This window comes from Nonomuraea indica, assembly GCF_002850745.1.
Taxonomy (GTDB): Bacteria; Actinomycetota; Actinomycetes; order Streptosporangiales; family Streptosporangiaceae; genus Nonomuraea; species Nonomuraea indica.
The window spans coordinates 16,841-130,950 of record NZ_KZ559481.1 but is presented as its reverse complement, the minus strand read 5'-3'; the positions used below and the strand labels follow the sequence as shown (position 1 = coordinate 130,950).

Below are 114,110 nucleotides of genomic sequence, written 5' to 3'. Positions count from 1 at the left end.
CACGCGATGCGGTCGGAGGGAGACGTCATGCCGATCATCGTACGACTCGCCATGTCGTCATACAACATGTCACGCGAGGGCGGACAGCCAGAGGTACAGGGCGAGGCAGAGGCCCGCGAGCGCGATGGCGAAGCGCAGCGGCCTCTCCGGCAGCCGCCGCACGACGGCCGGGCCGATCCAGCTTCCCGCCAGGCAGCCGATCGCGAGTGCGCCCACGGCCGGCCAGTGCACGGGGGCCAGGAAGGCGTAGGCGACGGCGGCGGTGATGTTGGCGGCCCCGGTGGCGATGTTCTTGACGGCGTTGGTCACCGGCAGCGGCTCGGTGGCCGAGGCGGAGAGCACGGCCAGCATGAGCACACCGGCCGCCGCGCCGAAGTAGCCGCCGTACAGGCCGACCAGCACCACGGCGACCGCCAGCGGCAGGCGCGCCCTCGCCCGGCCGGTGGCGGCGATGACCGAGGCGGCGGCGGCGCGCCGGTCGGCGAACCTTCTTAGCGGGTCGCGGACGAGCAGCAGCACCGAGCCGAGCGCGATGAGCCACGGGACGACCAGCTCGAACGCCGACGCCGGAGTGCTCAGCAGCAGCCACGCGCCGAGCGAGCCGCCCGCCGCGGCGAGGACGACCAGCTTGGCGACGCGCGTCCGCTGGCCGCGCAGCTCGGCGCGCGACCCCGCGGCGGAGCCGACCGTGGTGGAGAACATGGCCACCGTGTTGGTGACGTTGGCGACGATCGGCGGCAGCCCGACGGCCAGCAGCGCCGGATAGCTGAACAGCGAGGCCAGCCCGGCGACGGAGCCGGCCAGGCCGGAGGCGATCCCGGCCAGCACCAGCAGGACCGCGGAGGCGGCGTCCACCTCAGAACTCGGCGGACGGATCGACCGGAGCCATCCGCTCGATGGCCAGCCGCGTGCGCTCCATCGCCTCGACGATCTCGCGGGACCGCTCGGGGGAGAGGTGGGAGACCGGCACCGAGCAGCTGATCGCGTCGGTCGCCGGGCGGCTGTAGCGCAGCGCGAAGCCGAAGCACGCCACGCCCTCGTAGTTCTCCTCGTCGTCGGTGGCGTAGCCGCGCTCGCGGGTCAGCCTGAGGTCGGCGACGAGGGCGTCGCGGTCGACGATGGTCTTGGGGGTGAGCGGGGTGAGCCGCTCGGGAACGGGCACCTCCATGCCGGTGCCGAGGCGTTCGGCCAGCAGCGCCTTGCCCATGGCGGTGCTGAAGGCCGGCAGCCGGCGGCCCACCCGGCTGAACGGGCGGAGGTACTGGCTCGACTCCTTCGTCGCCAGGTAGACGATGTCGCTCCGGTCGAGGCGGCCGAAGTGGATCGTCTCGTCGAGCAGCGCGCTGAGGTCGTTGATGTGCGGCTGGACGATGCGCAGGTAGGGGTCGGTGTCGAGGTAGGTTGTGCCGGCGAGCAGGGCGCGGATGCCGATGCTGTAGAGCGTGCCGGTCGCGTCGGTCCGCACCCAGCCGTGCTCGGCCAGCGTCCGGATGAGCGCGTAGACGCTGCTCCGCGGCGCGCCGAGGGCGTCGCTGAGCTCGCGCAGCCTCGCCGGGCGGTTCTGGCGCGAGGCGAGCAGCTCCAAGAGCTCCACCGTGCGCGCGGCGGACTTCACCCCGCGGACGCCGGTCTGCGCTCCGCCGTCCGCCGCGGCATCAACGGGAAGGGTCATCGCGATCATCCGCTCGAGATCAGAGGGCTCCAACGGTTGACACCTTACCAACCTGCGAGCCGCTCTGCTCGCGACATGGATGCCAGCTCCATATGAAGACAACGTGCTCTGTACGTGGACAGCGCTTCGGTCAACGGGCCGCAACGAGGTCTTGGCCCCCTGGAGATCGACCGCGCGACCGGACCGTTCCTAGCGTGGAGGGAGGTGGCACCGCCGGAAAGGGGAGGACATGTTCATCCAGGTCATGCAGGGGCAGGTCGGCGACGCAGGGGAGATCCGCGGGGCGCTCGACCAGTGGCTGCGGGAGCTCCAGCCGGCCGCGCGCGGCTGGCTCGGCACCACGGCCGGGGTGACGGACGACGGCACGTTCGTCGCCATCGCGCGGTTCGAGTCGCGTGAGGCCGCCCGCGCCAACTCCGAACGTCCCGAGCAGCACCAGTGGTGGATGGAGACGGCGAAGCTGTTCGCCGGGGAGGTCTCCTTCCACGACTCCGACCGGGCCGAGCCGTACCTGCGCGGTGGGTCCGACTCCGCCGGGTTCGTCCAGGTGATCCGGGGTCGCGTCCGCGACGCCGGCCGGGTCCGTGAGCTGATGCGGGCCGGCGAGGCGGACCTCGCCGGGGAGCGGCCCGACCTCATCGGCGGGCTCGCCGCCGTCGAGGACGACGGGGCCTACGTCGACGTGGCGTACTTCACCAGCGAGGAGGAGGCCAGGCAGGGCGAGCGCAAGGAACTGTCGCCACGCCTGCGCGAGTCGTTCGAGGAGATGATGAGCCTGTTCGACGGGCGGCCGGACTTCCACGACCTGCGCTCCCCGTGGCTGTACTCGCCGCCCTCCTGACCGGGGCAGGGATGCCGAACAGCGGCCGGGGGCGTGGCACGCCGGTCGACATCCCCCTCATCACCCCGGCTGCCGGAGGAGGCCCCCGCGGAACGCGCGGCGGAAGAGCCGGTTCCGCCGCGCGGGGTGACGTTCAGGCACCGGTGGCAGGCGTAGACGTTCATCGACCCGCCCCGCATGAAGCTCTTCGGCCGGCAGGGCGGGAGGGCCCGCTCGGACGGGTTCAGTCCAGCGCCGCGAGGGCCTCGCGGGCGAGCTGCAGCTCCTCGCGCGGCTCGACGACGTAGACGGGCACGGCGGCGCCCTCCGCGCTCACCGGGCCGTCCTCGGACCGGTGCGTCACGGTCGGCGGCTCGACGCCGAGCACCCGCAGCCGCCGGCAGACGTCGTCGCGCACCTCGGGCTGGTCCCAACCGATCTCGCCGGTGAGCACGAGCGCGTCCACCCGGCGCAGGGAGGTCGCCACGGCGGCGATCTCCCTGGCCACCCGGTGGCAGAACACGGCCAGCGCCAGCGACGCCGCCGCCTCGCCGTCGGCCTGGGCCGCCACCAGCTCCCGCGTGTCGCCGGACCGGCCGCCGGACAACCCGAGCAGCCCGGACTCGCGCCACAGCCCCTCGCCCAGCTCCTCGGCCGTGAGCCCGCCCTCCGCCAGCAGCCACAGCAGCATCCCCGGATCGACCGCGCCGGACCGCTTGCTCATCGGCACCCCGTCCAGCGGCGTCCAGCCCATCGAGGTGTCCACGCTGCGCCCGCCGGACACGGCGCACACCGACGCGCCGCCGCCCAGATGGGCGAGCACCAGGTCCAGCTCCTCCACCGGCCGGCCCGTCAGCTCCGCCACCCGGTCGGCCGCCCAGGCGTAGGACAGGCCGTGGAAGCCGTAGCGGCGCAGCCCGTACCGCTCGCGCCACCGCGCCGGCAGCGCGTACGTCGCGGCCTCGGCGGGCAGGCCGGCGTGGAAGGCGGTGTCGGGGCAGAGCACGTGCGGCACGGCGGGCAGCAGCTCGCGGGCCGCGTCCACCAGCGCCAGCGCCGGCGGCAGGTGCAGCGGCGCCAGCCCGCGCACGGCGCGCACCGCCTCCAGGAGGTCGTCGTCGGCGACCACCGCGCTCCGCACGGCCTCGCCGCCGTGCACCAGGCGGTGCGCGACGGCCTCGATGTCGCGGTCGAGATGGCGGCCGAGGAACGACGACAGCTCGTCCCGGGCGGCCTCCGGGTCCATGGCCCGTCCGGCGTGCGCGCTGTCGATGAGCGCCCCGCCGTCCACGAGGTCGAGCCGGAGGCTGGACGATCCGGCGTTGACGGTGAGCACGCTCGTCACGATGGCACTGCTCCTCGGTCTCTGCTGTGGTGGATCCGGTCCCGGCGCGCCGGGCCTGGCCGCGGGTCGCCGCGACTCGGGGGACTGCCGGCCCCACCCCTTCCTAACCGGCTGCGGGGCACTCATACTCGTCCCCGTCGTGCCGTCACGCGTGCTCTGATCAGCGACGCAGGCCAGCGGGGCAAAAGGTCAGGTTTTGCAGGGAAAAGCCCGGTAAGTCATAGCGTCTGAGTGACGACCTGCGAGGGAAAGGACGGGCCAGGTGAGCGAGGGACTGGAGTCGGGCGGGGAATCCGGCGGCGACCGCGCCGATCGCAACTTCGTGGAGCTGCTGCAGGGCGCCCGCGTGGCCGTGACCGGGGTGCAAGTGCTGTTCGCGTTCCTGCTCACGGTTCCGTTCTCGCCGGGCTTCACCCGGCTGGACGCGTTCGACCGGAGGTTGTTCTACGTGGCGCTGGTCAGCGCCGCGATCGCGTCCATCTGCTACATCGCGCCCGCCGCGCAGCACCGCGTGCTGTTCCGCCAGGGGCTGAAGGAGACGCTGGTACGCCGGTCCAACTTCTACGGCATCGCCGGGGCCCTGGCTCTCGCCGTGTCGATGACCGCGGCCACCATGCTCGTGGTCGACTACCTCTTCGACAGCACGATCGGGGCCGTCACGGCGGCGGTCGTGGCGCTGCTCGCCGTGTGGTCGTGGTTCGTCCAGCCGGCGCTCGACCGCTCCGGCGCGCCGGAGCGGGAGACCACGCTCTCCGACGACCGGCGCGGGTAGCGGCCGGGCATGCCCGGGGGCAGCGAGGGTAACCGGACGGGGAACGCTACGAGTAATCGGGGGGAACCGTGGCAGACAAGCACCACCCCGTCCAGGGGGAGCACAAGTACGAGCAGGAGATCGGCTCGGCGGAGGAGCACGAGGAGCGGCCCGGCCGCAGCCTGATCACCACCGACCACGAGGTGATCCGCCAGTGGGCGGAGAAGCGCGGGGGCCGCCCGGCGACGGCGCCGGGCTCGGAGCACGAGGGACGCCCCGGCGTGCTCCGCTTCGACTTCCCCGGCTACGGCGGCGCCGACCTGGAGGAGATCTCCTGGGACGACTGGTTCGCCACGTTCGACGCGCGCAAGCTGAACTTCATCTACCAGGAGCACACCAAGGACGGCAAGGACAGCAACTTCTTCCGGCTGGAGAATCCGAACAGGAAGGACACCTGACCTTCCGCCCGCCCCGCGCCGGGCGCCCGCCCGGCGCGGGGCCGGGTCACCTGGGGCGGGTCGGATCACCCGGCGCGGGGCCGGGTCACCCGGCGTCGGTGACGCGCCGGGTGACCTCGTCGGCCAGCCTGCCGAGCGCCTCCTCCAGCAGACCCTGAACCTCGGCCCGCCGCTCCGGTGACGTCCGCTCGTCCGGCTCGCCGAGCAGCGACAGGTGCACGACCACCTCGCTGGTCCCGGTGCCGGAGTCGGTCACCTGCAGCCAGCCCGCGTACTCGGGATGGTCACGGCCGCCCCACTCCACGCGCAGTTGCTCGCGCGAGACCCGGAACAGCCCCTCGTGCGCGCCGTCCCCGGGGACCAGGTCACCGGTCGCCTCCACGGTGCCGGGACCGCTGTCGCGCACGAGCAGGCCGTGCGGCAGCCACCTGTTGACCATGTCGACGTCGGACGCGACGCCGAACGTGATATCGCTGTCCGCGGGCATCCCCCGCGTCGCCTCGTACTCTGCCATGTCACCCGGCCGTACCCACCGCCCGCCGGGGCAAACGACGCGCGGGGACGGCTGTGGCACGCTGACCCCCGCACCCACACCCGCGCCCGGCACGGCGGCGTGGTGGCGTGGTGTGGTGGTGTGGCGGAGGCTGTGGTCGTGGCGGCGGGCGGTTCGCCGGCCACGTCACGACGGCGCCGGTTCGGTGAGCTGGTACGCCCACGGCGGGTTGGCCCCCGCGACGGCGCACGTCAGGGCGGCGACCCGGGCCGCGAACGCGGCGGCGTCGGCCGCCGTGTCCACATCCAGGCCGTCCAGCCGCCCGCCGAGCAGGCCGCGCTCGCCCAGGCGGTGCAGCAGCCCCGCCGTGAAGGCGTCGCCCGCGCCGACCGTGTCCACCACGCCGACGCGGGGGGCCGCCACCCGCGCGCGGGAGCCGTCGAGGGAGACGAGCGCTCCGGCCGCGCCCCTGGTCACCACCACGAGGCGGGCGCCCGCCGCGTGCCAGGCGTCGCAGGCGTCCTCCGCCGGCTCGCCGGGGGCGAGGAAGGCCAGGTCGTCCTCGCTCAGCTTGACGATGTCGGCGAAGGCGCACCAGCGCGGCACGTCGTAGGCCTCACGGGGCGCGAGGCCGGGCCGGACGTTCGGGTCGATGGAGACCGTCGCCCGCGCGGCGGCCTCCGCGGCGAAGCGCAGCACCGCCTCCCGTCCCGGCTCCCTGACCAGGGCGAGTGATCCCGTGTGCAGGCAGGAGGAGCCGCCGAGACCGGCTGCGGCCAGCTCGCCGGCGGTCCACCGCCAGTCGGCCGCCCCCTCGGCGTGGAAGCTGTAGGCGGCCTGGCCGCGGGCGTCGAGCGAGGCGACGGCGAGCGTGCTCGGCTCTGCCGCCTCCACGCAGCCCGACACGTCCACGCCCGAGGCGGCCAGCCGGTCGCGGAACAGCCCCCCGAACACGTCGCGGGAGATCCGGCCCAGGAACCGCGTGGGTGTGCCGAGCCGCGCGAGCGCCACCGCCGTGTTCGCCGGGCCCCCGCCGGGCAGCACCCGCAGCGCCAGCTCCGGGTCACCGGCCCCCCGACCGGCCCCGGGACGGGCGTCTTCGCCGCTCGCGCGGCCCGCGAAGGCGTCGGCCACGCACTCCCCGAGGACAGAGATCATCACAGTCGCCTCTCACCGCGTTGCCGATTCGTTACGGCCGTGGACCATTGACGTTTCCCGGATCGGAGTTCATCATCGCAACACAGCCGATGTCAACGATGACATATGTCAACGATGACATTGTGTTCGCCCTGATAGTAGGATGAGATCCGAGACCAATCTGATAGGACGCCACCATGAAAGCTAGGCTCTCGGCCGGTCTCCTGGCTGCCGCACTCCTCGCCGCCGGATGTGGAGGCGACGACGGCGGCGGCAGCGGCCAGCAGGCCGCCTCCAGCGCCAAGGTCGGTCTGATCACCAAGACGGAGACCAACCCGTTCTTCGTGAAGATGAAGGAAGGCGCGCAGAAGTCCGCACAGGCCAACGGCATGGAGCTGATGACGGCCGCGGGCAAGTTCGACGGAGACAACGCCTCCCAGATCACCGCCATCGAGAACATGGTGGCCGCCGGCGTCAAGGGCATCCTCATCACGCCGAGCGACACCAAGGCGATCGTCCCGGCCGTCAAGAAGGCCCGCGACGCGGGAGTCCTCGTCATCGCGCTCGACACACCGACAGACCCCCAAGACGCCACAGACGCGCTGCTCGCGACCGACAACTTCAAGGCGGGCGAGCTCATCGGGCAGTACGCCAAGGCCGCCATGGCGGGCAAGCCCGCCAAGATCGCCACCCTCGACCTGGCGCCCGGCATCACGGTCGGTCAGCTCCGTCACGACGGCTTCCTCAAGGGCTTCGGCGTCGCCGAGGGGGACCCGTCGATCGTCTGCTCCCAGGACACCCGCGGCGACCAGTCCAAGGGCCAGACCGCGATGGAGAACTGCCTGCAGAAGGCCCCCGACATCAACGTCGTCTACACCATCAACGAGCCGGCCGCGCTCGGCGCGTACACCGCGCTGAAGGCCAAGGGCCGTGAGAAGGACGTGCTGATCGTCTCCGTGGACGGCGGCTGCACCGGCGTCAAAGCCGTGCAGAGCGGCCAGATCGCCGCCACCTCCCAGCAGTACCCGCTGAAGATGGCCGAAGACGGCGTCAAGGCGGTGGCCGACTTCGCCAAGGGCGGCAAGAAGGCGACCGGCTACACCGACACCGGCGTCACGCTGATCACCGACAAGGCGGTCGGCGGCGTCGAGGCCAAGGACACCGCCTTCGGCCTCGCCAACTGCTGGGGCTGACATGGCCGTCATGGAAGCGACGCTGCCGCGGCGTCTCATCACCACCCCCACCGCGGGCCCGCTGGCGGCGCTGCTGCTGGCGTGCGTGTTCTTCTCGGTCAACTCCGAGCAGTTCCTCACCGGGGGCAACTTCTCGCTCATCATCCAGCAGGTCATGGTCGTCGGCACGCTCGCCATCGGCCAGACGCTGATCATCCTGACCGCGGGCATCGACCTGTCGAACGGCGCCATCATGGCGTTCGGCGGAATCGTGATGACGAAGCTGGCCGTCGACAGCGGCCTGCCGCCGCTGCTCGCCATCGCCGCCGGGCTTGCCGTCTGCGCGGCGTTCGGGCTGCTCAACGGGCTGCTCGTGATGAAGATCTCGCTGCCGCCGTTCATCGTGACCCTCGGCATGCTCAACGTGGTCTTCGCGCTGACCCACATCTACTCGCAGGACCAGACGGTCACCGACCTGCCGCCCGCGATGACGTACCTGGGCCAGACCTTCAACCTCGGCGGGACGAACGTCACCTACGGCTCCCTGCTCACCATCCTGCTGTTCCTGCTGTTCGCCTACCTGCTCGGCCAGACCGCCTGGGGCCGCCACGTGTACGCGCTCGGCAACAGCCCCGAGGTGGCCCGGCTGACCGGCATCCGCACCAACCGGCTCATCGTCGGCGTCTACACGGTCGCCGGTTTCGTGTACGGCATCGCCGCCCTGCTGCTGGTGTCGCGCACCGGAGTGGGCGACCCGCAGGCGGGGCAGACCGACAACCTCGACAGCATCACCGCGGTCGTCCTCGGCGGCACGAGCCTGTTCGGCGGGCGGGGGCTGGTGCTCGGCACGTTGATCGGCGCCCTGATCGTGGGGGTGTTCCGCAACGGGCTGCAGCTCATGGGCGTACCGTCGATCTACCAGACCCTCATCACCGGCATCCTGGTCATCCTCGCCGTCACCGTCGACCAGCTGTCCCGCAGGAGGAACCGATGACCCCCGTGCTCCAGGCTCGCGGCCTGGTCAAACGCTACGGCCACGTCACCGCGCTCGACGGCGCGGACTTCGATCTGATGCCCGGTGAGGTGCTCGCGGTCATCGGCGACAACGGCGCCGGCAAGACGAGCCTCATCAAGGCGCTGACCGGCGCCCTGCAGCCGGACGAGGGCGAGATCCTCCTCGACGGCAAGGCCGTGCGCTTCCGTGACCCGCTGGAGGCGCGCCGGCACGGCATCGAGACCGTCTACCAGGACCTCGCCGTCGCCGCCTCCCTCGACATCGCCACGAACATGTTCCTCGGCCGGGAGATCCGCAAGCCGGGGCTGCTCGGCACCGTGTTCCGGATGCTGGACAAGAGGCGCATGCGCGAGGAGTCGGCCCGGCACATGGCCGACCTCAAGATCGGCCTGCGCTCGCTCACGCAGCCCGTCGAGTCGCTGTCCGGCGGCCAGCGGCAGGGCGTCGCCGTGGCCAGGGCCGTCGCATGGGCCTCCAACGTCGTCGTCATGGACGAGCCCACCGCCGCGCTCGGCGTCAAGGAGTCGGGCCAGGTGCTCGACATGATCAGGCGGGTCCGCGACAGCGGCACCCCTGTCGTGCTGATCAGCCACAACATGCCGCACGTGTTCGAGATCGCCGACCGCATCCACGTCCAGCGGCTCGGTCGCCGGGTCGCCCAGATCAGACCGGGCGACTACAACATGGCTCAGGTCGTCGCCATCATGACCGGGGCGATGCAGGTCAAGGACGGCAGGACGGTGGTCGCCGACCAGGGCGCAGCGGAGGCGATCGGGCTGTAGCCGGGCCACTACCATGGTCGGAATGCGGCGCCCCACGATGGCAGACGTCGCCCGCGAGGTCGGCGTGACCGCCAAGACCGTCTCGCGGGTGCTCAACGACGACGGACCCGTCGCGGCCGACACCCGCGAGCGCGTCCTCGCGGCGGTGCGCAGGCTGGGCTACCAGCCCAACCTGATGGCCCGCAACATGCGGGTCGGCGCCCGCGACGCCGCGATCGGCCTGGTCATTCCCGAGATGGGCAACCCGTTCTTCGGCACGGTCGCGGGCGCCGTCGAGAGCGCCGTCCGCGCCCGCGGCCTGACCCTCATCGTCGGCTCCTCGAGCGAGACGGCCGACCTGGAGCAGTCGCTGATCGCCACGTTCCTGGCGCGCAGGGTCAGCGCCCTCATGGTGGTGCCGTCCGCCACCGGCGACCACCGCCACCTGCGCGCCGAACGGGCGGCCGGGCTGCCGGTCGTCTTCCTCGACCGCCCGGCCGTCGGGATGGCCGCCGACCAGGTGGTCAGCGGCAACCGCGACGGCGCCCGCGATGGCGTCGCGCACCTCCTCGCGGGCGGGCACCGCAGGATCGGCTTCGTCGGCGACCTGCCCGCCACCCTCTACACCCGCCGCGAACGCTTCCAGGGCTACCGCGACGCCCTGGAGGCGGCGGGCGTGCCGTTCGACCGGATGCTCGTCGAGAGCGGCCACGACCAGGAGGCGGCCTGCGCCGCCGTGCTGCGGCTGCTGGCGCTGCCCGACCCGCCGACGGCTCTGTTCGCGGCGAACAACTTCGCCTCCATGGGCGCCGTCGTGGCCCTCGCCCGAACGGGGCGGCGCGACGTGGCGCTCGTCGGGTTCGACGACCTCACCCTCGCGGAGGTGCTCGACCCGCCGCTGACGGTCGTCGCCCAGGACCCGGCCGCGATCGGCGCGGCCGCCGCCGAGCTGGTGCTGTCACGACTCGACGGCCACCGCTCCAAGGCGGCCCGCCGCCTCGTCATCCCCACCCGTCTCATCCCCCGCGGCTCCGGAGAGATCCCCCCGCCCTCGTGACGCCCGGCCTCGTGACGCCCGGCCTCGTGACGCCCGGCCTCGTGACGCCCGGCCTCGTGACGCGCCGCCTGCTTGATGCCCGGCCGCCTGACGCGTCGCCTGCTTGATGCCTGCCGTGTGATGCGCGGCCCGTGTGACGCCCCGCGTGTCTGGCCCCTCGCCTGGCCTCGCACGGTGTACGGCGGTGGTCAGGTGGGGTGGACGGTCGCGGCCCAGGCGCGGACGGTGCGGGCCGTCTCCGGGGTCACGTCCGAGCCGTCGAGGTCGCCCACCTCGGCCCAGCGGTAGGACTCGTGCTCGTCCGACAGGACCACCGGACCGTCGGGGTAGGGCACCGCGAACGTGACCTGGCGGGCCCTGCGGCCCGAACCCGACGTGTAGTCGAACGTCGCGGCGAAGTCGCCGGTCGGCGGCCCGCTCCAGCCGATCTCCTCCACCAGCTCCCTGCCGAGCGCGGACATCAGGTCCTCGCCGTCCTCGACGCCGCCGGAGGGCAACTCCTCGATGCCCGGCAGGAAAGCGTCGCGGGCCGAGCGGCGCAGCAGCAGCACCCGGCCCGCGCGGTGCACGACGGCCCCGACCACCAGCTTGCCGACACCGTCGCGACGGGCCCGCGCCACCAGGTCGTGTGCCACGGCCACCGGGTCGGCCTGGGTCATGGGCGCAGGCCGGCGAACAGGTCGTCCTCGTGGTCGGGGGCGTCGACGCGGGACAGGACCCGGATGAACGCCTCGTGGGAGAACGCCTGACGCTGCGTCTCCTCCGGCATGCGGAGCAGGAAGATGTTCTCGCCCTGGCTCTCGTGGGCCATCAGCGCCTTGAGCTTGCGCTCCACGTAGGGGGCGACGTCGACGACCGTGGTGACCAGCTCGTCGGGAGTGCCGAAGTCGTCGGACGGCTGGAAGTCGCCCAGGTCGGCCCCGCTCTCACGCATGAACTCGAACATCCGCTTGATCGCCGAGCGGGGGATCGCGGTGTAGTAGAACTTGGCCGGGACGCCGGACGCCTCGACGGCCGCGGCGGTGATGCGGTGAGCCTGGACGTGGTCGGGGTGGAAGTAGCCGCTGCCGCCGGTCTCGTCGTAGGTGACGACCACGTCGGGCCGGTAGCGCTCCATCAGCTCGGCGAGGCGGGCCGCGGCCGTGTCGACGGGCACGTTGGCGAACGCGTCGGGGTGGTTGTTGGTCTCCCACCCGTCCATGCCGGAGTCGCGGTAGCCGAGCAGCTCCAGGTGGTCGATGCCGAGCACGGAGACCGACTCGCGCAGCTCGGCCAGCCGCCGCTCGGCGACCGCCGCGTCGTCGTGGCCGTCGTCGCCCGGCTTGACGCCTCCGGGGCCGTCGCCCTGCTCGCCGTTGGTGCAGGTGACCAGCACGGTGCGGATGCCCTCAGCGGTGTAGCGGGCGAGGACGCCGCCGGTGCTCAGGCACTCGTCGTCGGGGTGGGCGTGCACGGCCATGAGGGTGAGTTGCCGGTCCATGGTCCGCAACCCTACTCCCCGCCACCGACAGATCCGCGTCCCCGTCCTGGCCGGGTCCTGGAGTCCCCGCCGGCCGTCCGCTGAGGCATGTGTGGGCATTCGCGCCCGCAGGATGTGGCCCACCCTGTCGTTCGCGCCCCCGAGCCGGAGGCCGATCGGGCAGACTCCTGAGCCATGACACATGACGGTGAGGCGTCCGGCTCCCTGCGCGGTGTGCTGGCCGAGGTCGCGGCCGAGCGCGCCGCGCAGGACGCGATGTGGGGGTTCCAGGACTTCCCCGACGGCACGGGGCGCACGGCCCTCGTGGGCGCCGGCGGGGTCCGGGAGGCGGGTGAGGCCGCCGGCCGGGCCAAGCGGGAGGTGACGGAGGCGGCCGCGCGCGGCGCGCTGACGTGGCGGCACGTCCTGCACGAGGAGGTCCTGGAGGCGTTCGCCGAGGACGACCCGGCCGCCCTGCGCGCCGAGCTGATCCAGGTGGCCGCGGTGGCCGTCAAGTGGGTCCAGGCGCTCGACCGGCGCCGCGAGCCCCCGCCGCGGCGGGTCCGGCAGCGCTTCCGCGCCATCGTGGACGTGCACGTCCTCCTGCTCCGGCCCGCACGGGACGGCGGGCCCACGTGGGACGGCGGCCGCACAGGGAACGGCGGCCGTACGCGGGACGGCGGGCCCACGTGGGACGGCGGCCGCACAGGGAACGGCGGCCCTACGCGGGACGGCGGGCCCACGTGGGAGGACGGGCCCGTACGGGACGACGAGTTCATGCCGGACGGCAGGCTCATGCGGGGCGGCGGATCCGTAGGGGACGGCGGGCTCGCGCCGGGCGGGCCGGGCGGCAGGGCGCGGACGGGCGCACCCCCGACGGGCGCACCCCCGACGGGCGCACCCCCGACGGGCGCACCCCCGACGGGTGCTCGCGTGCGCGAGGTGCTGCTGGGGCGGCGGGCGGGCACCGGGTACGGCGACGGCCTGTGGCACCTGCCCTCCGGCCACCTGGAGGCGGGGGAGTCGGTGATCGAGGCCGCGGTGCGCGAGGCGCGCGAGGAGACGGGCGTCGTCCTCGACCCGGCCGACCTGACGTTCGTCCACGTCATGCACCGGGCGCCGGAGCGGGTCGGCCTGTTCTTCGCCGCCACCCGGTGGCGGGGCGAGCCGTACAACGCCGAGCCGCACAAGTGCTCCGAGCTCGGCTGGTGGCCGCTGGACAAGCTGCCGCACGACATGGTCGGCTATCCGGACGCCGCGCTCGCGCACATCAGGGACGGCGTGCCGTTCGCCCTGCACGAGTGGCACCCCGTCGGCTGAGCGGGGTCACGCCGTCGCGGGCCAGGCTGCCGCCAGCCGGCGGTAGGAGTCGAGGCGGCGGTCCAGGTCGTAGGTGTTCATGGTCACCAGCACCTCGTCCGCCCCCGTCAGCTCCACCAGGCCGGCCAGCTCCAGCGCGACCTCCTGCGCCGTCCCGTGGACGCGCCCCTTGCGCGCCTCCTCGAACAGCGCCCGCTCCCGGTCGGTCATCTCCAGCGCCAGCACCTCCTGCGGCGGGAGCAGCGGCGGGAAGGAGCCGCGGGCGCGGGCGTGGGCCGTGGACCACGCCTCCGGCACCTGCAGCAGCGCCGCCTCCCGCGCCGTCGGGCCGACCGCGACGTCCACCGCCGCCACCACGTACGGCCGCGCCGCCCACGTCGAGGGACGGAAGCCGGCGCGGTACCGCCCCACCGCCTCCCGGGCCCGCCCGCCCGTCGCGCCGATCACCAGCGGCAGCCCGTGCGCGGCGGCGATGTCCGCGCCCGCCCCCATGGCCAGCACGAACGCCTGCGGCCTGAGCCCCTCGGCGGGCAGCGCGTGCACGCCCGGATAGGCGGAGCGCCCGGTGAAGAAGCCGAGCAGCTCCGCCAGCCGGTCGCCGAACTCGTCCGCCTCCTCCTTGCCGACCCCCAACGCCCGCCGGATGCCGCCCGTGAACCCCACGGACCGGCCGAGCCCCATGTCGACACGGCCCGGGTACAGCGACTCCAGCACGCCGAACTGCTCGGCCACCACCAGCGGCCGGTGGTTGGGCAGCATCACCCCGCCGGTGCCCACCCGGATGCGGGAGGTGGCGGCGGCAACGGCGGCGGCCAGCACGGTCGGCGCGGACCCCGCGGCGCCGGGGACGCTGTGGTGCTCCGACACCCAGAACCGGTGGTAGCCGAGCTCCTCGGCCTGCCGCGCGAAGCGGACGGTGTCGCGCAGCGCCTCGTCCGGCGGGTGTCCCTGCCGGACGAGCGAGCGGTCGAGGATCGAGAGCCTGGTCACATACGGGTGCAACACCGATGGACGCGGAGAATTCCTACTTCCGGTAGAGGCCGACCGACCAACGGACGAGCCGGTTCGGGGCCTCGGCCGGCATGGACGCCTTCACCGTGATGGTCACCGTCTTCCCCTTCGGCACGGTGATCCCCATCATCGCCGACGGGAACGACCCGCTCTTCCACACGCCGCACGAGGTGTTGCTGCCCAGGTCCCGGCCGTCCACCCGGGAGCTGAACCGCAGCCGGTCGGCCAGCTCGCCGGTGCAGATCTGGTCGATGCCGACTTCCCGGCCGTCCCCTCGGACCCGGAACGTGGCGGAGGACTCGCGCGGCCACGTGCCCGACCGGGTCTCCTCCAGCGTGAGGTCACCCTCGCGGCGCGGGAGCGCCCGCGGCGCGGGCGGTTCCACCGGCCGCTCGGGCGGCGTCCACTCGTACACCGCCAGCGACCAGTCGGCCGGGTCCTCCTTCACCTTCCGGCACGGATCGGACGGCTTGTCGCGCACGCAACCCCAGCCCTGGGTCGTCGTGTCGAAGGAGATCGTGACCTCCTTCCCGGTGCCCTGCGGCACGGGCAGCGAGATCAGCCTTCTGCCCTTCAGGCAGAACACACCGGGGAACACGGGCCTGCGACCGACGGTGATCTTGAGGGAGGCGTGGTTCCGGCCGCTCCCGGAACAGACGGAGGCCAGATCCAGCGGCTTGCCGGTCACGGGGATCGTGATCGTGGTCTTCCTGCCGGACGACGTGCCGACGGAGGCCATGCCCAGGCGCCGGTACCTGGCGCCGTCCGCCGAGGTGAAGGACTCGGGCAGTTCGGGCCGGTCCGCGCTCCGGGTGACGACCGCGGTGCCGTCGGCCGGGCGCGCGGCCTGCGCGCCGGGAAGAAGGCTCGGACCGAGCGCGGCGACCGCCGCCACGGCCGTCCCCGCGGCGGCGGCCACGACGGCGCGCCGGCGCCGGCGCATCCGGCGGATGCGCGCCCGTACCTGGTCGTGCCGGGAGGGGTTCGCCGGCGCCGGCCCCTCGCCGCGCTCGCGCAGCACGTCCCGCAGATCCTGTACGGTCACCGGTGCAACTCCCTCACGATCGACTCGTCCACGCGCAGCTTGGCCAGCGCCTTGGCCGTCTGGCTCTTCACCGTGCCGGGATTGCAGCCCATCAGCCGGGCCACCTCGGTCACGGGCAGGTCCTCGTAGAAGCGCAGCACGAGCACGGCGCGCTGCTTGGCGGGCAGCCGGCCCACGGCCTGCCAGAGCGCCTCCCGCTCGCCCAGCCCGGCGGCGGCGTCGCCGGCCGGGATGTCGGGCAGGTCGGCGCTCGGCAGCTCGCGGCGCCACCGGCGCCGCCACCACGACGTGTAGGTGGTCACGAGCACCCTGCGCACGTACGCCTCGGGCTCCTCCACGCCCGGCCAGGCGAACCACGCCTTGGCCAGCGACTCCTGCAGCAGGTCCTCCGCCAGCGCCCAGTCCCGGGTCAGCAGGTAGGACGTGCGTAACAGCAGGTCGGACCGCGCAAGCACGAAGTCCTGATATGTCGCCCGATCTGCCACGTGCTGCCTCCTGTCAGCGCTCCTGCCGGCGCCCGCTCACCACATTCCGGCCGTGTGGCCCCGGGCGTCCGGGGCCACTGCCGGTAGTGACGCATCGACACCGGACCCGGGTTGCCCGGGCAGGCGGACGATCGGAAGTGCCCGGGAGACGGCAGGCGGCCGAAAGGGCGCAGGCCGCGCTCGGGCCACGCGGGGGCCACGCGCAGGCGGCGGTCCGGCGGCGGTCAGGTGGTGGTGCGGCCGGCGCGGACGATGGTGAACGGGGCCAGCTCGCCCAGGCCGCGCACCGACAGCCGGTTGACCGGACGCAGCTCGAACGCCCGGTCGCCCTCCAGTTCCTCGGCCATCTCCGGGTCGGCGAGGATCGTGCCCGGGTTGGCCAGGGCCGTGAGCCTGCTGGCGAGGTTCACCGTGGTGCCGAACACGTCGCCCATCCGCCAGACGACCGGCCCGGCGGCCATCCCCACCCGCAGCTGCGGCATGGAGCGCGCCTTGGCGTGCGTCTCGATGAGCCGCAGCCCGATCTCCGCCGTCTCGTGCGCCTTCCCGGAGACGAACAGCACCGAGTCGCCGAGCGTCTTGACCACCCGCCCGCCGGAGGAGGTGACGACGTCGGCCGAGCGGCCCTCGAACTGGTCGACCAGCTCGGCCAGCTCCCGTTCGGTGATCTGCCTGCTCAGACGGGTGAACCCGACCAGGTCGGCGAATCCCACCGCGAGCCGCGTCGCGGTGTGGTCCTGGTCGACCATGCGGCCGGCCGCGGCGGCGAGCTGCCGCTGCCAGGAGTAGACGAGCAGTCGCGCGAGCGGCGGGACGACCCGGTCGGCCCGGCGTCGCCAGGCCCTGGCCCGCTCCGACAGCGGCACGCCCGCCTGGTCGAGCGTCTCCACGCCGAGCTGCGCCTGCGACTCGGCCAGCCGCGCCGTCGCCCGGCCCAGCGAGCGGGCCGTGAGCAGCACGTGCTCCTCGTCGTAGACGCCGTCGGTGACCATCCCGATCAGCGTCTTGAGCGCCTCGACGTCGGAGTCGGTGAACTCGACCGCGTCGTCGGCGACGTTCGGGAACCCCAGCGCCCGCCAGAACCGGCGCGCGCGGTAGACCGGCACCCCGGCCATGTGCGCGACCTGGTGGCTGGTGTAGCGACGGGGCTCGCGCAGGAACGCCTCTGCAAGCCCGTCAGGATCCTCGTGCGTCATGCTGCAAGATACACCGCGACGGGGGATGAGAGGGTCCCGTTTTGCCCCCATTTGCCAAGGTGGGGGCCGGGCGCGGCGCCCTCCGGCCGGGGCGGGTCACCCCTTGAGGCCGGAGCGGGAGATCCCCTCGATCACCCACCGCTGGGCGATCAGGTACAGCGCGAGCACCGGCAGGCTGGCGATCACCGCCCCGGCCATCAGCAGGTCGTAGCGGATGCTGTTGGCGCTCTGGAAGTTGCCCAGGCCCGCCGGCAGGGTGAGCGACTCGGGGCTGAGCAGCACGTACAGCGGCCACAGGAAGTCGTTCCAGTTGGTGAGGAAGGACAGCAGGAAGAGCGTCACGAGAGCGGGCCTGGCCAGCGGCAGCGCGATCGTGACGAAGATCCGCCACCGGTCGCACCCGTCCAGCTCGGCCGCCTCCTCCAGCTCGGCCGGCAGGGTCAGGAAGAACTGCCGCAGGAAGAACACCCCGAACGCCCCCGCGGCCGCGGGAACGATCACGGCGGGCAGGCTGTCCACCCAGGACAGCTCGTTGACGATCAGGAAGTTGGGGACCAGCAGCACGACCGGCGGCACGAACAGCGTCGCGACGATCGACGTGAAGATCACCCCCCGGCCCCGGAACCGGAGCCGGGCCAGCGCGTAGGCGGCCGGCGCCGCCGTGACGAGGACGAGGGCGGCGTGCCCGGTGGCCGCCACGAGGCTGTTGACGAACCACGTCATGACGGGGCTGTCGGCGCTGGAGAGGATCTCGCGGTAGGCGCCGGTGGTGAACGGGTCCGGGAGCCACGCCGGCTCGGTCGATCCGGCGCTCTCCCGGGTCTTGAACGAGGTGGCGACCATGTAGATCAGCGGGCTGAGGTACAGCGCCGCCAGCACGACGAGGACCAGGTGGAGCAGCGCCCGCCGCAGGCCGCGCACGTCTCGGGTCACGGCTTGCTCCTTCCCCTGAAGGCGCCGAAGACCAGGGCGCTGACGACCATGAGGCAGCCCGCCAGGACGAAGCTCATGGCCGAGGCGGTGCCCATGTCGAACTGGCGCAGGCCCGTCTCGGCGATGAGGTAGATCGCCGTCTTCGTCTGGTCGGCCGGGGCGCCTCCCGTGATCAGGTAGGACTGGCCGAACATGTTGGCCGAGGCCAGGATCGTCGCGTTGACCACGAATACCGTGACCGGTCGCAGGCCGGGCAGGGTCACCGCGCGGAACCGGTGCCAGGCCGAGGCGCCGTCCACCATCGCCGCCTCGTGCAGCTCGCGCGGGATGTCCTGCAGGCCGGCGAGGAAGATGACCGAGTTCAGGCCCAGCGTCCACCACACCGTCACCCCGACGAGGGCGACCCAGGCGGGCGGTACGGCGGTGGTCCACTGCACGTCCAGGCCCAGGTAGTGGTTGACCAGGCCGATGTTGCCGTCGAGCAGGAACCGCCAGACGAGGCCGACGACCGCGACGCCCAGCACGTAGGGGGCGAAGTAGACGGCGCGGTAGAGGTCGCGCCCCTTGAACCGGCCGTTCATCAGCAGCGCCACGAGCAGGGGCAGCACGATCAGCAGGGGGACCGAGGCCACCGTGAAGATCGCGGTCGCCCGCATCGCCGTCCAGAATCGTGCCCCGTCCACGTCTGCCGGGTCGAACAGGTCGGCGTAGTTCCGCAGGCCGACGAACGGCTTGGCCGGCAGGTTGATGTCCCACTCGTGCAGGCTCGTCCAGCCGCCGAACGCGATGGGCGCCAGCATGAAGACGGCGAACAGCACGAGGTAGGGGGCGAGGAAGGCGTACGGCGTCCAGGGCCGCATCCGCGGGGTGCGCGGGGCGGGCCTGCCGGGCGCCTGGGCGCCGGGCAGGCCGCGCGGCCGGGTCAGCAGGCTCACCGGGCGTACTTCCGCTTGTTGTCGGCGAGCAGTTTGTTCGCTGTCGCGACGCCCTCCTTCAGTGCCTCGCTCGGGGACGCCTGCTTGAGCACCGCCTTGGCCACCGCCAGTTCGAGGGCCTTGGACTGCACGTCGCCGACCCCGGGCAGCGCCGGCAGGAAGCGGAAGGAGTCCAGGTCGGCGGCCAGCCTGATCTGCGGCAACTCGGCCACGGCGGGGTCCTCGCGGGCGGAGTTGCGGGCCGGGATCATGCCGGCCTTGGCCCACTCGGTGGACAGCCGGCCCATGTGGTCGATGAAGAACTTGGCCGCCTGCACCTTGTCGCCGTCCTTGCCGGCCTGGGAGGTCATCACGAAGTTGTGGGAGGAGCTCCACACCGCCGCCGTGCCGCCGATGTTCGGGACCGGGCCGAGGCCCCACTGCAGCGACCTGGCGTTCGTCTTCAGGTCGTTGATCTGCCAGATGCCGTCCCAGGTGAAGCTGACCTTGTCGTTCTTGAAGGCGGCGTACTGGCTGTCCTGGGCGACCTGGGCGGGGCTGAAGCCCTTGTCGATCTGCTCGACCATCCAGCTCAGCGCCCGCACGCCCGGCTCGCCGCCCCACAGGGCCCGCGTGCCGTCGTCGCTGTAGAGCTCGCCGCCGTGCTGCCAGAGCAGGCTCATGAACATCAGGTGGGCGGGCCACTTGTTCGGCATCCAGAACGGGGCGGCGATCCCGGCCTTCTTCAGCTGCGCGAGCGCGTCCTCGTAGCCGGCCCTGTCGGCCGGGGCCTCGCTCAGCCCTATCTTCTGCAGGTGGGCCCGGTTCCAGTAGTCGCCGAGGCAGTGCACGTCGAGCGGCACGCTGTAGCGCTTGCCCTGGTAGACGCCGGCGTTCCAGACGGCGGGGATGAAGTCCGCCTCGCTCAGAGACAGCGCGCCGACGACGTCGTCCAGCGGCAGCAGCGTCCGCCGGGCGGCGAAGGTGCCCACCCAGTCGTTGTGGATGACCGCCACGTCGGGACCCTTGCCGGCGGCGATGGCCGTCGGCATCGCGGGATAGAGGTCCTCCCAGCGCCGGGTGACGTTGCGGACCTCGATGCGCCCGGCGAACTGCTTGTTGAACGTCTCCAGCATCGCCCGCATGTGCGGGCCGTCGCCGCCGGTGAACCCGTTCCAGTAGTCCAGGGTGACCTTGGGCCCGGTGTACTCCCCGCCGGAGAAGGTCGGCGCGGCCGAGGCGGGGGAGCCGGATCCGGCGCCGATCTTGGTGCCGCCCCCGCAGGCGGTCAGGGCGGTGAGCCCCACGGCGCCGGACAGACCGAGGAACGAGCGACGGGACAGGGAACTGCTCATGGTGACTCCTACGGGACGCTGGGAGCGAAGCGGACAATACTCCAAGAAACGGGCGGAAGCGTCAGGGTTGCCCCGTGTCCCGCCTGGTCGAGCCCGGTGCCGGCCCGAGGGGCGACCCGGTCGGGGGCGTCGGCCGTGTTGACGGCCGAGAGGTCGTCGTCGGACAGCTCCAGGTGCTCCACCGGGCGCAGGCCCGGGGGCAGCGCGATCTCCAGCGCGCACGGGCCGTGCCGGTCGCGGTTGACGACGAACAGCGAGATCTCCCCGGTCGCCGCGTCGTGGGTGGCCGTCGCCCAGATCGCGGGCGCATCGCCGTACTTGGCGGTCGGGATCGTCGCGCAGTCGGGCTCCACCCGCAGCACCTCGCCGCGGGCGTGCCGGGCGGTCAGCGCGAACGGGTGGAAGATGCTCTGCCGCCAGGCGGGGCCGCCCGGCTCGGTCCGGATGGGCGCGATCACGTTCGCGAGCTGGGCCAGGCAGGCGACGCCGACCCGGTCGGCGTTGCGCAGCAGCGTGATGAGCAGGCTGCCCACCACCACCGCGTCGGTGACGTCGTAGGAGTCCTCGATCAGCCGAGGGTGCTCGCTCCACTCCAGCGAGGACTCGCCGTGGAAACGGCTCTGGTACCAGACGTTCCACTCGTCGAAGGAGAGCCTGAGCCGCTTGCGGCTGCGCAGCTTCGCGCCCACGTGATCGGCGGTGGCGGCGATGGAACGGATCATGTGCTCCATGTCCGCGCCGCTGGCCAGGAACGAGTCGACGTCGCCGTCGGTCGGGTCGTAGTAGGCGTGCAACGAGATGTAGTCGACCAGGTCGTAGGCGGCCTCCAGCACCTCGGCCTCCCACGCGGCGAACGTCGGCATGGTGCTGTTGGAGCTGCCGCAGGCCACCAGCGACAGGCCCGGGTCCAGGCGCCTGAGCGCCCGCGCCGTCTCGGCGGCGAGCCGGCCGTACTCGGCCGCGGTCTTGTGCCCCATCTGCCAGGGGCCGTCGAGCTCGTTGCCCAGGCACCACAGCCGGATGTCGTGCGGCTTGTCCACGCCGTGCGCCCGCCGCAGGTCGGACAGACGGGTGCCGCCGGGGTGGTTGGCGTACTCGACGAGCTCCAGCGCCTCGGCCACGCCGCGCGTGCCCAGGTTCAGCGCCATCATCGGCTCCACGCCGGCCTTCGCCGCCCAGGCCATGAACTCGTTCAGGCCGAACCGGTTGTCCTCCAGGCTCCGCCAGGCGAGGTCCAGCCGCGCCGGCCGCTCCTCGACCGGGCCGACGCCGTCCTCCCAGCGGTAGTTGGAGACGAAGTTGCCCCCCGGGTAGCGGACGACGGTGACGCCCAGTTCGCGCACCAGCCGGAGCACGTCGGTGCGCAGGCCGTCGGCGTCGGCCAGCGGGTGGCCGGGTTCGTAGATGCCGGTGTACACGCACCGGCCCATGTGTTCGACGAACGACCCGAAGAGCCGGGGCTCGACCGGCGCGACGCGGAAGGCGGGATCCAGGGTGAGACGAGCGGTGGTCGCCAAGACAACAACCTCACTGTGAACGCGACGTTTCGTGGAGGTATTGATACAACGTTGCTTCAACGTTGTAAATGGCTGTGCGGACCGCCGATACCGGGGCGTTACGATCGACGGCGTCGAATCGTGTGCGGCAGGCGAGCCGTGCGACCTTGGGAGGTGAGTGCGGATGGGAGCGAGCCTGCGCGACGTCGCGCGCCTGGCCGGCGTGTCGGTGAAGACGGTCTCCAACGTGGTGAACGGGTACGCCCACGTGTCCCCGGCCACCCGGGCCAAGGTCGAGCACGCGCTCTCCCAGCTCGACTACCGCCCCAACCTGTCGGCGCGCAACCTGCGGCAGGGCCGCACCGGCGTGATCGCCCTGGCGCTGCCCGAGCTGGACGCCCCCTACTTCGCCGAGCTGTCGCGGTTCATCATCGACGCCGCCGCCGAGGTCGGCTGGCTGGTGATCATCGAGCAGACCGGGGGCAGCCTGGACCGGGAGCGGCAGGTGCTCGACGGGGTGCGCAGGCACCGCGTGGACGGGCTCATCCTCAGCCCCATCGCGATCGGCGCCGACGAGCTGGCCGCCCGTACCGACGACACGGCTCTGGTGCTGCTGGGCGAGCGCATCCACGGCGGCCCGGCCGACCATGTCGCGGTCGACAACGTGCGCGCGGCCCGCGACGTCACCGAGCACCTCATCGGGCTCGGCCGCAGACGGATCGCCGCCCTCGGGGCGCAGGACAACTCGATCAGCGGGACGGCCCCGCCCCGCCTGGCCGGCTACCGCGAGTCCCTGGCCGCGCACGCGCTGCCCGAGACGGTGGCGAAGGTGGACCGCTACCGCCGGGCGGAGGGCGCCGCCGCGATGGCCGCCCTGCTGGAGGCCCGGCCCGACGCCGTCTTCTGCTTCAACGACCTGCTGGCGCTCGGGGCGATCCGGACGATCCTCGCCGCCGGGCTGCGGATACCGGAGGACGTCGCGGTGGCCGGGTTCGACGACATCGAGGACGGCCGCTTCTCCACGCCCACCCTGACCACGGTCGCCCCCGACAAGGCGCAGCTCGCCGGGATCGCGGTCGACCTGCTCAAGCAGCGCATCGAGGGCCGGACCGACCGCCCGCCCCGCGAGGTGCACGCCACGTACCGGCTCATGACCAGGGAGAGCACGCTGGGCGGGCGCGGGGGAGGCGCGGCCGGCGACCTGGCCTGAGGCACCCCTGGGCCGAACGCGAGGGCCGCAGCCGGCTGGACAACGTAGAGCCCATCAATGGTCTAATGGCAATCCAATTGGATCGTGGACAGCGAACGGAGCCCCATGTTCGACGATCTCGACCTCGAAGTCCTGCGGCTGCGCCCCGGAGTGAAGTGGGCGCAGGCCGGGCCGGAGGTGCTGCCTGCCTGGATCGCCGACATGGACTTCCCGGTGCCTCCCCCGGTACGCGAAGCGCTGGCGCGCGCCATCGAGGTCGATCTGGGCTACCCCGCCTGGGACGACCAGCCGTGGGCGAACCCGCTCAACGAGGCCTTCGCCGAACGGATGAAGCGGCTGCACGACTGGACCCTGGACCCGTCGCACGTCCACCACTTCACCGAGCTGATCCAGGCGCTGCAGGTGCTGCTGCACGTCACCACCCGGCCCGGCGACGCCGTGGCCGTGCACACGCCCGCCTACCCCCCGTTCATCAAGACGCTGACGGACATGGATCGCCCGCTCGTCCCCATCCCCATGGTCGACGACGGCCACGGCTGGCGCTTCGACGCCGACCGGCTGGCCGAGGACGTCGCGCGGCACGGGTGCCGGGCCCTCATCCTGGTCAACCCGCACAACCCCACCGGCCGGGCGTTCGGCCGCGACGAACTGGCCGCGATCGCGGAGGTCGCCGACCGGCACGACCTCCTCGTCATCTCCGACGAGATCCACTCCGACCTCGTACACCAGCCGCACCGCCATGTCCCGTTCGCCGCCCTGGGTCCGGAGGACGCCGCCCGCACCGTGACGCTGACCTCGGCGAGCAAGGCGTTCAACCTGGCCGGGCTGCGCTGCTCCGTCGCGCACGTCGGCGACCCCCGCGTCCGCCGGGCGCTGGCCGCCCAGCCGCCGCTGCTGTTCGGCGAGGTCAGCTCCCTCGGCGTGCTCGCCACGCTGGCCGCCTGGCAGGACGGCGACAGCTACCTCGCCGAGGTACGCGCCACCCTCGCCAGGAACCGCGAACTGGTCGCCGCGTCGCTGCCCGACGGGGTGCGGCACCACCTGCCCGAGGCGACCTACCTCGCCTGGCTCGACTGCCGCGCTCTGGGGCTCGGCGCCGACCCGGCGGAGTTCTTCCTGCGGCGGGCGGGCGTCATGCTCAGCGGCGGTCCGGCCTTCGGTCCGGGCGGGGACGGCTTCGCGCGGCTGAACTTCGCCACCTCCGGGCCGATACTCGGGGAGATTCTGCGCCGCATGCGCGATGCCGCCGAGGAGGCGTCCGGCGGCTGACCCCGCGCCAGGCCGGAGCGCCGCGCACGGGGCGCCGGCGCGGGCGGTCCACCGGCGGATCGCCCGACGGCCGCCGCGCACAGGACGCCGGCGCGGGGCTACTCCAGCAGCGCGCGCAGCGCCGCGCGCTCCTCCGCCGGCACGTACCCCACGTAGTAGTCGTACATGGTGCGGCGCGACAGCCGGGCCGCGAGCGGGCCGTCGCCGGCGCGGACGGCGGCCAGCACCTCCTCGTGGTGGCGGATGCTCCGCCGCATCAGCGCCACCCGGTCGTCCGCCTCGGCGATCCGGCCCGAGACCAGGCCGAGCACGATCGAGCGGACCACCTCGGTGCAGATCTGGATGAGCTTGTTGCGGCTGGCCCGCGCCACCGCGTCGTGGAAGGCCACGTCGGCCGCGCTGAAGGCGTCGTAGTCCTGCTCGACCGCCTCGCGCATCCGGTCGATGGCCGCGTCCATCTCCGCGAGCTGCTCGTCGGTGCGCAGCCGCGCGGCCAGCAGGTTGGCCGAGGAGTCGAGGACCATGCGGAACTGCACCAGCTCCGCCAGCGACAGCCCCTGCACCCGGGCGAGCGTCGTCATCGACTTGTGCAGCGCGGCGGGGGTGAACGGCAGCACCTCGGCGCCGTTGGGGTCGCCCGGCCGGGACCGGACCAGGCCGCGCGCCTGCAGCACCCGCAGCGCCTCACGGACCGTGGACCGGCTCACCGAGAACTGCCCCATGAGGTCGCGCTCGCTGGGCAGCCGCTGCCCGGGGGCGAGCGCCCCGCTCTCGACGGCCTCCTCGATCTGCTCCACGATCCGTTCGTAGGCGCGTACGGCCCGCACCGGCTCGAAGCGTGGACCACCCATCAAAGCCCCCTTGACCTGAGCCGTCGTGGACTGGCAATGTGCATAGCCTACTGGTCAGACCAGTGCACTAGCCAGGAGGCTTGGGACATGAGGCGCATCGGCATCTGGATCGCCCTGGGCGGTCTCCTGATGAGCGCGGCCGCCTGCGGCGGCGGCTCCGGCGGGGGCGGCGCGGCCAAGGGCGGGTCGCTGACGGTCGGGTTCGTGGCGGAGCCGGCCAATCTCGACTTCACCTCGACCGAGGGCGCGGCCATCCCGCAGGCGTTGCTGGTCAACGTCTACGAGGGACTGGTCAAGCTCGGCCAGGACGGCACGATCCAGCCGTTGCTGGCCGAGAAGTGGGAGGTCTCGCCGGACCGCCGGACCTACACCTTCACCCTCCGCCCGAACGTCACCTTCACCAGCGGCGCCCCGTTCACCGCCGACGACGTCGTCTTCTCCCTCGACCGGGTCAGGACCGACTGGAAGCTGAAGATCAAGTCGAAGCTCGACGTCATCGACAAGGTCGAGAAGAAGGACGACACGACCGCCGTCGTCACGCTGAAGCGGCCCAGCAACGACTTCCTCTACGCGCTGGCCACCCGCCTCGGCGCGATGTTCAGCCGCACCGGCGTCGCCGACCTGGCCAACAAGCCCGTCGGCACCGGTCCCTACCAGCTGGCCGCGTGGAAGCGCGGCGACTCCATCCGGCTCGACGCCAACCCGAAGTACTGGGGTGCCAGGCCCGCGCTCCCGGCCGTCACGCTGAAGTACTTCAAGGACGCCACCGCCATGAACAACGCGCTGCTCACCGGCGGCATCGACGTCATCTCCGCGGTCCAGGCCCCCGAGTCGCTCCAGCAGTTCGCCGACCCGGCCCGCTTCCAGACGGTCGAGGGCACCACCAACGGCGAGGTGGTGCTGTCGATGAACAACGGCCGCCCCCCGTTCGACGACAAGAAGGTGCGCCAGGCTGTCCGGCACGCCATCGACCACAAGGCGCTGCTCGACACCGCCTGGGCCGGGCGGGGCCGGCCGATCGGCTCGATGGTGCCGCCCACCGACCCCTGGTACGAGGACCGCACCGGCGACTACCCCTACGACGTCGCCAAGGCCAAGGAACTGCTCGGCGGCAGGACGTACACCGTCAAGATGCGCATCCCCAACCTGCCGTACGCCGTGGCCTCCGCCCAGGTGGTCAAGTCGCAGCTCGCCCAGGTGGGCATCACGGCCGACATCGAGCCGCTGGAGTTCCCCGCCCGGTGGCTGGACGTGGTCTTCAAGCAGGCCGACTACGACCTGTCCATCATCAACCACGTCGAGCCCCACGACATGGGCATATTCGCCGACAAGTCGTACTACTTCCGCTACGACAACCCCGAGTTCGGCAAGCTGCTCGCCTCCGCCGACGAGGGCACCGAACAGCAGCAGACCGAGGACCTCAAGAAGGCCGCCAAACTGCTGTCCGACGACGCCGCGGCCGACTGGCTGTTCCTCTTCCCCAACCTGATCGTGGCCGAGAAGGGCGTCACCGGCCTGCCGAAGAACGCGATCTCCGAGTCCTTCGACTTCACGGGACTCGCCAAGCAGTGATCCTCTACCTGCTCAAGCGCCTGGCGGTGCTCCTGGCCAGCACCGCCGTCGCCGGGGCCGTCGTCTTCGCGTTCATGGCGGTGCTGCCCGGCGACCCGGCCGAGATCGCGCTCGGCGTCAACGCCACACCTGAGGCGGTGGCGCGGCTGCGCGCCGAGTTCGGCACCGACCGGCCGCCCGTCGTCCAGTTCCTCGACTGGTTCGGCGGGCTGCTCCAGGGCGACTTCGGCACCTCCTACGTCACCAGCTCACCCGTCGGCGAGCAGATCGGCGACCGGCTCGGCGTGACGGCGGTGCTCGTGGCCGGTGGCATGCTCATCGCGCTGCTCGTCGCGGTGCCGGTGGGCACGTTCGCCGCCGTCCACCACCGCGACCCGCTCGGCGCGGCCATCAGCGCCGCCAGCCAGGTCGGCCTCGCCGTCCCGGCGTTCCTCGCGGGCATCCTGCTGGTGTTCGTCTTCGCCGTGCGGGCGCAGGCGCTGCCCTCCGGCGGGTACGTGCCGCTCGCCGAGGACCCCGCCGGGTGGCTGCGCGGCCTGCTGCTGCCCTGGCTGTCACTCGGCCTCGTGCAGGCCGCCGTGCTCACCCGGTACGTGCGCAGCGCCGTGCTCGACGTGATGCGCGAGGACTACCTGCGCACCGCCCGCGCCAAGGGCCGCGGCCGGATGGGCGCGCTGTGGCGGCACGGGCTGCGCAACGCCGCCGTCCCCGTGGTCACCGTGCTCGGCCTGCAGCTCGCCACGCTGCTCGTCGGCGCGGTCGTGGTGGAGCGGGTGTTCGTCATCCCCGGCCTCGGCGACCTGCTGCTCAACGGCGTCGCCGGCCGCGACCTGCTGCTCGTCCAGGGGGTGGTGATGGTGCTCGTCGTGGCCGTCCTGCTGATCAACTTCGTGGTGGACGTCTGCTACGCGGCGCTCGACCCGCGGCTGCGGGGCACGCGGTGAGGGGCCGGGTCAACACCGCCCTCGTCACCGGCGGCGCGCTGGTGGGCCTGGTCGTGCTCGCCGCGCTCGTCTCGTTCGTGTGGACCCCCCACGACCCCACCTACGTCGACGCCGCGAACAAGCTGCGCGAACCCGGCGGCGGCCACCTCCTCGGCGCCGACAAGTTCGGCCGCGACACGCTGAGCCAGCTCATGGTCGGCGCCCGCACCACCCTCTACGTCGGCGTCGTCGCCGTCGGCATCGCCGCCCTGCTCGGCACCCCGCTCGGCGTGCTCGCCGGGATGACGCCTCGCGGCTGGCAGGCGGAGCTGGTCATGCGGGTCAACGACCTGGTGTTCGCCTTCCCGGCGCTGCTGCTGGCCGTCATGCTCGGCGCCGTCTACGGGGCGGGCACGCTCACCGCGATGATCGCGATCGGGGTCGCCACCGTGCCGGCGTTCGCCCGCGTCGCCCGCGCCGCGACCATGCAGGTCATGGTGACCGACTACATCCTCGCCGCCCGGGCCGCCGGCCGCCGCCGCACCGCCATCGCGGTGCGGCACGTGCTGCCGAACATCGGCTCGGTGCTCATCGTGCAGGCGTCGGTGTCGTTCGCCATCGCGATCCTGGCCGAGGCGGCGCTGTCGTTCCTCGGCTTCGGCACCCGGCCGCCCACCCCGTCGTGGGGCCGCATGCTGCAGGAGTCGCAGGAACTGCTGTTCTCCACCCCGCGCCTGGCCCTGTGGCCGGGCCTGGCGATCGCCCTGGCCGTGCTCGGCTTCAACCTGCTCGGTGACGGCCTGCGCGACCACCTCGACCCCAAGCTGAGGAGGGTGCGTGCTGAAGGTTGACCGCCTGAGCGTCCACGCGGGCCCCGTCGAGCTGGTGCGCGAGGTGTCGTTCGGCATCGCCCCCGGCGAGCGGGTCGGCCTCATCGGCGAGTCCGGTTCCGGCAAGTCGCTGACCGCGCTGTCGCTCATGGGCCTGCTCCCCGAGGGCGTCACCGCGACCGGCACCGCCCGGCTGGAGGGGCGCGACCTCGTCGGCGTCCCCGAACGGCGGCTCAAGGACCTGCGCGGCCGCCGGGTCTCCATGGTGTTCCAGGAGCCGATGACCGCGCTCAACCCGCTCATGCGGGTCGGCGCACAGGTCACCGAGGTCATGACCCTGCACGGCGTGCCCGCCGCCCGTGCCCGCGAGCGTGCCGTCGAGCTGCTCGGCCGGGTCCGCCTGCCGCAGCCCGCCCAGGTCGCCCGCGCCTACCCCCACCAGCTCTCCGGCGGGCAGCGCCAGCGCGTCATGCTGGCCATCGCCCTGGCCAACGAGCCCGACCTGCTCATCTGCGACGAGCCCACCACCGCGCTCGACGTCACCGTCCAGAAACAGATGCTGGAACTCATCGCCGAGGTCGCGCCCGCGCTGCTGTTCATCACCCACGACCTGGCCGTGGTCGCCTCGGTCTGCGACCGCGTCCTCGTCATGTACGGCGGGCGCGTCGTCGAGTCCGGCCCCCTCCGCGAGGTGTTCGCCCGCCCTCGCCACCGCTACACCGAGGGCCTGCTGGCCGCCTCCCGGCTCACCCCGCGCGGCACCCGGCTGGCCACCATCGCCGGCAGCGTCCCGCCCGCCGGCCACTTCCCCGGAGGGTGCGTGTTCCGCAACCGCTGCCCGCACGCCACCCCCGCCTGCGAGAGCGAACCCGCGCTGACAGGAGACGGCCATGCCTTCGCGTGCTGGCACCCCCACGGGTGACCCCCTGATCGAGGCGCGCGACGTCACCCGCGTCTACCGCCGCCCCCGCACCTCCCTCACCCGGCCGGGTGAGGCCGTGCACGCGCTGAAGGGCGTCTCGCTCACCGTGCGGCGCGGCGAGCGCCACGGCATCGTCGGCGAGTCCGGCTCCGGTAAGTCCACGCTGCTGCGGCTGCTGTGCGCGCTCGACCGGCCCACCGGCGGCTCCATCCGGTTCGACGGCCAGGAGATCACCGGCCTGCCCGAACGGCGGCTCGCCTTCCTGCGGCGCGACCTGCAGATCGTCTTCCAGGACCCGATGAGCTCCCTCGACCCGCGCATGCGGGTGCGCGACATCGTCGCCGAGCCGCTGGTCGCCCTCGGCCGGCCCGTCGGCGGGCGCGTCGCCGAGCTCCTGGAGGAGGTCGGGCTGCCCGCCTCGGCCGCCGACCGCTACCCCCACCAGTTCTCCGGCGGCCAGCGCCAGCGCATCGCCATCGCCCGCGCCCTCGCGCCCCGCCCCACCGTGCTCGTCGCCGACGAGCCGGTCAGCGCGCTCGACGTGTCGGTACGCGGCCAGATACTCAACCTGCTGGCCGACCTGGTCGACGAGCACGGCCTCACCCTCGTCTTCGTCTCCCACGACCTGGCGGTGGTCCGGCACGTCTGCGAGACCGTCGCGGTCATGAACGGCGGCGAGATCGTGGAGACGGGCCCGGTGGACGACGTCTGGGCCCGGCCGGCTCATCCGTACACCCGCACGCTCCTGCAGGCCGTACCCACCTTGGAGGGATTGCTGTGATCGAGGTCGACGCCCAGGGGGTCGTGGAGTTCACGCAGGCGCTGGTGCGCGTCCCCAGCACCAACGACCCGGCGCGGGGCCGCAGCGAACGGCCGGCCGCCGACCTGGTCGTGGCGAAGATGCGCGAATGGGGCTGGGAGCCCGCAGTCCACGAGGCGGCGCCCGGCCGGCCGAACGTGGTGGCCGTCGTCGAGGGCGGTGGGGGCGACGGGCCGACGCTCATGTTCGAGGGGCACACCGACGTGGTCACCGAGGGCGACCTGTCGGAGTGGACGGTGGACCCGTTCGGCGGCGAGATCCGCGACGGACGGCTGTGGGGCCGCGGCAGCGCCGACATGAAGTCCGGCCTGGCCGCCACCCTCTACGCCACCCGGGCGCTGCAGCTCGCCGGGCCGTTCCCCGGCCGGATCAAGGTGTGCGCGCTGGCCGACGAGGAGGGCCTGATGATCGGCGCCCACCACTTCGTCGCCGAGGGACTCGCGGCGGACGTCGACGGCGCCATCGTCGCCGAGCCCGAGGCGGGCGAGATCTGCGCGGTCGCCAAGGGCGCGCTGCGACTGCGGATCGACCTCACCGGCAAGATGGCGCACGGCGCGATGCCCCGCCACGGCCGCAACCCCATCCCGGCTGCCGCGTCGCTGCTGGCCGCCCTGGAGACGCTGGAGAAGGAGCTGCAGGAACGCCACCCGGCGCACGAGCACCTGGGCGAGGTGTACGTGACGCCGACCGTCGTCCGGGCCGGCACCGAGGAGCAGGTGAACGTCATCCCCGCCGTCGCCTCGGTGTTCGTGGACGTGCGGACGATCCCCGGCGTGGACCACCAGGAGATCGCCGGCCGGGTCGGCGCGCTCACCGCCCGCGACGGGATCGCCGCCGAGGTTTCGATCCTGGTGGACCGGCCACCGGTGGACGTGCCCGTGGACGACCCGGTCGTGGTCGCGCTCGCCGCCGCCCATCGGGCCGTCACGGGCGCGGAGCCCGTCTACGGCGGGGTGCCCGGCTCGACCGACGGGACCGTGCTCACCCACTGGGGCGGCATCCCGTCCGTCGTCTACGGGCCGGGCGGCAAGTGGATCGCGCACCAGGCCGACGAGTACGTCGAGGTGGCCGAGATCGTCCGGTGCACCCGCGTCTTCGCCGAGGCCGCCCGACGCTTCCTCACCCGGGACCTGCCGTGAGCACCGGGCCGGGCCGGGTGGCGGGGCCGGTGGCGGGCGCCGCGAACGCGCTGGTGGACGTGGCCGGGCTGCGGGTCGGTCACGCCGAGCGGATCGGCGACGGCCACCGCACCGGCACGACCGTCGTGCTCGCGCCCCCCGGCGGCATGGTGGCCGGGGTGGACGTGCGCGGGGCCGCGCCGGGCACGCGCGAGACCGAGCTGCTCGATCCCCGCAATCTCGTCGAACGCGTGCACGCCGTCGTCCTCACCGGCGGCAGCGCCTTCGGCCTGAGCGCGGCGTGCGGCGTCATGGACCGGCTGGCGGACGCGGGGACGGGCTTCCCCGTCGCTGGTGGCGTGGTGCCCATCGTGCCCGCCGCCGTCATCTACGACCTGGGGCGCGGCGGCCGGTTCCGCGCCGTGCCGGACGGCGCGCTGGGCGCGGCCGCCTACGACGCGGCGTCGGCTTCCGAGGCCCGCAACGGATCGATCGGCGCGGGCGCCGGCGCCGTGGCGGGCGGACTCGCCGGCGGCGTCGGCACGGCCAGCGCCGTCCTGCCGTCCGGCGCCACCGTGGCCGCCCTCGCCGTGGTCAACGCCGCCGGGTCCGTGCTCGACCCCGGCGGCGCGTTCCTGTCCGGCGCCAGGTACGGCCTGCCGGGCGAGTTCGGACACCTGCGCGAGCCGCTCGCGCAGGAGGCCGCCGCCTGGCGGCCCGGCGCCGTGACGTCGTTCAACACCACGATCGGCGTCGTCGCCACGGACCTCACGCTCACCAAGGCGCAGTGCGGCAAGCTGGCGGGCGTCGCCCACGACGGCCTGGCCCGCGCGATCAGACCGGCCCACACCATGGTCGACGGTGACACGATCTTCGGCCTGGCCGGCTGCCGCGGGCCGGCCCCCGGCGCCGACGACCTGCAGGACGTGCTCGCCGCCGGGGCCGACGTGTTCAGCCGCGCCGTGGCGCACGCCGTGCTGGCAGCCACCGGACGGGACGGCGCGCCCGCGTACCTGGACGTGTTTCCCAGCGCTGTAGGGGGAGTGGCGTGATTTTTCACGATATAGAGGACGGCTGGCCGGAGGGGTTGCCCGTCGGGCCGGGCTGGGTCGAGACGGGCGCCACCCGCGAGGTCGTCTTCCCGTACGACGGCTCCGTGGTGGGCGCGGCCCCGGTGGGCACCGCCGAACTGGCCCGCCGGGCCGTGGACGAGGCCCTCGCCGTCGCGCCCGCCGTGGCGGCGCTGCCCTCGCACGCCCGCCGCGCCGCCCTCATGGGCGCGCACGACGCGCTGGCGGCCCGGCGCGAGGCCTTCGAACGGCTGCTCGTGCTGGAGACCGGCAAGCCCCTGGTGGACTGCCGCGTCGAGGTGGCGCGCACGCTCGTCACGCTGGCCACCGCCGCCGAGGAGGTGGCCCGGCTGCACGGGGAGACCGTGCCGCTCGACCTGCTGCCGGCGGGGGAGGGGCTGTTCGGGTTCTGGACGCGGCGGCCCATCGGCGTGGTCGTCGGGATCACCGGCTTCAACTATCCGCTGCTGCTGGCCGCCCACAAGATCGCGCCCGCGCTGGCGGCGGGCTGCCCGGTCATCGTCAAACCCGCTCCCGCGACGCCCCTGGCCACCCTCTGGCTCGTCCACCTGCTGCGCGCCGCCGCGGACGGGGAGGGCGCGCTCCCGCCGGCGGGCGTGCAGCTCGTCACGGGGGACGTCGAGGTGGGGCGAGCGCTCGTGGAGGACCGCCGGATCGGCGCCGTGTCGTTCACCGGTTCCGCGTCGGCCGGTCACGCCATCGCCCGCGCCGCCGCCCCCACCAAGGTGCTGCTGGAGCTCGGCTCCAACGCCGCCCTCGTCGTCGCCGCCGACGCCGACCTCGAGGCCGCCGCCGCGGCCGTCGTGCGCGGCGGCTACTACGCCTCCGGCCAGGCGTGCATCTCCGTGCAGCGGGTCCTGGTCGAGGAGCCCGTCCACGACGAGTTCGTCGCGCTGCTGGCCGAGCGGATGGCGGACGTCGTCGTCGGCGACCCCCGCTCGCCCGAGACGCGGGTCGCCCCGCTCATCGACCCGGCCGCCACCGAACGCGTCCTCGCCTGGGTCCGCGAGTCGGGCGGCACGCTGGTCACCGGCGGCGCCCTCGACGGCCGCGCCATCACCCCGACCGTCCTCGCCGGCGTCCCCGACGGCGCCGCCGCCTGGGACGAGGAGATCTTCGGCCCGGTGGTGTGCGTCCGCCCGGTGCCCGGCCTCGACGCCGCCTTCGCCGCGGTCAACGCCTCCAGGTACGGGCTGCACGCCAGCGTCTTCACCCGCTCGCTGGCCACGGCCTTCGCCGCGATCGACCGCATCGAGGCGGGCGGCGTGGTGGTCAACGACGTGCCGGGGTTCCGCGCGGACAACATGCCCTACGGAGGCGTCAAGGACAGCGGCGCCGGCCGTGAGGGCCCCCGCTTCGCCATCGAGGAGCTGACGGTCACCCGCATGGCCATCATCCGCCCGTGATCACTGCTCGAGCGGCTCCGCGCCGAGGAACCCCAGCTCCAGCAGGTCGCGGGTGAACGGCAGGCCCGTGATCCGGCTCGCCAGCGCGAAACAGGCGGGGATCGGCGGGTCGCCGTCGCCGGGATCGAGGCCGGTCTCACGCATCCACGTGAGGAAGCGGTCGGGGTCGCCGCCCTCCCGCGCGCCGGGGGCGATCGGGTCGAAGGAGGTGACGACCTCGCCGTCGGCCAGACAGGTGAAGCGGTCGGCGGCGTAGTCGTGGCGGCAGACCGACACCAGCTCGGTCCCGGCCGAGACCCGGGCGCCCGTGTCGGAGTCGATCGCGAGCTTCCAGCCGCCCGGCTCGACGACCATGGTCCAGCCGCCGATCCGCACGGCGCCGACGCAACCGGCCGCGCCGTCGGCGTTGGCCGCCGACCGCTCGCTCAGCTCGTCGAAGGTCATCTCCTCCATCGTGCTCTCGTCCACGCCGAACCGCCGGAGCGCCTCCCGGGGGGACAGGTCGCGGACGAACGACACGCAGTAGACGTCGTCCAGGGCGTCGTCTTCGCCGAGCCAGCGGAAATCCGCACGAGTTCGCATGCCCGGCATGATCCCACCCGCCACCGACAACGGGCCCTGAGCCTTCCCGGGCGACCTCGCTTCAGAGCAGGGAGCCGCCCGTCGCGTCGATCACCCGGCCCGTCACCCAGCGGGCGTCGTCGGAGGCGAGGAACGCCACGACGCCCGCGATGTCGTCCGGCTGCCCGATCCGGCCGAACACCGAGGCGGCCGCGGCCTGGGCCGCCGCCTCCGGGTCGCTCAGCCACCCGGCGTTCACGTCGGTGTCCACGTAGCCGGGCGCGACCGAGTTGACCGTGATGCCGCGCGGACCGAGCTGCTTGGCCAGCGTCAGCGTGAACACATCGAGGGCCCCCTTGGTGGCGGAGTAGGCGATGACGTCGGGCAGCGCGATGCGGGTGACCCCGCTGGAGATGTTCACGACGCGCCCGCCGTCGCGCAGCCCCCGCCGCAGCGCCTCCTTGACGATGAAGAACGGCGCCCGGACGTTCACCGCGAACACCTGGTCGAACTCCTCCTCCGTGAGCCCGTCCAGGTCCGAACTGGTGGCGATGGCGGCGTTGTTGACGATGATGTCCACGCCTCCCCGCGGCGCGTAGGCGGCGACCGCGGCGTCGAAGGCGTCCCACAGCGCCACCGCGTCACCGTGGCCGCCCAGCTCCGCGCGGAGCGGGAACGCCCGGCCGCCGCCGCCTTCGATGCGCGCCACGACCTCCTTGGCGGCGACCTCTTCGCGGGCGTACGCGACGGCCACGACCGCTCCGTCGCGGCCCAGCCGCTCGGCGATGGCCCGGCCGATCCCGCGGCTCCCACCGGTGACCAGTGCGATCTTGCCGTCCAACGGCTTGCTCATGACATGCCTCCTATTTGTTGAGCGGTCACTCAAGAAATACAGTAGCACGGATTCTTGAGTGAGCGCTCTAGAATGAGGGCATGGCGACGACAGGGGGGACGCGGGGCCGCCCGCGCGGCTTCGACCGGGACACGGCGCTGGCCGAGGCGACGCGGCTGTTCTGGGAGCGCGGCTACGAGGCGACCTCGGTCGGCGAGCTGACCGAGGCGATGGGCATCCGGCCCGGCAGCCTCTACGCCGCGTTCGGCGACAAGAAGGCCCTGTTCAGGGAAGTGGTGGAAACCTACGGGCGCTCGCCGCTCGGCACCTTCATGGCCGACGCCCTGCGCGAGGAGCCGACGGCGTACGGCGCCTTCGCCCGGATCCTGCGCGAGGCGGCGTCGATCTACCCCGACCCGTCGCATCCGGCGGGCTGCCTGACCATCTGCGCGGCCACCAACGTCACCGTCCAGGACGCCGAGGTGGGGGAGTACCTTCGCGACCTGCGCAACGCCAACCTCGTCGTCTTCGAGGCGCGGCTGCGCGAGGCGCGCGAGCGGGGCGAGCTGCCCGCCGGCGCCGATCCCCGCGCGCTGGCCGGTTACTTCGGGGCCGTCATCCAGGGCATGTCGCAGCGCGCCCGTGACGGCGCCGGGCCGGAGGAGCTCGCCACGATCGCCGAGGTGGCCCTGGCCGCCTGGCCGGGCCGCCGCGACTGACCCGCGTCACGCGGGCCCGGTCACCCGCGACCCGGTCGCCCGGGGAGGTCACCAGCGGTCGGCCACCTGCGGTGCGAGGAGTTCCTCGTAGACCTCGCGCACGGCCTCCAGGTGCCGCTCCGCCAGCGGCGCCAGATCCGCGGCGGCCGCGTTGGACCGGGCCTGCTCCGGGTTGCGGGCGCCCGGGATCACCACGCTCACCCCGGGCTGGTCGATGATCCAGCGCAGCGCGAACTGCGCCATGGTCGCGCCGTCCGGCACGAGCGGCGCCAGCCGTCGCACCGCCGCCAGCCCCGTCGAGAACTCCACCCCCGAGAACGTCTCGCCGACGTCGAAAGCCTCGCCGTGCCGGTTGAAGGTCCGGTGGTCGTTCGCCGCGAACGTCGTGTTCTCGTCGTACCTGCCCGACAGCAGGCCGCTGGCCAGCGGCACCCGCGCGATGACGCCCACGCCCGCCTCGCGCGCCGCGGGCAGCACCTCCGCCAGCGGGCCGAGCCGCAGCATGTTGAGGATGATCTGCACGCTCGCCACGCCCGGCCGCGCGATCGCGGTCAGCGCCTCCGCGCGCGTCTCCACGCTGACGCCGTACGCCGCGATCCGCTGCTCGGCGACCAGCGTGTCGAGCGCGTCGAACACCTCGCCGGAGGAGTAGACGGCCGTCGGCGGGCAGTGCAGCTGGACCAGGTCCAGCACGTCGACGCCCAGGTTGGCCCGGGAGCGATCGGTCCAGGCGCGGAAGTTGGCGAGCGTGTAGTTGCCCGGCTCCTGCGGCATCCGGCGGCCCATCTTGGTCGCCACCGTGATGCCGTGCCCCGGGCGGGACTTCAGGAACCGGCCGACGAGCCGCTCACTGGTCCCGTCCCCGTAGACGTCGGCCGTGTCGATGAACGTCATCCCGGCGTCCGCGGCGGCGGCCAGCGTCGCCAGCGCCTCCTGTTCGGGCACCTCGCCCCAGTCGGCGCCGAGCTGCCACGCGCCGAGCCCCACCACGCCCACCCGGCGGCCGGTCCGGCCGAGAACTCGCTGCTCCACGTGATCCCCCTTCTCTCGCTCTCTCCCGCTGCGAACGCTAACATCACCGCCGGACGGCGTTTCACCGCCCTTCGGGGGACGCCCGCGGGGGCGATCAGTTGGGCGGGTCGAAGCGGCCGTCCACCGCGGTCCAGCCTCCGTCCACGTACAGCACCGAGCCGGTCACGAAGCTCGCCGCGTCGCTCGCCAGGTAGACCACCGCCCCGGCCATCTCCTCGGCGCGCGCCCACCGGCCCAGCGCGCTCTTGGCCGCGTACGCGCCGTACCAGGCGGGATCGTCCTTGATCTGCCGGGTCAGCGGCGTCTCCACCACGCCCGGCGCGATGGCGTTGACCCGCACCCCGTGCGGGCCGAACTCGGCGGCGGCGGTCCGCAGCAACTGCACCAGCCCCGCCTTCGTCGCCGAGTACACGCCCTGGCCCGGCTCCGTCACCGCCGCCCGGATCGACGCGAACCCGATGATCGATCCCCGGCCCCGCGCCACCATCGCCGCCCCGAAGGCCCGCACCACGTCGAACGAGGCCCGCAGGTTGAGGTCCACGACGCGGCCGAACTCCTCGGCGGTGTAGTCGAGCAGCCGCTTGCGAACGTTCGTCGCGGCCGTGAACACCAGCACGTCGGCAGGCTCGTCCGCGGCCGCCTGGCGCACGGCGTCGCCGTCGAGCACGTCGAGCAGCCGCGCCGTCCCGCCGCACCGGCCGGCCGTCTCCCGGGCGGCGGCCACGTCGCGGTCGGCGCACACCACCTCGGCGCCCTGGGCGGCCAGCGCCAGCGCCGCCTCCCGTCCGATGCCGCTCCCGGCCCCGATGACCACAGCCCGCCGCCCGTCCAGGCGGAACAACCCCTCGTATCCCGTCATGCCGCCCACCTTAGTGACTGGTCCGACCAGTACACCAGCCTGACAGGCTGGAGGCGGAAGCCGGCAGCCGGGGTTCGGGCTCGCCCGCGCAGCTCACGAGATCACCGGCAGCGCGGTCAACCCGCCGCGCACCCTCCGTTCCCGGGCCTCGGCAGCCCGCACAGCCGCCGTCCGCTCGCCGACCGCGTTCTCTCGCCGGGCCGGTTCGCCGTGCGCGCCGCCGGTCGGAGACCTAAGCCGGCTGGGGCGGATCCTCGCCCGTCAGGCCGTCGATCGCCTCGCGGAACAGGTCCGCGTGGCCGACGTGCCGGGCGTACTCGTCATGGAGGTCGACCAGCACGCGGCGCACGTTGGGCGCTTGCCCGTCCCCGGTGACGACGAACCCGGCGGGCCGGTCAAGGCCGCCGTCGGCCAGCATCCTGGCCACGGCGGCCCGCGAGCGGGCCACGGCCTCGCTCCACCGGGTGTAGAGCTCGCCGGGCGTGTCGGCGGCCGCGGCCTGCCACTCCCAGCCGCGTGCGGCGGTGTCCCAGGGCGGCGTGGGCCGCTCCCCGAACAGGCGCCAGGCCGCCGTCTCCTCCTCGACCCGGGTCAGATGCTTGATCAACCCGGCCAGGGTCATCGCGCTCGGCGGGTGCGGCCGATGCAGGGCGGCCGCATCGAGGCCCCCGGTCTTCCAGGCGAACGTGGCACGGGAACGGTCGAGCGCGAACAGCAGCATCTCGACCTCGCCGGCGGTCGAAGACGGCTCGCTGAAGACGGTGTCGTCGGTCATGGTGCGCATGCTAGGGCGCGTTCCGGACGTTCTCCGTCCGGAACGCGCCTCTCGGCCACCCCGGCGCCGCCCCGCCGAGCGGGTCAGCTGGTACGGCGGGCCTCCCAGTCGGCGCGGAGGAGCTCGTACTCGACCTCGCCCTCCTCCGACCCGTCGATGACGTCCGGCCAGTCGGGGAAGAACGTGCGCACGTGGCGCAGCCCGCACTTCTCCATGACGCGGCGTGAGCCGCGGTTGACGGTCATCGTCTGGGCGAAGACGCGCCGGGCGCCCAGCTCGCCGAAGGCCTTGTCGATCAGGGCCAGCGAGCCCTCCGTGGCGTAACCCTTGCCCCAGTGCGCCCGGTGCAGGCGGTAGCCCAGCTCGGGCTCGTCGGAGGCGCCGCCCTGAGCCGCCCGCAGGTGGAACCAGCCGGTGAACAGGCCCGTGGCCCGCTCGACGGCGGCGAAGAAGCCGGAGGCGGCGAACGCGGGCAGTGTCTCGTGGACGATCACCTCGCGCGGCGTGGGCCTGCCGCCGTTGAGGAAGCGCATGACGGCGGGGTCGTTGTGCAGCGCGACCAGGTCATCGGCGTCGGCATCGGTGAAGCGGCGCAGGACGAGCCGGTCGGTCGTGAGGTAGATCTCCACGGCACGCCACGGTAACCACCCTTCCGGCGGCCGCTCAACGGGTTTTCCGGTGACCGTCTCCGCCCGGTACGTCCGGGCGGAGACGGCCGGCGCGGGCCCTACTCCAGCACGAACGTGATCAGCATGTTGACCTTGTAGCCGGTGATGCCGCCGTTCTCGTCGAGCTGCACCTCCTGCTCCTTGATCCAGGCTGACCGGAGCCCTCGCAGGGTCTGGCCGGCTCTCTCGATGCCGACTCGGACGGCGTCCTCGAAGCTCTTCTCCGACACCGCGCTGATCTCGGTGACGCGGGCGACCGATGACATGATCCTCGCTCCCTTCATCTCCGTGGTCGGCTCCCGCTACCCGGGTCGACGCCGATCAAGCACGGAAGCAGAGGGAGGCTCGGGTCCGCCGGGCGTCACGGACCGTCGCGGCCCTGCGGGAGCCGGAGACGGGCTGTCACGAGCTGGAGCCCCATGTCGGCGGCAGATTGACGCCCAGTGAACAGGTGTGGTCAGGTCGTGACAGATGTTTCTGTTGTGATGATTGATACCGCTTCGGGGGTTAAGCGTTTCATGCCGCGGTTCCCACGGCACGTGCTCGTCCGCGTGCTCGCCTCCGCGTCCCTGGCGAGTGCCACCCTGGCGGCCACTCCGGCCGCCGTCCACGCCGGTCCCGCCGGCTGGGTGGCCGGTCCCGCCGTCACGAGCCCCGTCCGCGACGGCGGCACCCCGACCGCCGGCGTGCGGGTACGGCCGGTCCCCGGCGTACGGAAGCCGGCGGGCGCCGCCGTGGACGTTCCCCGCGAACCGTCCCTGGCCCTGCGCGAGCCCGGCGATCACGGCACCGGCCCCGCCGCTCCCGAGGTGACGACGCCCGCCGGCCCGGGGCTGGTCCGCGAGATCGAGCGGGAGGCGGCCGAGCAGGTGGGCGGCCGCGGCCCCGACGTGGGCGACGTGCTGCCCGACACAGCCCGGGCGCGGCCCCTGCCGCTGAAGGCTCCTGCCCGGAAGGTCCTCGGCGCCTTGGGCCTGCCCGGAGGTTCCGGCGCCGCGTCCGCCGGTACCGGGCCGGCGTACCGGCTGTGCGTGCGCGGTCCCGGCGTGCCCGTCTCGTGCTCGGCCACCCGGCTCGTGGCCACGCCCGTCGCGGCGGACGTCACCGGCGACGGCGTCCCCGATCTCGCGGCCGTCCTCACCCCCGCCGCCGCCCCGCGCGAGGCGGCCGCGGGGCTGGCGTTCGCGGTCCGCCGGCTGCCCGGCGCGGCCGGCCGCCTCAGGGCGCTCGTCTGGGCCGAGTACGACGGCCGGGTGGCGGTCGGGTTCGACGGACTGCGGGGCGGCGCGGAGCTGCCGGAGGCGGAACGGGGCACGTTCACGGTGGACCTGTCCGGCAGCAGGGTGACGGCGAACGTGCGGCGCACCCGGCCGGGCGCCACCGCCGCCGTCGTGGCCGGACTGATCGGCCGCACCGCGGTCAGCCTGCGCCAGACCCCCGCCACCGAGAAGCTGACCGTGGACGCCTCCCTGGGAGCGACCTCCCGGGACCCCGCCGGTCGTGACCTTGCCGATGGGGACTCCGCCGGTCGCGACGCCTCCGGCGCGGAGCCCACCGGGCGTGACGCCGTCTCCCTCGCCCTCGACGCGTCCGCGCCCGCCGCCGTCGAGGCGGTGGCCGTCCAGCGCGGCCGGTACACGCGGGCGCTGCTCGACCGGATGCCCGCCCGCGCCCGGGTGGAGCTCGCCCGGGGCGACGCCGGGTCCGCCCGGGTCCGCTTCACGGGCCCGAGCGCCGTACGCCGCGCCGAGCTGCGCACCTACCACTACCGGGACGGCCGCCTGTCCCGGGCGGCGAGCGTCGAGGTACGCCGCGCCCCGCCCTCGTTGACGGCCGCGTACGCGCCGGAGGGCACGGAGGACGGCACGCGGACGCTGACCGTCGACTCCGGCCGGTCCGGGGCGGGCTCGGCGCGGCTGCTGTACTACGACCGGGCGTCGGCCGGGACCGTCCTGCGGGCCGAGCTGGACGACCTGCCCGCGAAGGTGCGGCTGGTGCACGACCCGGCCAGGCACCGGCTGGCCCAGACCACCAGCTCGCCCCTCGGCCGTCTCGCCGTGGTGCTGCAGCGCGGCGGGGGCGCCCTGGCCACCCCGGGCGGCCACCACCTCACCATGATCAAGAACGGGCCGGCTCTCGGCGTGTCGGCGCGGCTGGCCGGGCTGGCGGGGTTCGACGTCACCTACGGCGCGCGCCCGCGGGCCCGTCTGGAGGTCCGGCCGAGCGACCGGCCGTTCACCGGGGCCGCCGGCCTCGACGGCGTCCACGTGGCGGGCGTGGAGGTCTCCAACCTTCCGCGCACGCTGGAGGTGGACCTCGACCCGGTGGCCGGCCGGGCCGTCTACCGTGCCGGCGGCCCCGTCAGGCGGGCGCGGGCCGCGTACACCGGCCTGAAGGCGGGTCCCACGTTCGACGGCACCGTGCTCGGGCTGCGCGGCGAGGTCGAGGCGTCCTGGACGCTCGGTGAGCGTCCGGCGGCCGAGGTGACGACCTCCTCGCGTCTGCGCGCGGTCCGGCTCCACGCCGGCCGTGCACCCGCCCCGGCCTCGCGGGAAGCGGCCACGCGCGGGGGCGGCCTACGCGGGGGTGATGTGCGCGGGGGAGGTGTGCGCGGGGGAGGTGTGCGCGGGGGTGATGTGCGCGGGGAAGGTGACTCGCGCGGGGGAGGCGTGCGTGGCGAGGGGGTGTGGGCTGAGGTGCGGGGGTTGCGGGGGAAGGCGCGGCTGGTCGCCGACACCGGGGCCAGGACGCTGACCTGGACCGCCACCGGCCCGGTCGACTCCGTCTCGGCCCTCGCCCGGGCCCACGTGCGCGGCCGGGACGTCAGGGCCGCCGCCCGCGTGACCGGCGTGCCCGCCCGCTTCGACGCCTCGTGGGATCCCGCCGGGTACCGATTCCGCGGCCTGTCCGGGCCGCTCGGCTCGGCCGCCGTAGCCGTCACCAACCACGACGGCGCGCAGGCGCCCACCGGCCCGCACCTGGCGGCCCACTACGACGAGGCGTCCGGTGACCTCGACGCGAGCGTGCTGGTGAAGGGACTGTCGCGGGTCGAGTTCGGCCCTGCGGGCTCCGGGTTCGCCGCCGGTTTCCGCGCCGCCCGGCAGACGATCGCGCTCGACACCGACGTCACCCGGGGCGACCTGCGCTTCGGCGCGCTGGGCCGGCTGGGCCCGGTGCCCGGCCGGCTCGCCGTGTCCGTGGACGGCGGCGCGCTGACGTACACCGGCTCGCGGCTGGACGTGCGGGCCCGCGCCTGGCTCGGCAAGGCGGCCGCGCTGCGCGGCCTGCCGCCGGCGCCGGCCGTGGCGGGCGGCGTCTCCGTCGTGGACGGCGGCTGCGCGGTGGGGAGCGAGGGCTGCGCTCCCGGCCCGTTCTGCGTGGGGGAGCGGGGCTGCTTCGCCGTCCGCGGTCACCTGGACGTGACCGGGCTGCCGGAGCGGATCACGGTGGACGCCACCAGGAAGACGTTCACGTTCGCCGGTTACCGGCCCGCGGGCGACAGGCTGGGCCTCTACCTGCGCAGCACCGTCCTCGCGCCCGTGCCGGTCGAGGCCAGGGTCACGGTGGCGGGGCTGCCCCGGACCGTCACCGCCATGTCGCTCGGCCCGTTCGAGGTCGCGGGCGGCGCCGTGCGGGCCGCGTACCGCGTCGAGCCGGCCGCCACGCTCGGCTCGCTCACCGTGCACGCCGAGGCGGGCGGTCTGCGCGGCCGGCTCGCCGTCGACCCGGTCCCGGCCACCCTGTCCGTCCAGGCCGCGTACGGGCCGCGCACCCGCGTCCGGGTGCGCAACTCCGCGGCCGTGAGGCGGCTCAGCGCGGCCGTCACCGTGCCCGGGGCGGGCACCGGCGAGGCGCGCTTCGGCGACGTGCCCGCCGTGTTCGGCGTGGACGCCGACGCCGTGGCGGGGGAGGTGCGGGCGCCGGCCGTCACCTACCGGGCCGAGGGCGGCGCCAGCACCTTGGACGGTCACCTCGCCGTCCAGGGCGGACTCGTGGACCGCGCCGGCAGGCTCGGCGCGCTGTCGCTGGCCGTCGCCGACCTCGCCGCCGACACCACCGTCCGGCTCGTCCCCGGCGGCGGCCTGGACCTGGTGTCCCGCCCGGTGCCGACGAAACGGGTCGAGCTGCACGCCGGCGTCACCATCGATCCTGTCGCCCGGCAGCGCTTCACGGCCGGCAAGGAGATCCCGCACACCGGCGGCCTCCTCACCTACCACCTCGCCGGCGACCTCGCGCTGGGGCGCAGCACCATCGACGACCTGTCGCTCACCGTGCGCCGCCTGTCGTGGCTGCGCGTCCGCCCCGGCAAGGTGCCGTTCGGGCTGAAGGCGCCCGCCGCGCTCGGGTACGTCGCGCCCGCGTTCGAGGGCGGCTACGGGCGGCTCGACCTCGCCGCGAAGGGCGTGGACCTGCGGCCCGATGTCAGGCTCGACGCCCGGCTGAGCCGGAAGGTCGGCGCCGACGTCTTCCGCGAGTCGGTCCGGCTCGGCCCCGTCACCTCCCTCGCCCCGCGCCGCTACGACCAGCGGATGCGGCGCGTCTCCGCCAGGCAGGAGATCAGCGCCGCCGGGGTGCGGCTGGCCTGCCTGACCGTGGACGCCAGGCCCGGGTTCGCCGGCGCCCGCTCCGGGGAGGCGATCACGCTGCGCGGCTCCGACGGGCCGCAGATGGTGTCGCTGCTGGACCCGGGCGGCCGGGTGCCGGACTACGCGGTGGACCTGCTCACCCACTTCATGTCGCCGTTCCCCGGCGCCGAGTGGAAGGTGAGCGGCGCGCGGGCCGGCCGCTGCGCTAGCGGACGCCCGGCCCGGTGAGCCGGGGCACCTCGAAGTCGGCGAGCATCTCCCCGTCCTGGGCCGGGATGACGCCGTAGGTGCTCTCGGGCAGCTCGTTCCAGGCGCCGTGCAGGTCGCCCAGCGGCTCCGACACCACGATGCGCGTGTCGGCCGACAGCTTGTGCAGCCACGCCACGTCCGGGTGCAGCACCCGCAGGGACTCCACGCAGGTGCTGTAGAACAGCGTCCGCGACTCGTGCCGGCTGGAGTAGCGGAACACCCACACCCGCTCGCCGTTCGACGTCGCGACGGTCATCTGCAGCGGGTGCTCCACGCCGATCTGGTGCCCAAGCCGCTCCACCAGGCCCGCCATGCGCGCCACGGCTCCCGGCGGGTCCTCGTCCAGGCCGAACGTGAGCGCCAGGTAGAACATCACCTCGGAGTCCGTCGTGCCCTCGATGGACGAGAACAGCTCGGGGTCCACGGCGAACAGCAGCTCGCGCCTGAGCCGGTCGAACCCGGCGATCATGCCGTTGTGCATCCACATCCAGCGGCCGTGGCGGAACGGGTGGCAGTTGGTCTGCTGCACCGCCGTGCCGGTCGAGGCCCGGATGTGGGCGAAGAACAACGGAGAGCGGACGTGGTCGGCGAGCTCGCGCAGGTTGCGGTTGTTCCACGCCGGTCCGGTGTCGCGGACGATCGCCGGGGTCTCGATGTCACCGGTGTACCAGCCGACGCCGAACCCGTCGCCGTTGGTGGTCTCGACGCCCATCCGCGAGCGCAGACTCTGGTCGATCAGCGACGGCACCGGCCGGTAGAGCACGTCCCTGAGCAGGACGGGCGTACCCGAGTAGACAAGCCAGCGGCACATGACGCACACCTTTCGTCAGCGGTCGTACGACCCCAGCCGTACCCCGGGGACGGCCGGGCATGGCACCGCGGCGGGTCCCGCGCGCCTCAGCGCGCGGCTTCGGTGAGGGACCGGGTGAGCCTGCCCAGCGCCGCGTGCAGGTCCGCCAGCTCGCCAGGGCTCATCCCGGTGGACTCCAGCATGCGGCCCGGCAGCGGCTCGGCCCGCTCCCGCAGCCGCGCGCCCTCCGGCGTGAGCCGGACCAGCACCGACCGCTCGTCGGCGGGGTCGCGCTCGCGGTCCACCAGCCCCGCCGCCTCCAGCCGCTTCAGCAGGGGCGACAGCGTGCCGGAGTCGAGCCGCAGCGCCGTGCCGAGCTCCTTGACCGAGAGCGGCTCCCGCTCCCACAGCACCAGCATGACGAGGTACTGCGGGTAGGTGAGCCCCAGCTCCGTGAGCTGCCGCCGGTAGAGGGCGTCGAAGGCCCGGGAGGCGGCGTGCACGGCGAAGCACAGCTGGTTGTCGAGGTGGAGGGCGTTCATGGAGCCAGTCTACCGCCAGCTTGACGCGCCCAATTAAGTTGTGCACAATCGAGTTGTAGGCAATTGAAAAGGAGCTTCCCCCATGCTGTACACCGCCATCGCCACCGCCTCCGGGCGCGACGGCCGCGCCGTCTCCTCCGACGGCCGCCTCGACGTCACCCTCGCCCTGCCGAAGGAGATGGGCGGCACCGGTGCCGGCACCAACCCCGAGCAGCTCTTCGCCGCGGGCTACGCCGCCTGCTTCACCAGCGCCTTCGGACTGGCCGCCAGGCGCGCCAAGGTCGAGGCGTCCGACGTCTCGGTCACCGCCGAGGTCGGCCTCGGGCCGAACGACGCCGGCGGGTTCCAGCTCGCCGTCACGCTGCGCGTGGAGCTCCCCGACCACCTGGCCGGAGAGACCGGGCGGTCGCTGGTGGAGGCCGCCCACCGGCTGTGCCCCTACTCCAACGCCACCCGCGGCAACATCGCGGTCGAGACCGTCATCGAGTAGGGGCGGCGGGGATCGGATTGCCCAGGCGCAGGACGAGCAGGTCGCCGTCCTCGACCAGTTCCCGGACCTCCCACACCTGTTCGTCCACGACCGTCCCCTTGGGGTTCATGCGGGCGCCCACGCGCAGCACCGGGCGGCCCGCGGTGTCCCGCAGCAGCCGGGTCCGCGACTCGGAGTCGTCGGTGAACAGCAGCAGGAAGTCCGTGGCGTCCGGCGGAGCCTCGAACGTGATGCCGGGATAGAGGTGGGAGTGCGCGAGTCGGACCAGGTGATCGTTCGGGCGACCGTTCATGCGCCCGCCTCTACCCCGCGAGCATGATTCGTGACCCTGGGATAGCGCTTTCCACTGCTATGAGGTGAAATATCACCACGACCGCTACAGGCTGGAGATCTCGTGGCCCTGTTCGACCTGCCGCTGGAGCAGTTGCGTTCCTACCGCCCCGACCGTGACGAGCCCGCCGACTTCGACGCCTTCTGGGCGCGCACACTCGCCGAGGCCGCCGAGTTCGACCTGGCGCCCGAGTTCACGCCGTACGACGCGCCCTACACGGCCGTCGAGGTGTACGACGTCTCCTTCGCCGGCTGGGGCGGCCACCGGATCAACGGCTGGTTCCTGACCCCGCGCGGCGCCGACGGCCCCGTGCCGTGCGTCATGCACTACATCGGCTACAACGGCGGCCGCGGCTTCCCGCACGACCACCTGCTGTGGCCCGCCGCCGGATACGCCGTGTTCGTCATGGAGACCCGCGGACACGGCGGCGCCAGCCCGAACGCTCCCGGCACCACCGGCGACCCGCACGGCAGCGCCCACGCCCAGGCGGCCGGGATGATGACCCGCGGCATCCTCGACCCGGACGACTACTACTACCGCCGCGTCTTCACCGACGCCGTCCGCGCGGTGGACACGGCGGCCGGGCACCCGGCCGTGGACGCCTCCCGCATCGTCGTCTCCGGCGGCAGCCAGGGCGGCGGCATCGCCCAGGCGACCGCCGCGCTGCACCCCGGGGTCATCGCCGCGCTCGTCGACGTGCCGTTCCTGACCCACTTCCGCCGGGCCGTCGAGATCACCGACGCCGACCCGTACCAGGAGCTCGTCCGCTTCCTCGCCACCCGCCGCGAGGCGGCCGAGACGGTGTTCGGCACGCTGGCCTACTTCGACGGCCTGCACTTCGCCGCCCGCGCCACGGTGCCCGCCCTCTACTCGGTCGCGCTGATGGACGAGGTCTGCCCGCCGTCCACGGTGTTCGCCGCCTACAACCACTGGCAGGGGCCCAAGGAGATCAGTGTCTGGCCGTGGAACCGCCACGAGGGCGGCCAGGGCTACCAGCGCGAGGAACAGCTCCGCTACCTGCACAAGCTGCTCTCGGCCGGCTGAGGCCGTTCACCGGCCGGACATGCCATCGGCCCGGTACGGCAGGGTACCGGGCCGATGGGCGGACGGGGCGGGCGGCGTCAGACGGTCTGGTCGGTGACCAGGAAGGACACCGCCCCCTGGTCGTCCGCCCCCGCATCGAGCGACTTGTCGTCCAGGACGGTCGCGGCCACGGGGTCGAGGTACACGCGGGCGCCCTCCGCCTCCACCACCGCGTCGGCGGGTTCGGGGCGGCTCGCCAGCGAGAGGGTCAGCGAACCCGTGTCCTCCCCCTGGGACGCGATCCGGATGCCGCTCTGGGACGGCTCCGGAGCGGAGGCCGTCAGGTCGCGGATGGCCTGGGCTGCGTTGGCTGTCAGGGTGAGCACTGCGGCTCCTCCTCGTACTCGACGTACATGAGTTGCCAGCCCTTCCCGGCTCGGGACGGTCGAACCCTGCTCTTCCGAATTTTTGCCGTGCGGCCCCGGTCACAGCTCGGCGAAGCGCTCCACGTCCTCGGTGCGGCCCGAGACGATGATGACGTCGTTGTACGTCAGCTCCGTCTCGGCCGTCGCGTAGGTGAACTCCTCGTCCGGGCTCTTGACCGCGACGATCGTGATGCCGTGCTTGCGGCGCAGGTTGGACCGGCCGAGGGGGAGGCCGACGTACTCCTTCGGCGGGCGCGTCTTGGCCAGCGCGAAGTTCTCGTCCACCTGCATGAAGTCGAGCATCCGCCCGCTCACCAGATGGGCGACCCGCTCGCCCATGTCGTGCTCGGGCAGCACCACGTGGTGGGCGCCGATCCGGTTCAGGATGCGCCCGTGCTGCTTGCTGACGGCCTTGGCCCAGATGTCGTTGATCTCCAGCTCGACCAGCAGCGACGCGGTGAGGATGCTCGCCTCCAGGTCACCGCCGATCGACACGACCGCCCGGTAGAAGTCGGGCACGCCCAGCTGCCGGAGCACCTCGATGTCCGTCGCGTCGGCCGCGGCGATCTGCGTGATCTGCCCGGCCAGCGCCTGGACGACCTTGGGCCGCCTGTCGATGGCCAGCACCTCGGTGCCGTGCCTGACCAGTTCCAGGGCCAGCGACGTGCCGAAGCGGCCGAGCCCGATCACCACGACGGGGTCGCTCGTCTTGTCACCCATCGCCCACCTGCCTTCGGGTCGAAACGCCTCGAACCGGGTCACCGTAGCAGCATCGCCGCCCGGGGGAGTGGGCGGCTCCGCCGAGATCCTCCCCGCCGTACGGGATCGGCCGGCCGGCGCGCCCGCTCACCCCTCCACCAGCCGGTCCACCAGCGCCTGCAGCGTGACCGCGCCCTGCAGCCCCTGCTCGTCCACCACCGCGACCAGCGGGCTGTGCGTGCGCGCCATCAGCGCCGCCAGCTCCAGCACCGTCGCGTCCGGGGCGGCCACCGGCAGCTCCCGCGCCCGCGCCGGCAGCGCCTCGCGGACCGTACGGCCCGCCAGCTTGTCCAGGAACGCGTCCGCGTGCGCCTCGTCCACCACCCGGGCCAGGGCCGGATCGTCGAGGCAGTAGCCGGGCACCGCCAGCCGGAGCACCTGCGTGCCGGGCAGGATGCTCGACGGCAGGCCACGCTCGTCCACCACGATCAGGCCGGGCAGGTCCTGCTCGGCGAGCAGCCGGGCGGCCTCCGCCACGGGCGTGTCGAGCCCGACGGTGGGGAAGTCGGCGACGAGATCACTGGCACGCATGACGGCCCTCCCGGGGACGGCGACGGCGGACGAAGCCATGCTCCCACGCCCCCGCCCGCCGCGCTCCCGCCGCGCTCCCGCCGCGCTCCCGTCGTGCTCGCGCGTCCTGCGTCCGTAGCGCTCCCGTCCCGCGCCCGGCGCCCTCCCGGCCGCGCGCCCTCCCGGCCGCGTCCAGGCGGCCGGCAGGCTCGCCCAGGCGGCAGGGCGGGGTAGGGCCAGCCATACCCCGGACACGGGTGCCTGCCCGGGTCCGCCGCGCCCGCGCGGACCCCATGCTGGTGATGATCGCTCAACCACGGCACTTCGGAGGACCTGTGACATCTGCGCGGACCACCCACCCACCGGACGCGGCCGGCGCCCGGCGGGGCAGCGACTTCGCACGCCTGTCCCGCGCCGTCGCCCAGGCCGGGCTGCTGGACCGCCGCCCCGGCTACTACGCGGTGCGGTCGGCCCTGGTGGCCGGCCTGTTCGCCGGCGGGTGGGCCGCCTTCGCCGCCGTGGGCGACTCCTGGTGGCAGATCGCGGTCGCCGTCGTCCTCGCGGTCGCGTTCGGTCAGGCGGCGCTGCTCGCCCACGACCTCGCGCACGGCCAGGTGTTCCGCTCCCGCCGCGCCGGCGCGCTCGCCGGGCGGCTCACCGGCAACCTCGGCATCGGCCTCGGATACGGCTGGTGGCAGGACAAGCACACCCGCCACCACGCCAACCCCAACCACGAGGACCACGACCCCGACGTCTCTCCCGACGTGCTCGTCTGGTCGGTCAAGCAGGCCGAGGCCAGCACGGGGCTCGTCCGCCTGCTGGGGCGCCGGCAGGCGTTCCTGTTCTTCCCGCTGCTCACCCTGGAGGGCGTGAACCTGCACGTCTCCAGCGTGCGGTCGCTGCTGCGCGGCGACTCGCCGGTCCGGCGGCGCGGCCTCGAGGGGCTGCTGCTGTTCGCCCACTTCGCCGCGTACCTGGGCGCCGTCTTCGCGGTGCTCCCGGCCGGCAAGGCGCTGGTCTTCCTGGTGGTGCACCAGGCGTGCTTCGGCGTCTACCTGGGCTGCTCGTTCGCGCCCAACCACAAGGGCATGCCGGTGCTCACCGCCGAGGACCAGCTCGACTTCCTGCGCCGTCAGGTGCTCACCTCGCGCAACGTGAGCGGCGGCCGGCTGCTGACCGCCGCGCTGGGCGGGCTGAACTACCAGATCGAGCACCACCTGTTCCCCAGCATGCCCACACCCAACCTGCGCCGCGCCCGGCCGCTGGTCCGCGAGCACTGCGCCGCGCTCGGCGTGCCGTACGTGGAGTGCGGGCTGCTGGCCTCCTGGGGCCAGGCGCTGCGCCACCTCCACGCGGTCGGCGCCCCCCTCCGCCGCCCCGCCCACCCGCGCTAGCCTCACCGCGTACGGGCCGGGCACGTGGGCGAGGTGGAGGTCGGCGGGGTGGGGACGGGCGGGGTGCGGGTCGGCGCGGCCAGGCGGGTCGCGCGGCGATGGGTGGCGCGGGAGGGCGCGGCGCTGCCGGGCTTCGCCGGAGCGTTCCTGACCGGCTCGGCGCTGTGGGCCCCGGCCGGGACGCTCCTCGGCCCCGCCTCGGACGTCGACGTCATGGTCGTGCTCGACGCGGCCGAACCGCCGGTCAAACCCGGCAAGTTCCGCTACGACGGGGTGCTGCTGGAGGTGTCGTACCTGCCGGCCGCGCGGCTCGGGTCCGCCGAGGACGTCCTGCGCGACCATCACCTGGCGGGGGCCTTCCACCTGCCGGGCGTGCTGGCCGACCCGACGGGACGCCTGGAGGCGCTGCACCGGACGGTGTCAGGCGAGTTCGCCGCTCCGCGCTGGGTCCGGGCCCGCACCGCCGCCGTCCTCGACCTGATCCGCCGCACCCTCGACCAGGTGGAACCCGCCGCCGAGCGGCAGGGGAGCGCGGTGCGGCCGGAGGCGGTGAACGCCTGGCTGTTCGGGACCGGCATCACCGCGCACGTGCCGCTGGTGGCCGCGCTGCGCAACCCGACCGTCCGCAGCCGCTACGCGGCGACCCGCGAGCTGCTGGCCGGCCACGGCCTGCCCCACCACCACGAGCGGCTGCTGGAGCTCCTCGGCTGCGCCGAGCTGGGCGCCGACCGGGTCGAACGGCACCTCGGCGTACTGGAGCGGGCGTTCGACGCCGCCGAGCGGGTCACCGCCGCGTCCTACCCGTTCGCCTCCGACGTCAGCGCCTCCGGCCGGCCCGTCTCCATCGGCGGCAGCCGCGACCTGATCGCGCGCGGGCTGCACCGGGAGGCCGTCTTCTGGCTGGTCGCCACCTATGCGCGGTGCCTGACGAAGCTGTCGCTGGCGGGCGCCGACGGCTCGCCGTACGAGGACGGGTTCCGTGACCTGCTCGCCGACCTCGGCGCTGACACGCCCGCCCGGCGGCACCGGCGCGCGGAGGAGGTGCGGGCGGCGCTGCCGTGGCTGCGCGGGCTCGCCGAGGAGCTGACGGTCAGGCACGCCCGGTGACGACCATCTCGCCGCCGTCCTCCGTCACCTGGTAGCCGGCCTCCGCGAGGATCGTCCGCAGCGCCAGCCGGACCACGTTGCGGATCGTCGGGAACCTCGCCACGTCGTCGCCGCCGACCCCCGTCGCCGGGCCCCACGACACCACCACCCCCCGGGCCGGGTCGTGCCGGACGCTGAGGCCGCCGTCGGCGTGCAGCGGATGCCGTTCCACCGTGAATCCCGCGTTCTCCAGTTCGTGGCGGACGCGGCTCGCCAGCGCCGACGCGTCCTCTGGTGCGGGGTTCACGGCGATCAGCTTCCCGCCGGAGGCCCGTCCATGCCTGGCCGCGTCCCACACGCCACCCCGGCACCTCCGTGCACGGCCGCATGATCGACGCCAGGCCCGTGTCCCCGGGGACGCATAGACCGCCGCGCTGCGGCTAGAGGATCTCCGACCGCCGGGCGACGTGGAGGGCAGGGCCGATGACGGCACAGAACCCGATGACGGCACAGAACACGGACGGCATCATCGGCTGGGCGACCGGGATCATGGAAGCGCTCGGCGCGCCGGGCGCCGGCATCATCGTCGCCCTGGAGAACGTCTTCCCCCCGCTGCCCAGCGAGGTGATCCTGCCGTTGGCCGGGTTCACCGCGGGCAAGGGCGAGATGGAGCTGTGGGCGGTGCTCGTGTGGACGACCATCGGTGCGCTGGCCGGGGCGCTCGTCCTCTACGGCGCCGGCGCGCTGCTCGGCAAGGACCGCACCCACGCCCTCGCCGCGAAGATCCCCCTCCTCAGGACCGGCGACCTGGACAGGGCCGAGGACTGGTTCGACCGCCACGGCCGCAAGACCGTCTTCTTCGGGCGCATGGTCCCCGTCTTCCGCAGCGTGATCTCCATCCCGGCCGGCCTGGACCGGATGCAGCTGGCCGCCTTCGTCCTGCTGACCACGCTCGGCAGCCTCATCTGGAACACCGTCCTGGTGATGGCCGGCTACCTGCTGGGCGACCGGTGGGAGGTGGTGGACACCTACCTGGGGATCGTCACCTACGTCGTGCTCGGTGTCGTCGCCCTGGCGGTCGCCGTGTTCGTCGGGCGGCGCGTCGCCGAATCGCGTCGCGCCGCCCGACGCCGCTGAGCGCGGGCGGCGAGGCTCCGGGGCCGTGGGCTCAGAGCCCGTACGCCTCCAGCAGGCGCAGCCACACCTCGCTGACCGTCGGGAACGACGGCACCGCGTGCCAGAGACGCTCCAGCGGCACCTCGGCGGTGACCGCCACCGTGGCCGCGTGCAGCAGCTCGGCCACGCCCGGCCCGACGAACGTCACCCCGAGCAGCACCCGCCGCTCCTCGTCCACGACGGCCTTGGCCCGGCCCCGGTAGCCGTCGCCGAGCAGGTAGGCCCCCGTCACCGACGCCATGTCGTACTCGACCGTCCGCACCGTGAACCCGGCCTCACGGGCCGCCGCCTCCGTGCGGCCCACCGAGCACACCTGCGGGTCGGTGAACACCACCTGCGGCGCCCCGTAGCCGTCGGCCAGGTCGCGCAGCGCGGGCAGGTCGTCACGCTCGCCCTTGGCCCGTGCGACGATCACGTCGCCGCAGATCCGGGCCTGGTATTTGCCCATGTGGGTGAGCAGCGCCCGGCCGTTGGCGTCGCCGACCGCGTACAGCCAGCCGTCGCCGACCGCGGTGGCCCGCATGCTGTCGTCGACCTCGATGCTCTCGCCGGGTCGCAGACCCACGCTCTCCAGCCCGATCGCCGTGGTCGCCGGTCGGCGGCCCGTGGCCACCAGGATCTCGTCGGCCTCGATCGGCGGGCCGTCCGGCAGGTGCACCGTCACCGGGCCGCCCGGCACCGGCCGGTCCACCCGGACGGGGCTGGTGTCCGGGCGCACGTCGATGCCGGCGTCGGCGAACGACTCGGCCAGCAGCTCGCCAGCGAACGGCTCCATCCGGGTGAGCAGCCGGTCGCCGCGCACCAGCACCGTGGTGCGCCGCGCGCCGAGACCGTGCATGGCCTGCGCCATCTCGCAGGCGACCACACCGCCGCCGATGACGACGAGCCGCTCCGGCACGGCCGTGGCGGCAGTGACCTCGTGGCTGGTCCACGGGGACGCGTTGCGCAGCCCCGGCACGGGCGGGACGGCGGCGGTGGAACCGGTGGCGACCACCACGGCGTGCCGGGCGGTCAGCACCCGCTCACCGCCGTCGGGCGTGGCGACCCGCACCGTCCTCGGACCGTCGAGCCGGCCGCTGCCGCGCACGAACGTGGCGGGCAGCCCGTCGACCCAGCCCACCTGCCCGGCGTCGTCGTAGAAGGAGACCGCCTCGTCACGGCGGCCCAGCACCTTGCCGACGTCGATCGGGCCGAGGGTCAGCCCCGGCACCCGGCTCACCTCGGCCGCCAGCTCCACGGGGCGCAGCAGCGCCTTGCTCGGGACGCACGCCCAGTAGGAGCATTCGCCGCCGGCGAGCCGCTCCTCGACGAGCGCGGCCGTGAGCCCGCCCCGGACGGCCCGGCCCGCGACGTTCTCGCCGGCGGGCCCGCCCCCGATCACGATCACGTCGAACTCGTCGCTCATGTGTGCCTCCCCTGGCAGTGCCACCCGCGTGCCGCATCAGCTTCTCAAATCACGACCCACCCCACGACGGTGGGCCCCGCCCCCGCCCACAGCAACCCCTCCTGGGGCAGCCCCCGGCAGCCCTCACGGGCGGCCCTGCCTCGGGCGGCCCTGCCTCGGGCGGCCCTGCCTCGGACGACGCCGCCTCGGACGACGCCGCCTCGGACGGCCCCCGCCCTAGGCAGCCCCTCGGTCCTGGGCAGGCGGGCCTCCGGCGGCCCTCACGCGCGGCCCCGTCTCGGGTGGGCCGCCGGTAGCTCTCACGTCCGGTCCCGCCGGGTGCCGTCCCGCGGTGCGTACGGGGGCGCTAACGCACCTCCAGCCCCAGAGAGGCGGCCAGGACCGCCGCCTGGTGCAGGTCGATGACCGCCTTGTCGAGCCTGACCGTGCGCGGGTCGAGACCGGCCAGCTCGGTGCCGCGCAGGTCGCAGCGGGTCAGGTCGGCGCTGTGCAGCCACGCCCCGGAAAGGTCGCTCGCCCGGACCTCGGCGCCCTCCAGCCGGGCCCCGGTCAGGTCGGCCTCCCGCAGCCGCACGCCCCTGAAGGAACTGCCGCGCAGGTCGGCGCCCGGCAGGCCGGTGTAGGACCAGTCGCCACCCTCGACCTTGAGCAGCCCGAAGGAGCAGCCGTCGAACATGCTGCCGGTCAGCTTGCACGCCTTGAACGTGGCGTCGAAGAACGAGCAGCGGACGAACGTGCAGGCGGCGAACAGGGTGTCCTCGTGCACCGACACGTTGAAGCGGACGTCGCTGAAGGTGCACTCCTCGAACGTCGAGCCGCGGTCGGTCACCTCGGTCATGTCCACGTCGACGAACAGCACCTGCCGGTGCACTTCGCCGTCGAGCTCGCGGCCGTCCCAGTCGGCGGATCTGATCGTGGTGCGGGTCGGCGGCGCGGGGCGCCCGGATCTGCGTTCGGCCATGGCCGGCACGCTAGCAACCGGGCCCGACACTTGCCGGCCGCCCACGAGCACGAGGGCGGCCGGGGAGGCGGGTCAGCCGGCGGCGCGCTTGGCGATCGACGTGATGAGCGGCTGCACCAGCTTGGCCGCCAGCGGCCCGAACGCCGCCAGGATGAGCACGTAGGCGGCCGCCAGCGGGCCGAGGTCGGGGTGCACCCCTGCGGCCACGGCCAGACCGGCGATGACGATGTTGAACTCACCGCGCGGGATGAGCGCGATGCCGGCCCGCGCCTGGCCCGCCTTGGCGATGCCCGCCCGCCGGGCGGCGAACGCGCCCGTGAGCAGTTTGGTGATCATGCTGATCACGGCCAGCAACGCCGCCAGCCCGGCCACCGGACCGATCTTGGTCGGGTCGGTCTGCAGGCCGAAGAAGACGAAGAACACCGCCGCGAACAGGTCGCGCAGCGGCTCCAGCAGGGCCCGCGCGTCGTGGGCCAGCTGCCCCGACAGCGCGATGCCGACCAGGAACGCACCGACGGCCGCCGACACCTGGAGCTGCTGGGCGATGCCGGCCACGAGCAGCGCCAGGCCGACCACCTTCAGCAGCAGCACCTCGTTGTTGGGGCTGGAGACGAACGCCTCGATGAACCGGCCGAACTTCAGCGCCACCAGGAGCACCACGCTGACGGTCGCCAGCGCGATCGCCACCGTCACCGCGCCGCTCGCCAGGCTCAGCCCGGCCAGCATCGCCGTCAGCACCGGCAGGTAGATGGCCATCGTCAGGTCCTCGAAGACCAGCAGCGACAGCACCGTGGGGGTCTCGCGGTTGCCGACCCAGCCCAGGTCGGACAGCACCTTGGCGGTGATGCCCGACGAGGTGGCGTAGGTGACGCCGGCCATCGCCACGGCGGCGACCGGCCCCCAGCCGAGCAGCAGCGCGCAGATCGCGCCCGGCGCCGCGTTGAGCACCATGTCGACGATGCCGGCCGTGGCGTTGCCCTTGAGGCTGGTGACCAGCTCGTCGGCGTTGTACTCCAGGCCCAGGGTGAGCAGCAGCAGCACGACGCCGATCTCGGCGCCCACCGAGATGAACTCCTCGCTGGTGGCCAGCGGGAGGATGCCGCCCGTGCCGAACGCCAGACCGGCGAGCAGATAGAGGGGGATGGGGGAGATCCCGGCCCGGAGGGCGAGCGCGCCGAGCACGCCGAGACCCACCAGGACAGCACCGAACTCCAGGAAGATGATCGCGGTGTGGTGCAAGCCGGGCCCTACCCGTGAGCCAGGATGTCGGCCACCTCGGCGGTGCTGTCCGCGCTGCCCACGACCACGACGGTGTCGTTCGCGGCGAGGACGAAGTCGGGACCGGGACTGGCGGAGACCCGGCCGGCGCGGACCACGGCCACGATGGAGGCGTTGGTGCGGGTGCGCACCCGCGCGTCGCCCATCGGCCGGTCCACGTACGGCGAGCCGGGCGGGATGGGCAGCTGCAGGCTGACCAGGCCCTCGACCTGCTGGTGCAGCTGGTTGAGCCGCTGCACGATGCGCGGCGCGCCGAGCAGCTCGACCAGCGCCTCGGCCTCCTCGTCGTTGAGCTTGACGGTCTCGCAGACGCGGTCGGGGTCCTCCCGGTCGTAGATCACCAGGTCACGGCGGCCCGTACGGTGGGAGATGACGCCTACCCGCTTGCCCGACTGCGTGGTGAACTCGTGACGTAGGCCGATGCCGGGTAGTGCCGTCTGTTCTACGTCCACCGATCTTCCCATCCTCTGGTTCCGCGCAGGTCACCGTGACTTTACCAAGCGCAGGTCAACCGCCCGGAAAGGATCGGCGCCGCTCGTGGGCCGGTCGAGATCCGGTCGGCCGTGCCGTCCCTTCGCCCGCCCACGGCCTCCTGTTCTCCGCTCCACACGAACCGGCTCAATCAAGACGATTAGAAGGGCCTCGCTGTGGCAGAGGTCCGGCATCCGGCTGAGCGAGGCGTCATGGACATCCGGTCTAGGAAGGAACAGACGTTCACCATGGCTTTCACCGAGGGGGACGTCGCGGGGGCACGCAGCGCCGTCGAACGGGTCGCGCGCGCTCGGGGCATGCCCGACGAACGGGTCACCGACCTGGTGCTGGCGACCAACGAGGCGGTGGTCAACGCCGTCTCCTACGGCGGCGGTCAGGGGGTGCTGCGCGTGTGGGCCGACGACGGGGCCGTCTACTGCGACATCAGGGACTTCGGGCGGGGCGTCCCGATGGACCGCCTCGACGGCGGCGACCCGCCACCCGCCCAGCAACCGGGCGGATGGGGCATTTGGCTCATCCGGCGGCTGGCCGATAAGGTCGCCTTCACGACCGGCCCGGGCGGCACCACCGTACGGATCGCGATGACGCTGTCCGATGACGATCGCGACCTGCGGTGAGGGCCCTGCACCCCAGTAAGGCGAGCAGGTGAACGATCCAGGCGACGCGGACCTCCCACCGCCGCTCGACGCCGAGTTCGACTTCGACGACAGCGGCCTGGCGGTGACCCGCGCCGAGGTCCAGCGACGGGCCCACGCGCACGGCCTGACCGGCGAACGGCTCGGCGACTTCGTGATGGCGGTCAACGAGTGCCTCGTCAACGTCGTCGCCCACGCGGGCGGACGCGGACGGGTGCGCCTCGGGGTGGAGGGCTCCAGCCTCTTCTGCGAGATCACCGACTCCGGGCCCGGCATCCCCCAGCGCTTCCTCGACGACACCGGCCTGCCCGAACCGTCCCAGATGGGCGGCCGCGGCATCTGGCTGATCCGCCGCCTCACCGACGGCGCCGCCTTCGCCACCGGCCCGGCCGGCACCACCGTGCTCATGGTGATGCGGCTCCCGCGCGACGCCGCCCCGCCCGCCCGGCCCGGCGGCCCCGCCGTCCCCACCCACCACGCCCCCCGGGCAGGCGGCACACCGTAGACCGGCTGGAAGGCCGTCCTGGACGGTGACGCCCGTGCTGCGCGGCCGGGAACGCCGCCACGACGGCCGCGTCTCGCGCTGACCGCCCGCGCCACGTACCAGCGAGAAGGGATCGTCCGCCGTGCGCGGAATCCGCGCCGGCGGGTACGGGGTTACGCAACGATGTGAACGGTGTGACGGTACGAGGAGGAGACGTGAACGGCGACATCACCCGGAGCCAGGAGTGGGCGGCTCTGGACAAGCACTACGAGGAGCTGTCCGGCAGGCACCTGCGGGAGCTGTTCGCCGAGGACCGGGAGCGGGCCGCGCGGATGACGCTCACCGCCGGCGACCTGTTCCTCGACTACGCCAAGCACCGTGTCACCGGTGAGACGCTCGACCTGCTCGTGGCGCTGGCCGAGCGGGCAGGGCTGCGCGAGCGGATCGACGCGATGTTCCGTGGCGACCACATCAACGTCAGCGAGGACCGCGCCGTGCTGCACACCGCGCTGCGCCTGCCGGCCGGCCGCGCGCTGACCGTCGACGGTCAGGACGTGACCGGCGACGTGCACGCCGTGCTCGACAAGATGAGCGCCTTCTCCGAGCGGGTGCGCTCGCGCGAGTGGCGCGGCGCCACCGGGCAGCCGATCGCCACCGTCGTCAACATCGGCATCGGCGGCTCCGACCTCGGCCCCGCCATGGCCTACGAGGCGCTGCGCGACTACGCCGACGCCGGCATCCAGGCGAGGTTCGTCTCCAACATCGACCCGGCCGACATCACCGGCACCCTCGCCGGGCTCGACCCGGCCACGACGCTGTTCGTGGTCAGCTCCAAGACGTTCACCACCCTGGAGACGCTCACCAACGCCAAGGTCGCCCGCCAGTGGCTGGTCGGGGCGCTCGGCGAGGACGCGGTCGCCAGGCACTTCGTCGCCGTCTCCACCAACGCCGCCAAGGTCGCCGAGTTCGGCATCGACACCGACAACATGTTCGGCTTCTGGGACTGGGTCGGCGGGCGCTACTCCTACGACGGCGCCATCGGGCTGTCCCTGATGATCGCGATCGGTCCCGAGCGGTTCCGCGAGATGCTCGCCGGCTTCCACGTCGTCGACGAGCACTTCCGCACCGCGCCGTTCGACGCCAACATGCCGGTGCTGATGGCCCTGCTCGGCATCTGGTACACCGACTTCTTCGGCGCCGAGACCCGGGCCGTGCTGCCCTACAGCCAGCGCCTGCACCGCTTCCCCGCCTACCTCCAGCAGCTCACCATGGAGTCCAACGGCAAGTCCGTGCGCGCCGACGGCTCCCCGGTCGGCGTCCAGACCGGCGAGATCTTCTGGGGCGAGCCGGGCACCAACGGCCAGCACGCCTTCTACCAGCTGCTCCACCAGGGCACCCGGCTGGTGCCGGCCGACTTCATCGGCTTCGCCGAGCCCCACGACGACCGCGAGGGCATGCACGACCTGCTCACCGCCAACCTGTTCGCGCAGACCTCGGCGCTGGCGTTCGGCAGGACGGCCGAGGAGATCGCCGCCGAGGGCACCGACCCGGCGATCGTGCCGCACAAGGTGATGCCGGGCAACCGGCCCACCTCCACGATCCTCGCGCCCAAGCTGACCCCGTCGACGCTGGGCCAGCTCGTCGCCCTCTACGAGCACATCGTGTTCGTGGAGGGCACCATCTGGGGCGTCGACTCCTTCGACCAGTGGGGCGTCGAGCTGGGCAAGAAGATGGCGCTCGACCTGGCGCCCGCTCTCACCTCCGACGAGCCGCCGCACGACCTGGCCGACCCGTCCACCGAGCAGCTCGTCCGCAGATACCGCGAGCTGCGCGGCCGCCGCGTCTGACCTTCCCCGGCCCCACCCGACCGGGAAGGGCCGGTGGGGCCGGGACGGCACGGGTGCGACCGGTGGGCGGGATCGGGCCGTCCCGGGTGCGGCCGGGGCGGCACGGGTGCGACGGGTGGGCGGGATCGGGCCGTCCCGCGTGGGGCCGGTGGCGGGGTCTACCTCGGCATGGTGGTTCCCCGCCCCGCGCAGGCGAGACCATGTGAGCATGGGCACCACGCTGGTCGACCTCCTGGACGCGGCGCTGCCCGGCGACGCGGTCCTCTTCCCTGGCTGCACCGCCACGGCGCAGACCGTGCGGCTCAGCGACTCGACGTCGCTCCTGCGGCTCCCGCCCGGCTGGGGCCGCCCCCAGCACGGCCACTATCTGGCGGGGGAGGAGTTCGTGGTGCTGGGCGGTGAGCTCCAGATCTCCGGCGTCCACTACCTGCCCGGCCACCACGGCTGGTTGCCGGCCGGCGCGCTGCGTCACTCCGGCGCCGCGCCCGTCGGGGCGCTGGTGCTGAGCTGCTTCACCGGAAGCGCCGTCTGGGTGCCGAGCGACCGCGACGAGCCCGACGGCCCGTCGCTGCGCACCCCGCTGGCCGGCGTCGTCATCCCGGACGGCGGCCTGCCACTCACCCCCAGCTCCGTTCTGCGCGACACGCCCGTCGCCCTCTCCCACCCGGCCGAGCTGGTCACAGTGGGGAGCTGGACGTGGGAACGATCTCACCTCATGCCCGAGGGGCGCGTGCTCGTAAGGTGGGCGTCATGAGTTCACTGACACAGTTCGTCGCTTTCGGGGGTGTGGTGATGCTGGGGGCGATGTCTCCCGGGCCTGACTTCGCCGTCGTCGTCCGGCGCTCGGCCGTCTCCGGCCGCTCCCACGGCATGGCGGCCGCGGCGGGCATCTCGGTCGGCGTGTTCGTCTGGGTGGCCGCCGCGGCGACCGGGGTCGCGGCGCTGCTGGCCGCCTCCGCCCTGGCGTTCACCGTGGTCAAGGTGGTCGGCGCCGCCTACCTGCTGTTCCTCGGCGTCAAGGCGTTCCGGGCGGCGCTGCGCGGGGGCGGCGGCCTCGACCTGGACGTCCCCGACCCGGCGCGGCGCAGCCGGCGCGCGGCCTTCGCCGAGGGGTTGCTGACGAACGTCCTCAACCCGAAGGCCGCGCTGTTCTTCGTCGCGCTGGTGCCCCAGTTCCTGACCGCGGAGGCGCCGGTGGGGGAGGCGTTGCTGCTCTCGCTCGTCGCGCTGGCGGGCACGGTCGCCTGGTTCGTGACGGTGGCGGGGATCGTGGGGACGCTGCGCCGGGTCTTCACCCGGCCCGCCGTGCGCAGGACCGTCGACGGGCTCACCGGCGCCGCCCTGGTCGCCCTCGGCGTCAACCTGGCCACCGCCGCCCGCCCCTGACCCTCCACCATCCGCAGGACCGGCAGGCACGATGGCACGATGGGCGACGGCCGCCTTCGCGGCCGCGGCCGTCGATCCGCAGATCCGCGCGCTCCTCGACGAGCGGCTGAACGAGGCCATCGGCGACATCGAGGACGGCATCGACCGGGCCGGCCGGTTCCCGGCGGACACCCGGCGCCTCCGCGGCGTCATCGTGATCACCGACTCGACCAGGTGGCGCGCCACTGGAAACCGGCGACCGGGCGCGACGAGCTGCCGGACGTCCTCACCGAGAGCCGGCTCGGCACGATCGGCCGGTACGCAGGCGGCGTCATGGCGTCGGACCGTTCGGCGGCGAGCGGTCGCTCATGACGGGAACCCGTACCGTCCGTGGAGCCGGACGAAACTGGCGAACGTGAGGAGGCTGCGGCGCTGCAGCCCGGTGCCGGTGCGCTCGAACAGCGTGACCTCCTCCCACCCGCCACGTCCGATCGGCTGCACGAGGCGCCCGCCGAGCCGGAGCTGCTCCACCAGCGGCGGCGGCACCCGGGGGAAGGCGGCCGAGACGAGGACGGCATCGTAGGGGGCGCGCTCCGGCACGCCGCGGGTCCCGTCGCCGACGACGAGCTCCACGTTGCGGATCCGGTGCCGGGCGAGACTCCGCCGTGCCGCCTCGGTCATGTCGGGCCACCGTTCGACGGTGACCACGTCGGCGGCCAGACGGGCCAGCAGCGCGGTCTGGAAACCCAGGCCGGTGCCGATCTCCAGCACGTGCTCGGCGCCGTGGAGACCGAGCGCCGCGATCATGCGCGCCGACAGGGACGGCTGAGTGGTCACCTGCCCGTGCTGGATCGGGACGGGCCCGTCGTCGTAGGCCGCCGAGGCGCAGCCGGGGGGCACGAAATCCGCGCGGGGTGTCGCGCGCATGGCGTCGAGCAGGCGCTCGTCGTGGACGCCTGCCGCCCGGACCGCCCGGACCAGATCGTCGACAGAGGTACCCGCGGCCATGTCCGTTCTCCGTACCCGACCAGTGTGCCCACCGCGGCGAGCCTCTCGCGGACCTGCCCCGTGCGGCGCCGCTCACCGCGCCGATCCCTCACGTCCGGGCTCGCGCCTCACCGCCCGCGGCCGTGCGGAGGGCCCGGTAGAGCAGGCGCGGGTCGCCCAGGTGGTGGCGCAGGAGCTTCTCCAGGCCGCCGATGGGGACCAGGTTCTGGGGGGCGCGTGGATCCTTGTAGTCCACGCCGGCCAGCGGGGGAAGGGCGACGGTGACCGCGTCGGCCAGCCGCACCGCCTCGGCCGGGTCCAGGTCCGCGCCGGCCTCGCACCGTGCGACGCCCGCCCAGGGCGCGGACGACTGCACGGGGAGCCGGACGTACCAGGCGTGCCGCCGCCAGCTCGTCCCCATCAGGAACACGGGCGTGCGCTGCCCGGGCGTGAGCGCGGCGACCACCTCCGACTGGGGCGGCGGCAGGTAGGCGGTGTGGTGCGTCTTGACGTAGCCGACCGTGCGCGCCAGATGCGTGCGCCCCCGCAACGGCCCGTCCACCAGCAGCAGGTCGTCGCTGCGTGAGCGGTGCCGCACCGACAGGTCCACCTCCAGCTGGGTGACCTGCCGCTGCAGCGCCAGCGACAGCTCCTCGAAGCTCGCGTCCGCTGCCTTGCTCGGCTGATAGACGGCGTACGGGGTCTTCACCTCGGGCGCGTGCGGCGAGGCGGAGATGAGCGACCGGCTGACCTCGATCTCCACCAGATCGGCGCCGTCCGGGCCGCAGCTGACGATTCCGGCCGCGTAGGAGGCCGCGATGCCGGGGACCGGCATGGCCGCGCCGGGCTCGTGGACCCACACGCGGGCGTCGATCCTGCGTACGCCGTCGGCGACGAGCAGCGTCGCGGGAGCGCGGGCGCCCGGCCCGGGCGTGACGGGTTTCCAGTCTTCGGCCGGCCGTTCGACGTCGAGTACCAGCTCGGCGCTGGTGGCGCCCAGCTCGGCGAGGTTCTCGACGGCGAGGGCGGCGGCGTAGCCGGGGTCCCACGGGTCGACGGTGAAGCCCGTCACCGGACGTCCGCCTTGCTGATGTGGGAGCCCTTCGCGTCGCGGCCCACCCGGAAGCGCACCGGTACCCGCTCGGCCAGCGCGGGAACGTGGGTGACGACGCCGATCATGCGTTCCTGGCCGGCGGCGAGACGTTCGAGCGTGGTGGCGACGGTGTCGAGCGTGGCGGGATCGAGCGTGCCGAACCCCTCGTCGAGGAAGATGGAGTCGAGGCGCCTGGCGACCGCGCCGGACAGCGCGAGCGCCAGGGCGAGGGCCGCCTGGAAGGTCTCGCCACCGGACAGGGTGCGGGCGCTGCGCCGCATGCCGGCCTCGCCGTAGTCGATGACCTCGATGTCGCCGGTCTTGTCGGCCAGCGCCAGCTCGTACTGACCGTCGGACAGTTCGCGCAGCGTGTCGGAGGCCGAGGCGACGAGCACCTCCAGGGCCTCCGCGCACAGCCAGCGCTCGAAGGCGTTGGCGCGCAGGCGCAGCGCGAGCTCGTGGGCGACCTTGGCCTCGTGCTCCTTCATGGTGATCCGCGTCTCCAGATCGGCGGCGCGGGCGCGCTCCTCCTTGAGGCGGTCGAGCGCGCTGTCGGCACGGGCGACGGCCGCGGCGACGGCGGCGCCGAGCTGGTCGGGGGAGGCGTCGCGCGGCGCGAGCACGCCATGCTCGGCCAGACGCTCGGCCAGCCCGCGGCGATCGGCGGTGAGCCGGGCGCCGGCCTGGGCCAGCCGCTCCTCGCGTTCGGCGAGCGCGGCCAGGGTGGCCTGCGCGGCCCGGTCCCGCCAGCCGAGCAGATCGGTCCAGGCCCGGTGCAGGTCCTCGCGGATGAGGGGCGGCGGTGGATCGTCCTGAGCGCCGGAGACGAGCAGCCGGTCGCGGGCGGCCTGCAGCGCCTGCCAGGCGGACTCGGTCTGGCGTTCGACCTGCTCGGCCCTGGTCCGGGCCTGGCCGAGCTCGCCGCGCGCGGCGCGTGCGGCGTCGCGTGCCTGGGCGGCCAGCTCGTCGGCCTTGGCGAAGGCGGCGAGCCGCGCCTGGAGTTCGGCCCGGTCGCCGGGGGCGGGCAGCGCGGCCAGCTCCGACTCCAGCCGGGCCGCCTGCGTGGCCAGCATCGACGCCGACGTCTCGGCCTTGGCGTGGGCGGCTCTGGCGCGCTGGGCCCGTTCGCGGGCGCCTGCCAGGACCCGGTCGGCGGTGCGCATGTCGGCGGGCGGCTCGTGGCGGGGCAGCTCGGAGACCGGGTGGCGGCAGACCGGGCACGGCCGGCCCGCTTCCAGCCGGGTGAGCAGGTGGGCGGCGGCGTGGGCGTCACGCAGGCGTTCCCGCTGCTCCTCGGCTGCCGCGAGCGCCTGTTCGGCCACGGCCTGCTCGCCGGCCGCACCCTCCAGGGCCGCGGCGGCCGACGACGCGGCGGCGCGGGCCCGCGCCGCCTCGGCCTCCAGGCGTTCGCGGGCGTCCAGCGCGGCCAGCGCCGCCCCGGGAGCGCCGCGGTCGCCGAGCGCCGCCAGCGCCTCGTACGCCTCCTGCTCGTCGGCCTCCAGCCGGGCCGCATCGGCGGCCAGCGTCTCGAGCGCCTCGGCGGCGGCGCGCCGGGCCGCCGCCAGGGTGGGGACCGCGGCGGGCATGCGCAGGGCCGACAGCACGGACTGACGTTCGGCCACGGCGGCCCGCTCCCGCTCGGCCAGGTGGATGTCGGCCTCGCGGGCGCGCAGCAGGTCGAGGTCGGCGCCGATGGTCTCGGCCAGCCGCCGCAGCCCGGCCAGCCGCTCGGCCAGCTCGCGCTCGGCCTGTTCCGTCGCCCCGGACAGCTTGGCGAGCTCGTCGCGGGCGAAGGAGGCCTCCTGCTTGGCGGTCTCCTCCTCCCGGGCGGCGCGCTGCCTGATCCGCTCGTAGACGTCGGCGTCCAGCAACTGGACGAGGAGGTCCTGCCGTTCGCGGGGCGCGGCGTGCAGGAACTCGGCGAAGCGCCCTTGCGGCAGGACCACGCACTGGGTGAAGAACCGGTATTCCAGCCCGGTCACCCGCTGCGCCTCGGGAGTGACGTTCTCGCCCTCCGCGAGCGGCCTGACCACCGCGCCGAACGCCTCGGCGAGCGGGGCGGCCGGGTCCAGCTCGTCCAGCCTGGCCTCCTTGGTGCGTACCGCGCCCTTGGCGTCGCGCACCATCGCCCGGACCACGCCGTAACGCCGCCCGTCGCTGTCGAACACCATCGCCACCTTGCCGGCGGTGACGGACGGCGCCAGGGCGTGGGCGACGGCGCCCTCCCTGCCCCAGCGCGGCACGGTGCCGTACAGGGCGAAGCAGATCGCGTCGATGATCGTGCTCTTGCCCGCGCCGGTCGGGCCCACGAGCGCGAAGTACTCGGTGTCGGAGAAGTCGACGGTCACCGGCTCGCGGAAGCTGCCGAAGTGGTCCAGGTGCAACAGCAGGGGACGCATCAGCCGCTCACCTCGTCGTGGAGCCGGTCGAACAGGGCGGCCACCTGGTCGTCGTGCCGGCCGGTGGCGGCGAGGTAGTCGCGGAACAGCTCGCGCGGGCTCCGGCCGGCCGTGCCGGCCCGCCGCGTGGCGGTCACCGGCCTGAACCGCTCGTCCAGCATGACGTCGACGGCCCCGGACAGCAGCTGCCGCACGTCGTCGGCCAGGCCGACGCGGGGTTTCTCCTCGACGATCACCTTGAGCCAGTCGTCGCCGGGGTCGACGCCCTCCAGCTGCTCCAGCGTGCCGCGTACGGTGCGCAGCCTGCGGGCCGAGGCGAACGTCAGCTCCCGCACCACGGCGGGCCGCCCGGGCGTGACCTCCACCAGCAGCGCGCCGGGGGTGTTGCCCTCCTCGCCGAAGTCCACGGCGAGGGGTGAGCCGCTGTACCAGATCGGGCACGGGCCGGGGATCTGCTGGCGGCGGTGCAGGTGACCGAGGGCGGCGTACTGGGTGGCGGGCGGGAAGGCGGTCGGCTCGAAGTAGTAGGAGAAGATCGACTGCGCTTCCCGCTCGCCGCCGCCGAACGCCCCGCCGGGCAGGGTGCCGTGCGTGGTGACCAGGTTGACCGTGTCGGCGTGGAAACCGGCCGTCAACGCGCCGATCAGCTCGCCGATGCGGGCCGCGTAGTCACGGTTGTGCTCGGCCGCCGTCCCGGTGAGGACCTCGGCGGCGCGCACCACGTACCGGTGCGACAGGAACGGCAGCACGGCCAGCCGCACCGGCTCGCCCGACCGCGCGGTGAAGGCGAGCGTGCCACCCTGATCGGGACGGCGGAAGGAGCCGATCACGTGCAGGCCGAGCCTGCCGAGCACCGGCCGGTAGACCTCCAGCAACTGCGGGTTGTCGTGGTTGCCCGCCAGCACCACCACGTCCCGCCCGTCGCCGCGCAGCGCCATGAGCGCGTTGAGCACCAGCGACTGCGCCTCGGGGGTGGGCGCGGAGGTGTCGAACAGGTCGCCGGCCACGATGACGGCGTCCACGTCGTGACTGCGGGCGGCGGCGACCAGCTCGCGCAGCACCTCGCGGTGCTCGTCGACGCGGGAGCGGCCCTTGAGCACCTTGCCCACGTGCCAGTCCGCGGTGTGCAGGATCTTCACGAAACCACCTGGGGGTCAGAAGGGCGGGATGTCGTCTTCGACGCCGGGCAGGCCCTGGAACGGATCAGCCGACGCCTTCGTCACCGGGGCAGCGGCTTCGGACGGCCGGGTCGCCCACGCGGGGAAGGGGAAGGCCACCGCCAGCGGCACGGGGATCTCCGGCTGGGCGACGAACATGGTGCCCGGCTTGGCGATCGTGGCCCGGTCTCTGACGGCCGGCGGCAGCCAGCCGTACTCCGACCGCGCGGCCTCGGCCGGGTCCAGCCGGCCGGCGACGCGCACGGCGCTGTTGGAGACGATGCGCCGCTCCACCTCCGAGGCGGTCTGCTGGGCGCCGATGAGGATGACGCCGAGCGAGCGGCCCCGCTCGGCCACGTCCAGCAGGATCTCCTTGATCGGGGAGTCGCCCTCGCGCGGGGCGTACTTGTTGAGCTCGTCCAGCACCACGAACAACAGCGGCCGGGCCGTCCCGGACGACTCCTTGCGGTGGAACTCCCCGCGCAGCACCACGCCCACCACGAACCGCTGCGCCCGCTCCGGCAGATTGTGCAGGTCCACGATCGACACCTGCGCGTCGGCGGTGCGGATCACGTGATTGCGGTAGAACGGCAGGTCACCGCGGACGATCGGCGACAGCGGGCGCACGGCGCTGCGGAGCCTGCGCAGGAAGGCGTTGACGGTGCCGAGCGGGGTCTGCGCGCCGGCCCAGTCCATCCGGAAGGCCTCGTCCTGCAACTGCTCGGACAGCATCTCGACGAGATCGGCGAACGTGCGGCAGGACGTGCCCCGCACCATGACGGCCCCGCCCTCGCCCACCGGCTCCGCCCACGCCTTCAGCCGGGCCGCGACCTGCCCCACCAGCAACGAGTAGCCGGCCCGCTCGTCGTCGGCGTCGGCGAAGACGAACCGCAGCAGCTCCTCCTCGCAGAACTCGACCAGCGTCCAGTAGAACGCGCTCACACCCTGGGTACGGGCGGAGACGTGCGGCACGCCGTTGGCGTCGCCGGGCCGCGGCGGAGCGAAGACGTGGACACTGCCGAACGGCTGAGCCGGGAGCCCCAGCCGGGCGTAGACGCTCCGGGCCCGCTCGTCGAGCCGGACGTTGTCGTGGTCGAGGAAGAGCAGATCCTCGCCCTTGACGGAGAAGATCAGCGCCTTGGTGTTGGCCGCCTCGCCCTCCAGGACGCCCGAGTTGAAGATCGAGTACAGGAGGAAGGTGGCGAACGACGTCTTGGTGGCCACGCCCGAGACGCCGGAGATCGACACGTGGGCGCCCCGGGTGCCGTCGAGGAAGTCGAAGTTGACGTACAACGGCAGACCGTCGCGACCCATCCCCAGCGGGATGCGCCGCTCCATCACGTCGAAGTAGAGCGCCTGTTCGCGGTCGCCCGTGCCGGCCAGGTAGACCTTGGAGCCGGGCAGCGGCGGCACGAACACCTCCGGCTCGACCCTCGTCACCCGCACCTCCGCCACCTCCACGACGGCGGCCGGCAGCGCGCCGTCGGCGATCAGGAAGACGTCGGAGTCGTACGTGGCGCCCTCGTGCCTGGCCTCCACCGTCGTCACCACGCCCGCCACCAGCACCGGACCGTGGCCCGGCACCTCCCGCCTGGTCACCACCACGTCGTCGAGCTGGACGACCTTCCCCGGCTCCAGGCCGATCCAGAAGGACAGCGGTGAGGCCGCCTGAGTGCCGAGCACCCGCCCGACGGCCTCGCCGGCAGCGGCCATCCCCTCCGACGCCTCATGATCGACCGCCCCGTTGACCGTCACTCGTCCCTCCGCCCCCGCCAATGCCGTCTCATGGGAGCGTAGTGCGCTCCACGTGTGCATCCGGTCATTTTCCGCACCACCCTGAACGCCTTTCGGGCTTCGCGGCGATACAGAGACGTGCGTACATGGATGAGCTGGATCGCCGTCCTGCCGTTCGCCGGGTGGGCGCTGCTGCGGCTGAGCGGGTTCGAGCCGGACTGGCCGTGGGTGCCGGTGGTGGCGTACACGCCGTACGCGGCGGCCGGGGCGGTGGCCGGCGCGGCACTGGCCTGGGCGCTGAGACGCCGGGCGGCGGGAGTGGTGGGGATCGCGGCCGTGACGGCCTTGGGGGCCGCCGTCGTGCCCCGAGCCCTCGCCGACGGCGATCCGGCCGTGAGCGGGCCGGTGCTGCGGGTGCTGGCGGCCAACCTGATGGTGGGCCAGGCGGACACGGACCAGCTGATGGCCCTGGTCGGCCGGACGCGGCCGGACGTGCTGACGCTGCAGGAACTCACCGCGGACTCCCTACGTCGGCTGGAGGAGGCGGGCGTGCGGGAGAGGCTGCCGCACGCCGTCACGCGGCCGTTGCCGGGGGTCGGCGGGTCCGCCGTCTTCGCGAGGCATCCGCTGACGGCCGGAGAGATGATCAAGGTCGGTGCGTTCGGGCAGGCCAGGGCATGGCTGGCGCATCCCGGCGGGGCGCGGGTGGAGATCGTCTCCGTGCACCCGTGCGCGCCCAGGCGCACCGCCCGGCAACCGTGCTGGCAGGGAGGCCTTCATGCGCTGCCGCGAGGCGGGGGGCCGCTGCGGGTGCTGGCGGGGGACTTCAACGCCACGCTCGACCACCTGCCGATGCGTGAGCTGCTGGCGTCCGGGTACCGGGACGCGGCCGACGTCATGGGGCGCGGGCTGACGGCGACCTGGCCGCAGGCGCTGGGCCGTACGTGGCGGCTGCCCGGCGTGACGATCGACCACGTGCTGGTGGACTCGCGGATGGCGGTGCGGGACTTCCGCGTGCTGGAGCTGCGGCACACCGATCACCGGCCGGTCTTCGCCGAGGTAAGGCTCCCGTGACGGGCCGTCCGCCGTGGCGGGGCCGCCTGCGGCCGGTGACGGTACGGAGACGGCCGGTCATGCCGCCGCCGGTGTGGCCGGTCACGACAGGATCTCGACGTAGCCCTCCGTTCCGTGCACGCGGATCCGCTGGCCGTCCCGGATGATCCGGGTCGCCCGCTCCACGCCCACGACGGCCGGCAGGCCGTACTCCCGGGCGATCACGGCGCCGTGGGTCATCAGGCCGCCCACCTCCGTCACCAGGCCCGTGATCGCGACGAACAGCGGCGACCAGCTGGGATCCGTGCAGGTCGTGACCAGGATGTCGCCCGCTTCGAGATCGGCCCGCGCCAGGTCCAGGATGACGCGGGCCCTGCCCTCGACGGTCCCGGCCGAGACCGGCAGGCCGGCCAGGGCGCCGGCCGGCACGCCGTCGCGCCGGTACCTCCCGGCGACGGCCTCCCCGTCGGAGGTGAGCACCCGCGGTGGCGTGAGCGCCTGGTACGACCGGAAGGCGTCCTTGCGCCGCCGGATGAGCTCGTGATCCACCTGGTGGGTGCGCGCGACGTCGTGCAGCTCCTGGAACGTGAGGTGGAAGACGTCCTCCCGCTCGCGCAGCACGCCGGCCTGGACGAGGCGCTCGGCCTCCTCCAGCAGGGCCCGCTTGTAGACGAAGTAGCGACTGACGATGTCGTACTTCGGGTACTCGCGGTAGCCGATGAAGGTTCGGACCCGGTCGATCATCCGCTTCGCCTCGTCGGCCTTCCGCTCCCCGTCCGGCAGGTCCCGCAGGCGTGACAGCACCTCCTGCTCCTTCCTGCGCGCCTCCTGCCGCCCTTGCTCGAAGCGCCGTACGGCGGCCCCCGGCTCGAAGAGCCTGACGTTGTCCAGGATCAGGGGCACCAGCGTGGCGGGCCGTTCGCTCCAGCGCGGTCTCGTGATGTCGATCTCGCCGACGCAGCGCATGCCGTACCGGTCGAGGAACGCCTGGACGGCATGGCGGGCCTCGGTCCCGCCCGGCAGCTTCGACAGCTCGTCCAGGAAGCCGTCGTCCTCGACGTCCCGCAGGTACGCCACCACCTGCGGATGCGGGCGGATCGCGTCGGCGACGTCGAGCAGTGCCAACCCCATCTCCGACGTGACGTTGCCGGGGGCGGACAGGGTGAGGGTGTCGGCCGCGTTCTTCTCGCCCAGCCATTCCCGCAGCCGGTCGTTGAGCCACCAGGTGGCCTCCATCCCGGCCATGATCGCCTGCATGCTCAGCGGATCGCTGAGGACCCGTTTGTGCTCCTGGAAGGCCTCCAGCAGGAAGTCGAACAGCGCCGGTCCCCTCTTCGCCCGGATGTCGCGCCGCAGGGCGGCGATGGAGGACCGGCTGCGCTCGACCAGCTCGGTGACGATGGCCGGATCGGTCGCGATCGGGGCGGGTGTGCCGCTCGGACGCGGCTCGCCGGGATCCGGGTCCGGGTCCGGGAGCGTCGGGACGAAGCCGTCGCGGTCGAGGACGGTCTCCAGCGCGTCCCTGGTCAGCGGATCGGACCTCCCCACGGTCTCCAGGAGGCCGGCGCGGCTCGCGGGCGAGGCCAGTCGCCGGGTGACGTCGACGAACAGCCGCCCGCCGGCCTCGTGCATCGGCGCCAGGGCCGTCAGCTGCCACATGGAGACGCCCAGGGGCTTCATGGCGTCGGTCATCATCTGCCCGTGACCGACCGAGACGTAGACGTGGTTCTCCTGGTCACCGGTCTCGGGGACGGGGAACAGCGTGGTGATCGGCCGGCTCTGGACGATCCGGAAGTCATCGCCGACCAGGCACCATTCGATGTCCTGCGGGTGACCGAAGTGCGCCTCGATCCGCCGCCCGAGCTGGACGAGCCGCACGACCTGCGCGTCCGTCAACGCCGGCTGCCCCTGCCGCCGCGGGTCGATCGGCACCACCCGCGTCCCGCCGGCCGGCGAGGCGTGGACGGCCCGCTCCTTGACGGCGACCGCCCGGGAGACGACCTCGCCGTCCCGCACCTTGAAGACGTCCGGGTTCACCAGGCCGGAGACCAGGGCCTCGCCGAGGCCGAAGCCGGCGTCCACGGTGGCGACCTTCCGGTTGCCCGTGACGGGGTCGGCCGTGAACAGGATGCCGGCCGCCTGCGGGAAGACCATCCGCTGCACGACCACGGCCATGCGGACCGCGCGGTGGTCGAAGCCGTTGCGCAGGCGGTAGGTCACGGCCCGCTCGGTGAACGACGACGCCCAGCACCGGCGGACGTGCTGGAGGACCGCCTCCGGCCCCACGACGTTCAGGTAGGTGTCCTGCTGGCCGGCGAACGACGCTGTCGGCAGGTCCTCCGCCGTGGCGCTGGACCTCACGGCGTAGGCGGCGTGCTCGCCGAGCCGCGCGACCGCGCCGGTGATCGCAGCCGCGAGATCGTCGGGGACGGCGATCCCCTCGACGGTCCGGCGGACGCCGGCGCTGAGGGTGCGGATCGCCTCCCGGTCATCCGGGTTCAGGCGTGACAGCTCGTCGAGCCGATCGCCGATCGACGGCGCCTCCGCCATGATCCGCCGGAAGGCGTCCGTCGCCACGCAGAAGCCGGCCGGCACGCGGACCCCGTCGATCCGCGACAGTTCCCCGAGATGCGCGCCCTTGCCGCCGACGACCGCGACCCGCGTCCGGTCCACCTCGTGAAGGTCCCACACGTGCCGCCCGGTCATCGCGACACCCCCGCGCCGGCGGTGCCTCGTCGCGCTGCGCCGGCCGGTCGGGTCACCGGTGCCGTCGGGCACGGCCTTTTCTCCCCGATGAGCCGGCCCGCCGCTCCGCCGGTCCCCGCCGGTCCGACGCCACCGCGTCCCCCGTACATCGACAACGACACACACACGTCGAATCCCCGTTCGCAGGTCCTGGCCTCGGCCGACGATTCTGCGGCAGGAGCCGGGCCTTGCCGCAAGCCCCCCAGCGCGCTATAACCTGAAAATGGCGAGGAGGCCGACCTCCTCGCCATGACTTCCCGCCGCCCGCCGCGGACCTACCGGATCAGCCGAATCGGCCGCCAGTCGCCGCGGGTCAGGCGACGGTGACGCCGAGCACGTGGCCGATGCCGAACGTCACCGCCGCGGCGCCCACGCCCAGCCCGAGCTGACGCAGCCCGCCCAGCCACCACGGCCGGGCCGTCATCCGCGCCACCACCGCGCCGAAGACGAACAGCGCCACCACGCTCAGCACCAGCGCCACCACCAGCCCCGACGCCCCGAACAGGAACGGCACCAGCGGCACCAGCGCCCCCGCCGAGAACGCGCCGAACGACGACGCGGCCGCCAGGTAGGGGGAGGGCAGGTCGTCGGGATCGACGCCGAGCTCCTCGCGCACGTGCACGCGCAGCGCCTGCTCCGGGTCCGCCGACAGCCCCGCCGCGACCCGCTGCGCCAGGTCGGGGTCGAGCCCGCGGGACCGGTACAGGGCCGCCAGCTCGGCCTGCTCACCCTCGGGGTTGCGGGCCAGTTCGCGGCGTTCCACCGCGATCTCGGCGCGCATCAGCTCCGTCTGCGACTTCACGGACGTGTACTCGCCCGCCGCCATCGAGCACGCCCCGGCCACCAGACCGGCGAACCCCGCCAGCACCGCTCCGCGACCGGCGCCCGCGGCGCCCACCACGCCGGCGATCAGCGCGAAGTTGGAGACCAGGCCGTCCATCGCGCCGAAGACCGCCGGGCGCAACCAGCCGCCGGTCACGTCCCGGTGCGTGTGGTGCTGCTCCGCAGAGTGGGGCTGGACAAGCTCGATGGTCATGAAAGCGCCTCCCATAGATCATGCCTTCTACTGAAATCTAGGCATATGTCGGGACAGTCGCAACGAAGGAGAGGCTTGCCTGACCTGCGGTTTCGCTCTTTTGTGACACGGCGTTCCGAACGTGCGTGCGGGCTCTCCGGGGACGTTCCGAGCCGGTGGAGAGAATGCCGTACGGGGAGTGGAGGGCCAGGTCACAGGACGGCGACCCGGCTCGTGATCGCCGGGGTGGGTGGGCGCGGCGACCGGAGCTCCCCGGGATCACAAGCGCACAAGGGGGTGCGGGCCCCCGCGCGGGTAAGGGCCACCAAAGTGACCGGATTCACCCTGCGAGTGCCCGCCCGGGCCCGGGCGGTGCCGGGTCCGGGCTGCCGGGCGGTCGGTCAGGTGCGGGCCGGGGACGAACCGGGCGCCGGGTGCCAGGGGGACGGTTCCGGCACTCCCTGGCCCTGCTCGGCCGTGCCTGCGGCGGCGTCCGGCGTGGCGTCCGGCGTGGCGGCCGCGCGGTCGCCGGGCCTGACGCCGTGGACCAGCTCGGCGCAGTCGGCGATCGCCGCCGTCAGCAGCTCGCGCAGCAGCGCGTCCGGATCCGGGATGCAGGCCTGGACGATGCCCACCACCGACAGCTGCACCGCGTTCGGCGCGGCGTACCGGCGGAAGCCCTTCTCCGTGATCCGGGCCGCCTTGCTGAACCGCCGGGCCTGCTCGGCCGCGAGCGGCACCTGCTCCATCGCCCAGCGGCTGCGCTCGCTCAGCCGGCCCGCCGGCGCGCCGTCGAGCCGGCACAGCATCTCCTCGGCGGCCAGGACGGACACCGCCAGGGCGAGCTGCCGCTCGGCCGCGGCCACCGGGAGCGCGGTCGTCGCGCAGCGCAGCGCGATGCGGGCGTCGATGCGCAGGTCGTCGCCCGCCAGCCCGATGATCGACGGGACGAGCCCGATCAGCTTGCCCCGGTTGTCGTCATCGGTGTTGTCGTTGACCAGGCGGGCGAGCGCGGCCAGCAGCGGGTGCGTGCAGGCCGGGTGGTCGCTCCACCGCTCGCCGGCGAGGTAGGAAGCCAGTTCCATGAAGCAGGCACCACGCTTCGGGTTACGGTGCCTTCCTCGGGACAGGACCGGCATGTGCTCAAGGTAGTTGTCCACGGGTGCTCCCACTCGACGGATCGCCGTCTCTTCAGTCTGCGCCGCCGATCGCGCCAACGCCAGTGATGTGACGCCTCTTGTGCGGGGTTGGACGGCTATGACCTGGCTACTCTCCCTGGAGCTCCCCGGCGTGGAGATCACGAATCGCCGCCGTTCCCGCCGCCGGGCACCACCCGTACGGGATGACCCCCATCGCCTGACGAACGGTGTGATCGCGGTGTGATCGAGAAGGCAGCGTACGACGACGGGCGCGTGCTAGGTTGCCGAGCGATTCTCGTATTCGAGCGCCGCGCGGGTCCAGGATGTGACGTCGCGCGGCGCTCCTCATCCGGATGGGGGCCTGCGGTGAGGTGGGCACTATTGCTCCTGGTCACGTCGGCGCTGTGGTGGACACTGCCCGCCACGGCGCAGGCCGCCGGGGGCACCGTGAGCACTGGCGACACCGGGGCCACCGGGGGCACGGCCGCCGGGCGGGTGGCGCTCATCGGCGTGCCCGGCCTGCACTGGGACGACCTCGGCCCGGACACCACGCCCCACCTGTGGCGGCTGGCAGGTCAGAGCGGGCTCGGGTCGGTCTCGGTGAAGACGGTCGGCACGGTCGCCTGCCCGTTCGACGGCTGGATGACCGTCTCCGCCGGCGTCCGCTCCGCCTACGGCCACGGGTGCGCGCTGCCCCCGGTGCCCGAGGCGCGGGGCGCGGGCGCCGTGGTGCCGGGATTCCAGGACCTGCTCGCCCGGCGTGACGGCACCTACGTGGGCACGCTCGGACAGGCCCTGCGCGACGCCGGCCAGTGCACCGCCGCCGTCGGCAGGGGAGCGGCGCTCGCACTGGCCGACCGGACAGGCAAGGTGGACCTGTACGCGCCGGAGCCTGCCGCGCTGGCCGACTGGTCGCGCTGCCGCGTGCTGGCCGTCGACGTGGACGAGCTGATCAGCCCGTACGTGGCCGGCGGCAGCCTGCCCCAGGAGCCCGAGCTGCTCACGCCCGAGCGGCGGCGCGAGGCGGTGCGAGCGGCCGACGCCGAGGTGGGGGAGGCGCTCGCCAGAATCCCCGCCGACGCCGAGGTGCTGCTGACCGGGATCGGCGACCACGGCAGCGTGCCGCATCTCAGGGTCGTCATGTGGAAGCGGGCGGAGGTCGCCGGCGCGCTGCTCGGCACCACCTCGACCCGGCGCGACGACATCACGGTCCTGCCCGACCTCACCGCCACCCTGCTGACCTCGGCCGGTGTGCCCGTGCCGTCGACCGTCATCGGCGTGCGGTGGGCGCCCGGCGAGGTGCTGCCGCTGGCGGAGGCCGCCGCGCACCTGCGCCGCTCGGACCTGGCGGGCACCAGCGTGCGCTCCACGACCGGGGTGTTCTTCACCGGGTTCGCCATCGTCCAGGTCGCCTTCTACGCCACCGCCTACCTGCTGCTGTCGCGGAGCAGGCGGCCGCTCGCCGTGGGCGTGGCCGCGCTCGGCATCGCCTCCATCCCCGTCTCGACCTACCTCGTCAACCTGCTGCCGTGGGTGCACGCCGGGCAGCCGGTCGCGACGCTCGTCGCGGGAGTCCTCGCGCTGGCGGCGGTGGTCGTGACGCTCGCCATGGCCGGGCCGTGGCGTCGCCACCCTCTGGGGCCGCCCGCCGTGGTCGCCGGGGTGACCGCAGCCGCCCTCGTCGCCGACCTGCTCACCGGAACGACGCTGCAGTTCAACAGCCTGATGGGCTACACCGCGGTGGTCGGCGGGCGCTACTACGGGCTGGCCAACATCCCGTTCGCGCTGCTCGCCACCGCCGTGCTCATGGGCACCGCGATAGCCGCCGACCACCTGGTCCGCCGCGGGCGTGGCCGGGTCGCGGTGGGCCTCGTCGCCGGTCTCGGCGTGGCGGCGATGCTGCTGGCCGGCTGGCCCGGCGTGGGCAGCGACTTCGGCGGCGTGATCGCGTTCGTGCCCGGCATCGCCGTCACGGCGCTGCTCGTGGCGGGCCGGAAGGTGTCGGTGCTGAAGCTCGGCGCGTTCTGCGTGCTGGGCGGGGTGGCGGTGTCGGTCATCGCGGTGCTCGACTTCCAGCGCCCGCCCGCCTCGCAGACGCACCTGGGCAGGTTCGTCGGCCAGGTGATCGACGGCACGTTCCTGCCGATGATCGGCCGCAAGCTGGGCGCCATGCTCAACACCATGCTCTCGCCCAACCTCATGCCGATCGTCATCGTCGGCCTGGCGTTCCTGGTCTTCGCGCTGCTGCGGCCCGGCCAGGCCAGCGCCGGCCTGCTCCCGCAGGCGTTCGCGCGGGCGCCGATGCTGCGCGCCGGCCTCATCGGCGCGCTGGTCAGCGGCGTGGTCGGCATGCTGGTGAACGACTCCGGCACCGCAGTGCTGTCCATGGCCGTGGCGCTGGCCGTCCCCCTGGTCCTGTACGCGGGGCTGAAGTCCGCGTCCGGGCAGCAGGAGCCCGCCGAGGCCGCCCGGCCGGAGCGGCACGGCGACCCCGTCGCCCGGCACGCGTAGCCGGGCAGCGGGAACGGGACGGCGGGCCCGCCGCCCCGTTCCCCGCAGGTCAGGCGGCCTCGTGCCGGCGCTGGCAGTCGATGCAGTAGCGGGCCAGCGGCCGGATCTTGAGCCGTTCGAACGGGATCACCGACGCGCAGTGCGCGCAGCGGCCGTAGTCGCCCTCCTCCAGCCGGTCGAGGGCCTGCCGCAGTTCGGCGACCGCGCGGTCGGCGGCGGTGATGGAGGCGAGCAACTCCTGCCAGGTGTCGTCCGCCCCGCGCGCGTCCCGGGCCGCGGCCTGCAGGTTGAGCAGCTGGCTGCTGCGCCAGGCGAGCTGCTCCTCCAGCTCCTGGCGCAGGGTCTGGGCCTGCACGCTGCTGAGGTGGGCTCCGCCGGTGGTGCCGGTCATGCTGAACGTCCTTTCTGGACGGTGAAGTCGCTGATCGAGCGCCCGCGTGCGCGGATGGGCACGCGAGAAGGCCCGCCGGCGGGTGTCCCGCGGGCGGGTGCGGAGAGGAACGGCTAGATCAGCGGCGGGCTGCGCGAGCCCGGGGCGCGATGACCGACCTGCTGCGGGTCACGCGGACCGACGGGCGCGAGGCTCCGGGCCGGTCCCGCCGGGGGATGCCCGGCCTGCTCGCCGCGCGGCGCCGGCCACAGGGACAGCACGTGGTGCTCGCGGCCGCTCGGCGCGGCCTGCGGCAGGGTGCCCGACAGCTGGGTGTCCCAGGCGCCGAGCACCCAGGCGTCGCCGGCCAGGGCGCCGCGCTGGGCGGGCCCGCCATAGGAGGTGGGGGCGGAGCCGGCCAGCAGGAGGCTCAGCAGGACGAGGCCGAGCACGCCGGCATGGGCCAGGCAGCCTCCCGGTGCCCGCCACAGCCGCCACGACCTCGTCATGAGGCCGACCATAGCCCAGCCGGTGGGAAAAGGCATGCGCGACGTCACGGGCCCGGCGCGGCCTCCCACGCTTGAAGTTTTCTTTTAGTTCATTGCGAAGACTTGAAAGTTATAGCCACGAGCGATTGAGTTCGGTCGTGCAGACCCTCCGTTCCCTGGCCGGCTCCCTCGCCGGGGCCGCGCTCCTGTTAGGCGCCGTCGCCCCCGCTCAGGCCGACCCGAAGCCCCCCGCAGAGGACGCGCCCACCGCGTCGTCGTACCCGCCCCCCTCCACCCTGCTCGCCGGGACCGCCGGCGAGCACCTGGAGACCGCCAGGACGACCAGGCCCGTCGCGCCCGGCGTCTCCCTGACCTCCTTCGACCGCTACGACGCGCTCGGCTGGCTGCGCGCCGACGCGGTCACCGCCGACCTCGGCAGCGCCAGGGCCGACTACGTGTTCTCGGGCGAGGTGTCGAAGACCGAGCCGCTGTCGGGCCCCGCCCGGCGCGCCCGCGCCGTCGCCGCCGTCAACGGCGACTTCTTCGACATCAACAACTCCGGCGCGGCCCGCGGCATCGGCGTCCAGAACGGCACGTTGATCCAGTCCCCGGCCGCCGGCCACGACAAGGCCGTCGCGGTCACCGGCGACGGCATCGGCCGCGTGCTCACCATGCACTTCGAGGGCACCGCCACCCCCGCGGGCGGTTCGCCGATCACGCTCACCCAGTTCAACCAGCTCGTCCAGCGGGACGGCGTGGGCCTGTTCACGCCGCTGTGGGGCTCCCACCCGCGGACCCGCGCCGTCGAGGGCGCCACCGCCGTCACCGAGGTGGAGCTGGCCGGCGGCGTCGTCACCCAGGTACGGCAGGCGGCCGGCAGCGGGCCCATCCCCGCGGGCACCACCGTCCTGCTGGGCCGCGACGCCGGAGCGACCGCCCTGGCCGCGCTCCGGCCCGGCGACCGGGTCGAGGTGGCCTACCGGCCCAAGGCGTCGGACGACCGCGAGGTCAAGGCGGCCGTCGGCGGCAACCACGTCCTCGTCAAGGACGGCGTCGCGCAGCACTCCGCCGATCCGGCCGCCCACCCGCGCACCGCGGTCGGCTTCTCCGCCGACGGCCGCACGATGCACCTGCTGACCGTGGACGGGCGTCAGGCCGACAGCCGCGGCGTCACCCTGAACGAGCTGGCCGCGATGATGGTCGAGCTGGGCGCCGCCAACGCGCTCAACCTCGACGGCGGCGGCTCGTCCACCATGCTCGCCCGCGAGCCCGGCCAGGCCGACGTCCAGGTGGAGAACAGCCCCTCCGACGGCGGCGAGCGGCACGTGCCCAACGGCCTGGCCCTGTTCGCCCCCGAAGGGAGCGGCCGGCTCAAGGGCTTCTGGCTGGAGACCGCCACGGACCCGGCCCGCGCCCCCGGCGCCGCCCCCGTCGCGGGCGGTCGGCCCGAGCGGGTCTTCCCCGGTCTCACCCGGCGGCTGACCGCCGCCGGATACGACGAGACGTACGGCCCGGCCAAGGGCGCCCCGATCTGGCGCTCCAGCCCGGCGGTGCACGGTGTGGTCCGCGACGGGAGATTCCACGCGCTCGTCCCCGGCCGCACCACGGTCACCGCCTCCCGCGGCACCGCCAAGGGCACCCTGGACCTGACCGTGCTCCAGCCCCTCCAGCGGCTCGGCACCACCGCCGACCGTGTCACCCTGCAGGGCGCGGACGGCACGGCCGTGTTCGGCGTGGTCGGCTACGACCGCAACGGCAACTCCGCCCCCATCGAGCCGGCCGACCTCACCCTCTCCTACGACCGCGACCTGTTCGAGGTGACGCCGTCCGAGCACGGCTCCTTCACCGTCAAGGCCAGGCGCGACACCGGGTCCGGCCTCATCACCGCCAAGGCCGGCGGCGTCACCACCGCCGTGCCCGTCACCGTCGGCCTGGAGGACAAGCCGATCGCGGGCTTCGACGACGCGGCCTCGTGGACGTTCGCCGCGGCCCGCGCCACCGGCTCGCTGTCGGCCGTGCCCGGCCAGAACGGCGGCGGCCTGAAGCTCTCCTACGACTTCACCCAGTCCACCGCCACCCGGGCCGCCTACGCCAGCCCGCCGCAGCAGATCACGGTCCCGGGCCAGGCGCAGGCGTTCGGGCTGTGGATCCACTCCAGCGGCAAGGGCGAGTGGCCCAGCCTGGAGTTCTACGACGCGCTCGGCCAGTCGCAGATCCTGCGCGGGCCGTACCTGACGTGGACCGGCTGGAAGTACGTCGAGTTCGCCGTGCCGTCGGGCGTCAACCACCCGCTCCGGCTGCGCCGCTTCTACGTCGCCGAGACGCGCGCCGACCAGAAGTACACGGGTGAGATCGTCATCGACGGGCTCGTGGCCAAGGTGCCGCCGTCCGTGTCGGCGCCGCCCGCGGTCAGGATCGCCGACCCGGTGGTCAAGCCCGAGGTGTCGGCGATGCCGTGGCGGTTCGCGGTCATGTCGGACGCCCAGTTCGTCGCCCGCGACCCCGACAGCGACATCGTGCGCAACGCCCGCCGCACGCTGAAGGAGATCAGGGCGGCGAAGCCCGACTTCCTGATCATCAACGGCGACCTGGTGGACGAGGCCTCACCCGAGGACTTCGCACTGGCCAAGCGCATCCTGGACGAGGAACTCGGCGGCACGCTGCCCTACCACTACGTGCCGGGCAACCACGAGGTCATGGGCGGCAAGATCGACAATTTCCGGGCGGTCTTCGGCGACACCCACACCACCTTCGATCACCGGGGCACCCGCTTCGTCACCCTCGACACCTCGCGTCTCACGCTGCGCGGCGGCGGGTTCGACCAGGTGGCGCTGCTGCGGTCCCGGCTCGACGCGGCCGCGCGGGACCGCGGGATCGGCTCGGTCGTGGTGGTCTTCCACGTGCCGCCGCGTGACCCCACCCCGGGCAAGGGCAGCCAGCTGGGCGACCGGAAGGAGGCCGCGCTCGTCGAGAGCTGGCTCGCCGACTTCCAGCGGACCACCGGCAAGGGCGCCGCGCTCATCGGGGCGCACGTCGGCACCTTCCACGCCTCGCGGGTGGACGCCGTGCCCGCGTTCGTCAACGGCAACTCCGGCAAGAACCCCGCGACGGCCCCGAACGACGGCGGCTTCACCGGCTGGTCGCTGTGGGGCGTCGACCCGGTCACCCCGCAGGAGGCCGAACACGTCCGGCGCAACTGGTTCGTGGACGCGCCCGCCTGGATCGGCGCCCAGGTCCGGCCGCATGTCGACGAGCTCACGCTGACCGCGCCGGCCACGCTCGCGGCCGGGACGAGCGCGCAGGTCACGGCCGAGGTCAGGCAGGGCTCGCGGACCGTGCCCGCCGCGTACCCGGTGTCGGCGTCCTGGTCCGGCTCGCCCGGCCTGCACGTCGGCTCACCCCGTACGGCCGGGCCCCGGCACGTGGCGGTGCTGGATCCGGCCACGGGGACGCTCACGGGCCGGCGCGAGGGGCAGGTGACGGTGGCCGTCACGGTCAACGGGGTGACCCGGCAGGCCGTCGTGGAGGTCGCGGCGGCCGCCGCCGAACCCGCGGCCAAGCCCGCCGCCTGACACCCCGCCGCCCGGCCCGTCCGCCGCCCGGCCCGTCCGGCGCTCGGCCCGTCCGCCGCTTGGCCCGTCCGGCGCGCGTCGTCCGGCGCGCGCCGTTCACCACGCGCCGTCCGGCGCGGGCCGTTCAGCGCGGGCCGGGCGGCGGCACTGCCCACACTGCGGCCTTTTCTGCGCCGCGCCGGGCAAAAGTTGTGGTATACGCCTTTTGTGCCTTTTTGGGGCATTTGCAACTGTTGTGTTCTCTATGGCCTCCGACACTGGAGAGGACCCGGGCCATCGAGCCCGGGCCGCTCAGCACTCAGGGGGACATCGTGAAACGAATGCTTCTCGCGGCGGCGCTGGCGCTGACCGCCACCGTGACCGGGAGTACCAGCGTCTCCGCACTCTCCTCTCCGCCGCCCACTCCGGAGGAGACCGCCACCGGGGAGATGACGCCCTCGCCCGGCGAGACCACCTCACCGGACGAGATGACCACGCCGTCGCCGCAGGGCCCGGGGTGCTCCGCGCTGGAGGGAGCCCTGTCCGGCATCGCCGACAAGCCGGTCGGCAGCGCGCTCGGCGACGTGCCCGACCTGTCCTCGCTGGCCGAGGCGGTCAAGCAGGCCGGCCTGGCCGACAAGCTCAACCAGTCCGAGGACATCACCGTGTTCGCGCCCAGCAACGACGCGTTCGACGCGATCCCGCAGGACGCCAGGGACCGGGTCATGGCCGACAAGGAAGAGCTGACCAGGATCCTGAGCTACCACGTGGTCGAGGGCCGCAAGGCGCCCGCCGACCTGGAGGACGTCACGCTCAAGACGCTGGAGGGCGGCGAGCTCACCACGAAGGGCTCCGGCGAGGACCTCACCATCAACGACGCCAAGGTGACGTGCGGGAACATCTCCACCCGCAACGCCACCGTCTACGTCATCGACAAGGTGCTCATGCCCCAGTGACGGCCGGGGCTCCCCGCGGCACGGACCGTCGTCCGGGTGGTCCACACGGCTCGCGGACCACCCGGGCGGGCGGCGGGGAGCCGTCGCCCCGGACGGCGGCGGCGGCCCCACGACGGCGGGGGCCGCCGCCCGTGGACCGCCCCGACGCCGTAGGCTTCTGCGGCGATGGAACTCGCAGATCTCACCCCCGGCTCGGGCCGTCTCGCTCCCCGGGCAGCCCTCCATTCCGACGCCCCCGCCCTCGACCTCAACGGCGCCTGGCGCTTCCGTCTCTCGGCCACCGCGCACGTCCCCGCCGACTTCGCCGAACCCGGCTACGACGACTCCGGCTGGGACGAACTGCCGGTGCCGTCCCACTGGCCGTTGCACGGCCACGGCGCCCCCGCCTACACCAACGTCGTCTACCCGTTCCCCGTGGACCCGCCGCACGTCCCGTCCGACAACCCGACCGGCGACTACCGGCGTGCCTTCGACCTGCCCGCAGACTGGAACGGCGGGCGGTTGCGGTTCGAGGGCGTCGACTCCTTCGCCCGGGTCTGGCTGAACGGCCACGAGCTGGGCTGCTCCACCGGCAGCAGGCTGCCCGTCGAGTTCGACGCCGGGCCGTACCTGCTGCCGGGCCGCAACGTGCTCGCCGTACGGGTCCACCAGTGGTCGGCCGCCAGCTACCTGGAGGACCAGGACATGTGGTGGCTGCCCGGCATCTTCCGGGACGTCACGCTGACCCGCTCGGCCGCCGACGTGTTCGTGCGCGCCTCGTACGACGGCGGACGCGGCACGCTGAGCTTCGACGCCGACGGCGGCGTGCTCAGCCTGCCCGAGCTGGGCATCGACGGCCTGGAGCCGGGCACCCCCGTCACCGTCGACGTCGAACCGTGGTCGGCCGACACCCCGCGGCTCTACGACGCCGTCGTCACCTTCCCCGGCGAGCGGGTGCGCCTGCGCGTCGGCTTCCGCACGATCTCCATCGACAACGGCGTCCTGCTCGCCAACGGCCGCCCCCTGCTGCTCAAGGGCGTCAACCGGCACGAGTTCCATCCCGAGCACGGCCGGGCCGTACCCCTGGAGACCATGCGCGAGGACGTGCTGCTCATGAAGCGGCACAACGTCAACGCCGTGCGCACCAGCCACTACCCGCCCCACCCCGCTTTCCTCGACCTGTGCGACGAGCTGGGGCTGTGGGTGATCGACGAGTGCGACCTGGAGACGCACGGCTTCGGGAAGATCGGCTGGCGCCGCAACCCCACCGACGACCCCCGCTGGGCCGAGGCGCTGCTCGACCGGATGCGGCGCATGGTCGAACGCGACAAGAACCACCCCAGCGTGATCATGTGGTCGCTCGGCAACGAGTCCGGCGTGGGCCGCAACCTCGCGGTGATGGCCGACTGGACGCGCGAGCGCGACCCGTCCCGGCCGATCCACTACGAGGGCGACTGGTCGTGCGCCCACGCCGACGTCTACTCGCGGATGTACGCCGACCACGCCGAGGTGGAGGCCATCGGGCGCGGCGTGGAGGACCCGCTGCCCGACCCGGAGCTGGACGCGCGGCGGCGCGCGATGCCGTTCCTGCAGTGCGAGTACGCGCACGCCATGGGTCTCGGCCCCGGCGGCCTTGCCGAGTACCAGGAGCTGTTCGAGCGTCATCCCAGACTGGCCGGCGGGTTCGTCTGGGAATGGATCGACCACGGCCTCGAACACCCCACGCTGGGCCACGCCTACGGCGGCGACTACGGCGAGCCGCTGCACGACGGCAACTTCGTCATCGACGGGCTGGTCTTCCCCGACCGCACGCCGTCCCCGGGGCTGCTGGATCTGAAGAAGGTGTTCGAGCCGGTGCGGTTCGCGTTCGGCGACGGCACGGTGCGCGTGTCCAACCCGCACGCGCACCGCGACCTGACGCACCTGGCGTTCACGGCCACGGTGGAGGCCGACGGGGAGCGGGTCGCCGAGTTCGCGCTCGACGTGCCGGCCGACGGCGGGGAGGTCAAGCTGCCCGAACCACCGGAGGGGGAGGGGGAGCGCTGGCTCACCGTCCGCGCTGTGCTGGCCGCCGACGAGCCGTGGGCCCCGGCGGGGCACGAGGTCGCGTGGGGACAGGTCCGCCTGTCGCCCGCCGCGGGCCCCGCTGTCAGCCCTGCGGTGGCACCTGCGACCGCCCCCGCTCCGGCGCCCGCCCGGGAGGGCTCGGGGATCGTGCTCGGCGGCGGCCGGTTCGACGCCGCCACCGGCCGGCTCGCCGGCCTGTTCGGCATCGACGTCGAGGGGCCCCGCCTGGAGCTGTGGCGGGCGCCCACCGACAACGACCGGTACGGCGGGCTGGCCGCCACCTGGCGCGACCTCGGCCTGCACCGGCTCACCCATCGGGTGGACTCCGTCCGGGAGGACGGCGGCGGTCTCACCGTGCTGACCCGCGTCGCGCCCGCCGCGACCGACCTCGGCCTGCGCGCCGCCTACCGGTGGACCGCCGCCGGCGACGCGCTGGAGCTGACCGTGGACGTCACCCCCGAAGGCGACTGGCACGTGCCGATCCCGCGGCTGGGCGTCGTCATGGCGCTGCCCGCCGCGTACGGGAACGTCACCTGGTTCGGCCGCGGTCCCGGCGAGGCCTACCCCGACACCGGCATGGCCGCGCGTGTCGGCCGGTGGAGCGCCACCGTCGAGGACCTGCAGACGCCGTACGTGTACCCCCAGGAGAACGGCCACCGCGCCGGCGTCCGCTGGGCCGAGCTGACCGGCGACGGCGGGCGCGGCGTGCGGGTGTCGGGCGATCCGGAGTTCGGGCTGACCGTCCGGCGGTGGACGACGGCCGACCTGGAACGGGCGGGCCACCGGCCCGATCTCGTGCCGGGCGAGCGGGTCCACGTCAACCTGGACCACGCCCAGCACGGGATCGGCACGGCCAGCTGCGGGCCGGGCACGCTGCCCGCGTACGAGCTGCGCGCCGCGCCGGTGACCTTCCGCCTGCGCTTCACCCCGGCCTGAACCCGGCGACCCGACCCCGGCCTGAACGCGGCGACCTGACTGCGGCCTGTACCCGGCGCTCCGAACCCGGCCCCGCCCCTGGACCTTGGGCGGGGCCGACGGCGCCCCGGAGCTGCCGTGCCCGGGGCCGGGGCCGGGCGAGCGGGGTCAGCCGGGCACGGTGAGCACCGTGCCGGCGCCGACCGTCAGCCCGCCCTCGCGGATCGCGAAGCCCAGCCCCGGCTCCACCGCGACCGGCCTGCCGAGCTCCACCCGGACCTCCACGGTGTCGCCCGGCCGGGCCGGGCCGTCGAGGACCAGCTCACCCGGCACGTCGGTGGTCCGCAGGTAGAACTGCGGCCGGTACCCCGGCGCGACCGGCCCGCGCCGGCCGCCCTCCTCGGCGGTGAGCAGGCGGATCCGGGCGGTGAACGACCGGTGCGCGCGCCTGCTGCCGGGGGCGGCCAGCACCATGCCGCGCCGCACCTGCTCACGGCGCACGCCGCGCAGCAGCAGGGCCGCGTTGTCACCCGCCTCGCCCCGCTCCATGGTCTTGCCGAACGTCTCCACCCCGGTGACCACCGCGGTGAACCCGCCGCCGAGCCCGACGGCCTCGACCTGCTCGCCGACGGCCACGGTGCCGCGCTCGATCGCGCCGGTGACGACCGTGCCCCGGCCGGTGACGCTCAGCACGTTCTCCACCGGCATGAGGAACGGCGCGTCCACGTACCTGACCGGCACCGGGACGTGGTCGTCCACCGCCCGCAGCAGGTCCTCGACCGACGCCGTCCACTCCGGGTCGCCCTCCAGCGCCCGCAGCCCGGACACCCGGACCATCGGGATGTCGTGGTAGCCGTGCTCGGCGAGCAGCTCCTGCAGCTCCAGTTCGATCAGGTCGATCAGCTCCGGGTCGGCGCCGTCGGCCTTGTTGACCGCGACGACCAGGTGCTCCACGCCGACCCGCCGGGCGAGCAGCACGTGCTCGCGCGTCTGCGGCATGATCCCGTCCTGGGCGGACACGACGAGGATCGCCCCGTCGAGCTGCGCCGCCCCCGTGATCATGTTCTTCACGTAGTCGGCGTGCCCCGGCATGTCGACGTGCGCGTAGTGCCGCGTGGCGGTCTCGTACTCGACGTGCGAGATGGCGATCGTGATGCCCCGGGAGTGCTCCTCCGGGGTGCGGTCGATCCGCTCGAACGGCGTGTACGCGGCCTGCCCGCGCGCGGCGAGCACCTTGGTGATGGCGGCGGTCAGCGTGGTCTTGCCGTGGTCGACGTGCCCCATCGTGCCGATGTTGAGGTGCGGCTTGGTGCGCACATAGGCCTGCTTGGCCATGGTCCCTTCCTCGGAGAGCCTGGTGTCTCGGTGACCCGTCGGGGTCGTCGACCTCTCCCCGCCGGATCACCTCGAAGGCGAACGGGAAGAGGTCAGCGCTCCAGGCCGTCGCGGACACGCTCGGCCACGCCCGCGCTGGCGGGCGTCGCGAAGGGAGCGTGCCGGAACATGGCGACCATGGTGCCGGGCCTCGGCACCGCGCGGCAACGGGTTATTTCCCGTACGGGCTCACAACGGGATCCACTCCGTGGAGGTGGTCACCTCGTCGAGGATCTCCGGCAGCGGCTCGACGCCCAGCCCCGGCCCGGTCGGCACGTCGAGGTGGCCGTCACGCAGCTCGAACGGCTCGGTCACGTCGGTGGCGAAGTAGCGGCGCGAGGCGGAGGTGTCGCCGGGCAGCGTGAAGCCCGGCAGCGCCGCCAGCGCGACGTTCGCCGCCCGGCCGAGGCCGGTCTCCAGCATGCCGCCGCACCACACCGCGATCCCGTGCGCCCGGCACAGGTCGTGGATGCGCCGTGCCTCGAGGTAGCCGCCGACCCGCCCCGGCTTGATGTTGACGATCGAGCACGCGCCCAGCTCGATGGCCGCGGCCGCGTGCGCGGCCGACTCGATCGACTCGTCCAGGCAGAGCGGGGTGCGCAACCGCCGGGCCAGCCTGGCGTGCTGCACGAGGTCGTCGTGGGCGAGCGGCTGCTCGATCAGCAGCAGGTCGAAGGCGTCCAGCCGGGCCAGCCGGGGCGCGTCCGCGAGCGTGTAGGCGGCGTTGGCGTCGACCTGGAGCAGCACGGCGTCGCCGAAGCGCTCCCGCACGGCCCTGACCGGCTCGACGTCCCAGCCCGGCTCGATCTTGAGCTTGATCCGCACGTATCCCTCGGCCAGGTAGCCCTCGACCGCGTCGAGAAGCCGCGGGACGGAGTCCATGATGCCCACCGACACGCCGCACGGTACCCGGTCGCGGACCGCGCCGAGGTAGCGGCCGAACGACTCGCCCGCGGCGCGCAGCTGCGCGTCCAGCACCGCCGTCTCCACCGCGGCCTTGGCCATCCGGTGGCCCTTGACCGGTTCCAGGGCCCGGCCCACGGCGTGCGCGTCGACCTCCGGCGGCAGCGCGGGCAGCAGGAACCGGCGGATCACCTCGGCCGCGCCGTCCACGTACTCGGAGGAGTAGAGCGGCTCCGCCATCGCCACGCACTCGCCCCAGCCCTCCGCCTCCGGGGTGACGACCCTGACCAGCAGCACGTCCCTGGCCGTCTCGGTGCCGAACGAGGTGCGGAACGGCGACACCAGCGGCATCGCGATGCGCCGCAGCTCGACTCCTGTGATCTTCACGCTTGCTCCCGTGCGTAAGGTCTCGATGCGTACCTACACAGACTGCACCCGCCCGGACGGCGTCAGGAACACCGGTTCGCCCGCGCACGGCGCGACGCGCACCCGCGAGCACGTCTCCTGCACCAGCCGCACGGACGCGAACGGGACCGTCACCACCGGCGTGCGGCAGCGCCCGGACCGGAAGCGGGTGGCCAGCCCCGCGAGCAGGTCGGCGACCCGCACCTCCTGACCGGGCACGGACCCGCCGTCGAGCGTCGCGCCGCCGTCGGCCCGCACCTCCAGCACGCACGGCACCCGCAGCCCGGCCAGGATCAGCCCGGCCACCGTCGCCCCCGCGAGCGGCCCCACGTCGCCGGCCGCCCACCCGTAGTGCCACATGCCCGCCGCGACGACGGGCGCCGCCGGATCGCCCGGCTCGGCCACCACCACGTCGAACCCGTCGCACAGCGCCCGCGCGAGCTCCTCGACGCCGCGCGCCGGCCGCCTGCCGACCCGCAGCCCGGGCAGCGCGGGGACCGTGCCGCCCGCCTGGAAGACCAGCTTGACCCCGGTCCTGACCGGGGGACGCCGGCTGTCGCGCCACCCGCAGATGACCACGTCCGCCGAGCCGGCCGTGCCGGAGGTGCCGATGCGCAACATACTCTGCCATTACCCTGCGCAGCGTTTCGTCACACTGTGTAGCTGGAGTCGGACCTGGTCACCGCGGTGTCATGGCGGTGGGCGCATGTCCGGTCGCGGTACGTGTGTGAAGCGCCGATCCGCGGGTAGCGCGTCTGCGTTGGAGCCTCGAAGGAGGAAACCGTGGAGAACAACATAGGCCAAAGCCTGACGGACATGTTGCGGCAGGTAGTGGCGTTCGTCCCGAGGCTGGTCGCCTTCATCGCCATCCTCGTCATCGGATGGCTGATCGCCAAGCTGCTGGCCAAGGCAGTCGACAAGATCCTGGAGCGGGTGGGATTCGACCGCGCCGTCCAGCGCAGCGGCATGGGGCGGGTGCTCGAGCGCAGCCGCTACGACGCCAGCGGCCTGATCGGCAAGCTGGTGTACTACGCGATCCTGCTGGTCACCCTTCAGCTGGCCTTCAGCGTCTTCGGGCCCAACCCGATCTCCACGCTGCTGACCGCGGTGGTGGCCTGGCTGCCCAGAGCCGTCGTCGCCATCATCATCGTGGTGGTGGCGGGCGCGATCGCCGCGGCCGTCCGTGACCTGGTCGGCAGCGCCCTCGGCGGGCTGTCCTACGGCCGGTGGCTGGCGACGGCCGCCTCGGTGTTCATCTGGGCCCTCGGCATCATCGCCGCGCTCAACCAGATCGGTGTGGCCACGACCGTCACCACGCCGGTGCTGATCACGGTGCTCGCCACCGTGGGCGCCATCCTGGCGATCGGCGTCGGCGGCGGCCTGGTGCGTCCGATGCAGCAGCGCTGGGACCGCTGGCTGGGCCGCATGGAGGAGCAGGCGCCGCAGGCCCGCGCGCAGGCCGAGGCGTACCAGCGCGGACGCCAGGACGCCCAGCAGATGGCGCCGCAGCAGGCGCCGCGGACCACGCCCGCGGCCGGCGAGCCGACCACGCCCATCCGCACCGGCGGCGAGCCCGGGGCCCGGGCGGACCGCCCGGACATGCCGGGCGCGCGGCCGGACATGCCGGGCGCCCGTCCCGACATGCCGGACACCGGCCGGCGGCCCGAGTACTGACAGCCGGTGATCGGCGTCGATCGATCACCAGAACGGAGCGAGAGAGCGACCGGCGGCCCGGCGGCCCCGGTCGCTCGCTGTCGTGGAGCGGCCTCAGGCGGGTGACTCGTCGAGAAGGTTGAGTTCGCGGGCCAGCCAGCAGATCGCCGTCAGCCGCACGGCGGCCGGGTCGTGGCCTCCGCGGTATCGGGGAAGCCCGGCGAGCTCGTGGAGCTCGTGGAGCTCAGGAAACTCGTCGAACTCGTGGAGCTCGTGGAAGCTCCAGTTGCGCTCGCGCAGCTCGTCGGCGAACCCGAGGAGGTAGTCGCCCAGCGTCTCGCGGTCGAGTGAGATGGTCTCCCTCAGCTCGGCGGCGTGCTGGTCCACGGCGGCCACGAGCGAGGGATCGGCGGCCATCCGCTCGAGCTGGGCATGGCCGAGCGTCTCCATGAGCCAGCGCAGCGGCGAAGCCGCCCAATCGTTCTCAAACAACACCCAAACAACCTTAATGCGAAGTTTCCATACGTTCGTGCATGGAATATGTCATACCGCCATGCGGGGCATCGTCGGCCCGCCGGTCGCCCGCCCCAGGCGGCAGGGATCGCCGCGGTCGGGCGCGCGGGACGGAATCCGGCCGCTGCGGCGGGTCGTCGGAGCAGGCTAACACGCCACCCCGCCGCCTCCTGGCGACTTCCGGACGACCGGCCGGTGGGTGGACGCCGTCCAGTCGCCGGAAGGTGTCACTTTCCTGGCTCGCTGGTTTCACGATTGACTGCGGAGTGTGATAGTCAAGTGACGGTCAGTATTCGCCAGGGGGTTGGAGATCGTCATGGTGGCGTACACGCTCGCGGTCGGGGCGGCAGTGGGCGTGGTGGCGCTCACCGCGCTCGTGTTCAGGATGGCGGCCAAGGGCAGCCCCGACGGCCGGGCCGACGGGCCGTCGGCCGGTCACGCGGGCTCGATGCTGTCGGCCCTGTTCCTGCTGGTCTTCGCGATCGCGATCATCGTGCCGTGGACCACGGCCGACGCCGCCCGGCAGAACACCTACTCCGAGAGCCGCTCGGCCGTCGACGCCTACTGGGCGGCGGCCGGCCTGCCCGGCACGGGGCCCGAGACGGTGCGGGCCGGGCTGCGCGACTACATCACGTTCGTGGTCGGCGACGAGTGGGACGCCATGCGGGACGGGCGGCTGCATCCGGTGGGCACCGAACGTCTCGACGCGCTGCGCACCCGGGTGACCTCCATGGAGGCGACGGAGGCCGGGGCGATGGAGGCGCGGGCCGACGTCCTGGAGCACCTGGCGGCGCTGTCCGGGGCGCGGGCGCTGCGCGCCGCCGACGCCGCCGCCGCCCCGCCGCCCGGGGTCCTGGTCCTCACCGTCGTCACGGGGCTGCTGGTGATCGTCTTCCCGTTCCTCGCAGGTGCCCGGCCGCGCGGCGCGGCCCTCGTCCCGCTGCTCGCCATGGCGGCGCTGCTGGGGTTCGGCGCGTTGCTGACGTGGGACATCTCCCGCGTCTTCGACGGCCCCCTGGCCGTGGGCCCCGACGCCTTCCGGGGCGCGCTGGAGGAGTTCGCCCGGATCTCCGGGGGCGTGTGACCATGGGCACGGCAACGGGGTCACGAGAGCCGGCACCCGCCTCCACCGGCGAGGCCGCCCACCCTGGCGGCGGCGCGCTCCCGCACCTCGCCTCCGGCATCGGGCAGCCGCGCCCGCGGCGGGCGGCGGGCGGGGGTCTGTCCCGCAGCCTGTCCCGCCGTCTGCGCCGCCGCCTGTCCCGCCGTCTGTCGCACGGCCGCGTGGCAGGCCGGGGCAGACGGGCCCGGCTGCTGGTCGCCGGCACGTTACTGGCCCTCGGGGCGAGCGGCCCCGCGGCGGCGGAGCCCGCAGACGGCGACCCCGGGCACGAGGCGCGGCCGCGGGCGGGCGTGTCGGTGTGCGTCAACCTCCCCGTGCTGAGACTCGACCTCGGGCCGTGCAGCGCCCCGCCGATCTCCATCTGCGTCGACGCGCCCGTCCTGACCGTGCACGTCGGAGCCTGCGGCCGGGCTCCAGCGGCCGTGCGTCCCCGCCCGCGCCCGACGCCCACGCACGAGCCGACCCCACGGCCGACGGCGTCCAAGCCCGTCAAGCCCGCGCCGACGCTCACCCGCAGGCCCCGGCGCAGCACCGCGCCACGGCCCGTCCCCACCCCGAGCGCCCTGCGGGCCGAGGCGCCGGTGGTCCGCCCGAGCCGCGAGCCGGCCCCCAGCCCGGCACCGACCCCGTCGCCGTCCCGGCCGGCTGAGCAGGCCCGCCCGCGTGCCGACCGGGCCGAGCCGCCGCGCGAGCGTCCCGGCCCGCTCGGCACGGTGCTGCTCATGGTCGTGCTGACCACGCTCATCGCCTCGGCCTGCGCGGTGGCCTTCGTCCGCTGAGCCCGCGTCCCCGGGAAGACGGCGGGCGACGAGACGGTTGGCAGAGGCATGGAGGAGACGGACGTCGTGGTGATCGGCGCCGGGCAGGCGGGCCTGTCCAGCGCGTACTTCCTGCGCCGGCTCGGCCTGGAGCCGGTCGTGCTCGACGCCGCCGACGGGCCGGGCGGGGCGTGGCGGCATCGGTCTCCCACGCTGACCATGGACAAGCTGCACGGCATCTTCGACCTGCCGGGCGTCCGGCGCGATCCCGAGGCGGACGGCCGGCGGCCCGCCGCCGAGGTGGTGCCCGCCTCCTACGCCGCCTACGAGCGCCGGATGGGTCTCGGTGTGCTGCGCCCGGTCACGGTGTCCACCGTCGCGCCCGGCCCGCGCGACCGCCTGCTCGTCACCGCCGGCCCGGCGGGCCCGCACGCCGGACGGGTGTGGGCGGCGCGGGCCGTCGTCAACGCCACGGGCACGTGGACCCGCCCGTACTGGCCGTACTACCCGGGAGCGCGCGACTTCCGAGGACGGCAGCTCCACTACGCCGCCTACCGGGGGCCGGAGGAGTTCGCCGGTCGCCGGGTGGTCGTGGTGGGCGGCGGCCACTCGGCCGCCCACGTGCTGTCCGAGCTCGCCGGCGTCGCCGCGGCGACGCTGTGGGTGACCCGCCGCCGGCCCGTCATCCGCGAGGACGACTTCGGCGAGGACGCCCGGCGTGAGGCCGTCGCCCGTGTCGAGGCCAGGGTCCGGGCCGGGCTGCCGCCGCAGAGCGTCGTCAGTGTCACCGGCCTCGGCCACACGCCCGTCGTCCTGGAGGCCCGGGCGAAGGGGGCGCTCGAACGGCTGCCGATGTTCGCCCGCATCACCCCGTACGGGGTGGCGTGGGCCGACGGGCACGAGGAGCCGGCTGACACGATCGTCTGGGCGACCGGGTTCCGCTCCGCGCTCGACCACCTGGCCCCGCTGCACCTGCGACGGCAGGGCGGCGGCATCGCGGTGGACGGCACCCGGGTGCCGGCCGAGCCGCGCGTCCAACTCGTCGGCTACGGCCCCTCGGCCAGCACCGTGGGCGCCAACCGGGCCGGCCGGACCGCCGCCCGCAACGTCCACCGCCTCCTCACGGGCGCCGCCCCGGACACCCCGTCAGGCACCCTCACCGCACAGGTGCCCTGATCACGCCGTCAGGCACCTTCACCGCACAGGCGCCCTGACCACGCTGTCAGCGTCAGCGCCTCGTCCCGGCGTGTGTCCGAACGTGCGGCGGAAGACGTCGATGAACGCGCTGGCCGAGGCCCAGCCGCACCTGTGCGCGACGGTGGTGACGGGTGTGTTGTCGGCCAGCAGGATCAGCGCGTGGTGCAGCCGGAGCTGGGTGCGCCACTGCGGGAACGTCATGCGCATCTCGGCGCGGAACAGCCGCGACAGGGTGCGCTCGCTGGCCCCGGCCTGTGCGCCGAGCCGGGCCAGCGTGCGGCCGTCGGCGGGGTCGTCGTGCAGTGCCGCGCACACCGCGGCCAGCCGGGGGTCGCGCGGGGTGGGCAGGTGCACCGGGTGCCGCGGGGAGTGCCTGAGCCGGTCGAGCAGCACGGCGCGGAGCCGCTCCCGTTCGGCTCCGTCACCGCCGTCCGGGTCGCGGGTGTACTCGATGATCAGCTCGCGGAGCAGGGGTTCGGCCGCCAGCACGGCGGGGGCGTGCAGGCCCAGCGGGTTCATGCCGACCGGTAGGCCCACCAGGTGCATGTCGGTGCGGCCGTAGGCACGGTGCTCGTGGACCGTCCCGGCCGGCACCCAGATCGCCTGGGTGGCCGGTGCGATCCAGCTGCCCCGGTCCGTGGTGACCGACAGCACGCCGCGGGCGGCGTAGACGATCTGGTGCTCGTCGTGGTGGTGGGCGTCGATCCCCGCCCCGGCGGCGAGACGGCGCAGCCCGGTGGGCGCGATCGGCGTGTGGCGGGAAAGCGTCATTCACTGGCAGATTATCGGAAGCCGTCCAGGAGCTTGACCCTCGACCCTGGTGGCATGCGTGCGAACAAGCGGCTGCTGCTGTCCGCCGGGCACGGCGGCGTCGACTTCTACCAGGGCATCGTGCCGGTGCTGGTGCCCTTCCTGGTGTCCGAGCGTCACTACGGCTATCTGGGCGTGTCCGGGTTCGTGCTGGCCGCCTCCCTGCTGTCCTCGGTGGTCCAGCCGCTGTGCGGGGTGCTCACCGACCGGTGGGCGATGCCGTGGCTGGTCCCGGCCGGCACGCTGGCGGCCGGGTGCGGCGTCGCGGTCGTCGGGCTGACGACGTCGTACCCGCTCACCCTCGCGGCGATCGCGCTGACCGGGTTCGGCGTGGCCGCGTACCACCCGGAGGCGGCGCGGCTGGCCCGCGGGGTGACCGGCGGCGACCACGTCGGGATGAGCTGGTTCTCGCTGGGCGGCAACGTCGGTTTCGCGCTCGCGCCGGTGGTCGCGACTCCGGTCCTGGCGGTGGGCGGGCTCGCCGCCGCGCCGTTCCTGCTCGCGCCCGCGGTGCTCGGCGTGCTGGTCACCGTGCCGCTGCTCGGGCGGCGCGCGGGCGTCACGGCGGGCACGCGGACGGGCGGCCGCGACGACTGGCCGGCGTTCCGGGTGCTGACCGCGGTGGTCGTCCTGCGCTCGATCGCCTACATCGGGCTGAGCTCGTTCCTGGGCCTGTTCGTGCAGCAACGGGTCCAGCCCGGCGACGCCGCGGGCGGGGTGGCGCTGTTCGTGCTGTTCGCCGGCGGCGCGGTCGGGACCGTGCTCGGCGGCCGGCTGGCCAGGCGCTGGGGCCGGATCCGCACCATGCGACGCGCCTACGGCGTGGCGGTCCCCGCGCTCGCCGGGGTGGCGCTGGTCCCGGGGCCGGCGTTGTACGGGTTCGTGGCCGTCGCGGCGATCGCCCTGTACGTGCCGTTCTCCCTGCACATCACGCTCGGGCAGGACTACCTGCCCAACCGGGTCGGCACCGCCGGCGGCGTGACGCTCGGCCTGGCGGTGAGCGTCGGCGGCGTACTCGCCCCGGCCCTGGGCGCGATGGCCGACGCGACCTCCCTGCGCACCGTGCTCGCCACGCTGTGCGTCCTCCCGGCTCTGGCCCTGCTGCTCACCCGCCGCCTGCGCGAGCCCGCCCCCCTCGGGCCGTGAGCCGTCCGGGCGGGTGGAGCAGGCATGGGCGGGCCGAAGCGGCGCGGCCGGAGGCCGCCGGCTCGGGGGTGAAACTGTCGGTGCAGGTCGGCATCATGACGGGCATGACCGAGACGCCGCCGAGCACGCTGCTCGCCGATCAGACCGCCTATGCCGAGGCCGTCCAGCTCGCCCAGGACGCCGCCGCCGCCTACTACGGCGACGGCACCTCCACGCTCGACGACGACGCCTACGACCGGCTGGTCCGCGGCATCCAGGCATATGAGGCCGAGCACCCCGACGAGATCCTGCCGGCCTCGCCGACGGGCAAGGTCGCGGGTGGCGCCGTGGTCGGAGACGTCCCGCACGTGGTGCCCATGCTGAGCCTGGACAACGTCTTCGGCGCCGAGCAGCTGACCGGCTGGGCGGCCTCGGTGGAGCGCCGGATCGGCCGCCCGGTCACGCGATGGAGCGTCGAGCCGAAGCTCGACGGTTTGGCGATCGCCGCACGCTACCGCGGGGGACGTCTGGCCCAGCTGGTGACCCGGGGTGACGGCGCCGCGGGCGAGGACGTCTCCCACGCGATCGGCACCATCGTGGGGCTGCCCGACCGGCTGGCGGATCCGGTCACCGTCGAGGTGCGGGGCGAGGTGATGATGACCACGCCGCAGTTCGAGGACGCGTGCGCCAAGCGCCAGGCCCACGACGGCACCACGTTCGCCAATCCGCGCAGCGCCGCCGCGGGCACGCTGCGCGCCCAGGACCGGCCCTACGTGTGCGAGCTGACGTTCTTCGGTTACGGCGCGCTCCCGCAGCCGGACGACGACTCCGAGCCGGCCGCGCGGCTGCGCGAGCTGCCGCACAGCGAGGTCATGGAGTGGGTGGCCGCCCAGGGGGTGCAGACCACGGCGGCCACGCCGGTCGCGGGAATCGCGGCCGAGACGCTGGAGCAGGTGCGGCAGCGCGTCGAGCACATCGCCGCCGCCCGGCCCGAGCTGCCGTTCGGCATCGACGGCATCGTGATCAAGTGCGACTTGGCCGCCGACCAGGCGCAGGCCGGGTTCAGCTCGCGGGCCCCGCGCTGGGCGGTCGCGTACAAACTGCCCGCCACCGAGAAGATCACCAAGCTCATCGGCGTGGAGTGGAACACCGGACGCACCGGCATCATCGCCCCCCGCGCTGTGCTGGAGCCCGTCGAGCTGGACGGCAGCGTCGTCACCTACGCCACCCTGCACAACGTCGCGGACATCCGCCGCAGGGGGCTGATGCTCGGCGACAGCGTGGTGGTCTACAAGGCCGGCGACGTCATCCCCCGGGTCGAGGCCCCGGTCGTGCACCTGCGCACCGGTGACGAGCAGCCGATCGAGATCCCGCAGGTCTGCCCCTCCTGCGGCGACGCCATCGACTCCTCCCAGGAGCGGTGGCGGTGCGTGCGCGGCCGCGCCTGCAGGGCGATCGCCTCCATCCGCTACGCCGTCGGCCGCGACCAGCTCGACATCGAGGGCCTGGCCGAGAACCGCATCCAGCAGTTGCTCGACGCCGGGCTGATCGGCGACTTCGCCGACCTGTTCACCCTGACCCGCGAGCAGGTGCTCGGCCTGGAGCGGATGGGCGAGACCAGCACCGACAACCTGCTGGCCGCCATCGAGCGGGCCAAGGGGCAGCCTCTGCGCAGGGTGTTCTGCGCGCTCGGGGTCCGCGGCACCGGCCGGTCCATGAGCCGCCGCATCGCCGCACACTTCGGCAGCATGGACGCCATCCGCCAGGCCGACGCCGGGGCGATCCAGGAGGTGGAGGGCATCGGCCCGGAGAAGGCGCCGGTCGTGGTGGCCGAGCTGGCCGAGCTCGGTCCGCTGATCGACAAGCTCGTCCGGGCGGGAGTCACCATGACGGAGCCGGGCTGGACGCCGCCGGCCGATCCCGGCGCCGCCGGCGCGGAGGAGAGCGGCGTCTCCGGGCTTCCGCTGGCCGGGATGTCTGTCGTGGTGACCGGCGCGATGAGCGGCGCGCTGGCGGAGCTGACCCGCAACGAGATGAACGAGCTGATCGAGCGGGCCGGCGGCAAGGCGTCCTCCAGCGTCTCGGCGAAGACGTCGCTGCTGGTGGCCGGGGAGAAGGCCGGCTCCAAGCGGGCCAAGGCCGAGGGCCTCGGCGTGCGGATCGTCGGTCCGGAGGAGTTCGCGGGCCTCGTCAGCCCGTTCGTCTGAGCGAGGGCGCGGGCACGAGCGCCGGCGGCGACCACGCCCGGCGGCGTCGGGGGTGGGCACAGCCGGCCGCCCCTCGCCCGGCCGCCCCTCGCCCGGCCGCCCCTCGCCCGGCCGCCCCTCGCCCGGCCGCCCCTCGCCCGGCCGCCCCTCGCCCGGCCGCGACCGCTGACACATCACCCGCACCCGACATGGAGCGGCCGTCGATCCGGGCGGCCACGGGCCACCTGGGACCACCGGGTGGTCACGGGCCATCCGGGTCCACCGGGGGGCACGGGCCACCTGGGTCCATACAGCGGCCACGGGCCGTCCGGGCCAGGGGCCACCTGCGTCCACACGGCGGCCAAAGGGGCTACCCGGGTCCATCCGGTGGTCAGGTGTCCTGCCGCACCACGATGTCCGGAGCGTTCAGCCCGGGAGTCGATCCCTCGAAAAAGCGGAAATGTACGCCGAAGTGAGGTGATCCCCTACTATCTTCCATCGGAAGTAGAGGCACGGGTGAAGGAGCACTGTGGCGGTTGCGTCCCCCGCCGACCGTCGGCGCGGCGCGCTGCGCCTCCTCGGCACGGTGCTGGCCCTGGTTCTCGCGGTGAGCGCGACACCCGCGCAGGCGGCGCCGAAACCGACGGTCGAGCAGCTCAAGAAGGAGCTCGCCGCCCTGCAGAAGGAGTCGGACGCGCTCATCACCGACTACTACAACGGCCGCATCGCCCACGAGAAGGCGGCGAAGGCCGAGAACGCCGCCCGCGCGAAGCTCACCGCCGCCCAGAAGGTGCTCGACCGGGAGTCCGCCGAACTGCGGTCGATGGCCGTCACCGAGTACATGAACGCCTCCTCGCTGCCCACCCTGTTCCTGCAGACCACCCCCGGCACGGACGACTACCTGCGCCGGCTCGCCTTCGCCCAGCACCTGGTCGACGAGCAGGCCGCCCGGCTGAGCGGGTTCGCCCAGGTGCGCGACACCCACCGCCGGGCCCAGCAGGAGGCGGCCGCCCGCGCCCGCGAGCTCGGCGACCAGGTCGAGGACCTCGCCGCCCGCAAGGCGCGCGCCGAGAAGCTGATCGAGAAGATCCGGGACAAGATCGACCAGCTCCACAAGGCGCCCGGCGTGCGGCGCTCGGACGGCACCTGGGTGCCCCAGCTGCCCGGGGGACCCGACCACATCACGCCCCGCATGCGCCTGGTGAGGACCCTCATCCAGGAACGGTTCGAGGTGCCGTTCGGCATCGGGTGCTACCGGCAGATCCAGGACGGCGGCGAGCATCCGCTCGGCCGGGCGTGCGACTTCATGCTGAGCCGTGGCGGTGCCATGCCGTCGGCCGCCGAGGTCCAGCGCGGCAACGAGATCGCCGAATGGGCGACCAAGAACGCCAAGCGGCTGGCCATCATGTACGTGATCTACCGCCAGCGCATCTGGCACGTACGCACCGGGACCTGGCGCCCCATGTCGGACCGCGGCGGCGCCACGGCCAACCACTACGACCACCCGCACATCTCCGTCTACTGATCCGCTGCCGGACACCAGCCTCCAGACGTCGGCGCGCGCGGATACGCAGGGGTGTCGGCAGCGGGCGGCCACCGAGACGCGGCGACGGCGTGGACGCACCCGGCCCGCGTGGCGGCGGTGTCAACGCGCGTGGCCTGTGTCGGCGGCGGTGTCAACGCGGGCGGCCTGCGTGGCGGCGGCGGTGTCAACGCACGCCGCCTGTGTCCGCGTCAGTGCGGACGCGCGCGGCCTGCGTGGCGGCGGTGCGGGCACACGGCGTGCGAGGTGTCGGCGTGGGCGCACGCCGCCTGCGTGGCGACCGGATGCGGGCGGCACCCGTCGCCGCCCTCCGCGGGGGGCGGCGGAGATCGCTTGCGTGATCCGCAGAGGGAAGTGTCGAATGGGATCGGCACCCGGGCGAGACATCGGCGCACCCTTGGAGAGGCAATGAGGCCGTCGGCCATCGCGTTGGTAGCGGTCCTGCTGGCCGGGGGCTGCTCGGCGCCGAAGCGGGACAAGATCACCGTCGCGTGCGGCGCGAGCGAGCGCTGGTGCGCGATGATGGTCAAGAGGTTCTCCGATGCCACCGGCGTGGAGGCCGACTTCGTCCGGCTGTCGAGCGGGGAGGCGCTGGAGCGGATCAAGGCGGCCAGGGCGCGGCAGGAGTTCGACGTGTGGCACGGCGGGCCGGCCGACTCCTACGTGGCTGCCAAGAGCCAGGGGCTGCTGGAGCCGTACAAGTCCGATATGGCCGGTGAAATCAGGCAAGGGTGGGCGGATCGGGAGCACACCTGGAGCGGGATCTACGCCGGCGTGCTGGCCTTCTGCAACAACACCAAGAAACTGGCCGAGCGGGGCCTGCGGCCGATCCGGTCCTGGCAGGAGCTGCTCGACGAACGGCTGCGCGGCGGCGTCGCCATCGCCCACCCGGCCACCTCCGGCACCGCCTACACCGCCCTGTGGACGCACATGGAGCTCAACGGCCGCGATCCCGACGCCGCGCTCGGCTACATGCGCCGCCTCCACCCGAACGTGCTGCGATACAACTCGTCCGGCAGCGCCGCCGCCGTCCAGGCGGCCAAGGAGGAGGCGGCGGTCGGCGTCGTCTTCTCCCATGACTGCGTCGCCGCCCAGGAGCAGGGCTATCCCCACCTGCAGGTGACCTTCCCCCAGGAGGGCACCGGCTACGAGCTCGGCGGCCTGGCGGTGCTGGCCGGGGCGCACAACCCCGGCGGCGCCCGCAGATACGTCGACTGGGCGCTGAGCGGGGCCTCCCAGCGGCTGGGGCCGTTGGTGCAGTTCTACGCCCTGCCCACCAACACCAAGGTGCCCGCGCATTCCAAGGCGGCCGACCCCGCGGTGACCAAGCTGGTCCCCTACGACGTGGCGGTCGCGGGCGGCGCCAAGCCGACCCTGGTCGGCAGGTTCGGCGCGGAGATCGCCCGGCCGCCCCTCTAGGAGCAGCCCTCGAACTGCGGGACCGCGACCACCGACAGGTCGATGCCCGACCTGCCGAACCACTTGTCGAGCAGCATGTGCGCCGTGCCGTCCTGGTACATCTCGGTGATCGCCCGGTTGAGCTCCTCGCAGCCGTCGATGTCGCCCTTGCGCACCCCGATCGCCGTTCGTTGCTCGTTGAAAGGCGCGCCCACCAGGTGCAGGTCGACGCCCGGCCGGGTGAGCAGCCCCGCCAGGATCTGGCTGTTGGTGGAGATGGCGTCGATCCGGCCGTCCTTGATCATCTCCAGGCAGGCGTCGTAGTCGGGCGCCTGGACGGCGATCGCCGGGACCCGGCGCTCGTCGATGATCCGCTGGGCGATGTTCGTGCCCCGCACCCAGCAGATCCTGCGGCCCTTCAGGTCGCGGACGTCGCGGATGGCGTCCCTGTCGGCGGGGCGTACCGCGATGTCCTGGAAGTCGACGTGGTACGGCCCGGCGAAGTCGATCGACTTCTTCCGCTCCGGGGTGACCGACATGTGGGCGAAGACCAGGTCGGCGCGCCCGCCCGTGAGGACGGTGAGCTGGTCGCCGGCCTTGATCTCCAGCCAGCGGATCCGCTTGCCCAGCCGGGAGAGGAGGTCCTCGGCCACGTCGACGTTGAAGCCGTCGTAGGTGCCGTCCTGCCGCTCGAAACTGATCAGCGGGACGTCGGAGCGGATGGCGACGATCAGCTCGTCCTTGTCCACGAGCGATTCCGGCCGTCCGGCGCCGCAGGCGGTGAGCAGCAGGACCACGCAGATCAGCAGTTTCCTCACCGGTACTCCCTGAGTCGTGGCCAGACGCCGACCAGGACGAGCAGGGCGCCGGCGGCCAGGCCCGCGGGGATCGACTGCCACAGCCTCTCCAGCGCTTCGCCGCCGCGGTCGACGGCCCGCTCGAAGTCGGACTCGTGCCGCCGGACGAGTTCCTCCAGCACCTTGTCGTAGCTCTCGTAGGCCTCGGTGAGCTCGCCGTCCCAGAACTTGATCGCCGCGTCGGCCGGCATCGTCCGCATCCGCGCGTCGGCCCGCTGGAAGTTCTGATACACGGCGAAGAGCCGCCGGCGGTCCTGGCCCGTCAGGCCGCCGAGCAGCCCCTGGAAGTTCAGGTGCAGCCTGCTCTGGTAGTCGGGCAGGCTGGTGGACTCGACGGCGGCGATCGTGTGGGCCTTGTCCAGGAAGGTGTGTTCGTAGGTGTCCTTGCGGAAGCGGTCGAGCAGGTAGCGGCTCTGGTCCCCGTGCATGCTCCTGCTGATCGCCCGGGCTCTGGTCAGGGTGAGCACCGCGTCGAAACCGCGCCGCTTGGCCTCCTCCAGCGCCTCGCCCTGCCGGATGAGCAGGGCCGTGCCGGTCACCGTACCGGCCGCGGCGAGGACGACGGCGACCACCAGAGCCGGCGCGAAGACCCGGCGGAACCTGCGGGCCAGGTAGACCTGCAGGGTCAGCAGGCAGGCCAGCGCGAGCAGCCCGGTGACGACGACGGCGGAACGGGCCAGCGAGGAGGCCGAACGCTCGGCGGCGTGCGCGCGCCTGACGATCGTCCCGGTCTCCAGGGTCAGGTTGTAGGCCTGGGGGAGCAGTTCGCGGTGCATGAGCTCGGTGGCCTTCTGATAGGCCTCGACCACGTGGTCGGGAGGCCGTCCCGCGGTGTGCCCGGACTGCGCGTCCAGCAGCCGGGCCTGGGTCGCCAGCCGTTCGTAGCGGCCCAGCCCCTCGACCAGCGACTCGACCGTGCGCCGCTCGGCGGGGTCGTCCAGGGCCAGCCGGTAGGCCTTGAGGAGGCTCTCGGAGATCTCCAGACGTCGCTGGTCGTAGCCGGTCAGATCGGCCTGCTGCTGCGGGCCGTACTCCCTGCCCAGCAGCAGGGCCTCGGCCACCAGCGCGTCCATCTCCGACATCTGCCGGTACAGGCCGGTGGTGGCGAGCACCTGCGGACCGGCGTCATGCCCGATCGTCCGCAGGCCGGAGCCCGTGCCGGCCGCCCCGGCCAGGATCGCGGCCAGCAGCAGCGCCAACGTCAGCAGGGACAGCCCGGCCAGCGTCCGCACCCGGCCGGAGACCGACTGCTCGCGCCGGACCCGCGGCGTCGCCGTCACCGCCATGGCCTGCTCCCGCGGGAGACGCCGGGATCCCTGGTGTGCACCGCGCCTCCCGGAGATCGACTCGTGCTGGAAATCGAGCATGGCCGCGGGCGCGGCACCTTCGCAAGAGGGGCTGTCGCCAGGAGGCGACCGGCGAGGGGCGGCCACCGCAGGACCTTCGGATGAGCACGTCACTACTCCCCGCGATGTAGTGCGGCCGACGCTACTCCCCAGGTGCCAGGTGGAGGAGTCTCCCGGCGCACGACGACCGCTGGGTGGCCCGGGCAGCACGATGTCCGGCATGCGGAGAACCGGGTCGCGGTGACGCGTGAGGAAGCGGCAGAGGAACGACCGGTCGTCCAGCCGGCGCCCGGCCCGCCTGGCCGCGACCAGATCGACGAAGACAGGAGACCGATGAACGCCACTGATCTCGCCGAGGCGAGGGAGCGGTCCACGCCGCCACCGGACGCCGGTCCCGAGGCGGGACAGAGCATGGCGGGGCTGCTGCGCCCTCATGTCCGCAGTTTCGCGGCCGTGGTGATCCTGCAGGTGGTCGGCGCTCTGGCGGGTCTGGCACCGTTGCTGGCGGTCGTCGAACTCGGCCGGGTTCTGCTGTCCGCCGGTCCGGTCGACCGCGGCCACGTGTGGACCGTGGTGATCGGGGGCGTGGTGGGCCTGCTGGTCCGCCTCGTGTTCACCGCCGCGTCCTCCGGTGTCGGGCACGTTCTGGACGGCCGGGTGCAGTTGTCGTTGCGGCGGCGGCTGGCCGCGCGGCTGGGGCGGGTGCCGATCGGCTGGTTCTCCCGCCGCCGGACCGGCGAACTGGCCAAGGTGGTGGGGGAGGACGTGGGTGCCGTGCATCCGTTCATCGCCCACGCCCCCGGTGAGTTCGTCGCGGCGTTCGTGGTGCCGCTGGTGTCGCTGATCTACCTGTTCGCGGTCGACTGGCGGCTGACCCTGATCACGCTGGTCCCCGTGGTGCTGGCGATGGCGCTGGTCCCGCTGCTGATGTTGCCTGCCCGTACGCGCGAGCAGGAGGAGTACGACGCGGCCATGGGGCGGATCGCGAGCTCGGTGGTCGAGTTCGTCCAGGGGATCGCCGTGGTGAAGGCGTTCGGCGGGGGCGAGCGCGCTCATCGCAGGTTCCTGTCGGCCGCCGATGATTTCGTCGCTGTCTTCTTCCGGTGGGTGCGCGGCGTGTCCGTGATCGCCGCCGGGATGCAGTTGGCCCTGTCGCCGCCGTTCGTGCTGCTGGTGGTGCTGGTCGGTGGCACGGCGCTGATCTCCTCCGGGAGCCTGGCGTCGGCCGACCTGCTGCCGTTCGTGCTGCTGGGGCTGGGGCTGACGGCTCCGGTGGCGGCCCTCGGCCATGGCTTCGACGACCTCCAGGCCGCCCGGCGGGCGCTCGGCCGGATCAGGGAGGTGCTGGCGGTGCCGTCGCTGCCGGAGCCTGAGCGTCCGGCCGCACCGCGAGGGCATCGGGTGGAGCTGCGCGGGGTGCGCTTCGCCTACGAGGCCGGGCACGAGGTGCTGCGCGGTGTCGACCTGGTGCTGGAACCGGGGACGGTCACCGCGATCGTCGGCGCGTCGGGCAGCGGGAAGTCGACGCTGGTCCAGCTGCTGCCGCGGTTCTTCGACCCGACCCACGGCTCGGTCGTGCTGGGCGGGGTCGATCTGCGCGACATCGCCGGCGGAGAGCTGTACCGGATGGTGTCCTTCGTCTTCCAGGACGTTCGCCTGCTGCGCGCCTCGGTCGCCGACAACATCGCGCTGGCGGTGCCGCACGCCGGCCGCGAGCAGGTGGTGCGTGCCGCCCGGCTGGCCAACATCCACGACCGGATCGCCGAACTGCCGCGCGGATACGACACGGTGCTCGGGCAGGAGGCGAGACTGTCCGGAGGCGAGGCGCAGCGCATCGCGCTGGCCCGTGCGCTGCTGTCCGAGGCGCCCGTCGTGGTGCTGGACGAGGCGACGTCCTTCGCCGACCCGCAGACCGAGCAGGCGGTGCGCCGGGCCCTGTCCACGCTGGCCGGCGACCGGACGATCCTCGTCATCGCCCACCGGCTGGAGACGATCGCCGACGCCGACACCGTCGTGGTGCTGGAGAACGGGTCGATCGTCGAGCGTGGCAGGCCCGCCGACCTGCTGGCACGAGGCGGCACGTTCGCCGCGCTCTGGCGATCCCACCAGTCGGCGGCCGCCGGCGAGACCGAGACCCACGGTGGCGTACTGCAGGGAGATGAGCCCCGATGATCCGAATGCTGCTGCGCGTCCTCGGAGACGACCACGCGCGGGCGATGCGGCGCACCGTCGCCCTGATGACGACGACCGCGATCGCCGAAGGCCTGTCGTACGCGCTGCTGGTCCCCGTGCTGCGGGCCCTGTTCGGCAGCACGCCGGCCGACGCCGTGCCGTGGCTGGGCGCGTTCGGGGCGGCGGTCGCGCTCTACGCCGTGCTGCGTTACATCAGCGACCTGTCCGGCATGCGCGTCGGGACCACGATGTTGCGCGGCATGTATCACCGGCTCGGCGAGCACCTGGCCCGGCTGCCCGTCGGCTGGTACGACGCCGGCCGGGTCGGTGAGGTGTCCGTCATGGCCAGCCGCGGCCTCCTGCAGGCGATGGGCGTGGCGGCGCACCTGCTGGCACCGTTCGTCTCCGCCCTGGTGACGCCGTTGACGATCGTCGCCGTGATGCTCGCCTTCCACTGGCAGCTGGGGCTGGCCGCGCTGCTCGCCGCCCCCGTCGTGGCGGCGATCCAGGTCTGGACGGCCCGCTCCACGGCCGCCGCCGACGCCGACCGGCACGAGCGCGACAAGGAGGCCGCCGGCCGCGTCATCGAGTTCCTGCAGGCCCAGCCGGTGCTGCGCGCCGGCGGCCGGACCGGTGAACGGTTCACGCTGCTCGACGACTCGCTGCGACAGGTGGAGCGCGCCTCCCGCCGTACCGTGCTGGCGACGCTGCCCGGCGCGGTGGGCCTGACCCTCACCGTGCAGGCCGTGTTCACCGTCCTGCTGATCCTGGGCGCCTACCTCGCGCTCGGCGGGGACATCGGCGCCGCGGAGCTCCTGGCGATCCTGGTGCTCGCCGCCCGCTGCGCCGACCCGCTGCTGTCGCTGGCCGACATCGGCGGCAAACTCCGCAGCGCGCGCGCCGAGCTGGACAGGCTCGACACGGTGCTGCGCACCGAGCCGCTGCCGGAACCCGCCGAGCCGATCCGGCCGGCGCACCACGGCCTGGACTTCGACTCCGTCACCTTCCGGCACGGCGACCGCACCGTGCTCGACCGCGTCTCGCTGTCCGTGCCCGAGGGGCGGCGGCTCGCCGTGGTCGGACCCTCCGGCGCGGGCAAGAGCACCCTGCTGCAGCTGCTCGCACGCTTCTACGACGTCGACTCCGGCGCGGTACGCGTCGGCGGCGTGGACGTCCGCCGGATCGACACGGAGGCGTTGATGGCGCGGATCGCCATCGTCTTCCAGGACGTCTACCTCTTCGACGGCACGATCGAGGACAACATCCGGCTCGGCCGCCCCGGCGCCACCGAGGCCGAGGTACGGGCGGCGGCGACCGCCGCGCGGCTGGACGAGGTGATCGAACGACTGCCCGCCGGATGGGCCACCAACGTCGGCGAGGGCGGCGCGCTGCTGTCCGGCGGCGAGCGCCAACGCGTCTCCATCGCCAGGGCGCTGCTGAAGAACGCGCCCATCGTGCTGCTGGACGAGGTGACCTCCGCACTCGACCCGATCAACGAAGCGGCCGTCCACGACGGCATCGAACGCCTCATGGCGGGCCGGACGGTGGTGATGGTGGCGCATCGGCTGCGCACCGTCCAGCGCGCCGACCGCATCGTCTTCCTGGACGACGGCCGGATCGTGGAGGAAGGCGACCACGACGAGCTGCTACGCCGCGGCGGACGCTACGCCGACTTCTGGAACATCTCCATGACACCGGCCGAATGAACCGGGCGGGCTCCCGGACCCGTGCCACCGGGCCGGCGACAGGCGTGCCGCCGGCCCGGTGAACACGAAGACCTGAGAGACCACCCCCGGCCGGCCGCTGCTCGACAGCCGTCGGCGCAGAAACCCCCACCGATGATGCGACCGGAGTCCGACATGCATCCCTCCCCGACCTTGAGCCGGACCCGTGGCAACCTGGCTCTGGTCTCGCTGTTCCTCGCCACGTTCGTCCTGGGCAGCACCGAGCTGGTGATCGTCGGCGTGCTGGACCTGATCGCCGACGACGCCGGGGTGACGGTCGGCACGGCGGGCACCCTGGTCACCGCCTACGCCCTGGGCCTGGCCGTCGGCGGGCCCCTGCTGACCGCGGTGACCATCCGCGTCGGGCGGCGCACCCTGCTGTGGGTCTCCATGCTGGCCTTCCTCCTGGCCACCCTGGCGATGGTCACGACGATCACCTTCGAGCTCCTGCTCGTGGCCCGGGTGGTGGCCGGAGCGCTGCACGGCGCGTTCGTGGGAGCGGCCTTCGCGGCGGTCGGCTCGATCATGCCCGTCGAGCGCATGGGCCGAGGCATCGCGATCGTCCTGGGCGGGATCGCCGTGTCCACCGCCATGGGCGTCCCGATCGGGACGCTGGTCGGCAGGACACTCGGCTGGCGCGGCTCCTTCGCCGTGATCGTCGGCGTCGGCGTGGTCGTCCTGGCCGGCCTGCTCCTGGCGATCCCGGCCGTCACCACCGGCGAGGCGCCCGGGCTGCGCGCTCAGGCCCGATCCGCGTTCGCCCCCCGCGTCCTGGTCATGCTGGCGGTCGGCGTGCTCCTGCTGGGCGGACAGTTCACCGTCTTCACCTACATCACGCCCTTCCTCCTTGAGGTGACCCGCGTCTCCGACGCCCAGGTCAGCGGCTTCCTGCTCGCCTACGGCGTGGCCACGGCGATCGGCACCTTCGCCGGCGGCTGGGCGGCCGACCGCGACGCCTCCCGCACGCTGCTGGCGGCCAACGTCGTCCTGGTGCTGGCCATGGGCCTGCTGTATCTGACCGGAACCGTTCCCGCCCTGGTCGCCGTCGCGCTGCCGGTCTGGGGGCTGGTCGGGTTCGGCCTGGTGCCGGCACTGCAGTACCGGGTGGCCACCCTGGCCGGGCCGGCCCGTGACCTGGCCGCCACGCTGCCCGCCTCGGCGGTCAACGCCGGCATCGCGGGGGGCGCGCTGCTCGGCGGCTGGTCCCTGACCAGCAGCGGCCTGCCGGCGGTCGTCCTCACCGGCCTGCTGATGTGCCTGGCCTGCCTGCCGCTGACCTGGATGACAGGACGCTGGGCCGATCGCTGACGGACCCCGCTCCAAGGGCCCGGTCCACGGCGATCCCGTCCGCCGCGGACGCGACGGCGTCGTCGCGAACCGGTGCCCGCGGAAGGTCAGAACTCGTCGTGGCCCGGGACCTGGCCGACGGTGAAGACATGGCGGGTGGCGGCGCAGATCGTCTCCAGGACGTGGACCGGCGTGTCGTCGGTCGAGTAGCCGGCGCGCAGCACCTGGACGACCCACTCGCCCGGGTCCAGCTCCAGCGTCTCGCGTTCGGACGGGACGGGCGGGCGGGCGGTGAGGGTCTCCTCGGCCCGGCCGAAGGAGTGGCCGAGGGCGACCAGCGCCGACTGGAGCGACGGGCGGACGAAACCGGGCTCGGCCAGGCGGGTGCCGCCGAACAGATCGGCGCGGAAGTAGCTCGTCGCCACCCGCACCGGCATCCCGCCGACCGTCATCACCTTGCGGCGGGCGATCACCTCGGCCCCCGGCTCGACCCGCAGGCAGGCCGCCACGTGCTCGGCGGCCGGCTCCGGCCCCACGTACAGCATCCGCCGGCCCGCCTCCAGCCCCTGGCGCTCGGCCTCGGCCAGGAACAGCGACGTCGAGGCCCGCACGGCGGGGTCCGTCGGCAGGGCGCGGCGGACGAGCACCGCCGGTTCCGGCCCGCCCGCCATCGACGCGACGCGGGCGGGGGAGACGCCGAGCCGCCCGGCGATCTCCGCCACGCTCAGGCCGGCGGCGCGGGCCTCCGCGACGGCCGCCCGGCGCAGCTCCGCCGCTTCGGCGAGGAGGCCCGCGTGCTCGGCCATGAGGCGCGACAGGACGCCGGCACGCTCCAGGGGGTCGGTCACCCGGACGGCGTCCTCGGGCGTCATGGCCTCCATGCGGGTGCTGCCTCCTCGCCGGCGATGGTTTTCGTCCCGACTCTAGTCCCGTGCCGGGCGGTGAACGGTATGGTCGGGTTTCCGGTGCAAGTGGCTTGCAAGGAAAAGTGAAGACAGTTTGTCATGGCGTCTGTGACTGAGCTCAGGCCCGGTGACCCGGCCGGCCTCGGCGGCTACACACTCCGGGGGCGGCTCGGCGAGGGCGGCCAGGGCGTCGTCTACCTCGGGGCCGACCGGCACGGCCGGCTGGCCGCCGTGAAATGGCTGCGCCCCCACCTGGCGGGCGACGCCGTGGCGGCGGAGCGTTTCGCCAGGGAGGCTGCCGCCGCCCAGCGGGTGGCGCCGTTCTGCACCGCGCAGGTGCTCGCCACCGGGGTGTGGGAGGGGCGGCCGTACATCGTCAGCGAGTACGTGGACGGCCCGTCGCTGCGGCAGGTCGTGACCGAGGAGGGGCCCCGCCCCGAGGCGGCGCTGTACCGGCTGGCGATCGGCACCGCGACCGCGCTGGCCGCCGTCCACCGGGCCGGCATCGTGCACCGCGACCTCAGCGCCACCAACGTCCTGCTCGGCGGCGAGGGCTGGCGGATCATCGACTTCGGCATCGCCAGGGCGCTCGACGCGACCCCCACCATCACCGTCACGCCCGTGGGCACCCCCGCGTACATGGCGCCCGAGCAGATCCTCGACCAGCGCGTCGGGCCGGCCGCGGACATGTTCGCCTGGGGCTGCCTGATGGTGTACGCCGCCACCGGGCGCGAACCGTTCGCCGCCGGGACGGCGCCGCTGACCGTCCAGCGGGTGCTGTACACCGAGCCGGACCTCACGCCGCTCGGCGGGCCGCTGCGCGACCTGGTCGCGGCCTGCCTGGCCAAGGACGCGGCGCTGCGGCCGACGGCCGAGCAGGTGATCCGCCGCCTGCTGGAGCAGCCCGCCTCGAACCCCGCCGACGTCCAGCAGGCCACCGCCGTCCTCGCCGTCCCCGCCCCGCCGCCCCCGGGTCGGGAGCCGGTTCCCGGCGGAACGCCGCCGTGGGCGCCGCCGGGCGGCCGGCCACCCGGCGCGGGCCCGTCCGCCGCACCCGGCCCGGTGGGCGCGCCCGGCGCGGGCCCCCACCCGCAGCCGCGTCCCGTGCCCCCTCCGCCACCCGCCGTCCACCCCCGCCCTGGCCCACCTGCCCACCCGCAGCCTGGTCCGCCCATCCACCCGCAGCCTGGCCAGAGCGCGTCCGCGATGCCGGGTTCCGGGGGTCATCCGGGTCCGGGCCCGTACGGGACTCCAGGTTCGGGGCCGTACGGGGGCGGGCGGACGACGGGGGCCGCCAGGAGGAAGGGGCTGGGGTTCGCCGTGGCCGTCGCCGCCACGGCCGTCGTGGTGCTCGTCGCCGTGATCGCCGTCGTCGTGGTGAACCTGCGCGACCGTCCGGACCCGGTACGCACCTCGGCCGGGACCGCGTCGCCGAGCCCCACCCGCACGCCCGTGCCCACCACCGGCCTGGTCACCTCCAGCCCGGCCGGCACGTCCGGCACCCTGTACGAGAGCCCGGCGGACCCGGTCAGGCTCACGACGTACAAGGTGCGAGACCCCAAGACGCAGACCTGGGTCTACTACGCCCGCGACACCCTCACCGGCCCTTTCACCAAATATCCGGACCTGTGGGAGAACATTATGTCGCCCGACGGGCGTTACCTCGCCGGCCGCGGCAAGGCGTTCGTCGACGGCCACGACACCGTGCGCATCACCGACCGCGTGACCGGCGGCACGTTCACCGTCGCGACCTCCCGGCAGCCGCTCAGCGCCTACGTCCAGGCCTGGTCGCGCGACAGCACCCGTGTCCTGGTGAACCTCGGCAACCCCGTCAAGGGCGTCTGGCAGTCGACCGGGTTCGCGATCGTGAACGTGACCACCCGGCAGGTGCGCCTCGCCTCGCTCAGGGAGGGCTCGCTCAAGGGCATCCGTTACGGCTTCGACCACCTGGACAGCGGCGTGGTCGCCCTGGCGAACGACGCCACCCAGCAGGCGCTGCGCTTCTTCGACCCCACCGGCAGGCGAGTCCGGCACATCCCGAACGTGGGCGCGGCCGTCGCGGAGTCGCTGTTCTCCCCGTCGGGGGAGCGGTTCGTCACCAACTGCCCGGGGCTCGGCAACGGCGCCAACTGCGTGTACGACGCCGTCAGCGGCGCCGAGCTCGAACGCTTCACCTCGCCGTGCGTGAGCCTGGCCACCTGGTACGACGACGAGCACGTGGTGTGCTGGGTGTGGACCGGGCCGGGCGCCAGGAACCAGCTCCAGGTCCTCGACCTCACCGGCACGGCGGTGCGCACCCTGCTCGACATGCCGGCCAACGCGACGAACCTGGACGTGATCTACACCTACACCCGCCCGTAGCTACCGGGTGCGGCCCCGCGGGCGCAGGCGGGTGCCGGGCATGACGGGGGCGGGGAGCGGCGCCCCGTCGAACCCCTCGACGGTGCCGAACGCCTCGCCCCCCATCCACTCCTTGCGGAAGGCGACGATCTCGTCGTGGTCGCGGCCGACGAAGTTCCACCACATCACGATCTCCTCGGCGAACGGCTCGCCGCCGATGAGCAGCAGCCGGCCGTGCCCGCGCACGGACAGGCCCGTCCGGCCGGGCGGCAGGTAGCGCAGCGGCCCCGCCGTCAGCGGCTCGACCTCGCCGTCGAGCAGCAACGCCCCGTGCTCGAACGCCGGATCGAGCGGCAGCTCGGCGGCCCCGTCTACGGTCACCTCCGCCCCCACCAGCGGCGTGTAGGCGGTCGCGGGGGAGCGCACCCCGCCGAACGACCCCATCGCCACGACCGCCCGGAACCCGGGCCCCGCGCACACCGGCAGCGCCGGATGGTGCTCGAAGGCCGGCTCGACGTCGCGGTGACCGGCGGGCAGCGCCACCCAGAGCTGCACCCCGTGCAACTCTTCCTCGCGTGACTCCTCCGAGTGGGAGATGCCCCGCCCGGCGGTCATGAGGTTGAGCTGCCCGGGGCGGATCCGCTGGAGGCTGCCGAGGCTGTCGCGGTGCAGCACCTCGCCCGCCAGCAGCCAGGACACCGTCTGCAGCCCGGTGTGCGGGTGCGGCGGCACCCGCATCGTCGCGACCTGCGGCCCGTAGGCGTCCACGAAACACCAGGCGCCGATCATGCGCCGGCGCGCGTTGGGCAGGGTCCGGCTCACCCGCATCGCGCGCGGGCCGCCCAGCGGCACCTCGCGCCCCTCCAGCAGCTCGATCCCGGCGTCACGGCCGGGCGCCGCCGCCTCGCCGCACCGGATCTCGCGGGGATCCCGTTCCAGGTTGCTCACCCGACGACTCTACGGTCAGGCCAGCGTCTCCCACCAGCCGTCCACGGCGGGGGCGGCGTCGGCGTCCACGGCCTCGCCCGGCCGGGGCACGGCGATCGAGACGTCCCGGGCCTTGGCCTCGCGCCACAGCCGCTCGACCGGCTCCGACCACGGGTGCAGCGCCAGCGTGAACGTCGCCCAGTGCACCGGCAGCAGCAACCGGCCGCCCAGGTCGAGATGGGCGTTGACCGCCTCCTCGGGATTCATGTGGATGTCGGGCCAGGCGGGGCTGTAGGCGCCGACCGGCATCAGCGTCAGGTCGAACGGGCCGTGCGCCGAGCCGATGCCCCGGTAGCCCTCGAAGTAGCCGGAGTCGCCCGCGTAGAACACCCGCTTGGCCGGCCCGGCCACCACCCACGACCCCCACAGCGTGTCGTTGCGGGTGAGCGTGCGGCCGGAGAAGTGCCGCGCGGCCGTCGCGACGAAACGCAGCCCCGCGACCTCGGCCTCCTCCTCCCAGTCCAGCTCGATGATCCGGTACGCGGGCACGCCCCAGCGCTCGAGGTGCGCGCCGATGCCCAGCGGCACCAGGAACGGCGCCCGCTGCAGGGCCGTCAGCGACCGGACCGTGGCCATGTCGAGGTGGTCGTAGTGGTCGTGCGAGATGGCGATCGCGTCCACCTGCGGCAGCTCGCGCAGCGACATCGGCATCGGGTGGTGCCGCTTGGGACCGGCGAGCTGGGAGGGCGAGGGCCGCTTGCTCCACACCGGGTCGAACAGCACCCGCCGCCCCTCGATCTCCACCAGCGTCGTCGCGTGGCCGAACCAGACGGCCCGGACCCCGGCCGACGCTTCGCCGGCGGGCGGCACCCGCAGTGGCACGGGGCCGGCGGGGCGGCGCTGGTCGCGATCCCGGGCGAGCTCGCGCAGCATGCCGCTCGGCGGCGTGGTCACGAGGGTGGTCTCCGGCATCGTGTTGACGAAGACGCCGTCCCTGAACTGCGGCGAGCGCCGGATCCGGGCCACGCGGTCCGGTCCCGACGTCAGGGGGCGCACGCCCAGCTCGGCGGGAACGTCGCGCAGCGCCCACCCGGCCGCGGCGAGGGCCGCCCCGCCCATGAGGATCCGTCGTGCCGTCCGCAGTCGTGCCATCGCTCACTCTCCCCTGGAGTTCCGTTCCGTGAATGCTCAACCGACCGAGTCGCGCTCGGTGTTCCCGATGCGGCGATATATCGCGACAGGGTCAGGTTAGCGGGATCATGGGGTGTCCGCGCCCTTCGCGGGGTACGGCCAGGGGTTGGGCCGGCACCCGTCGAGCGACATCGACTGCTGCACCATGACGGGGGCGAGCCTGCCCGGCCCCGGACAGGTGCTGTGGCCGTGGCCGAGACCATGCCCGACCTCGTGGTTGACCAGGTAGCTGCGGTAGGCGCCCAGGTCGCCCCCGTACTGTGGGACGCCGCGGGCCCACCGCCGCGCGTTGATCACCGAACGGTGGCCGTTCCAGCAGGACAACCGGCCTCCGGTGTGCAGCGGCAGGCACTGCCGGTCCGTCAGCGTGGGGCTCGACAGGGCGACCCGCAACCGTACCGGGCCGTGGTCGACGCGCTCGAAGCGCGCCCAGCCGCGCGGGTCGTTCAGCGTGCGGTGCACCTGCGCCGCGAACGTCTCCCGGTCGAACGGCAGGCCGTGCTCGACCTCCACCAGGTAGCGCACCACGGCGCCCTGCCCCGGCCGGGCGGGGGCCGCGCCGGGCACGACCGCGTACCGGCCGGAGGCGGCGCGCGGCACCCGCGCCGGGCGCGGCCGGGCGACGGCGGCAGCGTGAGGCGCGCCACCGGGGGAGGGGCGGCCGGCCAGGGCCGGGATCCGGTCCGACGGCCACGCCGGCAGCGGCGCCACGCCGCAACCGGCGGTCAGGAGCACCAGAACGGCCACGGGAACCGTCAGCCGCGCGACAGGCGCCGGCCACGACGGCACCGGCGACACGGACGCGCGCAGGACGGGCATCACGGACGGGCGCACACACGTCTCCCCACTCGATGGCGGCGGGGAGGGCACGATCATACGACGGGCAGCCCTCGCCCTCCCGGCGATCCCGAAAAGTCCCGAGCACCCCACCAGGCACCCCACCACCGAGCTCCACGCCGGGCATGCCGGGCACCGCCACCGAGTACCCGAGCCGCCACCTCACGAGGCCACCCCGCCTGCGGCGACCCCCGCC

General features: G+C 73.8%; 103 protein-coding genes (1 of these 103 cut by a window edge). 47 read left to right on the top strand and 56 right to left on the bottom strand.

The window, feature by feature from the left end; genetic code table 11:
* The 3 genes in view from CXR44_RS31555 to CXR44_RS31545 are tightly spaced (at most 40 nt apart) and all read right to left on the bottom strand, a layout consistent with a single transcriptional unit that may run on beyond the window.
* Positions 1–29, bottom strand: the start of a protein-coding gene (locus CXR44_RS31555) for an L-talarate/galactarate dehydratase (protein WP_219602063.1). It extends 1,105 nt beyond the left edge of the window; only the first 29 of its 1,134 coding nucleotides appear in the window; its start codon is at positions 27–29; its stop codon lies beyond the left edge, outside the window.
* Between the two features lie 40 nt (positions 30–69).
* Entirely contained in the window at positions 70–855 is a 786-nt protein-coding gene (locus tag CXR44_RS31550) for a sulfite exporter TauE/SafE family protein (protein WP_101789790.1), read from the bottom strand.
* 1 nt (position 856) lies between these two features.
* Positions 857–1,705 carry an IclR family transcriptional regulator gene (locus CXR44_RS31545; RefSeq protein WP_245899629.1) on the bottom strand — a complete coding sequence of 283 codons (849 nt, stop codon included), beginning with the start codon at positions 1,703–1,705 and terminating at the stop codon, positions 857–859.
* A 196-nt stretch (positions 1,706–1,901) separates the two neighbouring features.
* On the opposite strand from CXR44_RS31545, the gene CXR44_RS31540 reads away from it, so the two are divergent.
* Positions 1,902–2,513, top strand: coding sequence for a hypothetical protein (locus CXR44_RS31540; protein WP_101789789.1), 612 nt, complete (start codon positions 1,902–1,904; stop codon positions 2,511–2,513).
* Positions 2,514–2,736: 223 nt separating this feature from the next.
* Here CXR44_RS31540 and CXR44_RS31535 read toward each other — a convergent pair whose 3' ends face one another.
* Positions 2,737–3,837 carry an acetate/propionate family kinase gene (locus CXR44_RS31535; RefSeq protein ID WP_245899628.1) on the bottom strand — a complete coding sequence of 367 codons (1,101 nt, stop codon included), beginning with the start codon at positions 3,835–3,837 and terminating at the stop codon, positions 2,737–2,739.
* Between the two features lie 262 nt (positions 3,838–4,099).
* Between CXR44_RS31535 and CXR44_RS31530 the strand changes: the two genes are divergently transcribed.
* The gene (locus CXR44_RS31530) at positions 4,100–4,609 is read left to right on the top strand and encodes a DUF6328 family protein (protein ID WP_101789787.1); all 510 of its coding nucleotides are present in this window, start codon (positions 4,100–4,102) and stop codon (positions 4,607–4,609) included.
* Between the two features lie 68 nt (positions 4,610–4,677).
* On the top strand, positions 4,678–5,046 hold the full coding sequence (locus CXR44_RS31525; protein WP_101789786.1) for a hypothetical protein: 369 nt from the start codon (positions 4,678–4,680) through the stop codon (positions 5,044–5,046).
* Positions 5,047–5,131: 85 nt separating this feature from the next.
* On the opposite strand, the gene CXR44_RS31520 is transcribed toward CXR44_RS31525, so the two are convergent.
* Both CXR44_RS31520 and CXR44_RS31515 read right to left on the bottom strand, forming a co-directional pair.
* Positions 5,132–5,560 carry an SRPBCC family protein gene (locus CXR44_RS31520; RefSeq protein ID WP_101789785.1) on the bottom strand — a complete coding sequence of 143 codons (429 nt, stop codon included), beginning with the start codon at positions 5,558–5,560 and terminating at the stop codon, positions 5,132–5,134.
* 165 nt (positions 5,561–5,725) lie between these two features.
* On the bottom strand, positions 5,726–6,697 hold the full coding sequence (locus tag CXR44_RS31515; RefSeq protein WP_101789784.1) for a carbohydrate kinase family protein: 972 nt from the start codon (positions 6,695–6,697) through the stop codon (positions 5,726–5,728).
* 176 nt (positions 6,698–6,873) lie between these two features.
* Between CXR44_RS31515 and CXR44_RS31510 the strand changes: the two genes are divergently transcribed.
* The 4 genes from CXR44_RS31510 to CXR44_RS31495 are packed head-to-tail and all read left to right on the top strand — an operon-like array spanning position 6,874 to position 10,681.
* On the top strand, positions 6,874–7,869 hold the full coding sequence (locus tag CXR44_RS31510; RefSeq protein WP_101789783.1) for a sugar ABC transporter substrate-binding protein: 996 nt from the start codon (positions 6,874–6,876) through the stop codon (positions 7,867–7,869).
* Positions 7,870–7,879: 10 nt separating this feature from the next.
* The gene (locus CXR44_RS31505; RefSeq protein ID WP_219602062.1) at positions 7,880–8,842 is read left to right on the top strand and encodes an ABC transporter permease; all 963 of its coding nucleotides are present in this window, start codon (positions 7,880–7,882) and stop codon (positions 8,840–8,842) included.
* The gene (locus tag CXR44_RS31500) at positions 8,839–9,645 is read left to right on the top strand and encodes an ATP-binding cassette domain-containing protein (protein ID WP_101789781.1); all 807 of its coding nucleotides are present in this window, start codon (positions 8,839–8,841) and stop codon (positions 9,643–9,645) included. Before CXR44_RS31505 ends, CXR44_RS31500 begins: the two co-directional genes overlap by 4 nt.
* Before the next feature lie 22 nt (positions 9,646–9,667).
* Positions 9,668–10,681 (top strand): LacI family DNA-binding transcriptional regulator, encoded by a 1,014-nt coding sequence (locus CXR44_RS31495; protein ID WP_245899626.1) that lies wholly within the window; start codon positions 9,668–9,670, stop codon positions 10,679–10,681.
* A gap of 188 nt (positions 10,682–10,869) precedes the next feature.
* On the opposite strand, the gene CXR44_RS31485 is transcribed toward CXR44_RS31495, so the two are convergent.
* Positions 10,870–11,340: an NUDIX domain-containing protein gene (locus CXR44_RS31485; RefSeq protein ID WP_101789778.1), complete on the bottom strand. Its 471-nt coding sequence runs from the start codon at positions 11,338–11,340 to the stop codon at positions 10,870–10,872.
* Complete coding sequence (locus CXR44_RS31480; RefSeq protein WP_101789828.1) at positions 11,337–12,161, bottom strand: PIG-L family deacetylase; 825 nt, start codon at positions 12,159–12,161, stop codon at positions 11,337–11,339. Before CXR44_RS31480 ends, CXR44_RS31485 begins: the two co-directional genes overlap by 4 nt.
* 174 nt (positions 12,162–12,335) lie before the next feature.
* Between CXR44_RS31480 and CXR44_RS41290 the strand changes: the two genes are divergently transcribed.
* Complete coding sequence (locus tag CXR44_RS41290) at positions 12,336–13,460, top strand: NUDIX hydrolase (RefSeq protein WP_245899624.1); 1,125 nt, start codon at positions 12,336–12,338, stop codon at positions 13,458–13,460.
* Between the two features lie 6 nt (positions 13,461–13,466).
* Here the strand turns inward: CXR44_RS41290 and CXR44_RS31470 are convergent, their stop codons facing one another.
* From CXR44_RS31470 to arfA, 8 genes are all read right to left on the bottom strand, one after another.
* Positions 13,467–14,450 carry an MsnO8 family LLM class oxidoreductase gene (locus CXR44_RS31470; protein ID WP_101789777.1) on the bottom strand — a complete coding sequence of 328 codons (984 nt, stop codon included), beginning with the start codon at positions 14,448–14,450 and terminating at the stop codon, positions 13,467–13,469.
* A 34-nt stretch (positions 14,451–14,484) separates the two neighbouring features.
* Complete coding sequence (locus tag CXR44_RS31465; protein ID WP_101789776.1) at positions 14,485–15,516, bottom strand: hypothetical protein; 1,032 nt, start codon at positions 15,514–15,516, stop codon at positions 14,485–14,487.
* Entirely contained in the window at positions 15,513–16,001 is a 489-nt protein-coding gene (locus CXR44_RS31460) for a SigE family RNA polymerase sigma factor (protein WP_101789775.1), read from the bottom strand. The genes CXR44_RS31465 and CXR44_RS31460 overlap by 4 nt, the downstream gene beginning before the upstream one ends.
* A 224-nt stretch (positions 16,002–16,225) precedes the next feature.
* A complete protein-coding gene (locus tag CXR44_RS31455) occupies positions 16,226–17,197 on the bottom strand; it encodes an adenylate/guanylate cyclase domain-containing protein (protein WP_180903794.1) in 972 nt (323 codons plus the stop codon).
* Positions 17,198–17,293: 96 nt separating this feature from the next.
* Positions 17,294–18,130: a carbohydrate ABC transporter permease gene (locus CXR44_RS31450; protein WP_219602060.1), complete on the bottom strand. Its 837-nt coding sequence runs from the start codon at positions 18,128–18,130 to the stop codon at positions 17,294–17,296.
* Positions 18,127–19,065: a carbohydrate ABC transporter permease gene (locus tag CXR44_RS31445; RefSeq protein WP_219602059.1), complete on the bottom strand. Its 939-nt coding sequence runs from the start codon at positions 19,063–19,065 to the stop codon at positions 18,127–18,129. Before CXR44_RS31445 ends, CXR44_RS31450 begins: the two co-directional genes overlap by 4 nt.
* On the bottom strand, positions 19,062–20,399 hold the full coding sequence (locus CXR44_RS31440) for an extracellular solute-binding protein (protein WP_101789773.1): 1,338 nt from the start codon (positions 20,397–20,399) through the stop codon (positions 19,062–19,064). Before CXR44_RS31440 ends, CXR44_RS31445 begins: the two co-directional genes overlap by 4 nt.
* An 8-nt stretch (positions 20,400–20,407) precedes the next feature.
* Positions 20,408–21,916, bottom strand: a complete 1,509-nt coding sequence (gene arfA / locus CXR44_RS31435; protein ID WP_101789772.1) for an arabinosylfuranosidase ArfA — start codon at positions 21,914–21,916, stop codon at positions 20,408–20,410.
* 163 nt (positions 21,917–22,079) lie between these two features.
* Here arfA and CXR44_RS31430 point away from each other — a divergent pair, with 163 nt between their 5' ends.
* Positions 22,080–23,105, top strand: a complete 1,026-nt coding sequence (locus CXR44_RS31430) for a LacI family DNA-binding transcriptional regulator (protein ID WP_101789771.1) — start codon at positions 22,080–22,082, stop codon at positions 23,103–23,105.
* Between the two features lie 84 nt (positions 23,106–23,189).
* Complete coding sequence (locus CXR44_RS31425) at positions 23,190–24,374, top strand: MalY/PatB family protein (RefSeq protein WP_245899622.1); 1,185 nt, start codon at positions 23,190–23,192, stop codon at positions 24,372–24,374.
* Between the two features lie 98 nt (positions 24,375–24,472).
* On the opposite strand, the gene CXR44_RS31420 is transcribed toward CXR44_RS31425, so the two are convergent.
* Positions 24,473–25,225 carry a FadR/GntR family transcriptional regulator gene (locus CXR44_RS31420; protein ID WP_101789769.1) on the bottom strand — a complete coding sequence of 251 codons (753 nt, stop codon included), beginning with the start codon at positions 25,223–25,225 and terminating at the stop codon, positions 24,473–24,475.
* A gap of 87 nt (positions 25,226–25,312) precedes the next feature.
* Here CXR44_RS31420 and CXR44_RS31415 point away from each other — a divergent pair, with 87 nt between their 5' ends.
* From CXR44_RS31415 to CXR44_RS31380, 8 genes are read left to right on the top strand one after another with little or no spacing between them, the layout of a single operon-like run.
* Positions 25,313–26,797, top strand: a complete 1,485-nt coding sequence (locus tag CXR44_RS31415) for an ABC transporter substrate-binding protein (RefSeq protein WP_101789768.1) — start codon at positions 25,313–25,315, stop codon at positions 26,795–26,797.
* Positions 26,794–27,741 (top strand): ABC transporter permease, encoded by a 948-nt coding sequence (locus tag CXR44_RS31410; RefSeq protein ID WP_101789767.1) that lies wholly within the window; start codon positions 26,794–26,796, stop codon positions 27,739–27,741. Before CXR44_RS31415 ends, CXR44_RS31410 begins: the two co-directional genes overlap by 4 nt.
* The gene (locus tag CXR44_RS31405) at positions 27,738–28,571 is read left to right on the top strand and encodes an ABC transporter permease (RefSeq protein ID WP_101789766.1); all 834 of its coding nucleotides are present in this window, start codon (positions 27,738–27,740) and stop codon (positions 28,569–28,571) included. The genes CXR44_RS31410 and CXR44_RS31405 overlap by 4 nt, the downstream gene beginning before the upstream one ends.
* On the top strand, positions 28,558–29,472 hold the full coding sequence (locus tag CXR44_RS31400) for an ABC transporter ATP-binding protein (RefSeq protein WP_101789765.1): 915 nt from the start codon (positions 28,558–28,560) through the stop codon (positions 29,470–29,472). The genes CXR44_RS31405 and CXR44_RS31400 overlap by 14 nt, the downstream gene beginning before the upstream one ends.
* Positions 29,441–30,253, top strand: a complete 813-nt coding sequence (locus CXR44_RS31395) for an ATP-binding cassette domain-containing protein (protein WP_180903793.1) — start codon at positions 29,441–29,443, stop codon at positions 30,251–30,253. The genes CXR44_RS31400 and CXR44_RS31395 overlap by 32 nt, the downstream gene beginning before the upstream one ends.
* Positions 30,250–31,431, top strand: a complete 1,182-nt coding sequence (locus CXR44_RS31390; RefSeq protein WP_245899620.1) for a M20 family metallopeptidase — start codon at positions 30,250–30,252, stop codon at positions 31,429–31,431. The genes CXR44_RS31395 and CXR44_RS31390 overlap by 4 nt, the downstream gene beginning before the upstream one ends.
* Positions 31,428–32,462, top strand: a complete 1,035-nt coding sequence (locus CXR44_RS31385; protein ID WP_245899619.1) for a P1 family peptidase — start codon at positions 31,428–31,430, stop codon at positions 32,460–32,462. The genes CXR44_RS31390 and CXR44_RS31385 overlap by 4 nt, the downstream gene beginning before the upstream one ends.
* Positions 32,459–33,907, top strand: coding sequence for an aldehyde dehydrogenase family protein (locus CXR44_RS31380; protein ID WP_245899617.1), 1,449 nt, complete (start codon positions 32,459–32,461; stop codon positions 33,905–33,907). The genes CXR44_RS31385 and CXR44_RS31380 overlap by 4 nt, the downstream gene beginning before the upstream one ends.
* Here CXR44_RS31380 and CXR44_RS31375 read toward each other — a convergent pair whose 3' ends face one another.
* The gene (locus tag CXR44_RS31375; protein WP_101789820.1) at positions 33,908–34,489 is read right to left on the bottom strand and encodes a DUF6461 domain-containing protein; all 582 of its coding nucleotides are present in this window, start codon (positions 34,487–34,489) and stop codon (positions 33,908–33,910) included.
* 61 nt (positions 34,490–34,550) lie between these two features.
* Complete coding sequence (locus CXR44_RS31370) at positions 34,551–35,321, bottom strand: SDR family oxidoreductase (protein WP_101789764.1); 771 nt, start codon at positions 35,319–35,321, stop codon at positions 34,551–34,553.
* A gap of 80 nt (positions 35,322–35,401) precedes the next feature.
* Here CXR44_RS31370 and CXR44_RS31365 point away from each other — a divergent pair, with 80 nt between their 5' ends.
* Positions 35,402–36,019, top strand: coding sequence for a TetR/AcrR family transcriptional regulator (locus CXR44_RS31365; protein WP_101789763.1), 618 nt, complete (start codon positions 35,402–35,404; stop codon positions 36,017–36,019).
* Between the two features lie 48 nt (positions 36,020–36,067).
* Here the strand turns inward: CXR44_RS31365 and CXR44_RS31360 are convergent, their stop codons facing one another.
* The 5 genes from CXR44_RS31360 to CXR44_RS31340 form a co-directional block, all read right to left on the bottom strand.
* Positions 36,068–37,051, bottom strand: coding sequence for an aldo/keto reductase (locus CXR44_RS31360; RefSeq protein WP_101789762.1), 984 nt, complete (start codon positions 37,049–37,051; stop codon positions 36,068–36,070).
* A gap of 94 nt (positions 37,052–37,145) precedes the next feature.
* Positions 37,146–37,910 carry an SDR family NAD(P)-dependent oxidoreductase gene (locus CXR44_RS31355; protein WP_101789761.1) on the bottom strand — a complete coding sequence of 255 codons (765 nt, stop codon included), beginning with the start codon at positions 37,908–37,910 and terminating at the stop codon, positions 37,146–37,148.
* Positions 37,911–38,142: 232 nt separating this feature from the next.
* Positions 38,143–38,685 (bottom strand): mycothiol transferase, encoded by a 543-nt coding sequence (locus CXR44_RS31350; RefSeq protein WP_245899615.1) that lies wholly within the window; start codon positions 38,683–38,685, stop codon positions 38,143–38,145.
* 83 nt (positions 38,686–38,768) lie between these two features.
* Positions 38,769–39,314, bottom strand: coding sequence for a GNAT family N-acetyltransferase (locus tag CXR44_RS31345; RefSeq protein WP_101789759.1), 546 nt, complete (start codon positions 39,312–39,314; stop codon positions 38,769–38,771).
* A 98-nt stretch (positions 39,315–39,412) separates the two neighbouring features.
* On the bottom strand, positions 39,413–39,619 hold the full coding sequence (locus tag CXR44_RS31340) for a dodecin family protein (RefSeq protein ID WP_101789819.1): 207 nt from the start codon (positions 39,617–39,619) through the stop codon (positions 39,413–39,415).
* A gap of 252 nt (positions 39,620–39,871) precedes the next feature.
* Here CXR44_RS31340 and CXR44_RS39125 point away from each other — a divergent pair, with 252 nt between their 5' ends.
* Positions 39,872–44,167, top strand: coding sequence for a hypothetical protein (locus CXR44_RS39125; protein ID WP_144070156.1), 4,296 nt, complete (start codon positions 39,872–39,874; stop codon positions 44,165–44,167).
* Here CXR44_RS39125 and CXR44_RS31330 read toward each other — a convergent pair.
* Positions 44,145–44,999 (bottom strand): class II glutamine amidotransferase, encoded by an 855-nt coding sequence (locus tag CXR44_RS31330; protein ID WP_101789758.1) that lies wholly within the window; start codon positions 44,997–44,999, stop codon positions 44,145–44,147. The genes CXR44_RS39125 and CXR44_RS31330 overlap by 23 nt on opposite strands.
* A gap of 86 nt (positions 45,000–45,085) precedes the next feature.
* A complete protein-coding gene (locus CXR44_RS31325; protein ID WP_101789757.1) occupies positions 45,086–45,520 on the bottom strand; it encodes a MarR family winged helix-turn-helix transcriptional regulator in 435 nt (144 codons plus the stop codon).
* An 82-nt stretch (positions 45,521–45,602) separates the two neighbouring features.
* Between CXR44_RS31325 and CXR44_RS31320 the strand changes: the two genes are divergently transcribed.
* Positions 45,603–46,010, top strand: a complete 408-nt coding sequence (locus CXR44_RS31320; RefSeq protein WP_101789756.1) for an organic hydroperoxide resistance protein — start codon at positions 45,603–45,605, stop codon at positions 46,008–46,010.
* On the opposite strand, the gene CXR44_RS31315 is transcribed toward CXR44_RS31320, so the two are convergent.
* A complete protein-coding gene (locus CXR44_RS31315) occupies positions 46,000–46,302 on the bottom strand; it encodes a hypothetical protein (protein WP_101789755.1) in 303 nt (100 codons plus the stop codon). The genes CXR44_RS31320 and CXR44_RS31315 overlap by 11 nt on opposite strands.
* A gap of 102 nt (positions 46,303–46,404) precedes the next feature.
* Between CXR44_RS31315 and CXR44_RS31310 the strand changes: the two genes are divergently transcribed.
* Positions 46,405–47,385 carry an acetylxylan esterase gene (locus CXR44_RS31310; RefSeq protein WP_101789754.1) on the top strand — a complete coding sequence of 327 codons (981 nt, stop codon included), beginning with the start codon at positions 46,405–46,407 and terminating at the stop codon, positions 47,383–47,385.
* Between the two features lie 77 nt (positions 47,386–47,462).
* On the opposite strand, the gene CXR44_RS31305 is transcribed toward CXR44_RS31310, so the two are convergent.
* The 3 genes from CXR44_RS31305 to CXR44_RS31295 all read right to left on the bottom strand — a co-directional run bounded on the left by CXR44_RS31305 (position 47,463) and on the right by CXR44_RS31295 (position 49,079).
* A complete protein-coding gene (locus CXR44_RS31305) occupies positions 47,463–47,750 on the bottom strand; it encodes a Fe-S cluster assembly protein HesB (RefSeq protein WP_101789753.1) in 288 nt (95 codons plus the stop codon).
* 99 nt (positions 47,751–47,849) lie between these two features.
* Entirely contained in the window at positions 47,850–48,509 is a 660-nt protein-coding gene (locus tag CXR44_RS31300) for a potassium channel family protein (protein ID WP_101789752.1), read from the bottom strand.
* A gap of 126 nt (positions 48,510–48,635) precedes the next feature.
* The gene (locus CXR44_RS31295) at positions 48,636–49,079 is read right to left on the bottom strand and encodes a CBS domain-containing protein (protein ID WP_101789751.1); all 444 of its coding nucleotides are present in this window, start codon (positions 49,077–49,079) and stop codon (positions 48,636–48,638) included.
* Positions 49,080–49,393: 314 nt separating this feature from the next.
* On the opposite strand from CXR44_RS31295, the gene CXR44_RS31290 reads away from it, so the two are divergent.
* Together CXR44_RS31290 and CXR44_RS31285 are read left to right on the top strand one after the other, a co-directional pair.
* The gene (locus CXR44_RS31290; protein ID WP_245899613.1) at positions 49,394–50,452 is read left to right on the top strand and encodes a fatty acid desaturase family protein; all 1,059 of its coding nucleotides are present in this window, start codon (positions 49,394–49,396) and stop codon (positions 50,450–50,452) included.
* A gap of 24 nt (positions 50,453–50,476) precedes the next feature.
* Positions 50,477–51,559, top strand: coding sequence for a hypothetical protein (locus tag CXR44_RS31285; protein WP_144070154.1), 1,083 nt, complete (start codon positions 50,477–50,479; stop codon positions 51,557–51,559).
* Here the strand turns inward: CXR44_RS31285 and CXR44_RS31280 are convergent.
* Entirely contained in the window at positions 51,543–51,845 is a 303-nt protein-coding gene (locus CXR44_RS31280) for a hypothetical protein (RefSeq protein WP_144070152.1), read from the bottom strand. The two genes, CXR44_RS31285 and CXR44_RS31280, sit on opposite strands and share 17 nt — an antisense overlap.
* 176 nt (positions 51,846–52,021) lie before the next feature.
* Between CXR44_RS31280 and CXR44_RS31275 the strand changes: the two genes are divergently transcribed.
* The gene (locus tag CXR44_RS31275; protein ID WP_245899611.1) at positions 52,022–52,675 is read left to right on the top strand and encodes a DedA family protein; all 654 of its coding nucleotides are present in this window, start codon (positions 52,022–52,024) and stop codon (positions 52,673–52,675) included.
* A gap of 31 nt (positions 52,676–52,706) precedes the next feature.
* Here the strand turns inward: CXR44_RS31275 and CXR44_RS31270 are convergent, their stop codons facing one another.
* The 4 genes from CXR44_RS31270 to CXR44_RS31255 form a co-directional block, all read right to left on the bottom strand.
* Positions 52,707–54,119, bottom strand: coding sequence for a dihydrolipoyl dehydrogenase family protein (locus CXR44_RS31270; RefSeq protein ID WP_101789747.1), 1,413 nt, complete (start codon positions 54,117–54,119; stop codon positions 52,707–52,709).
* A 346-nt stretch (positions 54,120–54,465) separates the two neighbouring features.
* Complete coding sequence (locus CXR44_RS31265) at positions 54,466–55,080, bottom strand: pentapeptide repeat-containing protein (protein ID WP_101789746.1); 615 nt, start codon at positions 55,078–55,080, stop codon at positions 54,466–54,468.
* 72 nt (positions 55,081–55,152) lie between these two features.
* Positions 55,153–56,319, bottom strand: coding sequence for a cation:proton antiporter (locus CXR44_RS31260; RefSeq protein WP_101789745.1), 1,167 nt, complete (start codon positions 56,317–56,319; stop codon positions 55,153–55,155).
* Between the two features lie 8 nt (positions 56,320–56,327).
* A complete protein-coding gene (locus tag CXR44_RS31255; protein ID WP_101789744.1) occupies positions 56,328–56,810 on the bottom strand; it encodes a cation:proton antiporter regulatory subunit in 483 nt (160 codons plus the stop codon).
* A 267-nt stretch (positions 56,811–57,077) separates the two neighbouring features.
* Between CXR44_RS31255 and CXR44_RS31250 the strand changes: the two genes are divergently transcribed.
* The 5 genes from CXR44_RS31250 (at position 57,078) to CXR44_RS31230 (ending at position 61,202) form a co-directional block, all read left to right on the top strand.
* Positions 57,078–57,467 carry an ATP-binding protein gene (locus CXR44_RS31250; RefSeq protein ID WP_180903792.1) on the top strand — a complete coding sequence of 130 codons (390 nt, stop codon included), beginning with the start codon at positions 57,078–57,080 and terminating at the stop codon, positions 57,465–57,467.
* A 28-nt stretch (positions 57,468–57,495) separates the two neighbouring features.
* Positions 57,496–57,990 (top strand): ATP-binding protein, encoded by a 495-nt coding sequence (locus CXR44_RS31245; protein WP_101789742.1) that lies wholly within the window; start codon positions 57,496–57,498, stop codon positions 57,988–57,990.
* Positions 57,991–58,184: 194 nt separating this feature from the next.
* On the top strand, positions 58,185–59,816 hold the full coding sequence (gene pgi / locus CXR44_RS31240) for a glucose-6-phosphate isomerase (protein ID WP_101789741.1): 1,632 nt from the start codon (positions 58,185–58,187) through the stop codon (positions 59,814–59,816).
* A 208-nt stretch (positions 59,817–60,024) separates the two neighbouring features.
* On the top strand, positions 60,025–60,570 hold the full coding sequence (locus tag CXR44_RS31235; protein WP_101789740.1) for a cupin domain-containing protein: 546 nt from the start codon (positions 60,025–60,027) through the stop codon (positions 60,568–60,570).
* Positions 60,567–61,202 carry a LysE family translocator gene (locus CXR44_RS31230; protein ID WP_101789739.1) on the top strand — a complete coding sequence of 212 codons (636 nt, stop codon included), beginning with the start codon at positions 60,567–60,569 and terminating at the stop codon, positions 61,200–61,202. The genes CXR44_RS31235 and CXR44_RS31230 overlap by 4 nt, the downstream gene beginning before the upstream one ends.
* Positions 61,203–61,547: 345 nt before the next feature.
* Here the strand turns inward: CXR44_RS31230 and CXR44_RS31225 are convergent, their stop codons facing one another.
* The 5 genes from CXR44_RS31225 to CXR44_RS31200 all read right to left on the bottom strand — a co-directional run bounded on the left by CXR44_RS31225 (position 61,548) and on the right by CXR44_RS31200 (position 68,572).
* Positions 61,548–62,189: a protein-L-isoaspartate(D-aspartate) O-methyltransferase gene (locus CXR44_RS31225; RefSeq protein WP_101789738.1), complete on the bottom strand. Its 642-nt coding sequence runs from the start codon at positions 62,187–62,189 to the stop codon at positions 61,548–61,550.
* Between the two features lie 88 nt (positions 62,190–62,277).
* On the bottom strand, positions 62,278–63,240 hold the full coding sequence (locus tag CXR44_RS39780) for a hypothetical protein (RefSeq protein ID WP_180903791.1): 963 nt from the start codon (positions 63,238–63,240) through the stop codon (positions 62,278–62,280).
* A complete protein-coding gene (locus CXR44_RS31210) occupies positions 63,237–65,660 on the bottom strand; it encodes an AAA family ATPase (protein ID WP_101789735.1) in 2,424 nt (807 codons plus the stop codon). The genes CXR44_RS39780 and CXR44_RS31210 overlap by 4 nt, the downstream gene beginning before the upstream one ends.
* The gene (locus CXR44_RS31205; RefSeq protein WP_101789734.1) at positions 65,660–66,799 is read right to left on the bottom strand and encodes an exonuclease SbcCD subunit D; all 1,140 of its coding nucleotides are present in this window, start codon (positions 66,797–66,799) and stop codon (positions 65,660–65,662) included. The genes CXR44_RS31210 and CXR44_RS31205 overlap by 1 nt, the downstream gene beginning before the upstream one ends.
* Positions 66,800–66,814: 15 nt before the next feature.
* The gene (locus CXR44_RS31200) at positions 66,815–68,572 is read right to left on the bottom strand and encodes an ATP-binding protein (RefSeq protein ID WP_245899609.1); all 1,758 of its coding nucleotides are present in this window, start codon (positions 68,570–68,572) and stop codon (positions 66,815–66,817) included.
* A gap of 129 nt (positions 68,573–68,701) precedes the next feature.
* On the opposite strand from CXR44_RS31200, the gene CXR44_RS31195 reads away from it, so the two are divergent.
* A complete protein-coding gene (locus tag CXR44_RS31195; RefSeq protein WP_101789733.1) occupies positions 68,702–69,625 on the top strand; it encodes an endonuclease/exonuclease/phosphatase family protein in 924 nt (307 codons plus the stop codon).
* A gap of 81 nt (positions 69,626–69,706) precedes the next feature.
* On the opposite strand, the gene rph is transcribed toward CXR44_RS31195, so the two are convergent.
* The 3 genes from rph to CXR44_RS31180 all read right to left on the bottom strand — a co-directional run bounded on the left by rph (position 69,707) and on the right by CXR44_RS31180 (position 74,449).
* Positions 69,707–72,382 carry a rifamycin-inactivating phosphotransferase gene (gene rph, locus CXR44_RS31190; protein ID WP_245899606.1) on the bottom strand — a complete coding sequence of 892 codons (2,676 nt, stop codon included), beginning with the start codon at positions 72,380–72,382 and terminating at the stop codon, positions 69,707–69,709.
* Positions 72,383–72,662: 280 nt separating this feature from the next.
* Entirely contained in the window at positions 72,663–73,385 is a 723-nt protein-coding gene (locus CXR44_RS31185; RefSeq protein ID WP_101789732.1) for a VIT1/CCC1 transporter family protein, read from the bottom strand.
* 380 nt (positions 73,386–73,765) lie between these two features.
* A complete protein-coding gene (locus CXR44_RS31180) occupies positions 73,766–74,449 on the bottom strand; it encodes a hypothetical protein (protein ID WP_180903790.1) in 684 nt (227 codons plus the stop codon).
* 435 nt (positions 74,450–74,884) lie between these two features.
* Here CXR44_RS31180 and CXR44_RS31175 point away from each other — a divergent pair, with 435 nt between their 5' ends.
* A complete protein-coding gene (locus CXR44_RS31175; protein ID WP_101789731.1) occupies positions 74,885–77,014 on the top strand; it encodes an alkaline phosphatase family protein in 2,130 nt (709 codons plus the stop codon).
* 49 nt (positions 77,015–77,063) lie between these two features.
* On the opposite strand, the gene CXR44_RS31170 is transcribed toward CXR44_RS31175, so the two are convergent.
* A complete protein-coding gene (locus CXR44_RS31170; RefSeq protein ID WP_101789730.1) occupies positions 77,064–77,405 on the bottom strand; it encodes a TraR/DksA family transcriptional regulator in 342 nt (113 codons plus the stop codon).
* A 113-nt stretch (positions 77,406–77,518) separates the two neighbouring features.
* Positions 77,519–77,893: a hypothetical protein gene (locus CXR44_RS31165; protein WP_144070151.1), complete on the bottom strand. Its 375-nt coding sequence runs from the start codon at positions 77,891–77,893 to the stop codon at positions 77,519–77,521.
* 137 nt (positions 77,894–78,030) lie between these two features.
* Between CXR44_RS31165 and CXR44_RS41825 the strand changes: the two genes are divergently transcribed.
* The 3 genes from CXR44_RS41825 (at position 78,031) to CXR44_RS31150 (ending at position 85,361) form a co-directional block, all read left to right on the top strand.
* The gene (locus CXR44_RS41825; protein ID WP_219602058.1) at positions 78,031–81,444 is read left to right on the top strand and encodes a phosphodiester glycosidase family protein; all 3,414 of its coding nucleotides are present in this window, start codon (positions 78,031–78,033) and stop codon (positions 81,442–81,444) included.
* 320 nt (positions 81,445–81,764) lie between these two features.
* On the top strand, positions 81,765–82,379 hold the full coding sequence (locus tag CXR44_RS31155; protein ID WP_101789727.1) for a fasciclin domain-containing protein: 615 nt from the start codon (positions 81,765–81,767) through the stop codon (positions 82,377–82,379).
* A gap of 165 nt (positions 82,380–82,544) precedes the next feature.
* Entirely contained in the window at positions 82,545–85,361 is a 2,817-nt protein-coding gene (locus CXR44_RS31150) for a glycoside hydrolase family 2 TIM barrel-domain containing protein (RefSeq protein WP_101789726.1), read from the top strand.
* Positions 85,362–85,508: 147 nt separating this feature from the next.
* Here CXR44_RS31150 and tuf read toward each other — a convergent pair whose 3' ends face one another.
* From tuf to CXR44_RS31135, 3 genes are all read right to left on the bottom strand, one after another.
* Positions 85,509–86,675, bottom strand: coding sequence for an elongation factor Tu (tuf, locus tag CXR44_RS31145; RefSeq protein ID WP_101789725.1), 1,167 nt, complete (start codon positions 86,673–86,675; stop codon positions 85,509–85,511).
* A gap of 228 nt (positions 86,676–86,903) precedes the next feature.
* Complete coding sequence (gene menC, locus CXR44_RS31140) at positions 86,904–88,004, bottom strand: o-succinylbenzoate synthase (protein ID WP_180903789.1); 1,101 nt, start codon at positions 88,002–88,004, stop codon at positions 86,904–86,906.
* A 33-nt stretch (positions 88,005–88,037) separates the two neighbouring features.
* Entirely contained in the window at positions 88,038–88,643 is a 606-nt protein-coding gene (locus tag CXR44_RS31135; protein ID WP_101789724.1) for an acyclic terpene utilization AtuA family protein, read from the bottom strand.
* Between the two features lie 162 nt (positions 88,644–88,805).
* On the opposite strand from CXR44_RS31135, the gene CXR44_RS31130 reads away from it, so the two are divergent.
* Positions 88,806–89,696 (top strand): mechanosensitive ion channel family protein, encoded by an 891-nt coding sequence (locus tag CXR44_RS31130; protein WP_281260309.1) that lies wholly within the window; start codon positions 88,806–88,808, stop codon positions 89,694–89,696.
* Positions 89,697–89,789: 93 nt separating this feature from the next.
* On the opposite strand, the gene CXR44_RS31125 is transcribed toward CXR44_RS31130, so the two are convergent.
* Positions 89,790–90,170 (bottom strand): DUF6401 family natural product biosynthesis protein, encoded by a 381-nt coding sequence (locus CXR44_RS31125; protein WP_219602057.1) that lies wholly within the window; start codon positions 90,168–90,170, stop codon positions 89,790–89,792.
* Between the two features lie 334 nt (positions 90,171–90,504).
* Between CXR44_RS31125 and CXR44_RS31120 the strand changes: the two genes are divergently transcribed.
* The 3 genes from CXR44_RS31120 to CXR44_RS31110 are packed head-to-tail and all read left to right on the top strand — an operon-like array spanning position 90,505 to position 93,245.
* Positions 90,505–91,272 (top strand): bestrophin-like domain, encoded by a 768-nt coding sequence (locus CXR44_RS31120; RefSeq protein WP_144070149.1) that lies wholly within the window; start codon positions 90,505–90,507, stop codon positions 91,270–91,272.
* A gap of 2 nt (positions 91,273–91,274) precedes the next feature.
* Complete coding sequence (locus CXR44_RS31115) at positions 91,275–92,090, top strand: hypothetical protein (protein ID WP_101789720.1); 816 nt, start codon at positions 91,275–91,277, stop codon at positions 92,088–92,090.
* 48 nt (positions 92,091–92,138) lie between these two features.
* Positions 92,139–93,245 carry an FAD-dependent oxidoreductase gene (locus tag CXR44_RS31110; protein ID WP_101789719.1) on the top strand — a complete coding sequence of 369 codons (1,107 nt, stop codon included), beginning with the start codon at positions 92,139–92,141 and terminating at the stop codon, positions 93,243–93,245.
* 18 nt (positions 93,246–93,263) lie between these two features.
* Here CXR44_RS31110 and CXR44_RS31105 read toward each other — a convergent pair whose 3' ends face one another.
* Entirely contained in the window at positions 93,264–94,037 is a 774-nt protein-coding gene (locus tag CXR44_RS31105; RefSeq protein ID WP_101789718.1) for an AraC family transcriptional regulator, read from the bottom strand.
* A 54-nt stretch (positions 94,038–94,091) separates the two neighbouring features.
* Here CXR44_RS31105 and CXR44_RS31100 point away from each other — a divergent pair, with 54 nt between their 5' ends.
* The 4 genes from CXR44_RS31100 to CXR44_RS31080 all read left to right on the top strand — a co-directional run bounded on the left by CXR44_RS31100 (position 94,092) and on the right by CXR44_RS31080 (position 100,349).
* Positions 94,092–95,222 carry an MFS transporter gene (locus tag CXR44_RS31100; RefSeq protein ID WP_101789717.1) on the top strand — a complete coding sequence of 377 codons (1,131 nt, stop codon included), beginning with the start codon at positions 94,092–94,094 and terminating at the stop codon, positions 95,220–95,222.
* Between the two features lie 104 nt (positions 95,223–95,326).
* On the top strand, positions 95,327–97,408 hold the full coding sequence (gene ligA / locus CXR44_RS31095) for an NAD-dependent DNA ligase LigA (protein ID WP_101789814.1): 2,082 nt from the start codon (positions 95,327–95,329) through the stop codon (positions 97,406–97,408).
* Between the two features lie 508 nt (positions 97,409–97,916).
* The gene (locus tag CXR44_RS31085; protein WP_245899604.1) at positions 97,917–98,912 is read left to right on the top strand and encodes a coiled-coil domain-containing protein; all 996 of its coding nucleotides are present in this window, start codon (positions 97,917–97,919) and stop codon (positions 98,910–98,912) included.
* 426 nt (positions 98,913–99,338) lie between these two features.
* Complete coding sequence (locus CXR44_RS31080) at positions 99,339–100,349, top strand: ABC transporter substrate-binding protein (protein WP_101789716.1); 1,011 nt, start codon at positions 99,339–99,341, stop codon at positions 100,347–100,349.
* Here the strand turns inward: CXR44_RS31080 and CXR44_RS39775 are convergent.
* A complete protein-coding gene (locus CXR44_RS39775; RefSeq protein WP_180903788.1) occupies positions 100,346–101,146 on the bottom strand; it encodes a substrate-binding periplasmic protein in 801 nt (266 codons plus the stop codon). The two genes, CXR44_RS31080 and CXR44_RS39775, sit on opposite strands and share 4 nt — an antisense overlap.
* Positions 101,143–102,471, bottom strand: coding sequence for a hypothetical protein (locus tag CXR44_RS39770; RefSeq protein WP_180903787.1), 1,329 nt, complete (start codon positions 102,469–102,471; stop codon positions 101,143–101,145). The genes CXR44_RS39775 and CXR44_RS39770 overlap by 4 nt, the downstream gene beginning before the upstream one ends.
* Before the next feature lie 393 nt (positions 102,472–102,864).
* Here CXR44_RS39770 and CXR44_RS31070 point away from each other — a divergent pair, with 393 nt between their 5' ends.
* The 3 genes from CXR44_RS31070 (at position 102,865) to CXR44_RS31060 (ending at position 107,735) form a co-directional block, all read left to right on the top strand.
* Positions 102,865–104,703, top strand: coding sequence for an ABC transporter ATP-binding protein (locus tag CXR44_RS31070; protein ID WP_101789714.1), 1,839 nt, complete (start codon positions 102,865–102,867; stop codon positions 104,701–104,703).
* A complete protein-coding gene (locus CXR44_RS31065) occupies positions 104,700–106,409 on the top strand; it encodes an ABC transporter ATP-binding protein (protein WP_101789713.1) in 1,710 nt (569 codons plus the stop codon). The genes CXR44_RS31070 and CXR44_RS31065 overlap by 4 nt, the downstream gene beginning before the upstream one ends.
* Before the next feature lie 153 nt (positions 106,410–106,562).
* Positions 106,563–107,735: an MFS transporter gene (locus CXR44_RS31060; RefSeq protein WP_101789712.1), complete on the top strand. Its 1,173-nt coding sequence runs from the start codon at positions 106,563–106,565 to the stop codon at positions 107,733–107,735.
* An 86-nt stretch (positions 107,736–107,821) separates the two neighbouring features.
* Here CXR44_RS31060 and CXR44_RS31055 read toward each other — a convergent pair whose 3' ends face one another.
* The gene (locus tag CXR44_RS31055; RefSeq protein WP_101789711.1) at positions 107,822–108,595 is read right to left on the bottom strand and encodes a GntR family transcriptional regulator; all 774 of its coding nucleotides are present in this window, start codon (positions 108,593–108,595) and stop codon (positions 107,822–107,824) included.
* Positions 108,596–108,727: 132 nt separating this feature from the next.
* On the opposite strand from CXR44_RS31055, the gene CXR44_RS31050 reads away from it, so the two are divergent.
* A complete protein-coding gene (locus CXR44_RS31050) occupies positions 108,728–110,980 on the top strand; it encodes a serine/threonine-protein kinase (RefSeq protein WP_180903786.1) in 2,253 nt (750 codons plus the stop codon).
* Here CXR44_RS31050 and CXR44_RS31045 read toward each other — a convergent pair whose 3' ends face one another.
* The 3 genes from CXR44_RS31045 to CXR44_RS31035 all read right to left on the bottom strand — a co-directional run bounded on the left by CXR44_RS31045 (position 110,981) and on the right by CXR44_RS31035 (position 113,911).
* Complete coding sequence (locus CXR44_RS31045) at positions 110,981–111,907, bottom strand: pirin family protein (RefSeq protein ID WP_101789709.1); 927 nt, start codon at positions 111,905–111,907, stop codon at positions 110,981–110,983.
* 15 nt (positions 111,908–111,922) lie between these two features.
* On the bottom strand, positions 111,923–113,038 hold the full coding sequence (locus tag CXR44_RS31040) for an MBL fold metallo-hydrolase (RefSeq protein WP_101789708.1): 1,116 nt from the start codon (positions 113,036–113,038) through the stop codon (positions 111,923–111,925).
* 105 nt (positions 113,039–113,143) lie between these two features.
* Positions 113,144–113,911 carry a DUF3152 domain-containing protein gene (locus CXR44_RS31035; RefSeq protein ID WP_245899602.1) on the bottom strand — a complete coding sequence of 256 codons (768 nt, stop codon included), beginning with the start codon at positions 113,909–113,911 and terminating at the stop codon, positions 113,144–113,146.
* Positions 113,912–114,110 lie beyond the last annotated feature (199 nt).

Excerpts from the sequence above, each read along its gene's own strand:
- CXR44_RS31540 (WP_101789789.1), top strand. The coding sequence starts at position 1,902 with ATGTTCATCCAGGTCATGCAGGGGCAGGTCGGCGACGCAGGGGAGATC.
- CXR44_RS31520 (WP_101789785.1), bottom strand. The coding sequence starts at position 5,560 with ATGGCAGAGTACGAGGCGACGCGGGGGATGCCCGCGGACAGCGATATC.
- CXR44_RS31515 (WP_101789784.1), bottom strand. The coding sequence starts at position 6,697 with ATGATCTCTGTCCTCGGGGAGTGCGTGGCCGACGCCTTCGCGGGCCGC.
- CXR44_RS31510 (WP_101789783.1), top strand. The coding sequence starts at position 6,874 with ATGAAAGCTAGGCTCTCGGCCGGTCTCCTGGCTGCCGCACTCCTCGCC.
- CXR44_RS31505 (WP_219602062.1), top strand. The coding sequence starts at position 7,880 with ATGGAAGCGACGCTGCCGCGGCGTCTCATCACCACCCCCACCGCGGGC.
- CXR44_RS31500 (WP_101789781.1), top strand. The coding sequence starts at position 8,839 with ATGACCCCCGTGCTCCAGGCTCGCGGCCTGGTCAAACGCTACGGCCAC.
- CXR44_RS31495 (WP_245899626.1), top strand. The coding sequence starts at position 9,668 with ATGCGGCGCCCCACGATGGCAGACGTCGCCCGCGAGGTCGGCGTGACC.
- CXR44_RS31485 (WP_101789778.1), bottom strand. The coding sequence starts at position 11,340 with ATGACCCAGGCCGACCCGGTGGCCGTGGCACACGACCTGGTGGCGCGG.
- CXR44_RS31480 (WP_101789828.1), bottom strand. The coding sequence starts at position 12,161 with ATGGACCGGCAACTCACCCTCATGGCCGTGCACGCCCACCCCGACGAC.
- CXR44_RS41290 (WP_245899624.1), top strand. The coding sequence starts at position 12,336 with ATGACACATGACGGTGAGGCGTCCGGCTCCCTGCGCGGTGTGCTGGCC.
- CXR44_RS31455 (WP_180903794.1), bottom strand. The coding sequence starts at position 17,197 with ATGACGCACGAGGATCCTGACGGGCTTGCAGAGGCGTTCCTGCGCGAG.
- CXR44_RS31440 (WP_101789773.1), bottom strand. The coding sequence starts at position 20,399 with ATGAGCAGTTCCCTGTCCCGTCGCTCGTTCCTCGGTCTGTCCGGCGCC.
- CXR44_RS31430 (WP_101789771.1), top strand. The coding sequence starts at position 22,080 with ATGGGAGCGAGCCTGCGCGACGTCGCGCGCCTGGCCGGCGTGTCGGTG.
- CXR44_RS31420 (WP_101789769.1), bottom strand. The coding sequence starts at position 25,225 with ATGGGTGGTCCACGCTTCGAGCCGGTGCGGGCCGTACGCGCCTACGAA.
- CXR44_RS31415 (WP_101789768.1), top strand. The coding sequence starts at position 25,313 with ATGAGGCGCATCGGCATCTGGATCGCCCTGGGCGGTCTCCTGATGAGC.
- CXR44_RS31395 (WP_180903793.1), top strand. The coding sequence starts at position 29,441 with ATGCCTTCGCGTGCTGGCACCCCCACGGGTGACCCCCTGATCGAGGCG.
- CXR44_RS31375 (WP_101789820.1), bottom strand. The coding sequence starts at position 34,489 with ATGCGAACTCGTGCGGATTTCCGCTGGCTCGGCGAAGACGACGCCCTG.
- CXR44_RS31370 (WP_101789764.1), bottom strand. The coding sequence starts at position 35,321 with ATGAGCAAGCCGTTGGACGGCAAGATCGCACTGGTCACCGGTGGGAGC.
- CXR44_RS31365 (WP_101789763.1), top strand. The coding sequence starts at position 35,402 with ATGGCGACGACAGGGGGGACGCGGGGCCGCCCGCGCGGCTTCGACCGG.
- CXR44_RS31355 (WP_101789761.1), bottom strand. The coding sequence starts at position 37,910 with ATGACGGGATACGAGGGGTTGTTCCGCCTGGACGGGCGGCGGGCTGTG.
- CXR44_RS31350 (WP_245899615.1), bottom strand. The coding sequence starts at position 38,685 with ATGACCGACGACACCGTCTTCAGCGAGCCGTCTTCGACCGCCGGCGAG.
- CXR44_RS31340 (WP_101789819.1), bottom strand. The coding sequence starts at position 39,619 with ATGTCATCGGTCGCCCGCGTCACCGAGATCAGCGCGGTGTCGGAGAAG.
- CXR44_RS39125 (WP_144070156.1), top strand. The coding sequence starts at position 39,872 with ATGCCGCGGTTCCCACGGCACGTGCTCGTCCGCGTGCTCGCCTCCGCG.
- CXR44_RS31330 (WP_101789758.1), bottom strand. The coding sequence starts at position 44,999 with ATGTGCCGCTGGCTTGTCTACTCGGGTACGCCCGTCCTGCTCAGGGAC.
- CXR44_RS31325 (WP_101789757.1), bottom strand. The coding sequence starts at position 45,520 with ATGAACGCCCTCCACCTCGACAACCAGCTGTGCTTCGCCGTGCACGCC.
- CXR44_RS31320 (WP_101789756.1), top strand. The coding sequence starts at position 45,603 with ATGCTGTACACCGCCATCGCCACCGCCTCCGGGCGCGACGGCCGCGCC.
- CXR44_RS31315 (WP_101789755.1), bottom strand. The coding sequence starts at position 46,302 with ATGAACGGTCGCCCGAACGATCACCTGGTCCGACTCGCGCACTCCCAC.
- CXR44_RS31300 (WP_101789752.1), bottom strand. The coding sequence starts at position 48,509 with ATGGGTGACAAGACGAGCGACCCCGTCGTGGTGATCGGGCTCGGCCGC.
- CXR44_RS31295 (WP_101789751.1), bottom strand. The coding sequence starts at position 49,079 with ATGCGTGCCAGTGATCTCGTCGCCGACTTCCCCACCGTCGGGCTCGAC.
- CXR44_RS31275 (WP_245899611.1), top strand. The coding sequence starts at position 52,022 with ATGACGGCACAGAACCCGATGACGGCACAGAACACGGACGGCATCATC.
- CXR44_RS31270 (WP_101789747.1), bottom strand. The coding sequence starts at position 54,119 with ATGAGCGACGAGTTCGACGTGATCGTGATCGGGGGCGGGCCCGCCGGC.
- CXR44_RS31265 (WP_101789746.1), bottom strand. The coding sequence starts at position 55,080 with ATGGCCGAACGCAGATCCGGGCGCCCCGCGCCGCCGACCCGCACCACG.
- CXR44_RS31250 (WP_180903792.1), top strand. The coding sequence starts at position 57,078 with ATGGCTTTCACCGAGGGGGACGTCGCGGGGGCACGCAGCGCCGTCGAA.
- CXR44_RS31235 (WP_101789740.1), top strand. The coding sequence starts at position 60,025 with ATGGGCACCACGCTGGTCGACCTCCTGGACGCGGCGCTGCCCGGCGAC.
- CXR44_RS31230 (WP_101789739.1), top strand. The coding sequence starts at position 60,567 with ATGAGTTCACTGACACAGTTCGTCGCTTTCGGGGGTGTGGTGATGCTG.
- CXR44_RS31225 (WP_101789738.1), bottom strand. The coding sequence starts at position 62,189 with ATGGCCGCGGGTACCTCTGTCGACGATCTGGTCCGGGCGGTCCGGGCG.
- CXR44_RS31210 (WP_101789735.1), bottom strand. The coding sequence starts at position 65,660 with ATGCGTCCCCTGCTGTTGCACCTGGACCACTTCGGCAGCTTCCGCGAG.
- CXR44_RS31195 (WP_101789733.1), top strand. The coding sequence starts at position 68,702 with ATGAGCTGGATCGCCGTCCTGCCGTTCGCCGGGTGGGCGCTGCTGCGG.
- CXR44_RS31185 (WP_101789732.1), bottom strand. The coding sequence starts at position 73,385 with ATGACCATCGAGCTTGTCCAGCCCCACTCTGCGGAGCAGCACCACACG.
- CXR44_RS31180 (WP_180903790.1), bottom strand. The coding sequence starts at position 74,449 with ATGGAACTGGCTTCCTACCTCGCCGGCGAGCGGTGGAGCGACCACCCG.
- CXR44_RS31170 (WP_101789730.1), bottom strand. The coding sequence starts at position 77,405 with ATGACCGGCACCACCGGCGGAGCCCACCTCAGCAGCGTGCAGGCCCAG.
- CXR44_RS31165 (WP_144070151.1), bottom strand. The coding sequence starts at position 77,893 with ATGACGAGGTCGTGGCGGCTGTGGCGGGCACCGGGAGGCTGCCTGGCC.
- CXR44_RS31155 (WP_101789727.1), top strand. The coding sequence starts at position 81,765 with ATGCTTCTCGCGGCGGCGCTGGCGCTGACCGCCACCGTGACCGGGAGT.
- CXR44_RS31150 (WP_101789726.1), top strand. The coding sequence starts at position 82,545 with ATGGAACTCGCAGATCTCACCCCCGGCTCGGGCCGTCTCGCTCCCCGG.
- tuf (WP_101789725.1), bottom strand. The coding sequence starts at position 86,675 with ATGGCCAAGCAGGCCTATGTGCGCACCAAGCCGCACCTCAACATCGGC.
- CXR44_RS31135 (WP_101789724.1), bottom strand. The coding sequence starts at position 88,643 with ATGTTGCGCATCGGCACCTCCGGCACGGCCGGCTCGGCGGACGTGGTC.
- CXR44_RS31120 (WP_144070149.1), top strand. The coding sequence starts at position 90,505 with ATGGTGGCGTACACGCTCGCGGTCGGGGCGGCAGTGGGCGTGGTGGCG.
- CXR44_RS31115 (WP_101789720.1), top strand. The coding sequence starts at position 91,275 with ATGGGCACGGCAACGGGGTCACGAGAGCCGGCACCCGCCTCCACCGGC.
- CXR44_RS31110 (WP_101789719.1), top strand. The coding sequence starts at position 92,139 with ATGGAGGAGACGGACGTCGTGGTGATCGGCGCCGGGCAGGCGGGCCTG.
- CXR44_RS31105 (WP_101789718.1), bottom strand. The coding sequence starts at position 94,037 with ATGACGCTTTCCCGCCACACGCCGATCGCGCCCACCGGGCTGCGCCGT.
- CXR44_RS31100 (WP_101789717.1), top strand. The coding sequence starts at position 94,092 with ATGCGTGCGAACAAGCGGCTGCTGCTGTCCGCCGGGCACGGCGGCGTC.
- ligA (WP_101789814.1), top strand. The coding sequence starts at position 95,327 with ATGACCGAGACGCCGCCGAGCACGCTGCTCGCCGATCAGACCGCCTAT.
- CXR44_RS31080 (WP_101789716.1), top strand. The coding sequence starts at position 99,339 with ATGAGGCCGTCGGCCATCGCGTTGGTAGCGGTCCTGCTGGCCGGGGGC.
- CXR44_RS39770 (WP_180903787.1), bottom strand. The coding sequence starts at position 102,471 with ATGGCGGTGACGGCGACGCCGCGGGTCCGGCGCGAGCAGTCGGTCTCC.
- CXR44_RS31070 (WP_101789714.1), top strand. The coding sequence starts at position 102,865 with ATGAACGCCACTGATCTCGCCGAGGCGAGGGAGCGGTCCACGCCGCCA.
- CXR44_RS31065 (WP_101789713.1), top strand. The coding sequence starts at position 104,700 with ATGATCCGAATGCTGCTGCGCGTCCTCGGAGACGACCACGCGCGGGCG.
- CXR44_RS31060 (WP_101789712.1), top strand. The coding sequence starts at position 106,563 with ATGCATCCCTCCCCGACCTTGAGCCGGACCCGTGGCAACCTGGCTCTG.
- CXR44_RS31055 (WP_101789711.1), bottom strand. The coding sequence starts at position 108,595 with ATGGAGGCCATGACGCCCGAGGACGCCGTCCGGGTGACCGACCCCCTG.
- CXR44_RS31040 (WP_101789708.1), bottom strand. The coding sequence starts at position 113,038 with ATGGCACGACTGCGGACGGCACGACGGATCCTCATGGGCGGGGCGGCC.